General features: G+C 70.0%; 104 protein-coding genes, 2 tRNA genes and 1 pseudogene (1 of these 107 only partly in view). 57 read left to right on the top strand and 50 right to left on the bottom strand.

The annotated features are described in order from the left end of the window. A protein-coding gene (locus ACSQ18_RS10190; RefSeq protein ID WP_436037176.1) for a PIG-L family deacetylase crosses the window boundary here: on the top strand, positions 1–720 show its 3' portion. 639 nt of this gene lie to the left of the window's left edge; only the last 720 of its 1,359 coding nucleotides appear in the window; the start codon falls outside the window, past its left edge; the stop codon is at positions 718–720. Next, positions 717–1,451, top strand: coding sequence for a glycosyltransferase (locus ACSQ18_RS10185; protein WP_436037175.1), 735 nt, complete (start codon positions 717–719; stop codon positions 1,449–1,451). The genes ACSQ18_RS10190 and ACSQ18_RS10185 overlap by 4 nt, the downstream gene beginning before the upstream one ends. A 122-nt stretch (positions 1,452–1,573) precedes the next feature. Here ACSQ18_RS10185 and ACSQ18_RS10180 read toward each other — a convergent pair whose 3' ends face one another. Next, positions 1,574–2,728: an ROK family protein gene (locus ACSQ18_RS10180; protein ID WP_436037174.1), complete on the bottom strand. Its 1,155-nt coding sequence runs from the start codon at positions 2,726–2,728 to the stop codon at positions 1,574–1,576. Between the two features lie 161 nt (positions 2,729–2,889). Here ACSQ18_RS10180 and ACSQ18_RS10175 point away from each other — a divergent pair, with 161 nt between their 5' ends. The 4 genes from ACSQ18_RS10175 to ACSQ18_RS10160 are packed head-to-tail and all read left to right on the top strand — an operon-like array spanning position 2,890 to position 7,835. After that, positions 2,890–4,197, top strand: a complete 1,308-nt coding sequence (locus ACSQ18_RS10175; protein ID WP_436037173.1) for an ABC transporter substrate-binding protein — start codon at positions 2,890–2,892, stop codon at positions 4,195–4,197. Beyond that, positions 4,194–5,120, top strand: coding sequence for a carbohydrate ABC transporter permease (locus ACSQ18_RS10170; RefSeq protein WP_436037171.1), 927 nt, complete (start codon positions 4,194–4,196; stop codon positions 5,118–5,120). Before ACSQ18_RS10175 ends, ACSQ18_RS10170 begins: the two co-directional genes overlap by 4 nt. Beyond that, on the top strand, positions 5,117–6,028 hold the full coding sequence (locus ACSQ18_RS10165) for a carbohydrate ABC transporter permease (RefSeq protein ID WP_436037169.1): 912 nt from the start codon (positions 5,117–5,119) through the stop codon (positions 6,026–6,028). The genes ACSQ18_RS10170 and ACSQ18_RS10165 overlap by 4 nt, the downstream gene beginning before the upstream one ends. Before the next feature lie 52 nt (positions 6,029–6,080). Continuing rightward, complete coding sequence (locus ACSQ18_RS10160) at positions 6,081–7,835, top strand: glycoside hydrolase family 13 protein (RefSeq protein WP_436037168.1); 1,755 nt, start codon at positions 6,081–6,083, stop codon at positions 7,833–7,835. A 73-nt stretch (positions 7,836–7,908) separates the two neighbouring features. Here the strand turns inward: ACSQ18_RS10160 and ACSQ18_RS10155 are convergent, their stop codons facing one another. The 3 genes from ACSQ18_RS10155 to ACSQ18_RS10145 are packed head-to-tail and all read right to left on the bottom strand — an operon-like array spanning position 7,909 to position 10,585. Continuing rightward, on the bottom strand, positions 7,909–8,670 hold the full coding sequence (locus tag ACSQ18_RS10155) for a hypothetical protein (RefSeq protein WP_436037166.1): 762 nt from the start codon (positions 8,668–8,670) through the stop codon (positions 7,909–7,911). Positions 8,671–8,693: 23 nt separating this feature from the next. Continuing rightward, a complete protein-coding gene (locus ACSQ18_RS10150) occupies positions 8,694–9,857 on the bottom strand; it encodes a LuxR C-terminal-related transcriptional regulator (protein ID WP_436037164.1) in 1,164 nt (387 codons plus the stop codon). Continuing rightward, the gene (locus ACSQ18_RS10145) at positions 9,854–10,585 is read right to left on the bottom strand and encodes a sigma-70 family RNA polymerase sigma factor (protein WP_436037163.1); all 732 of its coding nucleotides are present in this window, start codon (positions 10,583–10,585) and stop codon (positions 9,854–9,856) included. Before ACSQ18_RS10145 ends, ACSQ18_RS10150 begins: the two co-directional genes overlap by 4 nt. A gap of 190 nt (positions 10,586–10,775) precedes the next feature. On the opposite strand from ACSQ18_RS10145, the gene ACSQ18_RS10140 reads away from it, so the two are divergent. Next, positions 10,776–11,741, top strand: coding sequence for a DMT family transporter (locus ACSQ18_RS10140; RefSeq protein WP_436037162.1), 966 nt, complete (start codon positions 10,776–10,778; stop codon positions 11,739–11,741). 248 nt (positions 11,742–11,989) lie between these two features. Here ACSQ18_RS10140 and ACSQ18_RS10135 read toward each other — a convergent pair. Both ACSQ18_RS10135 and msrB read right to left on the bottom strand, forming a co-directional pair. Beyond that, positions 11,990–12,532, bottom strand: a pseudogene (locus tag ACSQ18_RS10135) (nitroreductase family protein); the annotation flags it as partial. A gap of 10 nt (positions 12,533–12,542) precedes the next feature. Continuing rightward, positions 12,543–12,944, bottom strand: coding sequence for a peptide-methionine (R)-S-oxide reductase MsrB (gene msrB, locus ACSQ18_RS10130; protein WP_144808655.1), 402 nt, complete (start codon positions 12,942–12,944; stop codon positions 12,543–12,545). 112 nt (positions 12,945–13,056) lie between these two features. Between msrB and ACSQ18_RS10125 the strand changes: the two genes are divergently transcribed. From ACSQ18_RS10125 to groL, 5 genes are all read left to right on the top strand, one after another. Next, positions 13,057–13,320: a DUF3263 domain-containing protein gene (locus tag ACSQ18_RS10125; RefSeq protein ID WP_436037161.1), complete on the top strand. Its 264-nt coding sequence runs from the start codon at positions 13,057–13,059 to the stop codon at positions 13,318–13,320. 9 nt (positions 13,321–13,329) lie between these two features. Beyond that, positions 13,330–13,890 carry a LytR C-terminal domain-containing protein gene (locus tag ACSQ18_RS10120; protein WP_436037160.1) on the top strand — a complete coding sequence of 187 codons (561 nt, stop codon included), beginning with the start codon at positions 13,330–13,332 and terminating at the stop codon, positions 13,888–13,890. Between the two features lie 172 nt (positions 13,891–14,062). Then, the gene (locus tag ACSQ18_RS10115; protein ID WP_144808649.1) at positions 14,063–14,269 is read left to right on the top strand and encodes a cold-shock protein; all 207 of its coding nucleotides are present in this window, start codon (positions 14,063–14,065) and stop codon (positions 14,267–14,269) included. Between the two features lie 28 nt (positions 14,270–14,297). Then, positions 14,298–15,344 (top strand): DUF3048 domain-containing protein, encoded by a 1,047-nt coding sequence (locus ACSQ18_RS10110; RefSeq protein ID WP_436037159.1) that lies wholly within the window; start codon positions 14,298–14,300, stop codon positions 15,342–15,344. A 127-nt stretch (positions 15,345–15,471) separates the two neighbouring features. Continuing rightward, positions 15,472–17,091, top strand: coding sequence for a chaperonin GroEL (gene groL, locus ACSQ18_RS10105; RefSeq protein ID WP_144808645.1), 1,620 nt, complete (start codon positions 15,472–15,474; stop codon positions 17,089–17,091). 64 nt (positions 17,092–17,155) lie between these two features. Here the strand turns inward: groL and ACSQ18_RS10100 are convergent, their stop codons facing one another. From ACSQ18_RS10100 to ACSQ18_RS10090, 3 genes are all read right to left on the bottom strand, one after another. Beyond that, positions 17,156–17,443: a WXG100 family type VII secretion target gene (locus tag ACSQ18_RS10100; RefSeq protein ID WP_144808643.1), complete on the bottom strand. Its 288-nt coding sequence runs from the start codon at positions 17,441–17,443 to the stop codon at positions 17,156–17,158. A 153-nt stretch (positions 17,444–17,596) separates the two neighbouring features. Beyond that, complete coding sequence (locus ACSQ18_RS10095) at positions 17,597–19,210, bottom strand: sensor histidine kinase (protein WP_436038426.1); 1,614 nt, start codon at positions 19,208–19,210, stop codon at positions 17,597–17,599. Positions 19,211–19,364: 154 nt separating this feature from the next. Next, a complete protein-coding gene (locus ACSQ18_RS10090; RefSeq protein WP_144808639.1) occupies positions 19,365–20,057 on the bottom strand; it encodes a response regulator transcription factor in 693 nt (230 codons plus the stop codon). A 67-nt stretch (positions 20,058–20,124) separates the two neighbouring features. Here ACSQ18_RS10090 and ACSQ18_RS10085 point away from each other — a divergent pair, with 67 nt between their 5' ends. After that, positions 20,125–21,240 carry a CPBP family glutamic-type intramembrane protease gene (locus ACSQ18_RS10085; protein WP_436037158.1) on the top strand — a complete coding sequence of 372 codons (1,116 nt, stop codon included), beginning with the start codon at positions 20,125–20,127 and terminating at the stop codon, positions 21,238–21,240. Here the strand turns inward: ACSQ18_RS10085 and ACSQ18_RS10080 are convergent. From ACSQ18_RS10080 to ACSQ18_RS10070, 3 genes are read right to left on the bottom strand one after another with little or no spacing between them, the layout of a single operon-like run. Further along, a complete protein-coding gene (locus ACSQ18_RS10080) occupies positions 21,201–22,844 on the bottom strand; it encodes a DNA repair helicase XPB (RefSeq protein ID WP_436037157.1) in 1,644 nt (547 codons plus the stop codon). The two genes, ACSQ18_RS10085 and ACSQ18_RS10080, sit on opposite strands and share 40 nt — an antisense overlap. Positions 22,845–22,869: 25 nt before the next feature. Beyond that, positions 22,870–24,594, bottom strand: coding sequence for a helicase-associated domain-containing protein (locus ACSQ18_RS10075; RefSeq protein WP_436037156.1), 1,725 nt, complete (start codon positions 24,592–24,594; stop codon positions 22,870–22,872). Between the two features lies 1 nt (position 24,595). After that, positions 24,596–24,862 (bottom strand): multidrug ABC transporter ATPase, encoded by a 267-nt coding sequence (locus ACSQ18_RS10070; RefSeq protein ID WP_436037154.1) that lies wholly within the window; start codon positions 24,860–24,862, stop codon positions 24,596–24,598. 123 nt (positions 24,863–24,985) lie between these two features. On the opposite strand from ACSQ18_RS10070, the gene ACSQ18_RS10065 reads away from it, so the two are divergent. Together ACSQ18_RS10065 and ACSQ18_RS10060 are read left to right on the top strand one after the other, a co-directional pair. Continuing rightward, positions 24,986–25,369, top strand: a complete 384-nt coding sequence (locus ACSQ18_RS10065; protein WP_144808629.1) for a cold-shock protein — start codon at positions 24,986–24,988, stop codon at positions 25,367–25,369. Then, a complete protein-coding gene (locus tag ACSQ18_RS10060; RefSeq protein WP_436037153.1) occupies positions 25,353–25,922 on the top strand; it encodes a DUF3027 domain-containing protein in 570 nt (189 codons plus the stop codon). Before ACSQ18_RS10065 ends, ACSQ18_RS10060 begins: the two co-directional genes overlap by 17 nt. 133 nt (positions 25,923–26,055) lie before the next feature. On the opposite strand, the gene ACSQ18_RS10055 is transcribed toward ACSQ18_RS10060, so the two are convergent. From ACSQ18_RS10055 to ACSQ18_RS10030, 6 genes are all read right to left on the bottom strand, one after another. Then, positions 26,056–28,347, bottom strand: coding sequence for a glycoside hydrolase family 3 N-terminal domain-containing protein (locus ACSQ18_RS10055; protein WP_436037151.1), 2,292 nt, complete (start codon positions 28,345–28,347; stop codon positions 26,056–26,058). Continuing rightward, positions 28,344–29,276 (bottom strand): ABC transporter permease, encoded by a 933-nt coding sequence (locus tag ACSQ18_RS10050; RefSeq protein WP_436038425.1) that lies wholly within the window; start codon positions 29,274–29,276, stop codon positions 28,344–28,346. Before ACSQ18_RS10050 ends, ACSQ18_RS10055 begins: the two co-directional genes overlap by 4 nt. 98 nt (positions 29,277–29,374) lie before the next feature. Beyond that, positions 29,375–30,469, bottom strand: coding sequence for an ABC transporter permease (locus tag ACSQ18_RS10045; RefSeq protein WP_436037150.1), 1,095 nt, complete (start codon positions 30,467–30,469; stop codon positions 29,375–29,377). Next, the gene (locus ACSQ18_RS10040; RefSeq protein ID WP_436037148.1) at positions 30,466–31,284 is read right to left on the bottom strand and encodes an ABC transporter ATP-binding protein; all 819 of its coding nucleotides are present in this window, start codon (positions 31,282–31,284) and stop codon (positions 30,466–30,468) included. The genes ACSQ18_RS10045 and ACSQ18_RS10040 overlap by 4 nt, the downstream gene beginning before the upstream one ends. Then, complete coding sequence (locus tag ACSQ18_RS10035; protein ID WP_144808620.1) at positions 31,281–32,105, bottom strand: ABC transporter ATP-binding protein; 825 nt, start codon at positions 32,103–32,105, stop codon at positions 31,281–31,283. Before ACSQ18_RS10035 ends, ACSQ18_RS10040 begins: the two co-directional genes overlap by 4 nt. Positions 32,106–32,347: 242 nt before the next feature. Next, positions 32,348–34,006 carry an ABC transporter substrate-binding protein gene (locus ACSQ18_RS10030; protein WP_436037147.1) on the bottom strand — a complete coding sequence of 553 codons (1,659 nt, stop codon included), beginning with the start codon at positions 34,004–34,006 and terminating at the stop codon, positions 32,348–32,350. A gap of 206 nt (positions 34,007–34,212) precedes the next feature. Between ACSQ18_RS10030 and ACSQ18_RS10025 the strand changes: the two genes are divergently transcribed. Continuing rightward, entirely contained in the window at positions 34,213–34,848 is a 636-nt protein-coding gene (locus ACSQ18_RS10025) for a TetR/AcrR family transcriptional regulator (protein WP_436037146.1), read from the top strand. Positions 34,849–35,009: 161 nt separating this feature from the next. On the opposite strand, the gene ACSQ18_RS10020 is transcribed toward ACSQ18_RS10025, so the two are convergent. Together ACSQ18_RS10020 and serC are read right to left on the bottom strand one after the other, a co-directional pair. Beyond that, a complete protein-coding gene (locus ACSQ18_RS10020) occupies positions 35,010–36,359 on the bottom strand; it encodes a DUF222 domain-containing protein (protein WP_436037144.1) in 1,350 nt (449 codons plus the stop codon). A 673-nt stretch (positions 36,360–37,032) separates the two neighbouring features. Next, positions 37,033–38,151: a phosphoserine transaminase gene (gene serC / locus ACSQ18_RS10015; protein ID WP_436037142.1), complete on the bottom strand. Its 1,119-nt coding sequence runs from the start codon at positions 38,149–38,151 to the stop codon at positions 37,033–37,035. Between the two features lie 100 nt (positions 38,152–38,251). On the opposite strand from serC, the gene ACSQ18_RS10010 reads away from it, so the two are divergent. The 3 genes from ACSQ18_RS10010 (at position 38,252) to ACSQ18_RS10000 (ending at position 40,926) form a co-directional block, all read left to right on the top strand. Continuing rightward, positions 38,252–38,959, top strand: coding sequence for a metal-dependent transcriptional regulator (locus tag ACSQ18_RS10010; protein ID WP_436037141.1), 708 nt, complete (start codon positions 38,252–38,254; stop codon positions 38,957–38,959). Between the two features lie 235 nt (positions 38,960–39,194). Next, complete coding sequence (locus tag ACSQ18_RS10005; RefSeq protein WP_436037139.1) at positions 39,195–40,094, top strand: M23 family metallopeptidase; 900 nt, start codon at positions 39,195–39,197, stop codon at positions 40,092–40,094. Positions 40,095–40,428: 334 nt separating this feature from the next. Beyond that, positions 40,429–40,926: an HNH endonuclease gene (locus tag ACSQ18_RS10000; protein WP_144808607.1), complete on the top strand. Its 498-nt coding sequence runs from the start codon at positions 40,429–40,431 to the stop codon at positions 40,924–40,926. 4 nt (positions 40,927–40,930) lie between these two features. On the opposite strand, the gene ACSQ18_RS09995 is transcribed toward ACSQ18_RS10000, so the two are convergent. After that, a complete protein-coding gene (locus tag ACSQ18_RS09995) occupies positions 40,931–41,278 on the bottom strand; it encodes a hypothetical protein (protein WP_436037138.1) in 348 nt (115 codons plus the stop codon). A gap of 223 nt (positions 41,279–41,501) precedes the next feature. Between ACSQ18_RS09995 and ACSQ18_RS09990 the strand changes: the two genes are divergently transcribed. Genes ACSQ18_RS09990 through ACSQ18_RS09980 form a run of 3 tightly spaced genes read left to right on the top strand, consistent with a single transcriptional unit; the run spans position 41,502 to position 47,301 of the window. Continuing rightward, on the top strand, positions 41,502–42,209 hold the full coding sequence (locus ACSQ18_RS09990; RefSeq protein WP_332841780.1) for a hypothetical protein: 708 nt from the start codon (positions 41,502–41,504) through the stop codon (positions 42,207–42,209). Next, the gene (locus tag ACSQ18_RS09985) at positions 42,209–43,786 is read left to right on the top strand and encodes a DNA polymerase Y family protein (protein WP_436037137.1); all 1,578 of its coding nucleotides are present in this window, start codon (positions 42,209–42,211) and stop codon (positions 43,784–43,786) included. Before ACSQ18_RS09990 ends, ACSQ18_RS09985 begins: the two co-directional genes overlap by 1 nt. Continuing rightward, on the top strand, positions 43,786–47,301 hold the full coding sequence (locus ACSQ18_RS09980) for an error-prone DNA polymerase (RefSeq protein WP_436037136.1): 3,516 nt from the start codon (positions 43,786–43,788) through the stop codon (positions 47,299–47,301). Before ACSQ18_RS09985 ends, ACSQ18_RS09980 begins: the two co-directional genes overlap by 1 nt. A 138-nt stretch (positions 47,302–47,439) precedes the next feature. On the opposite strand, the gene ACSQ18_RS09975 is transcribed toward ACSQ18_RS09980, so the two are convergent. Continuing rightward, a complete protein-coding gene (locus ACSQ18_RS09975; protein WP_301040614.1) occupies positions 47,440–47,721 on the bottom strand; it encodes a HesB/IscA family protein in 282 nt (93 codons plus the stop codon). 291 nt (positions 47,722–48,012) lie between these two features. On the opposite strand from ACSQ18_RS09975, the gene ACSQ18_RS09970 reads away from it, so the two are divergent. Next, positions 48,013–48,570, top strand: a complete 558-nt coding sequence (locus tag ACSQ18_RS09970; protein ID WP_301040613.1) for a hypothetical protein — start codon at positions 48,013–48,015, stop codon at positions 48,568–48,570. 167 nt (positions 48,571–48,737) lie between these two features. Here ACSQ18_RS09970 and ACSQ18_RS09965 read toward each other — a convergent pair whose 3' ends face one another. Beyond that, positions 48,738–49,550 carry an endo alpha-1,4 polygalactosaminidase gene (locus ACSQ18_RS09965; protein WP_436038424.1) on the bottom strand — a complete coding sequence of 271 codons (813 nt, stop codon included), beginning with the start codon at positions 49,548–49,550 and terminating at the stop codon, positions 48,738–48,740. A gap of 255 nt (positions 49,551–49,805) precedes the next feature. Here ACSQ18_RS09965 and ACSQ18_RS09960 point away from each other — a divergent pair, with 255 nt between their 5' ends. From ACSQ18_RS09960 to ACSQ18_RS09950, 3 genes are all read left to right on the top strand, one after another. Beyond that, positions 49,806–51,134, top strand: coding sequence for an ABC transporter substrate-binding protein (locus tag ACSQ18_RS09960; protein WP_436037135.1), 1,329 nt, complete (start codon positions 49,806–49,808; stop codon positions 51,132–51,134). Between the two features lie 86 nt (positions 51,135–51,220). Beyond that, positions 51,221–52,135 carry a carbohydrate ABC transporter permease gene (locus ACSQ18_RS09955; RefSeq protein WP_436037134.1) on the top strand — a complete coding sequence of 305 codons (915 nt, stop codon included), beginning with the start codon at positions 51,221–51,223 and terminating at the stop codon, positions 52,133–52,135. Further along, positions 52,129–53,067 (top strand): carbohydrate ABC transporter permease, encoded by a 939-nt coding sequence (locus ACSQ18_RS09950; RefSeq protein WP_436037133.1) that lies wholly within the window; start codon positions 52,129–52,131, stop codon positions 53,065–53,067. The genes ACSQ18_RS09955 and ACSQ18_RS09950 overlap by 7 nt, the downstream gene beginning before the upstream one ends. 205 nt (positions 53,068–53,272) lie before the next feature. Here ACSQ18_RS09950 and ACSQ18_RS09945 read toward each other — a convergent pair whose 3' ends face one another. Continuing rightward, positions 53,273–54,169 (bottom strand): helix-turn-helix domain-containing protein, encoded by an 897-nt coding sequence (locus ACSQ18_RS09945; protein ID WP_436037132.1) that lies wholly within the window; start codon positions 54,167–54,169, stop codon positions 53,273–53,275. 109 nt (positions 54,170–54,278) lie between these two features. Here ACSQ18_RS09945 and ACSQ18_RS09940 point away from each other — a divergent pair, with 109 nt between their 5' ends. From ACSQ18_RS09940 to ACSQ18_RS09915, 6 genes are all read left to right on the top strand, one after another. After that, positions 54,279–57,572, top strand: a complete 3,294-nt coding sequence (locus tag ACSQ18_RS09940) for a DUF5107 domain-containing protein (RefSeq protein WP_436037131.1) — start codon at positions 54,279–54,281, stop codon at positions 57,570–57,572. Next, complete coding sequence (locus tag ACSQ18_RS09935; RefSeq protein ID WP_436037130.1) at positions 57,556–58,878, top strand: cellulase-like family protein; 1,323 nt, start codon at positions 57,556–57,558, stop codon at positions 58,876–58,878. Before ACSQ18_RS09940 ends, ACSQ18_RS09935 begins: the two co-directional genes overlap by 17 nt. Before the next feature lie 13 nt (positions 58,879–58,891). Continuing rightward, positions 58,892–58,963: transfer RNA gene (locus ACSQ18_RS09930), tRNA-Arg, on the top strand. Between the two features lie 54 nt (positions 58,964–59,017). Then, entirely contained in the window at positions 59,018–59,824 is an 807-nt protein-coding gene (locus ACSQ18_RS09925; RefSeq protein ID WP_436037129.1) for a nuclease-related domain-containing protein, read from the top strand. A gap of 42 nt (positions 59,825–59,866) precedes the next feature. Continuing rightward, entirely contained in the window at positions 59,867–60,298 is a 432-nt protein-coding gene (locus tag ACSQ18_RS09920; protein ID WP_436037128.1) for a DUF4279 domain-containing protein, read from the top strand. Positions 60,299–60,349: 51 nt separating this feature from the next. Next, the gene (locus ACSQ18_RS09915; protein WP_436037127.1) at positions 60,350–64,141 is read left to right on the top strand and encodes a tetratricopeptide repeat protein; all 3,792 of its coding nucleotides are present in this window, start codon (positions 60,350–60,352) and stop codon (positions 64,139–64,141) included. A 1-nt stretch (position 64,142) separates the two neighbouring features. Here ACSQ18_RS09915 and ACSQ18_RS09910 read toward each other — a convergent pair whose 3' ends face one another. Next, entirely contained in the window at positions 64,143–64,718 is a 576-nt protein-coding gene (locus tag ACSQ18_RS09910; RefSeq protein ID WP_436037126.1) for a TetR/AcrR family transcriptional regulator, read from the bottom strand. Positions 64,719–64,817: 99 nt separating this feature from the next. Here ACSQ18_RS09910 and ACSQ18_RS09905 point away from each other — a divergent pair, with 99 nt between their 5' ends. Beyond that, complete coding sequence (locus ACSQ18_RS09905; RefSeq protein ID WP_436037125.1) at positions 64,818–65,537, top strand: MBL fold metallo-hydrolase; 720 nt, start codon at positions 64,818–64,820, stop codon at positions 65,535–65,537. Positions 65,538–65,764: 227 nt separating this feature from the next. Here the strand turns inward: ACSQ18_RS09905 and ACSQ18_RS09900 are convergent, their stop codons facing one another. After that, on the bottom strand, positions 65,765–66,421 hold the full coding sequence (locus ACSQ18_RS09900; protein ID WP_436037124.1) for an FMN-dependent NADH-azoreductase: 657 nt from the start codon (positions 66,419–66,421) through the stop codon (positions 65,765–65,767). 78 nt (positions 66,422–66,499) lie between these two features. On the opposite strand from ACSQ18_RS09900, the gene ACSQ18_RS09895 reads away from it, so the two are divergent. Further along, complete coding sequence (locus tag ACSQ18_RS09895) at positions 66,500–66,853, top strand: winged helix-turn-helix transcriptional regulator (RefSeq protein WP_436037122.1); 354 nt, start codon at positions 66,500–66,502, stop codon at positions 66,851–66,853. 124 nt (positions 66,854–66,977) lie between these two features. Here ACSQ18_RS09895 and ACSQ18_RS09890 read toward each other — a convergent pair whose 3' ends face one another. Both ACSQ18_RS09890 and ACSQ18_RS09885 read right to left on the bottom strand, forming a co-directional pair. Then, positions 66,978–67,172 (bottom strand): hypothetical protein, encoded by a 195-nt coding sequence (locus tag ACSQ18_RS09890; RefSeq protein ID WP_436037121.1) that lies wholly within the window; start codon positions 67,170–67,172, stop codon positions 66,978–66,980. 55 nt (positions 67,173–67,227) lie between these two features. Then, positions 67,228–67,947, bottom strand: a complete 720-nt coding sequence (locus tag ACSQ18_RS09885) for a DUF1684 domain-containing protein (RefSeq protein WP_436037120.1) — start codon at positions 67,945–67,947, stop codon at positions 67,228–67,230. Positions 67,948–68,057: 110 nt separating this feature from the next. Here ACSQ18_RS09885 and ACSQ18_RS09880 point away from each other — a divergent pair, with 110 nt between their 5' ends. From ACSQ18_RS09880 to ACSQ18_RS09860, 5 genes are read left to right on the top strand one after another with little or no spacing between them, the layout of a single operon-like run. Continuing rightward, positions 68,058–70,829, top strand: coding sequence for an ABC transporter substrate-binding protein (locus tag ACSQ18_RS09880; protein ID WP_436037119.1), 2,772 nt, complete (start codon positions 68,058–68,060; stop codon positions 70,827–70,829). Then, positions 70,826–71,854, top strand: coding sequence for an ABC transporter permease (locus ACSQ18_RS09875; protein ID WP_436037118.1), 1,029 nt, complete (start codon positions 70,826–70,828; stop codon positions 71,852–71,854). The genes ACSQ18_RS09880 and ACSQ18_RS09875 overlap by 4 nt, the downstream gene beginning before the upstream one ends. Beyond that, on the top strand, positions 71,851–72,702 hold the full coding sequence (locus ACSQ18_RS09870; protein ID WP_436037117.1) for an ABC transporter permease: 852 nt from the start codon (positions 71,851–71,853) through the stop codon (positions 72,700–72,702). Before ACSQ18_RS09875 ends, ACSQ18_RS09870 begins: the two co-directional genes overlap by 4 nt. After that, on the top strand, positions 72,699–74,309 hold the full coding sequence (locus ACSQ18_RS09865) for an ATP-binding cassette domain-containing protein (RefSeq protein WP_436037116.1): 1,611 nt from the start codon (positions 72,699–72,701) through the stop codon (positions 74,307–74,309). Before ACSQ18_RS09870 ends, ACSQ18_RS09865 begins: the two co-directional genes overlap by 4 nt. Further along, entirely contained in the window at positions 74,306–75,397 is a 1,092-nt protein-coding gene (locus ACSQ18_RS09860; protein ID WP_436037115.1) for a peptidase C39 family protein, read from the top strand. Before ACSQ18_RS09865 ends, ACSQ18_RS09860 begins: the two co-directional genes overlap by 4 nt. A 31-nt stretch (positions 75,398–75,428) precedes the next feature. Here the strand turns inward: ACSQ18_RS09860 and ACSQ18_RS09855 are convergent, their stop codons facing one another. The 6 genes from ACSQ18_RS09855 to ACSQ18_RS09830 are packed head-to-tail and all read right to left on the bottom strand — an operon-like array spanning position 75,429 to position 79,464. Continuing rightward, complete coding sequence (locus ACSQ18_RS09855) at positions 75,429–75,899, bottom strand: hypothetical protein (protein ID WP_436037114.1); 471 nt, start codon at positions 75,897–75,899, stop codon at positions 75,429–75,431. Positions 75,900–75,933: 34 nt separating this feature from the next. Next, the gene (locus ACSQ18_RS09850; protein WP_436037113.1) at positions 75,934–76,404 is read right to left on the bottom strand and encodes a hypothetical protein; all 471 of its coding nucleotides are present in this window, start codon (positions 76,402–76,404) and stop codon (positions 75,934–75,936) included. Between the two features lie 34 nt (positions 76,405–76,438). Next, complete coding sequence (locus tag ACSQ18_RS09845; protein WP_436037112.1) at positions 76,439–76,915, bottom strand: hypothetical protein; 477 nt, start codon at positions 76,913–76,915, stop codon at positions 76,439–76,441. A gap of 40 nt (positions 76,916–76,955) precedes the next feature. Further along, a complete protein-coding gene (locus ACSQ18_RS09840) occupies positions 76,956–77,438 on the bottom strand; it encodes a hypothetical protein (RefSeq protein ID WP_436037111.1) in 483 nt (160 codons plus the stop codon). A 23-nt stretch (positions 77,439–77,461) separates the two neighbouring features. Beyond that, positions 77,462–79,195 carry a hypothetical protein gene (locus ACSQ18_RS09835; RefSeq protein WP_436037110.1) on the bottom strand — a complete coding sequence of 578 codons (1,734 nt, stop codon included), beginning with the start codon at positions 79,193–79,195 and terminating at the stop codon, positions 77,462–77,464. Next, positions 79,192–79,464 carry a hypothetical protein gene (locus ACSQ18_RS09830; protein ID WP_436037108.1) on the bottom strand — a complete coding sequence of 91 codons (273 nt, stop codon included), beginning with the start codon at positions 79,462–79,464 and terminating at the stop codon, positions 79,192–79,194. The genes ACSQ18_RS09835 and ACSQ18_RS09830 overlap by 4 nt, the downstream gene beginning before the upstream one ends. 171 nt (positions 79,465–79,635) lie before the next feature. Here ACSQ18_RS09830 and ACSQ18_RS09825 point away from each other — a divergent pair, with 171 nt between their 5' ends. Continuing rightward, on the top strand, positions 79,636–82,530 hold the full coding sequence (locus ACSQ18_RS09825; RefSeq protein WP_436037106.1) for an aminotransferase: 2,895 nt from the start codon (positions 79,636–79,638) through the stop codon (positions 82,528–82,530). Positions 82,531–82,539: 9 nt separating this feature from the next. Here the strand turns inward: ACSQ18_RS09825 and ACSQ18_RS09820 are convergent, their stop codons facing one another. Further along, positions 82,540–82,716 carry an LPXTG cell wall anchor domain-containing protein gene (locus ACSQ18_RS09820; protein ID WP_436037104.1) on the bottom strand — a complete coding sequence of 59 codons (177 nt, stop codon included), beginning with the start codon at positions 82,714–82,716 and terminating at the stop codon, positions 82,540–82,542. Between the two features lie 128 nt (positions 82,717–82,844). Between ACSQ18_RS09820 and ACSQ18_RS09815 the strand changes: the two genes are divergently transcribed. Continuing rightward, complete coding sequence (locus ACSQ18_RS09815; RefSeq protein WP_436037102.1) at positions 82,845–83,780, top strand: alpha/beta hydrolase; 936 nt, start codon at positions 82,845–82,847, stop codon at positions 83,778–83,780. Positions 83,781–83,790: 10 nt separating this feature from the next. Here the strand turns inward: ACSQ18_RS09815 and ACSQ18_RS09810 are convergent, their stop codons facing one another. From ACSQ18_RS09810 to ACSQ18_RS09800, 3 genes are read right to left on the bottom strand one after another with little or no spacing between them, the layout of a single operon-like run. Beyond that, positions 83,791–84,273 (bottom strand): GNAT family N-acetyltransferase, encoded by a 483-nt coding sequence (locus tag ACSQ18_RS09810; RefSeq protein WP_436037100.1) that lies wholly within the window; start codon positions 84,271–84,273, stop codon positions 83,791–83,793. Next, complete coding sequence (locus ACSQ18_RS09805) at positions 84,270–84,602, bottom strand: DUF7882 family protein (RefSeq protein WP_436037098.1); 333 nt, start codon at positions 84,600–84,602, stop codon at positions 84,270–84,272. The genes ACSQ18_RS09810 and ACSQ18_RS09805 overlap by 4 nt, the downstream gene beginning before the upstream one ends. 13 nt (positions 84,603–84,615) lie before the next feature. Beyond that, entirely contained in the window at positions 84,616–85,515 is a 900-nt protein-coding gene (locus tag ACSQ18_RS09800) for a helix-turn-helix transcriptional regulator (RefSeq protein WP_436037096.1), read from the bottom strand. Between the two features lie 303 nt (positions 85,516–85,818). Here ACSQ18_RS09800 and ACSQ18_RS09795 point away from each other — a divergent pair, with 303 nt between their 5' ends. Next, complete coding sequence (locus tag ACSQ18_RS09795) at positions 85,819–86,310, top strand: MarR family winged helix-turn-helix transcriptional regulator (RefSeq protein ID WP_436037094.1); 492 nt, start codon at positions 85,819–85,821, stop codon at positions 86,308–86,310. Positions 86,311–86,343: 33 nt separating this feature from the next. Here the strand turns inward: ACSQ18_RS09795 and ACSQ18_RS09790 are convergent, their stop codons facing one another. Beyond that, positions 86,344–86,823 (bottom strand): MarR family winged helix-turn-helix transcriptional regulator, encoded by a 480-nt coding sequence (locus tag ACSQ18_RS09790; RefSeq protein ID WP_436037092.1) that lies wholly within the window; start codon positions 86,821–86,823, stop codon positions 86,344–86,346. A gap of 129 nt (positions 86,824–86,952) precedes the next feature. Between ACSQ18_RS09790 and ACSQ18_RS09785 the strand changes: the two genes are divergently transcribed. Together ACSQ18_RS09785 and ACSQ18_RS09780 are read left to right on the top strand one after the other, a co-directional pair. Then, complete coding sequence (locus tag ACSQ18_RS09785; protein WP_436037090.1) at positions 86,953–87,306, top strand: DUF7882 family protein; 354 nt, start codon at positions 86,953–86,955, stop codon at positions 87,304–87,306. After that, complete coding sequence (locus ACSQ18_RS09780) at positions 87,303–87,638, top strand: peptide ABC transporter permease (RefSeq protein WP_436037088.1); 336 nt, start codon at positions 87,303–87,305, stop codon at positions 87,636–87,638. The genes ACSQ18_RS09785 and ACSQ18_RS09780 overlap by 4 nt, the downstream gene beginning before the upstream one ends. 9 nt (positions 87,639–87,647) lie before the next feature. Here ACSQ18_RS09780 and ACSQ18_RS09775 read toward each other — a convergent pair whose 3' ends face one another. Next, positions 87,648–88,007 carry a protein-L-isoaspartate carboxylmethyltransferase gene (locus ACSQ18_RS09775; protein ID WP_436037086.1) on the bottom strand — a complete coding sequence of 120 codons (360 nt, stop codon included), beginning with the start codon at positions 88,005–88,007 and terminating at the stop codon, positions 87,648–87,650. 148 nt (positions 88,008–88,155) lie between these two features. On the opposite strand from ACSQ18_RS09775, the gene ACSQ18_RS09770 reads away from it, so the two are divergent. Continuing rightward, on the top strand, positions 88,156–88,926 hold the full coding sequence (locus tag ACSQ18_RS09770) for a hypothetical protein (RefSeq protein WP_436037084.1): 771 nt from the start codon (positions 88,156–88,158) through the stop codon (positions 88,924–88,926). A gap of 33 nt (positions 88,927–88,959) precedes the next feature. On the opposite strand, the gene ACSQ18_RS09765 is transcribed toward ACSQ18_RS09770, so the two are convergent. Continuing rightward, positions 88,960–89,346, bottom strand: a complete 387-nt coding sequence (locus ACSQ18_RS09765; RefSeq protein ID WP_436037082.1) for a histone-like nucleoid-structuring protein Lsr2 — start codon at positions 89,344–89,346, stop codon at positions 88,960–88,962. Positions 89,347–89,398: 52 nt separating this feature from the next. Further along, positions 89,399–90,250, bottom strand: coding sequence for a LuxR C-terminal-related transcriptional regulator (locus ACSQ18_RS09760; RefSeq protein ID WP_436037080.1), 852 nt, complete (start codon positions 90,248–90,250; stop codon positions 89,399–89,401). 134 nt (positions 90,251–90,384) lie between these two features. On the opposite strand from ACSQ18_RS09760, the gene ACSQ18_RS09755 reads away from it, so the two are divergent. Continuing rightward, positions 90,385–90,729 carry a DUF485 domain-containing protein gene (locus ACSQ18_RS09755; protein ID WP_301040573.1) on the top strand — a complete coding sequence of 115 codons (345 nt, stop codon included), beginning with the start codon at positions 90,385–90,387 and terminating at the stop codon, positions 90,727–90,729. Beyond that, positions 90,726–92,342 carry a solute symporter family protein gene (locus ACSQ18_RS09750; protein ID WP_436037078.1) on the top strand — a complete coding sequence of 539 codons (1,617 nt, stop codon included), beginning with the start codon at positions 90,726–90,728 and terminating at the stop codon, positions 92,340–92,342. Before ACSQ18_RS09755 ends, ACSQ18_RS09750 begins: the two co-directional genes overlap by 4 nt. Before the next feature lie 92 nt (positions 92,343–92,434). On the opposite strand, the gene ACSQ18_RS09745 is transcribed toward ACSQ18_RS09750, so the two are convergent. Continuing rightward, complete coding sequence (locus ACSQ18_RS09745; RefSeq protein WP_436037076.1) at positions 92,435–92,974, bottom strand: methylated-DNA--[protein]-cysteine S-methyltransferase; 540 nt, start codon at positions 92,972–92,974, stop codon at positions 92,435–92,437. A 295-nt stretch (positions 92,975–93,269) separates the two neighbouring features. On the opposite strand from ACSQ18_RS09745, the gene ACSQ18_RS09740 reads away from it, so the two are divergent. Together ACSQ18_RS09740 and ACSQ18_RS09735 are read left to right on the top strand one after the other, a co-directional pair. Next, the gene (locus ACSQ18_RS09740; RefSeq protein WP_436038423.1) at positions 93,270–96,908 is read left to right on the top strand and encodes an AAA family ATPase; all 3,639 of its coding nucleotides are present in this window, start codon (positions 93,270–93,272) and stop codon (positions 96,906–96,908) included. Then, positions 96,895–97,083 (top strand): hypothetical protein, encoded by a 189-nt coding sequence (locus ACSQ18_RS09735; RefSeq protein ID WP_436037074.1) that lies wholly within the window; start codon positions 96,895–96,897, stop codon positions 97,081–97,083. The genes ACSQ18_RS09740 and ACSQ18_RS09735 overlap by 14 nt, the downstream gene beginning before the upstream one ends. Positions 97,084–97,124: 41 nt before the next feature. Here ACSQ18_RS09735 and mscL read toward each other — a convergent pair whose 3' ends face one another. From mscL to ACSQ18_RS09720, 3 genes are read right to left on the bottom strand one after another with little or no spacing between them, the layout of a single operon-like run. Continuing rightward, complete coding sequence (gene mscL, locus ACSQ18_RS09730; protein ID WP_436037072.1) at positions 97,125–97,556, bottom strand: large conductance mechanosensitive channel protein MscL; 432 nt, start codon at positions 97,554–97,556, stop codon at positions 97,125–97,127. A gap of 29 nt (positions 97,557–97,585) precedes the next feature. After that, positions 97,586–97,840: an FmdB family zinc ribbon protein gene (locus ACSQ18_RS09725; RefSeq protein WP_436037070.1), complete on the bottom strand. Its 255-nt coding sequence runs from the start codon at positions 97,838–97,840 to the stop codon at positions 97,586–97,588. 29 nt (positions 97,841–97,869) lie between these two features. Beyond that, positions 97,870–98,466: a 5-formyltetrahydrofolate cyclo-ligase gene (locus ACSQ18_RS09720; RefSeq protein WP_144808516.1), complete on the bottom strand. Its 597-nt coding sequence runs from the start codon at positions 98,464–98,466 to the stop codon at positions 97,870–97,872. Between the two features lie 38 nt (positions 98,467–98,504). Here ACSQ18_RS09720 and galU point away from each other — a divergent pair, with 38 nt between their 5' ends. The 3 genes from galU (at position 98,505) to ACSQ18_RS09705 (ending at position 101,068) form a co-directional block, all read left to right on the top strand. After that, the gene (gene galU / locus ACSQ18_RS09715) at positions 98,505–99,380 is read left to right on the top strand and encodes a UTP--glucose-1-phosphate uridylyltransferase GalU (protein WP_436037068.1); all 876 of its coding nucleotides are present in this window, start codon (positions 98,505–98,507) and stop codon (positions 99,378–99,380) included. A gap of 24 nt (positions 99,381–99,404) precedes the next feature. Next, positions 99,405–100,034, top strand: coding sequence for a GNAT family N-acetyltransferase (locus tag ACSQ18_RS09710; protein ID WP_436037066.1), 630 nt, complete (start codon positions 99,405–99,407; stop codon positions 100,032–100,034). A gap of 86 nt (positions 100,035–100,120) precedes the next feature. Continuing rightward, on the top strand, positions 100,121–101,068 hold the full coding sequence (locus ACSQ18_RS09705) for a large exoprotein (RefSeq protein ID WP_436037064.1): 948 nt from the start codon (positions 100,121–100,123) through the stop codon (positions 101,066–101,068). Positions 101,069–101,114: 46 nt separating this feature from the next. Here the strand turns inward: ACSQ18_RS09705 and ACSQ18_RS09700 are convergent, their stop codons facing one another. Next, on the bottom strand, positions 101,115–102,311 hold the full coding sequence (locus ACSQ18_RS09700; RefSeq protein ID WP_436037062.1) for an amidohydrolase family protein: 1,197 nt from the start codon (positions 102,309–102,311) through the stop codon (positions 101,115–101,117). 60 nt (positions 102,312–102,371) lie between these two features. Here ACSQ18_RS09700 and ACSQ18_RS09695 point away from each other — a divergent pair. The 4 genes from ACSQ18_RS09695 (at position 102,372) to ACSQ18_RS09680 (ending at position 107,434) form a co-directional block, all read left to right on the top strand. Then, a tRNA-Ala gene (locus ACSQ18_RS09695) sits at positions 102,372–102,444 on the top strand. 218 nt (positions 102,445–102,662) lie between these two features. Further along, positions 102,663–104,360 carry an MFS transporter gene (locus ACSQ18_RS09690; protein ID WP_436037060.1) on the top strand — a complete coding sequence of 566 codons (1,698 nt, stop codon included), beginning with the start codon at positions 102,663–102,665 and terminating at the stop codon, positions 104,358–104,360. After that, complete coding sequence (locus ACSQ18_RS09685; protein WP_436037058.1) at positions 104,357–105,865, top strand: leucyl aminopeptidase family protein; 1,509 nt, start codon at positions 104,357–104,359, stop codon at positions 105,863–105,865. The genes ACSQ18_RS09690 and ACSQ18_RS09685 overlap by 4 nt, the downstream gene beginning before the upstream one ends. Before the next feature lie 3 nt (positions 105,866–105,868). After that, on the top strand, positions 105,869–107,434 hold the full coding sequence (locus ACSQ18_RS09680) for an SLC13 family permease (protein WP_436037056.1): 1,566 nt from the start codon (positions 105,869–105,871) through the stop codon (positions 107,432–107,434). A gap of 15 nt (positions 107,435–107,449) precedes the next feature. Here the strand turns inward: ACSQ18_RS09680 and ACSQ18_RS09675 are convergent, their stop codons facing one another. Further along, positions 107,450–108,721, bottom strand: coding sequence for a hemolysin family protein (locus ACSQ18_RS09675; RefSeq protein ID WP_436037054.1), 1,272 nt, complete (start codon positions 108,719–108,721; stop codon positions 107,450–107,452). Then, entirely contained in the window at positions 108,721–109,737 is a 1,017-nt protein-coding gene (locus ACSQ18_RS09670) for a TerC family protein (protein WP_436037052.1), read from the bottom strand. The genes ACSQ18_RS09675 and ACSQ18_RS09670 overlap by 1 nt, the downstream gene beginning before the upstream one ends. 250 nt (positions 109,738–109,987) lie before the next feature. Here ACSQ18_RS09670 and ACSQ18_RS09665 point away from each other — a divergent pair, with 250 nt between their 5' ends. Continuing rightward, on the top strand, positions 109,988–111,172 hold the full coding sequence (locus ACSQ18_RS09665) for a hypothetical protein (RefSeq protein WP_436037050.1): 1,185 nt from the start codon (positions 109,988–109,990) through the stop codon (positions 111,170–111,172). Positions 111,173–111,185: 13 nt separating this feature from the next. On the opposite strand, the gene ACSQ18_RS09660 is transcribed toward ACSQ18_RS09665, so the two are convergent. Continuing rightward, the gene (locus ACSQ18_RS09660) at positions 111,186–112,250 is read right to left on the bottom strand and encodes a Glu/Leu/Phe/Val dehydrogenase dimerization domain-containing protein (protein WP_436037048.1); all 1,065 of its coding nucleotides are present in this window, start codon (positions 112,248–112,250) and stop codon (positions 111,186–111,188) included. Positions 112,251–112,752: the final 502 nt, after the last annotated feature.

Raw genomic sequence — 112,752 nt, 5'->3', positions numbered from 1 at the left:
CAGATCGCCGCGCTCTCACCAGCGCCGGGCGACGAGGTGATGCTCCATGACGGCATGCAGGCGCACTTCGATCGGGCGTTCGAGGTCTTCGTGCGCCCCGCCGAGGAACCCGAGAGTCTCGGGGAGGGGTTCTTCGAGGAGTTCTACGGGCGGAACGGAGACGACCCGTGGGGGTTCGAGTCGCGGTGGTACGAGCTGCGGAAGCGCGCCGTCACCATGGCGAGCCTGCCCCGCGCCCGGTACGCCTCCGCACTCGAGCTCGGTTGCTCCACCGGGGTGCTGACCGAGCTCCTGGCAGAACGATGCGATGCCGTCCACGCCGTCGATATCGCCACCGCGCCGCTCGCGATCGCGAAAGAGCGGATCGGCGAGAGGACGGGCGTCGGATTCGAGCGCCTCGCGCTGCCCGGCGAGTGGCCTTCCGGCACGTTCGACCTCGTCGTCCTCTCCGAGGTCGGCTACTACTGGAGCAGCGTCGACCTGACCGTCGCGGTCGAACGGATGCACCGTGCGCTCACGCCTGACGGGCATCTGATCGCGTGCCACTGGCGGCATCCGGTCGCCGAGTATCCGCAGACCGGGGACGACGTCCACGCGGTGTTCCGCTCCTCGAGCCGCCTCGTCCGAATCGTCGCGCACGAGGAAGAGGACTTCGTGCTCGAGGTCTACGGGCTCGACCACGCGCGATCGGTTGCGGCCGAGACGGGCCTGATCGCATGAGTGCCGTCTCCGGCGACGACATCGTTGCCGCCGCCGTCGTGATCCCCGTGCACAACGAGGCCGCGCTGCTGAACGATTGCCTCGCCGCACTGTGCGCCGCGCTCGAGCACACCGGGCGGACGCACCCGCACGTCCGCGTCTGCGCCGTCGTCGTCCTCGATGCGTGCACGGACGCGTCCGAAGGCATCGCGCGATCCTGGCCGCTGCGCACGCTCCGCATCGACGCCCGCAACGTGGGGACCGCCCGGCGTGTCGGTATGACCGCGGCGCTCACTGCGCTGGGGGAGGTGCCGTCGCGAGGGATCTGGGTCTGCACGACCGACGGGGACTCCACGGTCCCGCCCACCTGGCTCAGTCATCAGCTCGAGCTCCGAGCGGCGGGAGCGGACGTCGTGCTCGGCACGGTTCGTCCCGACTTCGCCGACCTCACCGCGGAGCATGCCGAGCACTGGCTGGCGACGCACCCTCGCGGGCGCCCGGTCGGTAACGTCCACGGCGCGAACCTCGGCCTCCGCGCCGACGTCTACACGAGGATCGGTGGGTTCGCGGATCTCGATCAACACGAGGACGTCGAGCTCGTTCGTGCCGCTCGCGCTCTGGGCGCGCGGGTGGTCGCGACCGACGAGAACGAGGTGGTCACGTCCGGTCGGTTCTGGGGCAGGACTCCGGGCGGGTATGCCGCATTCGTTCGCGCGACGCACGAGAGAATCGCCGGTTCGGCGCGATCGTAGACGCCTCATCCTGCTGCCTCGCCGCGTTCACCCGCGCCGCTTTGCGGATGCCAGGTCGCGCGACCCGCAAGCCGACGCGGGCGAACCACGCCCGACCGGCGGGCGACCCGCTGTGGACGCGACTACGCCTGGCGGGTGGCCCAGACGTCGAGGGCTGCCGTGCGCGCGGCATCGGCGGCCGCCGAGACGGCGCCGGTGACCACGACGTCGGCGCCGAGGGGCGAGATCACCAGCTCGGGCGCCGGAAGGTGCAGGTCGGTGGGAAGGGCGAGCCGGGCCGCGTCGACGACGTCGGCCACTCCGGCGGCGATCGCCCCCGACACCACGACGCGCCGCGGGTCGAACATGCTCCCGAGCACGCTCACGATGCGGGCGAGCACCGCGCCGACGCGCTCCGCGATCGCCTGCGCATCCGGGTCGCCCGCGGCGGCCGCTTCCAGCACCCGCCGCCCGTCGAGGTCGTCCGCGGCGAGCCCCGCCAGCGCCCCGCCCGGGGTGAGGCGCCCCTCGGCGACGGCGGCGCGCGCCCAGGTGGCCGCCATGGCGCCGAGCCCGTACGCGGAGCCGACGCCTTCGACGTGATCGAACGCGACCATCTCTCCCACCCCGCCGTGCGCGCCGCGCAGCAGGCGGCCGTCGACGACGACGCCGGCACCGAGCCGGTCGCCCGCGAGGAGGGTGACGTAGTCGGCGCATCCCGCCGCCGCCCCCACGGCGCCCTCCGCGACGGCCGCGAGCGACGCGTCGTTGTCGATGCGGACCAGCGGCGCCCACGCGAGCGCCTCCGCCAAGTCGGGGTTCATCCGCTCCCAGAACCCGTCCGGATGCCGGGGCGAGCGGCCTGTGGCATCCACGGGGGCGGGAACGCCGACCGCGATGGCCAGCACGTCGCCGCGTGATCTCCCCGCCCGCCGGAGGGCCTCGTCGACGGTTCCGAGCACCGCGCGGCGCCGGTCGTCGGGCCCCTCGGCATCGATCTGGTGGGTGGTCCGGTGGGAGGCGAGGGAGTGGGAGCGCAGGTCGGTGACCGTCGCGGTGATGTGCGTGTGTCCTGCGTCCACACCGAGGAGGACGGCGGCATCCGCGTGGAGAGCGAATCGGCGGGCCGGGCGTCCCTTGCGGTAGTCGCCGGCGAGGCGCGCGTTGGGCAGCTCTTCGAGCAGGCCCATCTCCGCCAGCGTATCCATCGCCTCGATCGCCGTGGAGCGGGTGAGTCCGGTGGCGGCCATGACGTCGGAGGCCGTGAACTCGCGCGCGCCCCAGGCGTGGTCGAGCACGGCGTCGAGGCTGGCGGGCCGGGCCGAAGTGGTTCCGAGGGCGATCGACAAGGGTATTGACCTTCGCTTTCGTTCCCTGCAATACTGCCGTGTACACATTGATTTGGCGAGTAAATCTAGTACTGATTCAAATATCCGCGACGGTGCGGTGAGAGACGAGGATGTCGATGTCACACCACAGAAGGACCCGCCTGCTGGCCACGGGGGCGCTGATCGTGCTGGCCGGAGGGATGCTGGCGGGCTGCTCGAACGACGGACGCGAGACCATCCGCTTCACCTTCAGCAAGCGGGAGGCGCTCGACTTCATGAACAAGACGGTCGCCGACTACAACGCCTCGCAGGACCAGGTGACCGTGGAGATGGACACCTCGGGCGTCGACGTCGTCTCCGCCAGCTTCGTGCGCGGCAACCCGCCCGACCTCATGCTCGCCAACTACAACTACGAGGTCGCCCGGTTCGTGCAGCGCTGTGCCCTCAGCGACCTGTCGAGCACGGATGCCGCCGCGAGCGTGCGCGACGACCTGCAGCCGTTGATGGACCAGTACGGCACGTGCGAGGGGACGGTCAGCGCCCTCCCGTACTCCGTGATGGCGTCGTCGGTGATCTACAACCCCCAGATCTTCGAGGAGCAGGGGGTGGAGGTCCCCACGACCTGGGACGAGCTGATCGAGGTCTGCACGACGCTGCAGGATGCCGGGATCACGCCGTTCTACGCGACCTTCAAGGACGACTGGACCGTCGGCCAGGGCTGGTACGACTACGCGGTCGGCGGGTCGGTGCCGGTCATCGACTTCTTCGACCGGTTGGCGGCCGAAGGTGCCGACGTCGGGCCCGACTCGGACGTCTCGTTCGAGAAGGACTTCTCCTCGCCCATCGATCGCATGCTCGAGCTCGCCACCGAGTACGTCAACGACGACGCTCCCAGCCGGGCGTACGGCGACGGCAACCTCGCCTTCGCCCGCGGCGAGGCCGCGATGTACCTCCAGGGGCCGTGGGCGTTCGCCGAGATCGCCAAGATCGATCCGGATCTCGAGCTCGGCACATTCCCGCTCCCGATGACGGAGGATGCCGGCGACCTCGCCGTCCGGGTGAACATGGACCTCGCGGCCATGATCCCCGAGGCATCGCGGCACAAGGACGCCGCCCGCGACTTCCTGGAGTACCTGTACCAGCCGGAGATCATCGACGCGTACAACGCCTTGCAGCTGGGCTTCTCGCCGCTGACCGACGCCGCTCCGCCCGACGACCCTCGCGTGGCGGGCATGCAGGAGTACTACGCCGACGGGAAGGTCTACCAGGGGCCGTCGGTGCTCGTTCCCAAGACGATCCCCGTCTTCAACTACGCACAGGCCATGGTGCTCGGAGCGGCGCCGTCGTCGATCCTTCGCACGATGGATCAGGACTGGTCGCGTCTCGCGTTCCGTCAGCCCGTGCCGTCTTCCGCAGAGTCGAAGGAGACCTCGAGATGACCGCCACCCGCACGATCGTCACGGAGGGAACGGGACGCGCGTCTCGTGACCTCGCCCACCGCAAGCGTCGGGTGGAACCGATCTACTACCTGTTCCTGCTGCCGAGCCTGGTGCTGTTCACACTCGCCATCACGGTGCCCGGGGTGATCGGGATCTTCTTCAGCTTCACCGACTCCATCGGCATCGGCGACTGGAACTTCATCGGCTTCACCAACTACATCGCCCTGTTCAGCGACCCCGCGATCCTGCAGAGCTACCTGTTCACGTTCGGCTTCGCGATCGCGACGGTGATCGTGGTGAACGTCATCGCCTTCCTCCTGGCGGTGGCGCTCACCGCCCGCATCCGCTTCAAGACCGGTCTGCGCACGGTGTTCGTGATCCCGATGGTGATCTCGGGCATCATCATCGCCTACGTCTTCAACTTCCTCTTCTCCAACTCGGTGCCGGCGTTCGGCTCCGCGGTGGGGGTGTCGTGGCTGGAGACGAGCCTGCTCGCCAACGCCGACCTCGCGTGGATCGCGATCGTCGTCGTCACGGCGTGGCAGGCCATCCCGGGGACGCTGCTCATCTACATCGCGGGTCTGCTCTCCGTCCCGGGCGACGTGTACGAGGCGGCCGACCTCGACGGTGCGAGCAAGAGCCAGCAGCTCGTGCGGATCACCCTCCCGCTCGTCGCCGGCTACGTCGTGATCAACGTCATCCTCGGCTTCAAGGGCTTCCTCAACGCCTACGACATCATCGTCGGTCTCACCAACGGCGGCCCCGGAACGGCCACCCGCAGCATCGCGATGACGATCATCGCGGGCTTCAACGGCGGCGACTACGCCTATCAGATGGCCAACGCGACGATCTTCTTCATCGTGGCCGTCGTCATCTCCGTGCTCCAACTCTCGCTCACGCGCGGAAGGAACCAGCTGTCATGACCACCTCCACGAGTCAGCCCGCTCTGGCGTTCGAACAGGCCGAGATCTCGGTGCCTTCCACGCGCTCCCGCGTCAGGAAGCCCCGCATGGAGCGGGTGAACTGGTCGGCGACGATCATCCTGATGCTGTGCGCGGTCACGGTGCTCCTGCCGCTGTACGTCACGATCTCGATGTCGCTCAAGACGAGCGCTCAAGCCGTCGACGGCAACGCGTTCTCCCTGCCGGCCCCGTTCAGCTTCGACGGTTTCGTGCAGGCATGGACGCTCACGAAGTTCCCCGTCGGCGCGGCGATCTCCCTGCTCGTGACCGCCGGCACCGTCGCCGCAACCATCGTGCTCGCCGCCTTCGCGTCGTACGCCATCGTGCGCAACTGGGAGCGGCGTCTCTTCCGCTACTCGTTCTTCTACCTGCTCGCGGCGATGTTCATCCCGTTCCCCGTGGTGGCGCTGCCGCAGATCCAGCTGACGGGTCGCGTCGGACTCGACAACCCCTTCGGCGTCATCATCCTCGCCACCATGTTCCAGCTGAGCTTCAGCGTGCTGCTGTTCACCGCATTCCTGCGCTCGATCCCGATCGAACTGGAGGAGAGCGCGCGCATCGACGGGGCGAGCACCTGGCAGACCTTCTGGCGGCTGATCTTCCCGCTGCTGGCTCCCATGAGCGCCACGGTCGGCATCTTCGCCTTCCTCTACGCGTGGAACGACTTCATGATGCCGTCGCTGATCATCTCCGACCCCACGCTGCAGACCTTGCCGGTTCGCCAGAACCTCTTCCAGACGCAGTTCAGCAACAACTACAACGTCTCGTTCGCCTCGTACCTCATGGCGATGGCGCCGGCCCTGATCGCATACCTCTTCACCCAGCGATGGGTGATGGAGGGCGTCACCCAGGGCGCCGTCAAGGGCTGACGGCATCCCGCGACCTCCCCGACCACCCGCACCGCAGAAAGGGCACCGCGCAGTGACCACGCCTCTCGACACCGACCTCGACACCGAGCTCCGTACCGACTTCGACACCGACCCGGCGGGAGCGACGCACGATACGACCCCGCCGTGGTGGCGGCAGGCGACCGTGTACCAGATCTATCCGCGCAGCTTCGCCGATGCGGATGCCGACGGCATCGGCGACCTGCCGGGTATCACGTCGCGCGTCGACTACCTCGCGAGCCTCGGGATCGACGCGGTGTGGCTGAGCCCGTTCTACCCGTCGGAACTCGCCGACGGCGGCTACGACGTCGCCGACTACCGCGACGTCGACCCGCGCCTGGGCACGCTCGACGACTTCGACCGGATGCTCGCCGCGTTGCACGAGCGGGGGATCAAGGTGGTCGTCGACATCGTCCCCAACCACACCTCGGATCAGCACGTCTGGTTCCAGCGTGCACTGGCGGCGGGACGGGGATCGACGGAACGCGAGCGGTACATCTTCCGCGAGGGCTCCGGGCCTGACGGCGCGCATCCGCCGACGGACTGGGTGTCGGCGTTCGGCGGGCCCGCATGGCAACGTGTGGACGACGGCCAGTGGTACCTGCACAACTTCGCGCGGGAGCAGCCCGACCTCAACTGGGATCACCCCGACGTGCGCGACGACTTCGTCACCACGCTGCGGTTCTGGGCCGATCGCGGCGTCGACGGCTTCCGCATCGACGTGGCGCACATGCTCTCCAAGGACCTCACCGAGCCGCTGCCGTCGCGCGCCGAGCTCGATCTGCTTCCCCGCGACGGCAATCACCCCCTTCTGGACCGGGACGATGTGCACGAGATCTACGCGCAGTGGCGAGAGGTGTTCGACTCCTACGACCCGCCCCGCACCGCGGTCGCCGAGGCGTGGGTCGACCCCTCGCGCATCCACCTGTACGCGCGCCAGGAGAGCCTCGGCCAAGCTTTCAACTTCGACCTGCTGGAGGCGGCGTTCCACGCGCCGGAGTTCCGCCGCATCGTCACCGAGAACCTGTCCCGCACCGAGGGGTCGTCCTCGTCGAGCACGTGGGTGCTGTCCAACCACGACGTCGTGCGCCACGCCACCCGGTACGGGCTCCCGGGGGCCGACGACCCGGCGGTCACGCCGACGAAGCGCGCCGCCCAGTGGCTGCTGCAGGGCGGGCGACGAGAAGGCGTCGACGCCGAACGCGGTCGTCGGCGCGCCGCCGCAGCGACCCTGTTCGTCCTGGGGCTCCCCGGGTCCGCGTATCTGTACCAGGGCGAAGAGCTCGGCCTCCCCGAGGTGTCCGAGATCACGCCGGCGCAGCGCCAAGACCCCACCTACTTCCGCACGCACGGAGCCGAGATCGGCCGCGACGGATGCCGTGTGCCTCTCCCGTGGCACGCCGAGGGACCTGCGTTCGGATTCGGTGACGACGGCGCGCACCTGCCGCAGCCCGCGTGGTTCGGAGGCTTCGCCGTGGAGCGGCAGGAGAGCGATCCGGCATCCACTCTCTCGCTCTACCGTCGGGCTCTACACCTGCGTCGGCGCCTGCAGGGGACCGAGCGGCTGGAATGGGTCGAAACGGGGCGTGACGACGTGCTCCACTTCGTCCGCCCCGGCGGCTGGCACGTCGTTACCAACTTCGGCGACGACGAGTACCGGCTTCCCGCGGAGCTCGTGACGCACACCAGCCGGATCGTGCTCTCCAGCGCGGATGCCACTACGGTCGCCGACGCCCGTGACACGGTGCCGGGCGAGACGACGGTGTGGATCGCGGCCATCGAGGAGTGAAGACCGCCGCCGGGGCGTCGTGCGGGCGGGGCCCCGCAGGCGCCCCGGCGGTGCTGCGCCTCTCGCCCTCGCGTCAGGGGCGGAGCGCGAAGACCGGCACCGTGGGCGTGCGCAGGCCGGCGTTGGCGGCCCGCCACCGCTCGGCCGCTTCGGAGCCGATCGTGCTCGCTAGGAGGAGCGCACCCAGCCGATCGATCACCTCGCCGCGATTGACGGCAACCGTCGAGCACGGCATGCAGTGCGCGACGTGCGCGTCGGCGCCGCGTCCGCCCGTGCGCCCCTGGAAGAGCGACGAGCGCACGTGAGCGCACTCGTCGGGCAGTCCACGACCGCGGGAGACGGCGATCCACCTCTCCACGAAGCGGTCCACCAGTCGCGGCGAGGTGGCTTCCACGAGGGATGCCGCGATCATCGGTGCGCAGTCGCTCCACGTCATCCGGTCGACCGCTCGGAACCACAGCAGTGCGCGGTCGTCGGCGGGGAGCAGCCGATAGGCCTCCACGAGCGACGTCCGCCCGGCGGGGTAGTCGTGGTCGCCGGCACCGTCGAGCTGAGGGAAGAGCTCCGCCGTGACGGCCACGACGGTCTCCCGCACCGGCATCCCCGCCCAGACGCGGGCCGGGGCCTCCTGACGGAAGAGGTCGCGCGCGGCGGCGACCGTCTCGTGCGACGCGGTCATCCCGGTGCACGCCCTGACCGTCTCGGCGGCGGCGCTCTCGTGGCGGGCCCACAGCAGGTCGGCCGCCTCGGGCCGCCCGACGAGACTCTCCGCGAGCAGCGCGCGGTCGGTCCAGCGACTCATCCCGCGGAACCCCTCGATCTCTGCAATGCGCATGGTTCCGGCATCCTTCCCTCGCCTCACGGCATCGACTCGATTCCGTCGAACAGTCCCAGTCGCTCTCCCGTCACGAGCGCCTCGGCACGCCGCGTGACGCCGAGCTTGCGGTACACCGACGTCAGGTGCGTCTTGACGGTGTTGCGGGAGACCCCGAGGAGGTGTGCGGCCGCGTCGAGCGTGACGGGGCCGCGGACGGCTGCCAGCACCCGACGCTCCGACCGCGTGAGCGGCGGGATCCGAGGCACCTCGGGAGCCGCGACGACACCGACGGCGGCTCGCGCGAAGGCGTCCCTCACGTCGGCGGGTACGGCAGCGGCGAGCTCCGCACGGGCGCTCGCGGGCAGCATCGCGAGCGAACGTCGCGCGCCGGTCGCGAGCATCCAGCGAGCGGCCGACGTCGCCAGCGCGGCGTCGACGCGTCCGGTTCGGAGGAACGTCGCCCAGGCGATCAGCAGCGATGCCTCCGCGCGTTGGCCCGGGGGTGTGCCGCGGGCCGTGAGGATCGCGCCGGCGAGGGTCGCGGCGCCGGCGGGTCGACCCTGGCGCAGCACGAGGCGAGCGCGCGCGAGCCGCGTGAGGTCTCCGCCGGCGGTGTCGATCCGTCCCGCCGCGCGAAGATCGCCCAGCAGCGCGAATGCGTCGATCCGGCTCGCGGCGGCGATGTCCGCCATGAGGGCGCCGCGCGCCGGGAGCTGGGGGAGGAGGAGGTCGAGGGTGTCGAGCGTCCGATGCGGCAGCCCTTCGGCCAGCGACAGGCGGGTGTCGGCGAGGAGGGCGAACGGCAGGAGCCCCGGCGTCCCCGCGTCGAGGCTCCGGACCGCGGCCGATGCTTCGGGCGTCAGGCGTTCCACGGCGAGAAGCGCACGCGCCGCGCGGGCCACGGCATCCGTCGGCTCTGCGCCGACCCCGGAGTAGGGGGCGGGATCGTCGTCATACGCGCGGGCCAGGATGCCGTCAGCCGCATCGAGCGATCCCCGCACGGCGTGCACGAGCGCTTCGTGGTGCGCGGCGAGGCGGATCTCGGCCGGAGTGCGCGCCGCCCGCGCGGCCGCTTCGAACTCGACGAGCGCCGTGACCGTGCGTCCGGCCAGGAGCGAGGCGCGACCGAGGACCACACGCGGGGGGAGCGGCGTCCCCTCACGCTCCGGCGTTCCTTCGCGATCCGGAGTTGCGGTCGCGCTCATGCGTCGTCGAAGCCGCGGGCGAGCTCGTCGAGTCGCGTCCACGCCGCACGGCAGCGTACGCAACGCGCGAGATGGGTGAACCGTGCGACCCCGACGACGTCGGCCAGCGCGAGCGGGAAGATGTCGGGGAGCGTGTTGGCGATGCGCACGCACGCGGCGGGCGGGTCGGCCCACACGAGCATCTCCCGCACGATCGCGCGCCGCAGGCCCGCCTTCGCGCGGTAGACGAGCGCGTGGATCGCCGGGGCGGGACGGTCGAGCTCGGCCGTCAACTCCCGCGCCCGCGCCCCCGCCACCGCCACGTGCACGAGCACGCGCTGCTGATCGGCGGGGAGCGTCCGCAGGGCGCGGCGCACCAGCGCGCGCTCGTGGAACACGTCGACCTCGCGGAACACGTCGGCATCCGTGCGGACCCCCTCGGCCTCCAGCGGCACGGTGCGGGAGCGCGCGGAGCGCAGTTCGTCCTTCATCCGATTGCGCATGGCCGCGAACAGGTACGCGCCGATGTTGGCGATGTCGCTCCCCGACGCCGCGCGACCGACGGCGGAGGCGAGGGCCTCCGCGAGCAGGTCGTGGGGGTCGAGGAGATCTCCGGCGAGTTTGCGGGCGAACCCTTGGAGAAGTCCTCGGTTGGCCGCGTAGAAGTCGCCGATGGCGGCCGTGGGGTCGGCGTCGGTGTGACTGTCGGTCTCTTCGCCGAGTCGTTCGGCCGTGATGGTGGTGCGCACGTGTGGTTCTCCCGCGATCTCCCGTGACGCCGCCGGTGCCGTGGTCGAGCCGCGGATGCCGGAGGCGTGAATGCACTGAAGAGATGCCCCCGCCCGGAGCCGATGACGGCGGAGTCGCGGAAACCACCCGTTTCCTCACCCGAATCCCTCACAACTGAGGGTCTGGAGCCGCGTCGCCTAGGCTCGTCGGGTGACGTCCGCCCCCTCACCCGCGCGACTGCCCGCGGCGATCGCCCTGTCGGGTGCGGTGCTGGTCGGCATCCTCACGGCGATACAGGCGCGGATCAACGGCGAACTGGGCCTGCGGTTGGGCGACGGACTCGTCGCGGCGGCCATCTCGTTCGGCTCCGGCCTCGCGCTCCTCGCCCTGTGCTCGCTCCTGCTGCCGTCGGGGCGACGCGGCTTCCGCGCGCTCACGACGGGGCTGCGCGAGCGCACGATCCCGTGGTGGATGCTGGCGGGCGGCGCCGCGGGCGCCCTCACGGTGGCGACCCAGGGCCTCGCCGTCGCCGTCATCGGCGTCTCGCTGTTCACCGTGGGCGTGGTCGCGGGTCAGACCGTCAACGGGCTCGTCCTCGACCGCGTCGGCTACGGCCCGGCGGGGGTCGTCGCCGTCACCGTCCCCCGGGTGCTGGGCGGGGTGCTCGCGCTCGCCGCGGTGGCCGTGTCGTTGCAGGGCGGGGTGCTCGATCGCATCCCGCTGTGGATGCTGGTCCTCCCGCTCGTGGCGGGCGTCGGGATCGCGTGGCAGCAGGCGACCAACGGACGTCTCCGTCAGCGCGTGGGAACCCCGCTCACCGCGACCCTCGTCAACTTCATCGGCGGCACGATTCTGCTCGTGGTGGCCGCGGTCGTGAGCGTCGCGGTTTCAGGCCCGCCCGACACGGTGCCGGGGGAGCCCTGGCTGTTCGTCGGCGGGGCGATCGGCGTCGTCTACATCTTCCTGTCGGCGGCGCTCGTGGTGCACACCGGCGTGCTCCTGCTCGGACTCGGCACCGTCGCCGGTCAGCTGCTCACGGCCTTCGCGATCGATGTCGCGTTCCCCGCGGCATCCGGACCCGGGTGGGCGATCGAACTCACGATGGTCGCGATCGCCCTCGTCTCGGTCGTCGTGGCGGCAGCGCCGTGGCGCGCTCGCCGTCGCCCTCAGGGCTGATCGCTCGCGTCCGCGGCGCTCTGGCGAGCGGCGATCTTCCGCGCCCTCTTCTCGGCCTTCGCCGCGCGCTCCCGCTCCTTCTTGCGTTCCTTCTTGCGGGCGCGCTTGGCCTTCTTCTTGGCCTTCTTCGCCGCGCGCTTCGCCTTCTTCCCGGTGCGCGAGGGCAGCGCCTCGCCGGTTGTCGCGACCGTGGTGGGCGGCTCCTCGCCGTCCGCCGCCCCTTCGAGCGTCGTCGACGACGGCATCCGCGCGGCCGAGGGCATGCGCGTCACCAGGGGTGCGGCATCCAGCGCCGCGCGGCGACCGGGACGACTGTGGGCGGGCTTTCCGCCGACGTACAGCCAGCCCAGCAGCTCCTCGTCGTCGCCGAGACCGTGAGCGCGCGCGACGGGAGTCGAGCGCGTCTCGCGCCCGGTGCGCCAGATGACCCCCCACCCGGCTTCGTCGAGGAGGAGGCTGAGCATGTGGGCGACTCCGGATGCCACGGCCTCCTGCTCCCAGCGGGGCACCTTCGTGCTCGGCCGGAAGCTCGCGACCACCGCGATCAGCAGGGGTGCCCGAAGCGGTTTCGTCGACGGCCGGTCGTCGCCTTGCGCGAGCGCGAGCGCCTCGCCGAGGCGATGGCGGTCGTCGCCACGCAGCTCGATCAGGCGCCACGGACGCAGCGACGAGTGGTCGGCGACGCGCCCGGCGGCCGAGACGAGCGTGAGCAGCTCCGCGCGGGTGGGAGCGGCATCCGTCACCTTCGACCACGACCGCCGGGCGCGAACGGCCTGCAGGGCCCCGTTCACCTCTCGGGCGTCACTTCTCGGGTGCGAACGAGAGTGACAGCGAGTTCATGCAGTAGCGGTCGCCCGTGGGCGTGCCGAAGCCGTCGGGGAACACGTGCCCGAGGTGCGAGCCGCACGTCGCGCACCGCACCTCCGTGCGCACCATCCCGTGGCTGCGGTCTTCGATGAGTTCGACCGCCTCCGGGCGCACCGACTCGTAGAAGCTCGGCCACCCGCAGTGGGAGTCGAACTTGGTGCCGCTCTGGAAGAGCTCCGCTCCACACGCGGCACACGTGTAGAGGCCGGCGCGGCTCTCGTCGAGCAGCTCGCCGGTCCAGGCGCGCTCCGTGCCGGCCTGTCGCAGCACCGCGTACTGCTCGGGGGTCAGCTCCTCGCGCCACTGCTCGTCGGTCTTGTTCACGCTGTACGTCATGGCAGCTCCTTAGGTCCACTCCATTCAACCCGACACTGCCCCTTCCTGTTCCTTCCGGCGTGCATCGAGTGGCGCTCCCGCGTCCTCGGCGGGAGGTGTCTAGCCTGGACACGTGCCCCTCTCCGACCGCGACCGCGTCCTCCTGGACTTCGAGGCGCGCTGGGGCCGCCACGGCGCCGCGAAGGAGGAGGCCGTGCGCGAAGAACTGGCGCTCACACCAGCGCGCTATTACCAACTGCTCGGTCGTCTCGTCGACGACGCGGATGCGCTCGCATACGCGCCCATGCTCGTGCACCGGCTGCGCCGCATGCGCGAGGCGCAGCAGTCGGTCGCTGTCACGGCCCCCGGCCCGGGCCTGCATCGCGCGGGCCGATAGAATCGCGGGATGCCGAACGAGCACCCGAGCGACCGCTTCGACACGCTGCCCGATCCCGCCGAGAGCGGTGCGCGTCGCGTCGGAGCGCACCGTGCCGAGCAGCCGCGCATGCGTCGCGGCCGCATCTTCCTGTGGGCGCTCGTCGCGACCGTCGTCCTCGTGGCCCTCGGCATCCTGGGCACGTTGTGGGTCACGGGACGCTTCGCCGCCGCACCGCCGGCGGCGGTCGTGCCGACGCAAGGCCCGACCGCCACGCCGGTGGTCGACCCGTCGTACACCGTGCTCGTCCTCAACGCCTCCACCGACGACACCCTCGGTGCCAGCGTCAGTGCCGATGTGGTCGCCGCAGGGTGGTCGGCCGACGACGTGACCGCCGGGGATGCCGGTTCCCACGACTTCCCGACCACGACCGTGTTCTATGCCGCCGAAGACGACGAGGGCGCCGCGCGCGGCCTCGCCCAGTCGATCGGGGGCGCGGAGGTCGAGTTCAGCGAGGCCTACCAGGACGGTGACGAGCTGAAGCAGCTGGTCATCGTCATCGGCATGGATCGCGTCGAGAACACCGACTGAGGTCGCCCTCGCGAATCCCACCCGATCCGCCGTGTTTCCTGCGTGTGAAGACTTCGGTGCAGGCGTGTCAACAGTTGCCGGAACGGCGGCTGCGCGTATCGGGGCGTCGTTAGCATTGCGACGTTCCACCGCTTTATGGCACCACTGAGATTCGCATGACGGGATAGAAAAGATGACGCAGGGCACCGTCAAATGGTTCAACGCCGAGAAGGGATTCGGCTTCATCACGGTCGTCGACGGCCAGGACGTCTTCGTCCACTACTCCAACATCGACATGTCGGGATTCCGCGTGCTCGAAGAGGGGCAGACGGTCGAGTTCACCGTGGGCACCGGGCAGAAGGGCCCCCAGGCCGAGTCCGTCCGCGTCGTGACCGCCTGACGTCACCGCGCTCGGCTATCCTGCCCGGGTGACCCTCCCTCTGCGCTCCGTCGCGGCCCTCGCGGCCCTGTCCGTCGCGGCGATGACTCTCCTCGGTTGTTCGCCCGAGACGGAGGCCGCTCCGTCACCGACGGTGACGGCCACCCCCACGCCGACGCCGACTCCCACGCCGACCCCGACGCCGACGCCCACGACGGGCGCTTCGCCGCTGCGGGGGACGGAGGTGCCGCTGGCCGACATCACGGGACCGGCGCTCGCCGCCAAGATCGACAATCACTGGGACGCACGGCCGCAGTGGGGGCTCGAGCGCACCGACATCGTCTACGAGGAGCTCGTCGAGGGCGGCATCACGCGCTACGTCGCGGTGTGGTTCTCCGACGTGCCGAAGGAGATCGGCCCGATCCGCAGCATCCGTCCCATGGACCCCGAGATCGTCGGTCCGCTGGGCGGCATCATCGCCTTCTCCGGCGGCAAGGCCCAGTTCGTGCAGATGATCCGGGACACCGATCTGCACACGTCGATCCACGGCGGCGCGGACGACCGGTTCATGTACCGCTCGACGGCCAAGCGTGCGCCGCACAACGTGGTCGTGCGGGCCCGCGAGCTGCGCGCCGAGTACAAGAAGATCGACCCGCCGAAGCAGCAGTTCGCCTATTCCGAGGATGCCGCGTCGTCCTCCGCGGGCACCGACGGCTCCAAGACCAAGGGGCTCGACATCGAGTTCTCGTACCAGTCTGACCGTGCCTGGCGATGGAATGCGGACGCCGGGAAGTACCTGCGCTGGCAGGACGGGAACAAGGACCGGGATGCCGGTGGCACGCAGCTGCGCGCGACCAACGTGGTCACGCTGACCGTCGAGGTGGAGTACGGCACCGTCCCGCGGACGCGCCTGGTCGGGAAGGGCAAGGGGACCGTATCGACCGACGGGCGCACGATCCGCGTGTCGTGGTCGAAGAAGAACCGCGATGCGCCCATCCGTCTTCGGGACTCCGACGGCGCCGAGGTCACGCTCGCCCCCGGCAACACGTGGGTCGAGCTCGTCCCCGAGCGCGGATCGGTCGATATCGTCCGCTAGCGGTCGCCGTGTGTCGGGCCGGGAGCCCGCGGCTTGCACTCCCCATGGTCGAGTGCCAGAATGATTTAGCACTCGATGTCATTGAGTGCTAAAGACATCGCCTACGTCCGGGAGGGACGACACACACATGGCAAAGATCATCGCTTTCGACGAGGAGGCCCGTCGCGGTCTCGAGCGCGGCCTCAACATCCTGGCCGACGCCGTCAAGGTGACGCTCGGCCCCCGCGGTCGCAACGTCGTGCTCGAGAAGAAGTGGGGCGCTCCCACCATCACGAACGACGGCGTCTCGATCGCCAAGGAGATCGAACTCGACGACCCGTACGAGAAGATCGGCGCGGAGCTCGTCAAGGAGGTCGCGAAGAAGACCGACGACGTCGCCGGTGACGGCACGACGACCGCCACGGTCCTGGCTCAGGCGCTCGTGCGCGAGGGCCTGCGCAACGTCGCGGCCGGCGCCGACCCGATCTCGCTCAAGAAGGGCATCGAGAAGGCCGTCAAGGCCCTCTCCGACGAGCTCCTCGCGTCGGCCAAGGAGGTCGAGACCAAGGAGGAGATCGCCGCCACGGCATCCATCTCCGCCGCCGACCCCGAGATCGGCGAGCTCATCGCCGAGGCCATCGACAAGGTGGGCAAGGAGGGCGTCGTCACCGTCGAGGAGTCGCAGACGTTCGGCACCGAGCTCGAGCTCACCGAGGGCATGCGCTTCGACAAGGGCTACATCAACCCCTACTTCGTGACCGACCCCGAGCGTCAGGAAGCGGTCTTCGAAGACCCCTACATCCTCATCGCGAACCAGAAGATCTCGAACATCAAGGACCTTCTGCCGATCGTCGACAAGGTCATCCAGGAGGGCAAGGAGCTCGTCATCATCGCCGAGGACGTCGAGGGCGAAGCCCTCGCGACCCTGGTGCTGAACAAGATCCGCGGCATCTTCAAGTCGGTCGCCGTCAAGGCTCCCGGCTTCGGCGACCGTCGCAAGGCCCAGCTTCAGGACATCGCCATCCTCACGGGCGGCCAGGTCGTCACCGAAGAGGTCGGCCTCAAGCTCGAGAACGCCACGACCGACCTGCTCGGCCGCGCTCGCAAGGTCATCGTCACGAAGGACGAGACCACGATCGTCGAGGGTGCCGGCGAGGCCGCTCAGATCGAGGGTCGCGTGACGCAGATCAAGCGCGAGATCGACAACACCGACAGCGACTACGACCGCGAGAAGCTCCAGGAGCGTCTCGCCAAGCTCGCCGGCGGCGTGGCCGTCATCAAGGCGGGTGCGGCGACCGAGGTCGAGCTCAAGGAGCGCAAGCACCGCATCGAAGACGCCGTCCGCAACGCGAAGGCGGCCGTCGAGGAGGGCATCGTCCCCGGTGGTGGCGTCGCGCTCATCCAGGCGGGCAAGAAGGCGTTCGACAAGCTCGAGCTCGTCGGCGACGAGGCGACCGGTGCGAACATCGTCAAGGTCGCCATCGAGGCTCCGCTCAAGCAGATCGCCCTCAACGCGGGTCTCGAGCCCGGCGTCGTGGCCAACAAGGTCTCCGAGCTCCCCGTGGGCCAGGGCCTGAACGCGGCGACCGGCGAGTACGTCGACATGTTCGCGGCCGGCATCATCGACCCCGCAAAGGTCACCCGCTCGGCGCTGCAGAACGCGGCATCCATCGCCGGCCTGTTCCTCACGACCGAGGTCGTCGTCGCGGACAAGCCCGAGAAGGTCGCGGCTCCGGCCGGCGACCCGACCGGTGGCATGGACTTCTGATCGAGAAGCACTGATCGAGAAGCACTGACGAGAAGGGCCCCTCCACGGAGGGGCCCTTCTTGCGTCACCGGAAGATGCCGGTGGCCGCAGACTCCGTGTCGGCGTACTGCCGCGCGACGTGCCCGAGGGCGCCGCTGATGTCGGCCAGCGCCGTCTCCACTTCGCGCTGTGCGGCCCTCCACCGCTCGATGACGGACTGGAAGGCCACGGCGGCCGACCCGGTCCACGAACCCTGCAGCTGGGTCAGCTGCGACATCATCGCCGCCGTGTCGGACTGCAGTCGATCGCCCGTCGCCCGTACGGCCGATGTGGCGGACATCACCGCGTCGGAGTCGACGCTGAATACGGCCATGTTCTGGCTCCTCTCCTGTCGGATGCCCCGAGGCTAGGCCGCATCGGGCGAGCGGATGCCGCGGCATCCGCGGTCCTGCGGAGGGCTACGACGGCGCGGTCCCTGGGGAGGAGGCGTCGGTGTCCGGGGAGGGGGCGCGGGTGCGGGACGGCGTCAGTTCTCGCGGAGGCGCGGGAGCGGCTGCGTCTCGATGAGGAGATGCTCCTCGACCGGGCGCGGGGTCGCCAGCGGGAACGAGACCCGGAAGGTGGCGCCGCCGCCCGCGGTCTCGGTGACCTCGATCGAGCCGTGGAGGGCTTCGACGATCGACGCCACGATCGACAGTCCCAGGCCCGACCCGCCGGTCTCGCGGGTGCGCGAGGTGTCGGCACGCCAGAATCGCTGGAAGATCTTGTCGCGGATCTGCTCGGGGATGCCGTCGCCGTGGTCGATCACTGCGATCCACCCCATGCCGGCGCGTTCGTCGACGCCGACGCCCACGTCGATCGGACTTCCGTCGGGGGTGTAGCGGCGGGCATTGGCGAGCAGGTTCGCCACCACCTGGCGTACGCGGTTCTCGTCGCCGAGGACGATCGGGTCGACGACGCGCCGCGCCGCAGACGCCGGGGCGGCGGGTGGGAGCACGGCATCCTCGTCCGCCTCGGAAGGCGCCGCCGAGCGCGAGCGGCGACGGAGGATCGACCGCGTCGCATCGGCGAGGCTCGCCCCCGAGCGGCGCCCGCGCAGGGCCGTGTCCTTGGCGTGCGGAGCGGTCTCCGTCGAGGGCGCTCCCGTCACGGTGGCCACCACGACGGTCTCGTCGATCATCGTGACCGTGCGGTCGGGAGAGGTGACGCGCGCGTCGAGCACGGCGTCGCGCGCGATCGGCCGGAGGTCGACGTCGAGGATGACGATGTCACGCCGCTCGTCGAGGCGGGCCAGGGCCAGCAGGTCTTCGACGAGTGCCCCCATGCGCACGGCTTCCTTCTCGATGCGCTCCATGGACTGCGCCGTCTGCTCGTCGCCCGAGATGGCGCCCATCCGGTACAGCTCGGCATACCCGCGCACGGTCACCAGCGGCGTGCGGAGCTCGTGGCTCGCGTCGCCGATGAAGCGTCGCATCTGCCGCACCGACGCGTCGCGCTGCCCGAGCGCGTGATCGATGCGGTCGAGCATGGCGTTGATCGCGGTCTTCAGACGTCCCACCTCGGTGCCGGGGGCGATGTCGGTCATGCGCTGCCGGAAGTCGCCCGCCGCGATCGACATGGCGGTCTCCTCGACCTGACCGAGCCCGCGGAACGCCAGGGTCACGGCACTGCGGGTGGCGAACGCCCCCGCCAGGATCGTGAGGATCGCGAGGATCGTGTAGATGCCGATGTAGTTCGCGACCGTCTGGTTGACGCTCGTCAGGGGAATTGCCACCATCTGCGAGTAGTTGTCGCGCACACCCTCCAGCGGCGGGAGGAAGTCGACGCTGGCGCGGAACTTCGCCGCGCCGTCGGTCGACTGCAGGTCGAACGGCTCGGTGCCCGTCGTGAGGGTCTCCTGCAGCGTGAACACCTCCGGGAAGGCGGGTGCGGGACCGTTGTCGCCCGCCGTCGCCTTCAGCGCCCCGTCGGGGCCGTAGACGGCGACGAAGTACTGCGTGCCCGCGGCATCCTTCTCGATGAACATGGGAACGCCGTCGTAGATCTCGATGTCGAACACGGTGCTCGCGACGTCCGTCGGCGCCAACTGCTTGAGGTAGGCGTCGAGGGAGGAGAGCTGGGAGTTGCGCAGGAACACCATCGTGCCGACACCGGCGGAGATCAGGCCGATCGCGAGCACGGCGACGGTGACGCCGGTCACCTTCGCGCGCAGGCTCGTGCCGCGCCACCAGGAGGTGAGGCGGTCGGTCGTGGTGTTGGTGCCGCTCAGGTCGAAGTCCCCTCGGACGTGCGGGTCAGACCGTCTTCCCGGTCTTGAGCATGTAGCCGAAGCCGCGCTTGGTCTGGATCAGCGGCTCGGAGGAGTGCGGATCGATCTTGCGCCGCAGGTAGGAGATGTAGCTCTCGACGATGCCGGCGTCGCCGTTGAAGTCGTACTCCCACACGTGATCGAGGATCTGCGCCTTGCTGAGCACGCGGTTGGGGTTGAGCATGAGGTAGCGCAGGAGCTTGAACTCGGTGGGAGACAGATCGATGGAGATGTCGCCCACGAGCACGTCGTGCGTGTCCTGGTCCATCGTGAGCTCGCCCGCCTTGATGGTCGACTCCTCGTCGGCCTGCATCGTACGGCGCAGGATCGCCTGGATGCGGGCGACGATCTCGTCGAGGCTGAACGGCTTGGTGACGTAGTCGTCGCCCCCCGCGTTGAGGCCCTCGATCTTGTCCTCGGTCTCGTCCTTCGCCGTGAGGAACAGGATCGGCGCCGTGTAGCCCGCGCCGCGGAGGCGCTTGGTCACGCTGAAGCCGTTCATGTCCGGGAGCATGACGTCGAGGATGATGAGGTCGGGTTCCTCCTCGAGCACGGCCGAGATGGTCTGGGCGCCGTTGGCGACGGCTCGGACCTGGAAGCCGGCGAACCTCAGGCTCGTGACGAGCAGGTCCCGGATGTTCGGTTCGTCGTCGACGACGAGAATGCGCGCAGCGTTCATAGGCCCATCTTGGCATCGGATTCCCTGCGGATGCTGGAAGCGCAGCGACGCCGGGCATGATGGAGGTATGACGCTGCCGCCCGAACCTCCCACGGTCCCCGCCGCACCCGCCCTCGTATCCGCGCCCGCGGTCGCCGCGCCCGCGGCGCCCAAGCCGCTCCCCGTCGACGCCATCGTCGGCGGCCTCGCGTTCCACCGGCTCGGCTTCGCGCGTCGCCGCCGCGCGTGGTGGACGCCGCTCGTGACCGGCCTCCTGGCCATCGCGTTCTACGCCGTGCTCACCGTGGTGCTGGGCGTCTTCATGGTCGTCGCCGCCCTCACCGACCCCGGCTTCGCCGATCGGATGCTGACGCTCACGACCGAGGTCTCCTTCGACCTCACCGAGCCGCTGCTCGTGGCGCTCCTGCTGCTGAGCATCGTCACCATGCTCCCGTCGTACGTGTTCGCCTCCCTCATCGTGCAGGGCGGCAAGCTCGGGTTCATCTCCTCGGCCGCGGGACGGCTGCGGTGGCGGTGGCTGCTGCTGACCACTGCGGCGGCCGCCGTCGTCGCCGTCGCGATGAGCGGACTCTCCCTCCTGCTCCCCGGAGGAGCCGAAGGCGTCACCGACGGTTCGGGCCTCGTCGCCCCCGACGACAACCCGGCCCTGTGGGCGACGCTCGTCGTGCTCCTCGTGCTCGTGCCGCTGCAGGCCACGGCGGAGGAGTACATCTTCCGCGGCTACCTCATGCAGGCCATCGGGCGGTGGCTGCGGCATCCCGCTTTCGCCATCCTGCTGCCGGTGCCGCTGTTCGTGCTGGGACACCTGTACGACCCCCTGGGGCAGCTGAGCGTCGGCGTGTTCGCCGTGGCCGCGGGCTGGCTCACGTGGCGCACCGGCGGGCTCGAGGCGGCCATCGCCCTGCACGTCGTCAACAACCTGCTGGCGTTCCTGCTGGGCCTCGCGGGCCTCTCCGACGTCAACGCGAGCTCCCCGGGCTGGGCGAGCTTCGTCTTCTCCACGCTGCTGGTGGGTGTCTACACCGCCGTCGTGGAGTGGCTGTTCCGCCGCTCGCGGCTCGGACGAACCGTCATCGTCACGCCGGCACCCACGCCGCCGTACGCGCTCGCGTCGGCTCCGACCGCACCGTCGCCCGGTGGCGGCTACGCCGCGGAGAGCCCGTCGGCATCCAGGATCGTGTAGCTGTACCCCTGCTCGGCGAGGAACCTCTGCCGGTTCTGCGCGAAGTCCTGATCGACCGTGTCGCGGGCGATGAGCGTGTAGAAGCTCGCGGTGTGTCCGCTCGTCTTCGGCCGCAGGAGGCGCCCCAGGCGCTGAGCCTCCTCCTGCCGTGATCCGAACGACCCGGAGACCTGGATCGCGACGGAGGCCTCGGGCAGGTCGATCGAGAAGTTCGCGACCTTCGAGACCACGAGCACGGGGATGCGTCCCTCGCGGAACCCGCCGTACAGCTCTTCGCGCTCGTCGACGGGAGTGGCTCCCGTGATCTGCGGTGCGCCGAGCGCGTCGGCGAGGACGTCGATCTGATCGAGGTACTGGCCGATCACGAGGATCTGCTCACCCTGATGCTTGGCCACGAGGTCGCGCACGACGCCGATCTTGGCGTGCGCCGTCGCCGCCAGGCGGTAGCGCTCGTCGTCGGCGGCCGCGGCGTATTCCAGACGATCGGATGCCGGAAGGTCGACGCGCACTTCGTAGCAGACGGCGGGGGAGATGAAACCCTGGGCCTCGATCTCCTTCCAGGGGGCGTCGAAGCGTTTGGGGCCGATGAGGCTGAAGACATCGCCCTCCCGGCCGTCTTCGCGCACGAGAGTCGCGGTGAGGCCCAGGCGACGGCGGGCCTGTAGGTCGGCCGTCAGCTTGAACACCGGTGCGGGGAGGAGGTGCACCTCGTCGTAGACGATGAGGCCCCAGTCGAGGGCGTCGAGCAGCGCGAGGTGCGCGTACTCGCCCTTCCGCTTCGCCGTCAGGATCTGATAGGTCGCGATCGTCACGGGCTTGACCTCTTTGGCCTGCCCCGAGTACTCGCCGATCTCCTCCGGCGTGAGGCTCGTGCGCTTGAGGAGCTCGTCGCGCCACTGCCGGGCACTGACCGTATTCGTCACCAGGATGAGAGTGGTCGTCTTCGTGTCGGCCATCGCTGCCGCGCCGACGAGGGTCTTGCCCGCCCCGCACGGAAGCACCACGACACCCGAACCGCCCTCGCTGAAGATGTCGACGGCCTTGCGCTGGTACGGGCGGAGCGTCCAGCCGTCCTCGGCGAGATCGATCTCGTGCGGGGTGCCGGGCGTGTATCCCGCGTGGTCCTCCGCGGGCCAGCCGATCTTGAGGAGCTCCTGCTTGATGTGTCCGCGCGCCCAGGCGTCGATGACGAACACGTGGGGAGCGGGGTGGGCGATCAGCAGGGGCTGGATGCGCTTGTTCTTCGACACCTCGGCCAGCACCGCGACGTCGGTGGAGCGCAGGAGGAGCTCTCCCTCGTCGCCACGTTCGATGACGAGCCGGCCGTAGCGGCCGACCGTCTCGCGGATGTCGATGGACACCGAGGCCGGCACCGGGAACCGCGACCAGCGGTCGAGGGTGGCGAGCATGTCCTCCGCGCCGTGACCGGCCGCGCGCGCGTTCCACAGTCCCAGCCGCGTGATGCGGTACGTGTGAATGTGCTCGGGTGCGCGCTCGAGCTCGGCGAAGATCGCGAGCTCGTGCCGCGCGTCCTCGGCCGCCGGGTGGGCGACTTCGAGCAGCACGGTGCGGTCGCTTTGCACGATGAGGGGGCCGTCAGCCATAACGTGCCAGTCTACCGGCCGCAGGTCACGCGGGACGCACGCTCGCGATGCTCGAGACGGGCAGCGTGCGCTCGACGTCGGCGACCCGATCACGGCCGCGCAGACGGCCGCCTCCGAGGCCGGTCGCCTCCATCGTGATCTCGCGCTCGCCGCCGTCGGGCAGGCGGACGACGATCGTCAGCACCGCTCGGGCGCGCACCGCCTGCTCCAGTTCGCGCCCGAGCCACGCCGTGTCGGCGTCGGCGGCGTGGGCGGCGCGCAGCCGCTCTCGCAGTGGTGCGTACGCATCGGGGGATGCCGTGGCATCCGGCGGGGTGGGAGCGAGGCGACGACGGTCGAGCGTGCGGACGGCGCCGTCGGCGTCGACGGCCACCACGGGGTAACGGGCGTCGGCCAGCAGCCAGAAGACGGTGTCAGGGCTGCTGCGGCTGAGGAGGACGTCGCCGTGGGGCGTGAGGCCGAGCGGTCGGAGCGCCTGATCCACGGCGAGCGCCGGGAGCGTCGTGGGATCGAGCGCGGTCACCTGCGTGCGACCCGACCAGTCGGGCCCGACGCGGATGCTCCCGTGCCGCCGCGCGCTGCGATCGATCTCGTACTCGAGGGGCTGGGGGACACCTGTGAGCGAGAGGTCGGCGAGGAATCGGCGCACCGACTCCGCCGTCTCACCGGTCGTGAGCGCGGCGCTCAGGGTGTCGGCCGTGAACCGGTAGGTGGATGCCTGGGCGCGCGTCTCCCGCAGCGCCATGGTCCGCAGGCGCCGGTCGAGCTGCGGCTCGAGAGGGCCGGGGGCGATGGCCGTCAGGTCGTTCTGCAGGAAGACGCGATCAACCTCGGCGGGCAGGAGCGCCTGCAGGGCGGACTCGTCGCCGCCCGCGCCGTCGCGGACGCCCTCCGCCCACGCCGCACTCCGGCCGTCGGGGCCGATCACGGCCCAGCGCTGCAGGAGGGCCCGCCAGCGGTCGGCGCGCGCCGGCCACGCGGGATCGAAGGGGTAGGCGCCGCGCCACTCGGATACCTCGATCCAGCCATCGGTGCCCAGAAGCGCGGCAGGCAGCGCCGCACGAAGGCGGAGCGCGACGTGGTGCCAGCGCGTGACCGTGCGCTCGCCGAGCCATCTGTCGCCGTCCGTGGTCACGATCCAGTGGTGGTCGACGTCGGCGAGGAGGCCGGCGGTCGCGGCGATCTCGACCAGGTCGTCGGCGGAATCGGGGCTGTCGACGGCGCCGTCTTCGATCAGGCGACGGCGCTCCGCGGCGCCCAGCGCGCCCGACCCGATACGAGAGAGGGGCGTCGCGAGTGCCGCCTGCAGGATGTCGGCCAGGGAGGTGGCCGCGGCGAAAGCACGTTCTGCGGCGTGGGCCTCGTCCTCACCCGCAGGTGTCACCGGGGGCGTGGTGTCGGCGGTCGGGACCGAGGCCCATCCGGCTACGACGGCTCCGTACGGCACGCCGTCGGGGGCGACCAGCGCGCGTCGGGTGAGAGCCTCACGCCGGGCCCCTGCGGGAACGGCGGCTTCGTGCCCGGCGTTCGATGCGTTCACCGCGTCGAGAAGCGCCGCCGCGTCCTGGCGGGGGAGCGCCGCCACACCGCGCGCGATGGAGACGGGATCGAGCAGTGCGTCCGCCGCGTCGAAGAAGTCGTCCCACGCGGCGGTGGCCGGGATGCGGCGGACGGTCAGCAGCTCCGTCAGTGCGGCATCGTCGAGCGAGGCGAGGTGGGTCGCCAGCGTCCGCGCGTCGGGAGCGGCCACGTCAGCGGCCCTTGCCGGCCCGTGCCCTCCGGACGAACGTCATGATGACCACGCTCAACAGCATCGCGAACGCGAGGATCGGAGCGATGTAGACGATCACGCCGATCGTCGGCCACAGGCCCTCATCGAACTTCGCTCCGGACGACGTCCCGATGATGATGGCGGCGAAGCACAGCAACGACAGCGCCAGCAACGACAGTGACATGGTCGCCAGAATGCGGTCGATGCGGCGGACGGGAAGTTCGTCGCGAGAGGGAGACGTGCTCATCGGACTCAGCCTAGCGGTTGAGCGCCGTGGCGTAGGCTGGGTACGGGGCCTCGTGGCCCCTCTTCCATCCTGCCCGGGCGCGCGCGTCGTGTTCCGGGCCCAGCAGTTCGCAGCGAGGTTGAGATGCCCACCGGCAAGGTCAGGTTCTACGACGAGGAGAAGGGGTTCGGCTTCATCGTCACCGATGACGGCCAGGACGTCTTCCTGCACGCGACGGCGCTTCCCGCCGGTACCGAGTCGCTCAAGGCCGGAACGCGCGTGGACTTCGGGGTCGCCGACGGGCGCAAGGGGCTTCAGGCCCTCGCCGTCCGCGTGCTCGACGCGCCCGTGAGCCTGTCCAAGCGGAACCGGATGAAGGCCGACGACATGGCCGTCGTGATCGAAGACCTCGTGAAGGTGCTCGACACCATCGGCGGCGACCTGCGCCACGGGCGCTACCCCAGCGGCTCCCACGGCAAGAAGGTCGCCGCGATCCTGCGCAAGGTCGCTGATGACCTCGACGCCTGATCCGGTCGACGAGCGGCTGCTGGCCGCCCACGATCTCGCGCGCGCCGCGCTCCTCGAGGTGACCCCCGAGGCATCCATCGGCGAGCCCGCCGGCTACACGCTCGAAGACGGCGGCGTCGTCTCGCTGCGGTTCGCCAACCGGCTCTCGGGGTACCCGAACTGGTTCTGGACGGTCAGCGTCGCCGTCGTCGACGATGCCGAGCCGACCGTGCTCGAGGTGGAGCTGATGCCCGGCGACGGTGCGCTGCTCGCCCCCGAGTGGGTGCCGTGGGCCGAACGGCTCGCCGAGTACCAGGCCGCGCAAGCAGCGCTGGCCGAGGCTGAGGGCGATGCTGCGGTCGACGGTGACGGCGAGGACGATCTCGACGACGACGTGGACCTCGACGACGAAGACGATCTCGACGACGACGACGACGAAGACGACCTCGACGCGGCGGACTTCGACTCCGACGGGTCGCCGATCCTCCACTCGGGCGACGTGGACGGCGTCGACATCGACGAACTCGATGAGTCCGCGGATGACGTCGATCTGGACGAGGACGACGAGGACTGACGTCGGCGTTTCGTCTCGCTGCGCTCGCTCAACGACCGGGGGTGCGCCGCTCAACGACCGGGGTGTGAGCGCCTCCGGTCGTTGAGCGAGGGAGCGGAGCGACCGAGACGAAACGTCTGGCCGGCTCGCGCCGTCAGCGGATCTCGAACCGCACCGGCTGGAGCGCCTCGTCGCGCGACGACGGCCCGATGAGGAGCTCGAAGGCGCCCGGCTCGACGATGCGGTGACCCGACGCGTCGACGATCGTGCAGTCCGCCGCGGAGACCTCCACCTCGACGACCGCCGTCTCACCCGGGGCGACGTCGACGTGTCGGTGCGCCTTGAGCTCCTTGTCCGCCCAGCTCACCGAGGTCACGCTGTCGCGCACGTACACCTGGACGACCTCGTGCGCGGGGCGACCTCCTGTGTTCCGCAGCGTCACGCGTGCGCGCACGGCCTCGTCCGCCGTGACGAACGGTGTCAGGATCTCCGCGTCGCCGTATTCGACGGTGGTGTACGACAGACCCTCGCCGAACGCGTGCGCAGGGCTCTGGGTGAGGTCGGCGTAGCGGTCGCCGTGCTGGCCGCGGATCTGGTTGTAGTAGGTCGGCTGCTGGCCGGCGTGGCGGGCGAACGAGATCGGCAGACGGCCCTGCGGCTCGATGCGGCCGAGCAGCAGCTCGGCGATCGCGCGACCCCCCTGCATCCCCGGATTCGCGACCCACACGAGCGACGCGTCGCGCACCGCGTCGGGCAGGATGAGAGGCTTGGATGCCAGCAGCACCACGACCAGGGGCTTCCCGGTGGCCGCGAGGGCCTCGAGGAGGGCGCGCTGGCCGCCGATGAGTTCGAGGGTCGCCGTCGAGCGTCCCTCGCCGACGAGCTCGATGCGGTCTCCGACGACGGCGACGACGACGTCGGATGCTTCGGCCAGCGCCACGGCTTCGGCGATCTCCGCGGCATCCGGCTCGCGGGGGACCACGATCGGCGGACGCGGCTGTCCGTCGGGGAACACTCCGGCCGGGTCGTCGGAGAGATCGAGGATGCCGGCTCCCGGCGTGTAGGCGACGCTCCACCCCGCGGGGACGAGGTCGAGCAGGCCGTCGAGCACGGTCGTGATCTGGTGGCGAGGGTGACCCTCGGGCATCCAGTCGACCTGTCCGGAAGAGCCCGCCCAGTCGCCCAACTGCGTCTGCGCGTCGTCGGCGAGCGGGCCGACCACCGCGATCCGCTTCGCGGCGACCGCGGCGACCGCGGCGTCGATCGGCGGCTGCTCGATCGGCGACTGCTCGATCGGCAGGGTGCCGTCGTTGCGGAGGAGCACGAGCGACCGCCGCGCGACCTCGAGGTTGAGGTCGGAGTGGGTCGAGGACGCGATCACGCTGCGGATGCGGTCGGGGTCGGGCAGGCGCGGGTTCTCGAAGAGGCCGAACCGGAACTTCAGGGTGAGGATGCGGGCGACGGCGCGGTCGATGTCGGCCTCGTCGAGCATGCCCGCGGCAACGGCGTCCAGAGCGCCCTCGAAGAACTTCGGCGTCGTCATGACCATGTCGTTGCCGGCCTTGACCGCTGCCGCCGCGGCGTGCGCGTAGTCGGGCTGTACCTTCTGCTCCCACACCATGCGGCCGATGTTGTCCCAGTCGGTGATGAGGGTGCCGGTGTAGCCCCACTCGCCGCGCAGCACGTCGCTCAGCAGCCAGTCGTTGATCGTGATCGGAACCCCGTCGGTCGTCTGGTAGCCGAGCATGAACGTGCGGCATCCTTCACGGGCCACACGCTCGAACGGCGGCAGGAACCACGACCGCAGCTTGCGGCGGGAGATGTCGGCCTCGCTCGCGTCGCGTCCACCCTGCGTCTCGGAGTAGCCGGCGAAGTGCTTGGCCGTGGCGAGGATGGCATCCGGGTCGTCCAGTCCGCCGCCCTGGTAGCCGCGCACCATCGCGGCGGCGAGCTCGCCGATGAGGTAGGGGTCCTCGCCGAACGTCTCGTCGACGCGCCCCCACCGCAGGTCGCGAGCGATGCACAGCACGGGCGAGAACGTCCAATGGATGCCGGTCGCGGCGACTTCGGCGGCGGTCGCGCGCGCGACCCGCGCCACGAGGTCGGAGTCCCACGTCGCGGCCATCCCCAGCTGGGTGGGGAAGATCGTCGCGCCCTCCCAGAACGAGTGCCCGTGGATGCAGTCCTCGGCGACGAGCAGCGGAATGCGCAGGCGCGTCTGCGCCGTCAGCTCTGCGGCCCGCAGCACCTTCTCGGGCGAGGTGTGCAGGATCGAGCCGGCGTGGCGGCCATGGACGATCTCGTCGAGGTCTTCGCGCGCGTCGAGCTGCATCATCTGCCCGACCTTCTCGGGGAGGGTCATGCGACTCAGGAGGTCGGCGACCCGCTCCTCGACGGGCAGGCGGGCGTCGAGGTACGCGGCGGTGGTCAGGTCGACGGTGGTCATGGGGTGTGATCCTTGGGGGTCGGGGAGAGGTGCGGCTCGGTGGTGCGCACGGCGGTCACGGCCTCGTTGACGTCGAGGCCCTTCTTCTTCATCGCCCGTGCGCGCTCGCCGGCCGATCGCAGTCGCGGGTTGACGTACTCGTCGATGCCGAAGTTGATCAGCGACAGGGCGACGCCGATCGCGGCGATGCACAGCCCGGGAGGCAGGTACCACCACCACTGGTTCTGACGGAACGCGCCCTGGGCGCTGGCCCAGTTGAGGATCGTGCCCCAGTTGTAGGTGTCGACGGGGATGACGCCGATGTAGGACAGCGTCGTGAGGCCGAGGATCGCCGCGGTCACGGTGCCGACGAAGCTCGCGGCGATGAGCGCCATGAGGTTCGGCAGCATCTCCACGGCGATGATCCGGCGAAGTGGTTCGCCGTTGGCGCGGGCCGCCTGGATGAAGTCGCGGTTGCGCAGCGACATCGTCTGCGCGCGCAGCACGCGGGCGCCCCACGCCCAGCCGACGAGGCCGAGCACTGCCGCGATGAGGATGAGCGGGGGGTCTTCGAAGGTGGAGGCGACGATGATGATGAGAGGGATGCCGGGGATCACCAGGAACACGTTGGTGAGCGCCGAGAGGCTCTCGCTGCGCCATCCGGTGAGGTAGCCGGAGATGACGCCCACGACGATCGCGATGACGGTGGCGATGATCGCCGCGAGGAAGCCGACGACGAGCACGCCGCGCGTGCCGTGGATGACCTGACTGAGCACGTCTTCGCCGATGTGGGTCGTACCGAGCCAGTGTGCGGCCGACGGCGGCTGGAACCTCGCCGTGTTGTCGACCTTCGTCGGCGAGTACGGCGCGAGGACATCGGCGAAGATCGCGATGAGCACGAAGAAGCCGAGGATGAGCAGCCCCGTGACCGACTTGCGGTTGCGGAACATCGCGAAGGCGCTGCCGAGCCGGCCGCGCCAGGTGACCTCGGTCGTGGCGGGGCCGCGGACGGTCGGGCTCGTCTCGGTGCGTGTCGTGGCGGTCATGATCAGGCCTCCGTCTGGCGGGTGCGCGGGTCGAGGAACGCGTAGGCGACGTCGGCGAGGATGTTCGCGACGAGCACCGAGAGCGTGATGACGAGGAAGACGCCCTGCATGAGCGCGTAGTCCTTCGCGTTGGTGGCGTCCAGGAGCAGTTTGCCGACCCCCGGGTAGCTGAAGACCATCTCCATGACGATCGTGCCGCCGACGATGAAGCCGATCGACAGCGCGAAGCTCTGGATCTGCGGGAGCACGGCGTTGCGGGCGGCGTAGCGCCACAGGACGCGACGGTTCGGCATCCCCTTGGCCTGCGCGACGGTGATGTAGTCCTCGTCGAGGACGGTCAGCATCATGTTGCGCATACCCAGCATCCAGCCGCCGAGCGAGGCGATGATGATGGTCAGCGCGGGCAGGGTGCCGTGGTGGATGACCTCGCCGATGAACTCTGGCGACCACTCAGGCACCACGCCGACGCCGTAGGCCTTGCCGATGGGGAACCACTTCAGGTTGACCGAGAACAGCGCGATCGCGAGAAGGCCCAGCCAGAAGTAGGGGATCGTGCTGAGGAATGTCGTCAGCGGGATGAGCCCGTCGAGGCGGCTGCCGCGGCGCCACCCGACGATCGCGCCGCCGACGGTGCCGATGAGGAACGACATGATCGTGGCGAAACCGACCAGCCCGATGGTCCACGGCAGCGCCCCGGCGATCACCTCGGTGACGGGCCGGAGACCGTGCAGCAGTGACACACCCAGGTCGCCGCGCAGGAGCAGCGCCCAGTAGTCGAGGTACTGCTGGAAGAGGCTCTTGTCCGTGTCGAGTCCGAGCAGCGCACGCAGGGCCTCGGCCGCTTCCGGGCTCACGTTGCGGTTGCGCGCGAGGTACTGGTCTACGGCGTCGCCCTTCATCAGCCGCGGCAGGAAGAAGTTGATCGTCATCGCCGCCCACAGCGTGAACAGGTAGAACGCCGCCCGTCCGCCGAGGAAACGCCACGGGATGCGCGACCGGCCCTTGACGGCCGTCGTCGCCGTCGTTCCCACCTCGAGCGGATCCGCGGTCGTCGCAGGGTCGTCGATCGGGGGCAGCTGCGGTTCGACGGCGGTCACAGGGTTCCTCCCAAGGTCTGGCCGCCGGTGGCGGATGCCGCGAAGTGCTTCTCGGGGTCGGGTGATGCGGCGCGGAGTTCGCGCGTGTACGGATCCTTCGGGCGGAGGATCACGTCGTCGGCCGGTCCCTGTTCGACGATGCGCCCCTGGTTCAGCACGATGATCTCGTCGCTGAAGTGGCGGGCGGTCGCCAGGTCGTGGGTGATGTAGAGCACCCCGAGGCCCTCTTCGCGCTGCAGATCGGCGAGCAGGTTCAGCACGCCGACACGAAGCGATACGTCGAGCATCGACACGGGCTCGTCGGCGACGAGCAGCTTCGGACGGGACGCGAGAGCGCGGGCGATGGCGACACGCTGGCGCTGACCGCCGGAGAGCTCGTGCGGACGGCGGTCGATGACGGCATCCGGGGTCAGCCGCACGCGTTCGAGGAGTCGCCGCACCTCCGCCTCGGTCTCGCCCGCGGGCACGACATCGTCCAGGCGCAGCGGTCGCGCGATGTGGTGGCGGATGGAATGGTACGGGTTGAGCGAGGCGAACGGGTCCTGGAAGACCATGCGCAGCTGCTGCCGGTAGCGCCGCAGCCCTTTGCCCCGACGCGCGATCGGGACGCCGTCGAGGCGGACCTCGCCCCGCGTGGGCACCTCCAGCTGGGTGAGGATCTTCGCGATCGTCGACTTTCCGCTGCCGGACTGGCCGACGAGGCCGATCGTCTGCCCCGACTGCAGGGTGAAGGTGACGTCGTCGAGCGCGGTCAGCTGGCCGGCTCCTCGCACGGAGTAGATCTTGGTCACGTGGTCGAACTCGAGGAGGGTCATCGGACCACCACTCCCTTCTCGCCGGTCAGACGCGGGAACGAGGCCAGCAGCGTCTTGGTGTAGTCGTCCTGGGGGTCGTTCCAGATGCGTTCCGCGGTCGCGAGCTCGACCACGCGACCCTCCCGCATGATCGCGATGCGGTCGCTGATCTCCAGCAGGAGTGGGAGGTCGTGCGTGATGAAGATGACGGAGAAGCCGAACTCGCGTCGCAGGTCGGAGATCTGGCGGAGGATCTCGCGCTGGACGAGCACGTCGAGAGCGGTCGTCGGCTCGTCCATGATCATCAGCTGGGGGCGCAGCGCGAGGGCCATGGCGATCATGACGCGCTGGCGCATGCCGCCGGAGAGTTCGTGGGGGTAGGAGCGGATGCGCTGCCCGCCGACCTTGACGATGTCGAGGAGGTCGACGACCGCGGCGCGGCGCTGGGCGCGGGTGAGCGAGGGGCGGTGCACCTCGAAGACGTCCTCGAGCTGTGAGCCGATCGTGGCGACGGGGTTGAGGGCGTTCATCGCGCCCTGGAAGACCATGGAGATCTTGTCCCACCGGAACGCCCGCATCCGCTCGGCGTCGAGGGCGCTGATGTCGACGTCCTCGCCGGATGCGTCGTGGAAGACGACCGACCCGCTCGTGATGACGGCGGGCGCCTTGAGGAGTCGTTGGATGCCGTAGGCCAGCGTGGTCTTCCCACAGCCGCTCTCGCCGGCGAGACCCAGGATCTCGCCGCGCTCGAGTTCGAGGGAGACGTTCGAGACGGCGGCGACGGGGGGATCGACGTCGTAGACGACGGAGAAGTCGCGAACAGACAGGAGGGGGTCGCTCATCGGGGCGTGCTCGCTTTCGTGAGGGCGCTGGGGGTGAGGGCGCTGGGGGTGAGGGCGCTGGGGGTGAGGGCGCTGGGGGTGAGGGCGCTGGGGGTGAGGGCGCTGGGGGTGAGGGCGCTGGGGTGACGGCGCGTGGGGTGATGGCGCGCGGTGTGGCGGCGCGTGGGGTCACGACGCGTGGGTCACGGCGCGCGGTCCGGTGGAGCGGACGCTGCGTGGCATCCGCTCCACCGGTGACGGGCTTACTCGGCCGGCGTCAGCTTCGTCAGGATCTGGACGATCGCGGGCTGGGTCGGGTCGGCCGAGGCGTACTGGTCGTCCTCGGACGGCCAGCCGACGTAGTTCCGCGTGTTGAACTCACCCAGGAGCGGGTGGGCGCCGAGCGGGATGGCCGGCACGTTCTCGACGAAGGCCGTCTGGATCACTTCGAGAGCGGCGGCGCGGTCGGCCTCGGATGCGGCGTTGGCGTAGGTGTTCAGCGCCTCCGTGACGGCGGGGTCGTCGAAGCGGCCGAAGTTGAACGCGGCCTTGCCGTCGACGATCCACTTCGGGTCCATCGTGGAGGTGTAGAGCCCGTACGCGTTGCCGGTGTCCTCGAGCCAGTGGATGATCGCCTGGAACGTGCCTTCCTGGCGGGCGGCGTCCCAGCCGCCCCAGTCGGGCTGGTCGACCTTGACGTCGATGCCGAGGCCTTCCTTCAGTTCTTCCGCGAGCAGCGCCTGCTCGGTGTTCCAGTCGCTCCAGCCCGCGGGAACCGAGATCGAGAACGACACGGCCTCACCGTCGGGGTCGATGAGCTTCTCGCCCTCCCACGTGTAGCCGGCTTCCGTGAGGACGCTCTTGGCCTTGTCGATGTCGACGGCGTAGTTCTGGCCGGCGTAGGCGGGGATGACCTCGTCCTCCAGCAGCGCGCCGAGGCCGGTCACGCTCCAGATCGCCTCGCTCGCGCCCTCGCGGGCGATGTCGACGTAGGCCTGGCGGTCGATCGTCCAGGCGAGCGCCTCACGCAGGGCCGGGTCGTTGAACGGCTTGGTCTGCAGGTTCATGAACAGCGTTCCGGCGCCCGCGGTGGGGGAGACGAGGAACTTGTTGTCGGGATCTGCGGAGAGGTAGCTGTCCTGGATCTGCGGGATGAAGGCCTGGGCCCAGTCGGCCTCGCCGGTGGCCAGCGCGGTCGTCAGGGCCGCGTTGTCGCCGTAGGAGACGTAGTGGAGCTCGGGCACGGCCAGCTCGCCGCCCCAGTAGTCGGGGTTGGCGGTGAGGGTGACCGACTCGGTGGTCCACGAGTCGAGCACGTACGGACCGGTGCCGACGACCTGACCCTCGCCCGTGAGCGGGTCGGTGTTGGGGTCGGCGATGTCGGCCCAGATGTGCTCGGGCACGATCTGGAAGTGAAGCACGCGCGCCTGCTGCGTGAACTTCGAGCTGTTGAAGTCGATCGTGACCGTGTCGCCGTCGACGGTGACGCTCTTGAGGTCGAGCGCGTTGGTGTCGTTGAGCTTGCCGTCGAGCACCTGGTTGAACGAGAAGGCGATGTCGTCGGCGGTGAAGTCTTCGCCGTCGCTCCACTTCACGCCGCTGCGGGCCTTGGCGACGAGCTGGGTGTAGTCCTCGTTCCAGGTGACTTCTTCGGCGAGCCACGGGGTCGTTCCGAGGTCGCCGGTCGGGTTGACGAGGGCGAGCGACTCGAACAGCACCTTGCCGTAGCCGTACTTCGAGGCCGACGAGTCGCCGAGGTACGGGTTGTTCGACTCGGTCGTGATCGCGCCGTCCGGCTTGGCGATCGTGAGGGCGGTGCCCGACCCGGTGGCATCCGGGGTCTCGCTCGTTCCGCCGGCGCATCCGGTCAGCACGAGCGCCGCGGCGAGGCCGACGGCGGCGAGGGAGGTCTTGAGCCTCATTGCTTCTCCTTCGTGAATGGTTCCCGGCGCCGGGGGATTCTCGAACGAGTGTCACTCGGCGCTGAGTGTGATTGCATGAGTTAACTTACAAGTAAGTAAGTAAAATGACAACTCCGCAACGTCGCATCTGCCGTACGTGCGCGACGGCGCACCCGCCGCACCTGCACCTGCGTAGAATCTGATCCGGCATCCGGGGAGGGGAACCCATGGTCGAGGCGAGACGCCAGCCGCGCTCGCGGCCCGAGACGCTCGTGCGACGCCGCGAGATCCTGGATGCCGCGGTCGACATCTTCGGCGCGAAGGGCTTCGCGGGCGGAACCCTGCAGGACATCGCCGACCAGGTGGGGATGACGCACGCCGGCATCCTTCACCACTTCGGTTCGAAGGATCAGTTGCTGTTGGAGGTGCTCGCGCACCGCGACGAGACGGACGTGGCCGAACTCGAGGGGCAGCACATCCCTGACGGTGAGCAGCTGTTCCGTCATCTCGTGCGCACGGCCTTCGTGAACGCGCGACGGGCGGGAATCGTTCAGGCGTACGCCGTGCTCTCCGCCGAGTCGGTGACCGATGACCACCCTGGACGGGAGTTCTTCCAGCGGCGCTACCGCACGCTGCGCTCCGAAGTGACGCACGCGTTCCAGGTCATGTGCGCCGAGCGCGGGGTCGCCGAGCCCGAGACCGTCGCAGATGCCGCTGCGGGAATCCTCGCCGTCATGGACGGCCTTCAGGTGCAGTGGCTCCTCGACCCTGCCGCCGTCGACCTCGGCCGCAGCTCTCAGTTCGCCATCGAGGCGATCGTCTCGGCTGTCATCGATCCCCGCCCTTCGCCCATCGGCGAGTAATTCGCCGGGGGTGTGCGTCCGCGCCGGGGTGCGACGCACGGGAGTGGGGCCTGGGCAGCGCGACGTGCGAAAGTGCGACGTGCGGAAGCGTGACGTGCGGGAGGAGCCGGACGGTCGGATCGGATTGCGAGCGTTCGGGTCGTCCGCTACACGTCTACCGATCAGAACGTCGGGGGATCGGCGCCGTCGCTACTCCCGACGTCTGGTGCGAGCCTCAGCGCGTCGGTTCGTTCCGTGGTGAACGTGAGGGTGCGTGCGGGGTGGTCGGGGTATTCGCGTCCGGTGGGGCTGGTCCAGTGGAGGATGCCGTCGGGTGTCTGCCGGACGCGCCACGCTGAGTGGTGTTTCAACGTGTGGTGGCGGCGGCAGAGGTGGGCGAGGTTGGTCAGCTCGGTGGGTCCGTCGTGTTCGCGGGCGGTGGTGTGGTCGATGTCGGACCGATAGGTGGGGATGCGGCAGCCGGGGAACCGGCAGTGCTCATCTCTCACCCGGAGGGTGCGTTTGAGGTGGTCGGACGGGCGGTACCGGTCGATCGCGAGGACGGTGCCGGTGACGGGGTGGGTGAGCACCCGGTCCCACCCTGTGGCGGTTCCGGCGAAGCGGAGGGCGGTGGCCGTGTCGATCGGTCCTTTGCCGATGAGTTCGGCGGGGGTGTCGTCGTGTCCGAGCGTCGTCAGCACCGGCACGGTGACCTGCACCCGCGCGATGATCGCTTCCCCGGCGGGAATCGCGTCGTTGGTGGTTTCGGGGGTGGCGTGTCCGGTGAGGAGGAGGTCGGCGAACACGTCGGCCCGCACCTCGCTGATGCGGCGCGCGTCGGTGGGGCGGGTGTCGACCGCGCTCGCTCCACCGCCCGTGAGCGCGCCTCGGGCGTCGATCACGCGCCTTGCGTATTGGTCGAGGCGGTCGCGGATGCCGTGGGCGATCGCCGCCGGGAGGATCGCGATGAGTTCCGCCATCCCGTCGTCGAGGTCACGCACCCACACCTCCCGCTTGGTCGCGGCAGCCGTGTGGCGTTCCTGCAGCGAAACCGGGTGCAACCGTGCGGCAAGGACCCGTGCGGCGGGCTTGAGCCGTCCCGGTGTCTCCCGCCGCGCGACCTCCAACGCCGCGTCTTCGAACACGGCCCGGGCGGCATCGTCGTCGATCGCGACCCCGGCATCGACCACCACGCGCACGTGCCCGCGGGATACGTCTCCGGCGGCCCACGCCGCGAACGTCGCGGGGAACTTCTCGACGAGCACGACGGCATCGGACATGTGCTTCTGCACCGTCCGGTCCGACACCCGCGCGGCGGCCCCGATCTGTGCGGCAAGCGACCGGATCGGGATGTCCGCCACGGACGTCGGGCCACCGGCATCCTGGGCCATCGCCTGGGCGATCTCGACTGCCTCGGCCAGCAGCGCGACCTCACGGGCTTGGGCTGCGGCGGCGTCGCGGCGGGCGTCGGCGAGGGCGTGGAGCAGCGTTTCGATGCGCTGTTGCCATGCGGTCGGCGTGGTTCCTGTCATGCTCCGATTCTTCTCGGGGGCACCGACATTCAGGTCGACAAAACCCAGATCAAGGGTGCTTCCTGTGGACAACTTCCGACACGCCGAGGCTGTGGAGGAGCCGGCGGCGTTTCGGCTCGCTGCGCTCGCTCAACGACCGGGGCTAACGCAGGGTTCAATCGTTGAGCGAGGAGCGCAGCGACGAGACGAAACGTCGATCCGGGCAGGTGCGGCGTTTCGTCTCGCTTCGCTCGCTCAACGACCGGGGGGTAACGCAGGGTTCGGTCGTTGAGCGAGGAGCGCAGCGACGAGACGAAACGTCGATCCGACCGGGCACCGGCGTCGCTCCGGCTCGCTGCGCTCGCTCAACGACCGGATGGGCACCGGCGGCGTTTCGTCTCGCTGTGCTCGCTCAACGACCGGGGGGTAACGCAGGGTTCGGTCGTTGAGCGAGGAGCGCAGCGACGAGACGAAAACTTCGACCGAGTGGGTGCGGCGTTTCGTCTCGCTGCGCTCGCTTAACGACCGGATGGGCGACGGCGGCGTTTCGGCTCGCTGTGCTCGCTCAACGACCGGGGGGTGACGGTGTGGTCCGGTCGTTGAGCGAGGAGCGCAGCGACGAGACGAAACGTCGATCCGGGCAGGTGCGGCGTTTCGTCTCGCTGCGCTCGCTCAACGACCGGGGGCCGCCTGCTCAGACCTTGAGGCCGTCGATCGTGTACTCGATGCACTTGACGAGCTGACGCACGTCGTCGGGCTCGATCGACACGAACGTCGCGATGCGCAGCTGGTTGCGGCCGAGCTTGCGGTACGGCTCGGTGTCGACGACGCCATTGCCGCGCAGGCTGGCGGCGACGGCCGCGGCATCCACGGTCTCGTCGAAGTCGATCGTCACGACCACCGGCGACCGGTCGGCGGGGTCTGCCACGAATGGCGTCGCGTACTCCGCCTGCTCGGCCCACGCGTACAGCACCCCCGACGACTCCGCCGTGCGGGCCGCCGCCCATCCGAGACCGCCGTTGCCGTTGATCCACTCGAGCTGCTTGTCGAGAAGGTGCAGCGTCGCGACGGCGGGGGTGTTCAGCGTCTGGTTCAGACGAGAGTTGTCGAGCGCATTCTTCAGGCTCAGGAACTCGGGGATGTACCGTCCGGATGCCGCGACCCGCTCGATGCGCTCGATCGCGGCAGGAGACACCGCGGCGAACCACAGGCCGCCGTCGGAGCCCAGGTTCTTCTGGGGGGCGAAGTAGTACACGTCGCTCTCGGAGACGGAGAAGTTGATGCCGCCGGCCGCGCTCGTCGCGTCGATCACCGTGAGCGCCCCCGGATCGCCGACGACCCGGGTGACCGGCGCCGCGACGCCCGTCGACGTCTCGTTGTGGGGCCAGGCGTAGACGTCGACGCCTTCGACCGGCTCCGCCGTGGCACGCGTTCCGGGCTCCGCCTTGCGGACGTCGGGAGCCTCGAGCCACGGTGCGCCCGCAGCACCGGCGAACTTGCCGCCGAACTCACCGAACACCAGGTTCTGGGCGCGCTTCTCGATGAGACCGAAGGACGCGGCATCCCAGAACGCCGTCGAGCCGCCGTTGCCGAGGATGATCTCGTAGCCGTCGGGAAGGCGCAGCAGGTCGGACAGGCCCATGCGCACCTGGCCGACGAGGCTCTTCACGGGGGACTGACGGTGCGACGTGCCCATGAGCACCGAACCCGGGCCGGCGAGCGACACGATCTGCTCGTGGCGGATCTTGGACGGACCGCAGCCGAAGCGTCCATCGGTGGGCAGGATCTCGCGCGGGAGCGTCACGTGGGCCATGGACCGATTCTACGGTCGCCCGACCCCCGCGCCCGGCCAGCGGCCGTCACAAACGGATAGGCTGAAAGGGCACCCCGAAACCCGCGCGACGAGGCCTTCCATGACCGATCTGATCGACACCACCGAGATGTACCTGCGCACCATCCTCGAACTCGAGGAAGAGGACATCACGCCCCTACGCGCGCGCATCTCGGAGCGACTCGGCCACTCGGGTCCGACCGTGTCGCAGACCGTCGGCCGCATGGAGCGCGACGGGCTCGTCGTCGTTTCCGAGGACCGCTCCCTCGAACTCACGGATGCCGGTCGGCAGAAGGCCGTCGACGTCATGCGCAAGCATCGCCTCGCCGAACGGCTCCTCAGCGACGTGATCGGACTCGACTGGGCCTACGTGCACGAAGAGGCGTGCCGCTGGGAGCACGTCATGAGCGAGCTCGTCGAGCGTCGACTCATCGAGCTGCTCGGCCACCCCACCGAGTCCCCCTACGGCAACCCCATCCCGGGTCTCGATCAGCTCGGTGACCTGCCCGCTCACACCTTCAACGACGGCGTCGTCGGTCTCGTGCGCGCCCTCAACGCGCAGGGCGGCCCCATCGCCGGAACCATCCGCCGACTCGCCGAACCCGTCCAGGTCGACCCCGAGCTGCTCGGTCAGCTGCGCGCCGCCGGCGTCGTGCCGGGAGGTGCGGGACAGTTCCAATTCAGCGAGGGATACGTGCTCGTCCAGATGGACGGACAGGACGAGGGGCTCGAACTTCCGGTGGAAGTGGCATCCCACATCTTCCTCGTCGAGGTGCGTCCGCAAGCCTGAGCATCACCGGGGAAGGCGCTGGCAGCAGCGCCTCCTACGTGACTTATTCGTTACCTTCCGGTAGCCTCAATCTGTCCGACGGCGAGAAGCCCGCCACAGGACCTCCGCACGGAAAGCCTCTACGGTCCGTCGTTCGTGTGGATGAAGCCCGTACATCTGTGCCCGACACAGTACGACGAACACTGCCGACGGACGCGTCTCACCCGACCGGGTAAGCGGAGGCCGGGAGGAAAGTTTGGCTGAACAGTTCGATTCGTCGAAGGAAGCACCCGACTCCGAGACGACCCTCGCCCGCACGGGCGCTGACCACAGCGCCGTCACCTCGAGCGAGTCTGCTCGTGGTGGCCGTCGCCGGCTGAAGACTCGCCGGACGAAGAGTGTCACGGCATCCAGCGTTCCCACGCGTCGCCCGCGGAGCTCGGTGCACCCCGTCCGCAGCTTCCTGACCGTGACCGCCGTCGCCGGCCTCGTCGCAACGGTCGCGATTCCGGCGTTCGCCGCCGCGCGCGGCAGCGATGACGCCGTCACCATCCAGCAGGTGGCCGCCGAGAACGCGCAGAACCTCGTCATCGCCTCCGAAGCGACGCCCGCGGCGCTCGAACGCGGTGACTATGCGGCTACCACGCCCGAGGAGATCGAGAAGAAGAAGCAGGAAGAGGCGGCCAAGGCTGCGCTCGCTGCTCGCGTCGCCTCGCAGTCCTCGTCGTCGTCGGTCAGTATGGCCGTTCCCGCGAAGATCGCCGCCGCCGGCGATGTCGTCCGGCCGCTCACGTCGTTCAACAACTTCGGCACGCCGTACGCGGGCCACAAGGGTACCGACTACATGGTCGGCCGCGGCACCCCGATCTACGCGATCGCCGACGGTGTCGTCGTCGCGTCGAGCGAGAGCGGTCCGGGCTGGGGTGTGTACGTCAAGATCGCCCACAACATCGGCGGCAAGAGCGTCACGTCGCTCTACGCGCACATGCTCTACGGCAGCCGCCGCGTCTCGGTCGGGCAGACCGTCTCGGCGGGCCAGCTCATCGGGCAGGTCAGCGACACGGGGCGTGCCTACGGCACCCACCTCCACCTGGAGATCCGACTCAACGGCGGGTATGTCAACGCCGAGTCGTGGCTGCAGGCCAACGCCAGCTGACCCCGCCCACGCGGCCGTCGACACGCGGCATCCGTTCTTCTCCTGTTGCGCCTCGGTCGTCTGGGGCTGTATTAGCCTGATCCCGACGCTCGCGTGAGCCCAGGGGGAGCAGATGGACGTAGTACCCCGCATTCGATCCGTGAATGCCCCAGACCGGCATGACGTCGGTCGCTATGTCCTTCGGCATCGTGTGCACGACTGCCGCGACCTCGGTCGTGGAAAAAAGGCGCTGTCTTTCGACAGCGCCTTTTTTCGTGCCCGCACCTCCTTCGCGAAGGCGACGTCGCAACCGAACAACCGCTGAAGCCGTCACGGCAGTTCGAGAGGACACCGAATGCGCACTCTGGTGCTGAACGCAGGATACGAACCGTTGGCCGTCGTCTCGTTCAAGCGAGCGCTCGTGCTCGTGATGAACGACAAGGCGGTCGTGGTCGAACACGTCGACGACGATCCGGTCTGGGGGACCCGAGCCGCCTACGACCGTCCCGCAGTCATCGTGCTGACTCGCTACGTGCGAGTGCCGGGTGCGCGCCGTGTGCCGGTGACGCGGCGCGGTGTGCTCCGCCGCGATGCGCACCGTTGCGCGTATTGCGGGAAGGGCGCATCGACGATCGACCACGTCCTGCCGCGTTCGCGCGGTGGCGCCGACTCGTGGGAAAACCTCGTCGCCTGCTGCCTGCGCTGCAACAACGTGAAGGGTGATCGCACTCCGCAGGAGATGGGGTGGGAGCTGCGGTGGGTGCCGCAGCCTCCCCGTGGTGCGCAGTGGACCGTCAGGGGCACTGAGCGCACCGACCCCGTCTGGGAGCCGTACCTCGCCCTCGCCGCCTGATTGGTCAGCTGTCGCGCCCTGAGCTTCCGTTCTCGCGGGTCGGGGCGGTGATCGTCCGCGTTCGACCGTGCGCTTCGCACAGGAGCGTCGCCATCAGGCTGAGGATGCCGACGCAGAGCAGAGCCAGTCCGATACCCGTGACATCGATCGGCGTCGCATCCCACATGTCGGCTTCGAACTGGCTTTCCTCCCACACGATCGTTGTTCGTGTCAGCATGAGCGAGATCCCCACGATGGTGACGGTGATGCTGACGAGCCACGGGGCGATTCGTATCGCTGTGTGTGCCGCTCGTTGGAGACGGTTGCCCGGGTTCATGTCGTCTCGTGCTTTCATGTCGTCTCGTGTTTTCATGTCGTCTCCTTGTCGAACGGCGGGGAGGCGAGAATGGGTGACGACCACGCCACGCTCACGAGTGTACTCATTTATGAGTTCTCTCGAAAACTAGAACATTCGCCCTGGTCTCGTCCGGAGTTGTCCACAGGGCCGGATGCAGTGTCGGTGGTCGTTCGTATCTTCGACTCGACGGATTGAAGGAATAGAACAGATGTTCTAACCTGTCGAAGTGAGGACGATCGTGCGGGATGCGGCTGCGGTGCAGGAGGTGCAGCGACTGCGCGCTCAGCTCGAGAGAGTGCAGGGACGGCGCCTCGACGCGCCGGTGCTGCCGGTCCATCCCGCCATCGGAGAACTGCTTCCGGGCCGCGGATTGCGTCCCGGATCGGCGTACTCCCTCGGGCGCTCGACGTCGCTGCTGTTCGCCCTGCTGGCGCAGCCGTCGCAAGCGGGGTCGTGGTGCGGCGTCATAGGGATGCCGGGGGTGGGGATCGAGGCGGCGGAGCACATCGGGGTCGACCTCTCGCGCCTCGTGCTGATCCCCGACCCCGGGCCGCGGTGGCTCGCGGTCACGGCGACGATCGCGGAGGTGCTGCCGATCGTGGCGGTGAGGCCGCCGGCGCGAGCGAAGGATGCCGATGTCGGGCGGTTGGCGGCGCGCATGCGGGAACGGGGGTCGGTGCTGCTCGTCCAGGGGCCGTGGCCGCAGACCGAGGCGATGATCGACGTCGACAGTCCGCAGTGGTCGGGGCTGGGTGAGGGGCACGGCATCCTCTCGGGGCGGGAACTCACCGTGACGGTGTCGAGCCGTCGGTTCCCCGTGCCGCGCCGGAACCGGATGATGCTGCCGGCATCCGACGGGACACTCTCCACGATCCCGTGGGGCGAGCGCGGCGGGGAGAACGAGCTCGAGGTCTCGGCGATGCCTCCGATGCGGGCGGTGAGCTGATGCGGCGGGAGAGGTCGGCCGCCGTGCAGGCGACCGTGGAGGCAGGGTGGGAGCCGGTACGCAGTCTCGTGGTGTGGGTGCCGGACTGGCCGATCATCGCCCTCACTCGCGATGGCATCGACCCTCCCGACCCGGGGTTGCCGATCGCCGTGTTCGAGAAGGGGATGGTGCTCGCGTGCTCCGCGGCCGCGCGGGCCGAAGGGGTGCGCAGAGGGCAGCGGCGTCGCGACGCGCAAGCGCGGTGCCCGCAGCTTCTCGTGGCCGACGCCGACCCGGTGCGCGACCAGCGGGTCTTCGCCCCGCTCATCGCCCAGCTGGAAGACGTGGCCCCGGGGGTGCAGCTGCTCCACCCCGGACTGTGCGCGTTGAAGGCGCGGGGGCCGGCGCGGTACTACGGGGGAGAGGCGGCGGCGGCGACGGTGCTCACCGGCATCCTGAGCGAAGCGGGGATCGCGGATGTGCGGGCGGGTGTCGCTGACGGGCCCTTCACGGCCGAGCAGGCCGCGCGGGTCGGCACCCGCCGCGATCGACCTCTCCGAGTGGTACCGGCGGGGGAGTCGGCCACCTTCCTGGCGCCACTACCGGTGACGGTGCTCGACCACGACGTCGTCGACCTGTTCGCGCGGCTCGGGGTGCAGACGCTCGGGCAGGTCGCCGCTCTTCCCGTCGACCGTCTCGTCGAGAGGTTCGGGGTGAGGGGTGCTCGACTGCATGCGCTGTCGGCCGGCGCCGACTCGCAGCCCGTGACGCCGCGCACGCCTCCGCCCGAACTGCATCGGGAGGTCGCGTTCGAGCCGCCGCTCGAGCTCGCCGAGCAGGTCGCCTTCGGTACGAGGGTGGCCGCCGAGGAGTTCATCACGGGTCTCGGGGCGGTCGATCTGGTGTGCACCGAGTTGCGCGTCGTCGTCACGGGCGAGCGGGGTGAGCGCAGCTCCCGCGTGTGGCTGCACCCGGGCGCGTTCGACGCCTCGGGGGTCGTCGACCGGGTGCGGTGGCAGCTGGCCGAGCAGACACTGCGCAGCGGGGTGGCTCAGGTGCGGCTCGAGCCCGAACGGGTGGATGCCGCCGCCCACCACGCGCGGGCGCTGTTCGGCGGCGGTCCCGACGAGAAGGTGCACCATGCCCTCTCGCGTGTGCAGGCCATGCTGGGGCATCGCGCCGTCGTCACCCCGGTCGTCGGGGGTGGTCGGTGGCTCCAGGAGCGGCAGGTGCTCGTGCCGTGGGGCGACCGGGTGGAGACCGCCGACCGTTCCCGGCCGTGGCCGGGCAGCATCCCGGATCCGCTGCCGTCGACGGTGTTCGCCGAACCTGTGCCGGTTGCGGTCGTCGACGACGACGGTGACATGGTGGCCGTCGACGCGCGAGGCGAGCCGACCGCAGCGCCATCGGCACTCGTCGCGGGCGGATCGACGCGTGCCGTGCAGTCGTGGGCGGGGCCGTGGCCGATCGTCGAGCGGACGTGGGATGCCGTGCGTGCGCGCCAGGCACACCGGTTCCAGGTAGTCGATGTGCACCAGACCGCGTGGCTGCTGGTGTGCGAGGCGGGGGTCTGGCACGTCGAGGGGAGGTACGACTGATGGGCTTCAACAATCCGTCGGTCACCTGGTCGGAGATGGAGCGGGTGCTCAGCGGTCGCCCCGAGCCGAACGGGGGCGACGGCCCCGCCTTCTCGCGAAAGCGCGGACCGTACGAACCGACTCCGATCGTCCGTCCCGACGACGCGGTGCCCTACGCCGAACTGCATGCGCATTCGTCCTTCTCGTTCCTCGACGGCGCCTCCTCGCCGGCCGAACTCGCGGAAGAGGCGGAGCGGCTGGGACTCCACGCTCTCGCGATCAGCGACCACGACGGCTTCTACGGCATCGTGCGGTTCGCCGAGGCCGCCGAGCACCTGCAGGTGAAGACGGTCTTCGGGGCGGAACTGTCGCTGGGCGATATCGCGCCGGCGAGCGGGCAGCACGACCTCCTCAGCCCGCCGGGCATCCCGCAGCCGACGACCCCCCGCGCCGGGCCGCCCGACCCGGAAGGCACGCACCTGCTGGTGCTGGCGCGCGGGGAGGAGGGCTACCACCGCCTCGCCGCGGCGATCACCCACGCCCAACTCGCCGGCGCAGAGAAGGGGCGCCCCCGCTACGACCTCGCCGAGCTCGCCGAACGCGGGCGCGGCCACTGGTCGATCCTCACCGGATGCCGCAAGGGTTCCGTCCGACGCGCCCTCGCGACGAGCGGACCGACCGCCGCCGGCGACGAACTCGACCGGCTCGTCACGCTGTTCGGCCCAGACGCGATCGAGGTCGAGCTCGTCGACCACGGAAACCCCGTCGACACCCGCGACAACGACGTGCTGGCATCCCTCGCCCGCGATCGAGGCCTCCCCGTCCTCGCGACCAACAACGTCCACTACGCGGTGCCCGAACGGATGCCGTTGGCCGCTGCCGTCGCCGCCGTCCGCGCCGGTCGAGGCCTCGACGAGCTCGACGGGTGGCTGCCGTCGCACGCGAGCGCCCATCTACGCTCGGGGGCGGAGATGCAACGGAGGTTCCGGCGGTATCCGGGCGCCGTCAGCCGCACGGTCGACCTCGCCGACGAGCTCGCCTTCCCCCTGCGCCGCGCGAAACCGGCCCTCCCGCAACTCCCCGTCCCCGACGGGCACACGCCCATGACCTGGCTGCGCCACCTCGTGTGGGAGGCGGTGCCCCGCTTCTACCCCGACCTCGACGACGACGGCCGGGCCCGCATCGAGAAGGAACTCGCCGTCATCGAGCAGAAGGACTTCCCCGGCTACTTCCTCATCGTCCACGGGATCGTCCAGGAGGCGCGACGCCGCGGCATCCTCTGCCAGGGAAGGGGCTCGGCCGCCAACAGCGCCGTCTGCTACCTGCTGGGGATCACGGCCATCGACTCGATCTACTACCGACTACCGTTCGAGCGGTTCCTATCCGCCCTGCGCGACGAGGAACCCGATATCGACGTCGACTTCGACTCCGACCGGAGAGAGGAGATCATCCAGTGGGTATACGCGACCTACGGACGCGACCGCGCCGCGCAGGTCGCCAACGTCATCCAGTACCGCCCGAAGAACGCCGTCCGCGATATGGCCCGCGCCCTCGGACACTCACCCGGACAGCAGGACGCCTGGTCGAAGCAGATCGAACGGTGGGACGGGCAGTTCGAGACCGCCGACCATGACATCCCCGACCGCGTGCTGGCCTACGCGGGAGAACTGCTCAAAGCCCCGCGCCACCTCGGCATCCACTCGGGAGGGATGGTGCTCACCGACCGTCCCGTCGGCGAAGTGGTGCCCATCGAGCACGCCCGCATGGAGAACCGCACCGTCATCCAATGGGACAAGGACGACGCCGCATGGATGGGGCTCGTCAAATTCGACCTCCTCGGGCTCGGGATGCTCGCCGCCATCCAGTACGCGTTCGACCTCATCGACGGTGCCACGGGGGAGCGGTGGGAACTCGCGACGATCCCCAAGGAAGAGGCCGCCGTCTACGACATGCTGTGCCGAGCGGACTCGATCGGCGTCTTCCAGGTCGAATCCCGCGCGCAGATGGGCCTCCTGCCCCGGCTGCAGCCCCGGCGGTTCTACGACCTCGTGATCGAGATCGCCCTCATCCGTCCCGGCCCCATCCAGGGCGGAGCGGTGCACCCGTACGTGCGGCGCAAACTCGGACACGAGAAGGTCACCTACGCGCACCCCAAGCTCGAGCCGGTGCTGGAGCGCACTCTCGGCATCCCGGTGTTCCAGGAGCAGCTCATGCAGATGGGCATGGCGGTCGGCGACCTGTCGGGAGAGGATGCCGATCTGCTCCGCCGAGCCATGGGCTCCAAGCGGGGCATCGAGCGGATCGAGTCGCTCAAGCGGAAACTGTACGAGGGCATGGCGCGGCACGGTCTCGTGGGGCAGGTCGCCGACGACCTGTACGCGAAGATCCAGGCGTTCGCGAACTTCGGATTCGCCGAAAGCCATTCGCTCTCGTTCGGGCTGCTCGTCTACGCCTCGTCCTGGCTGAAACTCCACTATCCCGGCGCATTCCTGGCCGCGCTGCTGCGAGCCCAGCCGATGGGGTTCTATTCACCCGCCTCGCTCACCGCCGATGCGCGACGGCACGGGGTGACCGTCCGCCGTCCCGACATCCACGCTTCCGCCGCCGAAGCCATCCTCGAGCCCCTCGAGGTCGACACCTCGCCCGGTGAGATCCCACCCGGGGAGGCCGCAACCGGGGCGACCCCGCCACCCGGGGAGACGACCCCACGCGGCTCGGCGCGGCGATCGGCGACCGGCCGGGACTCCTGCACCGATCGACACCAGCCGCCCGTACCCGATTTCGATCCCACCGCGCCCGTCGAAGACGCGGCGCATCGCCGCGACGGTGCGTTCGCGGTCCGGCTGGGACTCGCGGCGGTCACCGGCATCGGAACTCCGCTCGCCGAACGGATCGTCGCCGAGCGCGAACAGCACGGCCCCTACCGTGACCTGCGTGATCTCGTGCGGCGCACGGGAGCGACCGAGGCGCATCTCGAAGCGCTCGCGACGGCGGGTGCGTTCGGGAGCCTCGGCGTCAGCCGGCGCGAAGGCATCTGGCTCGCGGGCGATGCCGCACAGAACCGGCCGGAGTTCCTCGAGGGCACGCTCATCTCCGTGCAGCCGCCGCTGTTCCCCGACCAGACGAGCTACGACATCCTCGCCGCCGACCTGTGGGCGACGGGAATCTCCACCGACGACCACCCCCTCACCCACTACCGGGCGCAACTCGACGCGCGAGGGGTGCTCACCTCCCGCGAGCTGCGCGAGCACGAGACGGGACGGCGCATCGAGGTCGCGGGGCTCGTCACCCACCGACAGCGGCCGGCGACGGCATCCGGAATCACGTTCATCAACCTGGAAGACGAGCACGGCCTGGTGAACGTGATCTGCTCACTGGGAGTGTGGAACAGATACCGACGGGTGCTCCGCGACTCACCGGCACTCATCGCCCGCGGACTGTTGGAGCGCTCGCCGGAGGGAGTGACCAACCTCCTCGCCGACGGCTTCGAAGACCTCAAGGTGGGGGTGGAGCACCGCTCCCGCGACTTCCGGTGACGACGCGAGACAAAGAACACCCCGGACCAGGATCGACTCCAGGGAATCGTCCTGTTCCGGGGTGTTCTCCGGCTCAGCCAGCGACCGGCTGTGCGGCCGACAAGCGGCTCGCGGCCGGCAGGCGGCGGCCGGCGAAACTCAGCGCTGGTCGGCGAGGGCGAAGCCCACCGAGCCGTCGTCGGTGACACGGGCGTCGAGCACCCGGTTGTCGAGGGCAACGCTCGCGACGGGGTCGACGAACACGCGCGCGCCGTCGGCCTCTACGACGGTGTCGTCGGACTCGGGGGCGCTGGCCAGGTTGAGCGCGTACCCCTTCTCGGGGGCGACTGCTTCGCTGATGCGCAGACCACCCGTCGTGGTGGGGATCTGCTCCGTGAGCGACTTCACGGCGATCGTGGCGTTCTCGGTGAGTGTGAGCATGGTGCTCTCCTTCCGTGGATTGCTGCGGACCGGCCACGATGCCGAGAATCGGCGGCGGATGCAAACTCTGACACACCATCTGCGGCGACTCACACGGTTTACGGAGGTTCGCCACCTGATCGACGGGCGACCCCCGCGGCCTGTTTGTAGATGATCGACAGTGCAAAATACACTGTGGTCAGACCACATGGATGCCGCACACGGAGTTTTCCCAGGTTTCTCCCTGCCGGGCGGACACTGAAGTCATAGCCCCGGAGACACCGGAGCACAGATCACGAAAGGTCCCAGATCATGGCCGTCCCGACCGCCACCCCCGTCCCCCACGGCGGTGCCACCGCAACCCCGGTCGCCGAACAGCGCGCCCTCCCGATCGCCATCGCGGTCACGCGGATGCTGATGGGCTTCTACTTCCTCTGGGCCTTCCTCGACAAGGTGTTCGGCTTCGGCTTCGCCACCCCCGCCGAGCGGGCGTGGATCCACGGCGGCAGCCCCACCACCGGATTCCTCAGCAACGCGACCGCCGAGAGCCCGCTCGCCGGACTCTTCACCGCCCTGGCCGGCGTCCCGCTGGTCGACTGGTTGTTCATGCTCGGACTCCTCGGCGTCGGCGTCACCCTCCTCACCGGAATCGGTGTCCGCCTCGGCGCAATCGCCGGTGTCGCGATGCTGTTCCTCATGTACCTGGCCGAGTTCCCCCTCACCCTCACGGGTGCCACCAACCCCCTGATCGACAGTCACATCATCGACATGGGCGTCATGGCGATCGCGTTCTTCGCGGTTCCCACCCAGCGTCTGAGCCTTGCCCGCACCTGGCGTGCGATCGTCGGCGACAAGACCTGGCTCTGGTGAGTCACTGACCCACCCCGACCCCGGTTGCGGAACCCCCGGGCGTCCGAAGCCAACGCTCCCGCAACCCCCGACGCACCCCCGCGGCCCTGTGCCCGCGGGGGTGCGGTCATGTGCGGGCCGCGCCTGCCCGGTGCACCGTCATCGCACCCCCGCGTGCCCGGCCGTGCTCAGTCGCAGAGCTCGAACACGTAGGCCGGGTCACCGACGACCGTGAGGTCGCGATCGCGCAGAACGAGGGATGCCGGGCGGTCCTCGTGCTCACACACCTCCGCGAACGTCCGCGGAAGGTTGTCGGTGTACTCGATGCCGATGACCGCATCACCGTACACATCGGTGTAGGCGGCGCACTCGTCGTACGCGGCGCACTCCTCGGTGACTGCGAAGTCGAAACCCGCCTCGGTGCGGAGGAGCTCGGCATCCTCCGCCGCGTTCTTCTGACCGGCCGCGAGACCCACCCGGTGCGCCGCCTCGACCAGTAGGCCTGCGACCGCGACGTTGTCCGCGCGCGAGAGCGCCCCATCCGTGCGCGTGTAGGTGTCGAGGTTGTCGAACTCGACCGCGTCGAACCCGCCCGCCGCACACCCCTCGATCCAGGGGGTCACCCTCGCGGCGACGCCCGCGGCATCCCGCGTGTCCACGATGACCTCGTCGGGCCAGTCGGGATCGATGACGAGTTCGCCCGCGGCGTCGCGCAGGAGCAGCGCGCCCGGCCAGTCGTCCGCCTCGCCCGGCTGGGTCTGGAAGGCATTGACGTAGCAGATCGAGTACAGCGACGCGGCGGGCGGCGCGGTGCGGTCGCGCGCCACGATCGCCACCCCCGCGGGAGGATCGTAGGCGCCGCCGAGCTGGTAGTCGGGAGCGCCGCCCGCCGGGGGCAGTGCCACGGACGCGGCGGAGGGCGAAGGGGTCGCGGTGGCATCCGGCGTCTCGGCAGGCGGCGCCGTCCCCGCCGCGCATCCGCTCAGTACGAGCGAGGCCATGACGCCGACGAGCGTCAGGACGCCCGAGCTCGCGGCACGGTCGCGGACGTGTCGGCTCACCCTCGCGAGCCTAACCGCCGACGACTCCGGCGAGCGGTTCCGCGCCGCAACGCGTGAGCGCCGGGTCAATCGGGTGTCCGTAGAATCGTCCAGGTGATCCCGTTGTTCTCCTATGTTCCCGGGATGCCGCGCCGCATAGCGTCAGTACGCACCATCCAGCCGAGGCCCTGACGCCTGCATTGCAAGGGAGCATGTATGTCCATTTCCGCACGCCGTCGCACCCGAGTGGCGGCCCTCGCGATCGGCGCTGTCGCCGCGATCGCCCTCGCCGGCTGCAGCGCCGGCACCAGCACGGAACCGCCCGCCGACGGCGAGCCCGTCGAGATCACCTTCCAGTCGTGGGTGCCGAACATCGACCGCGCCGTGGATGCGTTCAACGAGGCGCACGACGACATCCACGTCACGCTCGAGACGATCACCGCGGGACCTGATGGCGGCTACGCCACGATGCTGTCGGCCGTGCAGGCGGGCAACCCCGCCGACGTCGTCCAGCTCGGCTACGACGCGATCCCCGACTTCCTCATCAACGACGCCCTCGAAGACATCACCCCATACGTCTCGGATGCCGAGAGCCTCTTCGTCCCGTGGCAGTGGCAGACCGGTGTCTTCGGGGACAAGGTGTACTCGATCCCGCAGGCCTCCGGTCCGCTCGGACAGTTCTACCGCGCCGACATCTTCGAGGAACTCGGCATCGAGTATCCCGAGACGTGGGACGAGTTCTACGAAGCGGCCAAGGTCGTCCGCGCGTCCGACCCCGACCGTTACATCACCGCGTTCGCCTTCAACCAGGCGCCGTGGATGATCGGTCTGGCCCAGCAGGGCGGCGCCAACTGGTTCGTCGCTGAGAACGACGCCTGGTCGGTGTCGATCGACGGCGCCGAGACGACGAAGGTCGCCGACTTCTGGCAGAAGATGATCGACGAGGACCTCGTCAAGATCGAGGCCGACTTCTCCAGCGAGTGGAACGCCGACCTGCAGAACGGCAACATCCTGTCGTGGATCTCCGGTTCGTGGGCGGATGCCATTCTCCGCGGCACGGCGCCCGACACCGCCGGCAGCTGGGCCGTCGGCGCGATGCCGCAGTGGAACGCCGGCGATAACGTCTCGGCCACGTGGGCGGGTGGTTCGGCCAACGCGGTGCTGAAGGGTTCGAAGAACCCCGAGGCGGCAGCGGAGTTCGCCGTGTGGCTCAACTCCAACACCGACAGCGTCAGCATCCTCACCGAGATCGGCGCCGGCTGGCCGTCGATCGTCGACACCGCGGCGATCGCGTCGCTCCAGGACGCCCCCGAGGTCTTCGACTTCTACGGCGGCCAGGACATCTGGGACGTCTTCGCCGAGTCGGACAAGGCCGTCGACACGTCGTGGTCGTGGCCCCCGCTGTCCTCGACGCTGTTCGCGAGCCTGACCGACAACGTCAAGGCCGCCGTCGACGCCGGCACACCGCTCGCCGACGCGTACGCCAAGACGCAGGCCGACATGGTCGCCGCTCTCACCGAGCGCGGCATCTCCGTCAGCGACTGAACCCGACGGGGTGGGCCAGCCGACAGGGCCGGTCCACCCCGTCCTCCGTCCCGCCGCTGCACCGGCGCCGACCAGGAAGAAGCCCCGTGACCTCCGTCGCCCTCCCGCGCTCCCGCCGCCGGCTCCCCGGCGCCGTCTGGGTGCTGATCCTGCCGTTCGCGGTCATGTTCGTGGCGTTCTTCGTGGCGCCGATCGTCTACGCGATCGTGCAGAGCATGTTCACGACGCGCAGTTCCGGGCTCGGGTACGGCGCCCCCGAAACGGCGTTCGTCTTCCTCGACAACTACGCCCGCGCGCTCGCCGACCCGTCGTTCGTCGAGAGTCTCGGCCGGCTCGTGACCTTCTCCGCCGTTCTCGTGCCGCTCATGGTGGTCACGGCCCTGGGGCTCGCGCTCCTCCTCGACTCCGGACGGGCCCTCGCCCCCCGCTTCTTCCGCGTCGTCTTCTTCTCGCCGTACGGCGTCCCCGGCGTCGTCGCCACGCTGCTGTGGGGATTCCTCTACGTCCCCGCGACGAGCCCGGTCCTCCAACTGCTGAGTTCGGCGGGCATCGCGTTCGACCCGCTCTCCAGCGGCAACGTGCTCTTCTCCATCGCCAACATCGCGCTGTGGGGGTTCGCCGGCTACAACATGGTCATCCTCATGGCCGCGCTCAACGCCATCCCCTCCGAACTGTACGAAGCGGCCCGCGTCGACGGGGCCTCCGCCTGGTCGACCATCTGGCACATCAAGCTCCCGCTCGTGCGACCCTCGATCATCCTCGTGACCGTCTTCACGATCATCGGCACCCTGCAGCTGTTCGTCGAACCGCTCGTGCTCCGTCCGCTGACCACCGCCATCAGCTCCACGTACACGCCCAACCTCGCCGCCTACAACCAGGCGTTCGCGCAGGGGAACCCGAACCTCGCCGCGGCGATGGCGGTGATCGTGGCCCTCCTCGGGTTCGCCTTCTCCTTCGGGTTCCTCCGCCTCGTCAACCGGAAGGGGAGCCGCGCATGGTGACCGTCGCATCCGCCACCGCATCCGCCACCGCCGCCGAGGCGACCGGCGCGATCACGCGTCCGGCATCCGCTCGTCGCCGCACGCCGCACACCTCGGGCACGGTCAGCACGGTCGCCGTGAACGTGGCGCTCGTCGTCGCGGCCGTCTACTTCCTGTTGCCGCTCGTGTGGGTGCTCATCGCCGCCACCAAGTCGCCCGCCGATCTCTTCGGCACCTTCGGCCTGTGGTTCTCCGACGCGCCGCAGGCGTGGGAGAACCTCGTCGCCCTCTTCACGCAGGACGGCGGCGCCTTCACCCGCTGGGTGCTCAACAGCATCCTGTACTCCGGCGTCGGAGCGTTCGTCGCCATGGTGATCTCGGCCGCGTGCGGCTACGCGATCGCGAAGTTCCCGTTCCGCGGGCGGGAGCTGCTGTTCTCCGTCATCCTCGGCGGGGTGCTCGTGCCGGCCACGGTCATCGCCCTCCCGCTCTACTTCCTCCTCAACACCTTCGGCCTCACCGGCACCTACTGGGCGGTGCTGCTTCCGAGCATGGTGAGCCCCTTCGGGGTGTACCTCGCCCGCATCCACGCGAACGCGAGCGTGCCCGACGAGGTGATCGAGGCGGCGCGGCTCGATGGCGCCGGCGACCTCCGCATCTTCGCCTCGATGGCCTCGCGCATGATGATGCCCGCGCTCGTCACGATCTTCCTGTTCCAGTTCGTCACCATCTGGAACAACTACCTGCTGCCGCTCGTCATGCTCAACGACACGTCCACCTTCCCGGTGACGCTGGGACTGACGCTGTGGAACGGGCAGACCCAGCGCGACCCCATGTTCTACGCGCTCGTCGTCACCGGTTCCGCCGTGTCGGCGCTGCTCCTCGTGGCGCTCATGACGGGGCTGCAGCGCTTCTGGCGCGCCGACCTCACCGCTGGCGCGACGAAGGGCTGACGCTTCGGGACGGAGAGTGTGTGTTCGCGTGTCTGTGTGACGCCGACAGGGCGAACAGGGTCGCGCGCGCGCCGAGAGCCCTCGCCGGGGCAGTTCGCCCTGTCGGCGTCACGCCCACGAGGCCAGACGCGCTCACGCCCCCAAGGCCGGACCCGGCCGGGCGCCCGGCGACCGCAGGGCTGGAGACCGCGGCGGGCGGCCGGAGTCAGCCCTTGCGCGTCTCGCGGTAGGCGCGGGGGCTCATTCCGTGGGTGCGACGGAACTGCCGGGAGAAGTAGAAGGGGTCGTCCAGTCCGATGCGGCGACCGACCTCCGCGACAGGCAGCGTCGTCGTGTCGAGGAGCTCGCGGGCTCGCGCCATCTTGAGCGCGTTGTGGTGCGCGAGCACTCCGCCGCCGGTGGCCTCGCGGAACAGTGCGGCCAGGTGCGAGGCGGAGACCCCCACCATCGCCGCGAGTTCGGGCACCTGCACGTGGCCGTCGATGCGGTCTTCGAGGTAGCGCATCGCGCGTTCCACGGGGGCACCCTCGCTGGGGATCACCCGGTCGACCGCCAGTTGCGTCAGCAGGCGCCACGCCATGCCGGACGTCGCGAGCAGGCGGCCCGGGGTCGTGTCGCGGGCGAGGGCGACGGAGATCTCGTCGAGGAGCGCCGTCACCCGCTCGACGGCCCGCAGCGACAGGGTGACGCGGCCGGGTCGGATGCCGGCGGCGCCCAGGAGCTCGGGTACGTCGGAGCCGCGGACGTGGCACCACCAGATCGTCCAGGGGTCGGTCGTGGAGGCCCCGTAGGAGTGGGGGGTGCCGCCGGGGATGACGATCGCGGTCGACGACCCGACGGCGGTGCGGATGCCGTCGGCCTCCACCCATCCGGCTCCGGCGACGCAGACGATGACGATCGTCTCCTCCGTGCCGTCGGGGCGGTGGCGGCCGTGGTGGTCGGCGTGCGGGAAGTAGCCGGCGTCGGTGACGAGGATGCGTCGGGTGACCGGGCGGGTGAGCGCCGCATCCACGATCGGCCGCGGCACGACGCTGAGCCGTTGCCGGTCGAAGCCGTCGGCGCGCTCGTGCGGGGACGTCGGTGGGATCTCCGTCGCATCCATGTGCGGCATTCTGTCACATGCCGCGCCTGCCACGGGGACCGTCGAATCATCCAGGTGCGCCGGGCGAATGGCCATTCCTTCCGGATGCCGGAGACCATAGTTTTGCCAGGTGATCCCCGACGACGTGACTCCGAGCCGCATCGAGCTGCCCGATGCCCCCGCCGATCAGGCCGCGATCCTCGCCGCCGGGGGAGTGGCGTGCTGGAGCGAGCCGCTGTGGATCGACACGTACGAGCCCGGTGAGCCCGACCCGTATCCGCTGTTCCTCGACCGGCGCGTGTATCAGGGGTCGAGCGGGCGGGTGTATCCGCTGCCGATGATCGACGCCGTGTCGCACGAGAAGGCACCGCGCCGCTGGGAGGCGATCCATCTCGAGAACGCGTACGTGCGGCTGGTGCTGCTGCCGGAGATCGGCGGGCGCATCCACATCGGCTACGACAAGGTCGCCGGGTACGACTTCTTCTACCGGAACAACGTGATCAAGCCGGCGCTCGTCGGGCTCGCGGGGCCGTGGATCTCGGGCGGGGTGGAGTTCAACTGGCCGCAGCATCACCGGCCGGCGACGTTCCTGCCGGTCGAGTCTCGCATCGAGCGCGAGGCCGACGGGGCCGCGATCGTGTGGCACAGCGACTTCGATCCGCTGCAGCGCATGCGCGGGGTGCACGGCATCCGACTGCGGCCGGGATCCTCGCTGATCGAGCTCGAGGCGACGCTCCACAACCGCACCGATGTGCCGCAGACGTTCCTGTGGTGGGCGAACGTGGCCGCGCGGGTGCACGAGCGGTATCAGTCGTTCTTCCCCGACGACGTCGCGTACGTGGCCGATCATGCCCGTCGGGCGATCACGGCGTTCCCTCGCGCGGATCGCCCCTACTACGGGGTCGACTATGCGGCGCTCGCCGCCGAGCGGCCCGACGCGGACCGCATCGACATCTACTCGAACATCCCGGTGCCGACGTCGTACATGATCACCGACACCGACGACGACTTCTTCGGCGGCTACGACCACGCCGCCGATGCGGGATTCGTCCACTGGGCCGATCGTGCCGTCTCGCCCGGCAAGAAGCAGTGGACGTGGGGTGACGGCGAGATCGGCCGCGCCTGGGACGACCAGCTCACCGACGGCGACGGTCCGTACGTGGAGCTCATGGCCGGGGTCTACACCGACAACCAGCCCGACTTCAGCTGGCTCCTGCCGGGCGAGACGAAGCGGTTCCGGCAGTTCTGGTACCCGATCCACGCGACCGGTCCGGCGCGGCAGGCGACGACGGAGGCGGCCGTCGGCGTGGAGTCCGTCGCGGGCGGAACCCGGGTGACGGCCCTGGCGACGCGGCGTCGCGACGGGGCGTCGGTGGTCGTCCGACGCGGCGGCGTGGAGCTGGCCCGCTTCGATGTAGAGCTGGGGCCGGACCGTCCGTTCGCCGCGGTCGTCGACGTCGACGCGGATGCCGCGGGCCTCGAGGTCGAGGTGACGGATGCCGGCGGCGTGCTCGTCGTGTGGCGCTCCCGCGCGGGGGAGCCCGCCGCGGCGGAGCCCTGGCTGGCGACGGCCCCGCCGCCGCCGGCGGACATCGCGTCGGGTGACGAGTTGTACAGCACCGCCGTGCATCTCCTGCAGTACCGGCATCCGTCGCGGTCGGCCGTGCCGTATCTGCGGGAGGCGCTGCGGCGCGACCCGGGTGACGTGCGCGCCTCGACGGCGCTCGGTGCCTGGCACCTGCACCGTGGGGAGTACGCGGAGGCGGCTGCGGCGCTCGATGCGGCGCTCGCACGGCAGACGCGCCGGAACCTGAATCCCCGCGACGGGGAGACCGTCTACCTGCGGGCGCTCGTCGCCGAGCGGCTGGGCGACGACGACGGCGCCGATCGGTGGTTCGCGAAGGCCGGCTGGAACCTCGCGTTCGCCGGAGCTGCGGCGCTCGGCCGGGCGCGGATCGCGCTGCGGGCGGGGCGCGCGGCGGCGGCGCTGCGGCTGGCGCGGGAGGCGGGGGAGATCCCCGAGGCGCGGCGGTGGGAGGTGCTCGCGCTCGCCCGGTGCGGTGAGGCGGGAGCGGTGGACGCGCTGGAGGCGCTCGCGGCATCCGACCCGCTCGACCCCGTGACGCGTGCGCTGCGCGGCGACGCGCTGTCGCTCGACGCGAAGATGCCGCTCGACGTGGGGGCGGAGCTCGCGCGCGGCGGGGCGTTCGACGAGGCGCTCGCCGCGACGGCGGTCGTGTCGGAGGCGACACCGGCCGCGGGTCGGGCCGGCCCCCTCCGGGGGTATCTGCGTGCGCTGTGGCTCGACCGCGCGGGTCGCCCCGCCGAGGCCGCGGCCGAGCGTGCCGCGGCGCGGCGGGAACCCACCGACCTTGCGTTCCCCGCGGGACTCGACCAGTACGACGCGTTGGTCGCGGCTGTCGAGGCCGACCGGACGGATGCCGTGGCCGCCGGGCTCCTCGGGATGTGGCTGCTCGACGCGGGACGCACGGCCGAGGCCCGCGTGCACCTGGGTGCGGCGGCGGATGCCGGGTCGACCGATCCCGTCGTGTGGCGCAACCTGGCGATCGCCCACGTCGTGGCGGACGGCGACGAGGAGGCCGCCGACGCGGCTCTCGCCCGCGCCCTCGACCTGCGCGCCGACGCCCGGCTCGTGTTCGAGCGCGACGTGCTCGCCATCCGTCGCCGCCTCGGGGTAGCCGAACGGCTCGCGCTGATGGAGCGGCACGAGGGCCTCCTGGGCCGTCGCGACGATCTCGCCGTGCGGCACGCGACGCTGCTGATGGATGCCGGTCGCCTCGATGAGGCCTGGCAACTGCTCACGACGCGTCGGTTCCGTCCCTTCGAGGGCGGGGAGGGGCAGGTGATCGCCGCGTTCGACCGGGCATCGTGCCGGCGTGCCGAGGCGCTGCTCGCCCAGGGCGCGCCGGAGGCGGCGGTCGAGCTGCTGGAGGGCGGCTTCGCGCCGCCCGCGTCGCTCGGGGAGGGGCGGCATCCGGCGGAGCGTCCCGTGGAGCGGTGGGTGCTGCTCGGTCGTGCGCGCCAGGCGGCCGGTGACCAGGCCGGTGCGGAGGAGGCGTGGCGGGCGGCTGTCGCGCCGACGCCGCTCGCGGTCGCGGAGCGTCCCGCCGACGCGTCGACCTTCTGGCGCGGCGTCGCCTTCCTTCACCTCGGCGACGTCGAGGCCGCCGAGGCGGATTGGCGCGCGCTCGATGCACGGGCGGCAGAGCTTCGCGCGTCGCCCGACGAGGTCGATTACTTCGCGACGTCCGTGCCCGAACTGACGCTCTTCGACGTGGGCACGGCCGACGTGCGGGCGGCAGCGGCCGACGAGTTGGCGCGGCTCGCGGCGGAGGGACGTGGGCAGCAGGCCGACGGCATCCGCTCTGTCGTCGCGGCCGGGCAGGATGGGAACCGTGGCTGAGCGATATCTGGGGAGCGGCACGATCGAGGTCGACGAGCGCTCCCTCACGGGGCCGGTGCCGGCGCACCTTCCGCCGCGGCTGACGGTCACGCTGTGGGACTTCAGCTGGTACACGCGCGCCGGTGCCGGCGAGCCGTACCAAGACATCGAAGCGGCCGTCGCCGATGCCGCGAGCCTCGGCTACAACGCGATCCGCATCTGCGCGGCACCGTTGCTGCTGTTCGGCGGACTGGGCCTCGACGACCTTGCCACCGAACTCGAGATCGAGGGTCTCGGAGCCGCGCCCGGTGGGGGGTTCTACGGGCAGCGCACACGCTGGTACGACACCCCCGGCGGGTACGCGATCGACGTGCGCGCGCGGCTGCGCGAACTGTTCGCCGCTGCCGAGGCGCACGGCATGGTGGTCATCCTCGCGAGCTGGGAGTACCAGCAGTCGCCCTCGTTCGCGCGTTTGCCGCGGTGGTTCGAGGCGATCGACGCCGTGCCGCTCGGCGACCGCTACCGCGTGCTGGCGGATGCCTGGGATCGCATGATCGAGTGGCTCACCGCCCTCGGGCACCGCGATCGCATCGCCCTCGTCGAGCTGCACAACGAGGTGGACTTCTCGATCCTGCCGGCCCTCGGCGACGGGGGAGCGGTGGAGGTCCGGCGGCTGCGGGAACGGCATCCCGACCTGCTCGTCACCGCGAGCTACGGCAAACCGCCCCACCTCGACATGCACAGCCTCCCCGACGGTCTCGGCGCCGCGCAGTTCCACGTGTACAGCTACGGGGTGCTCGACGCGCTGCAGCAGCAGGTCGACATCCGGTCGGAGGGGAGCGAAGGCTTCCCGAACGCGGCGCTGCGGGCGCTGCTGCGCGACGATGCGCCGTCGGTCGCCGACTACGGGCGTGCCGCCGACTGGAAGTACCGCGCCACCGTCATCACCGACCAGATGGTCTACGGGTACGACTGGGTTGACCCGCAGAAGTGGGATGCCTGGCTCACCGCGCACTACCCGCCGTACGAGCACGTGATGCACCGCGAGATCGCCTCGCGCACCATCGCGATCGCGCGCTGGGCGCGGTGGCAGCAGGTTCCCGCGATCGTCGGCGAAGGGTGGGTCGGCTACACGCCGCTCCACGGCCAGTTCGAAGAGGGCGACATCGGCCGCGCGCTCGCCGAACACGGAGTGCGCACCGCCCTCGACCACGGCGTGTGGGGAGTGGTGCTGTGCTCCAACGCCGCACCGCACCACCCCATGTGGCAGCTGCGGGAGTGGCAGGCGGCGCTCAACGCCGAGATCCTCGCCGCCGACGCCCGATAGACTCGGGATGCCAGCCTCTGTAGCTCAATGGAAGAGCAGTTCCGTCCTAAGGAAACGGTTGGGGGTTCGAGTCCCTCCAGGGGCACCGTTGATCTGTGGGCCAGCCGGTCGTTGAACGCCACCTGATACGTTCGGCGTCGTGACGGGCGAACTGGGGCCGGACGACAAGCGCATGGCGTTGAGGTATGCCGGCATCTGCCGGCTGTGCGGAGCTTCGCTGGCATCCGGTTCGGTCGCGGTGTACGAGCGGTCTCTGAAGACGGTCCGTTGTGTTGAGTGCACGAGCGAGCTGATTGCCCCCGATACTGACAGTGCGGGCGCGTCGGCGCGCAGGGAGTATGAGCGACGGAAGTCGAGCCGTGAGCAACGCATCCGCGACGCCCACCCGAAGCTCGGTGGGCTGATCCTCGCCCTGTCGGACGATCCTCAGAGCACGAAGGCGTGGGAGCGCGGTGCCGTGGGTGAGGAATTCATGGCGCGGCGGCTGGCCGACCTCCCCGACACATTCCGGGTTCTCCATGACCGGCGCATCCCCGGGACGCGGGCGAACATCGACCACATCGCCATTGGCCCGTACGGAGTCTGGGTGATCGACGCGAAGCGTCACAAGGGCAAGCGCCCCGCCCTGCAGGTGGACGGTGGCATCCTTCGCCCTCGTGTGGAGAGCCTCCGAGTCGGAGGGCGCGATGGGACGAAGCTGGTCGACGGCGTGCTTTCCCAGGTCGCGCGGGTCGGGGCGGCGCTCGATGACGACGCGATCTCCGTGCGCGGCGTGCTGTGCTTCCTCGAAGCGGACTGGCCGCTCCTGGGCGGCTCGTTCAGTGTGAACGGCATTCTCGTGACGTGGCCGAAGGCGCTCATCGCGACGATGGTGGGCAAGCCGAATGCCGATCTCGACGTCGACGCGATCCACGATCGGGTCGCGCGTGCCTTTCCTCGCGCGTAGGGGGCGGATCGTCTTCAGTCGCGCCGCCGTATGCTCACGCACATGATCCGATCTGGCCGAGCGTCGCTGGTCGTGCTGTCGACCGAGACGGACCCTTCGACTGTCTCGGAGGTTCTCGCGCTCACACCGACCACGGTCGAGCTCAAGGGCACGGTCCTGCGCTCGGGCAGGGTGCGCGAACACCACGTCTGGTCGCTCGACGTCGGGACGCTCGACAACGACGATGACCTCACCGGCACCCGTGCCCTGCGTGAGCTCCTGGTGCGCGCCCGTCCTGCCTTCGGGCGGGTCGGGGCCTTACCGACCGATTGCGACGTGCGGGTGTGGTGGTCTGCTGACTCCGACTCGACGCAGGGCGGGTTCGTGCTGCCCATCGACCTGGTCGGTCAGATCTCGGCGCTCGGTGCTGACGTCTACGCGACCGTCTACCTCGATGACGACGCCGCCGGCGACGGCGGCGACCCGCCCGCCTAGTTCACCGCGCCCGCTACTCTGATCCCACACGACACCGGGGTGGGGATGCCGATGAGTGACACGGGGGTGGAGCCGGCCTTCGTCGGCGCCGGGCGCCGAGCGATCGTCGATGGGCTGATCGCAGCGTTCGACCACGTGCGCACCACCGAGCGCCCGCTGTGGGTGTCGATCGAAGCCCCGTCCGGGTGGGGCAAGACCCGGATCGCCCGCGAGTTCTATGCCCGGCTGGCATCCGAGCGGCAGTCCGAACCGCCCTACTGGCCGGGGTCGATTCTGGACGGCGCTTCCGACGTGCAGTTTCGGCGGAAGCGGGTGCACCCCACCGTCACGCACGTCGCGGGGAGCCTTCCCGACTTCATGTGGTGGGGGATCTCCTGCTCCCTGCGCGACGGCGTCGCGTCGGCGGTGCTCACGGAGGACATGGGACAGTTCCGAGCCCACGCCGCCTACCTCGAAGATGCCTGGCGCACGCGCGCGCCGCGCAGCGCACGGATCGCCGGGGGACTGCGTGCATTCGGCGGCGCGGCCGTCGACGAGGCCGCGATGGAGGTTGCCGGCCAGGTGGTCGAGTCGGTCGTGGGGGCGGCGATACCGGGTCTCGGTCTGGTCCGCTGGCTGGGGGAGCGCAGCGTCGATGCCATCCGCGACACCGCCGCCCGGCGCGAGCGCCTGTCGTCCGAGGCCCCGGTGACTGCCGCGACGGACTTCGTCGACGAAGCGGTCGCACTCGTCTCGCGTCTCGCGATCCCCGAGCTTCCCGTCGTGGTCTTCGTCGAAGACCTCCACGACGCCGATCCGACCCTCGTGGAGATGCTCGTCGCTCTCGCGTCACGGCCCGGTGCGGTCCTCGTCGTCTCGAGCTCATGGCCGGGGAGCACCGAAGCGAACCGGCCCGTCGCGGCCGCCTTCACCCGGCTGGGGGAGAGCGTCATCCGCGTCTCGCATCGGTCGGGAGTGCTACCGATGCCGTTCCGACCCGAGGCGACGCTCGACGAACTGGATGCCGCGGCACTCGGTCAGATCGTGCGGTTCACCTATCCGGAGGTCGAGGTGGAGACGCTGCAGCGGATCGTCGAGCGCTACCCGAACCCGCTTGCCCTGGAGCTGTTCTGCGAGCTTCCGCGTATCCGACGCCGCAGTAGGGACGGCGCCCTCACCCTCTCCGCGGCCGCGGTCGCCGAGGCGCCGGGCGAGATCCGCGGGCTCTATCAGGAACTCTGGCGGGAGCTGCCGGAGCGGCTGCGTGAAGCCCTCACCCTCGCCGCGCTGGGCGCCCCCGCGAGGATCGGTGAGGTGGGCGTGTCGTCGCACTGGCATACGGCACTGCTTCTCCAAGCGCTCCATGAACTGGACTGGCCGAGCGTCGATGACATCGCCGCGGCGCTCGACTTCGACGCAGGTGCGTACGCCTGGGTGAGAGAGGTCAGCGGAATGCTCCGCGCATTCCACGAGCCGGATCAGATCATGATCGCCGCCGAAGACGATCGGTTCCTCTCCGCCGAGGACCGGACCGAGGTTCGGACCGCGCTCGCGCAGGCCGTGACGCGGCTCGCCGACGGAACCGCGCCCGCGGAGACGGTCGACGAGGCGCTCCACCTGGCCGATCTCGTCGGCGTGCTCTTCGCCGAGGGGTTCCTCACCGACTCCACCGCGCTGGCAGTGGCGACGCTGCCGGCGCTGCGCATCCTCGCCACGCAGCCGCGCGAACTTCGCCGCACGATCGACATGGCGACGCGAGTCATCGACGCCCTGGGTGGTCTGGAGAGCCTGGGTGGTCCGGAGAGCCTGGGTAAGACGGAGAACCTGAGAGGGGCTGACAACTCCGCCGCCCTCGAGGTGTTGGACATCCGGGGCGACGCTCAATATGACCTCGGTTTGGCCGCCGACGCCGAGCGGGACTATCGCGTCTTGGTCGACATCTTGACGGGCTTGCACGGCCCCGATCACCCTTCGGTGCTTCGGGCGAGGGAAGGTGTGGTCCGGGCCGTGGGTGCTGCAGGCCGGGTCGAGGAGGCATTGCGTGCAGCGCAGGCGCTCGTCGACGACCGAAGCCGCGTACTCGGCCGCGACCACAGCCACACCCTCCGATCGCGCGCCACTGCGGCGCACATGCTCGGGAAGAGCGGTCGTTACCAAGAGTCGCTCGATGCATTCGTGGAGATCCTGGCGGACTCGGAGCGAGTGGGCGTGGACGCCGAGGACCTCCTCGACATCCGGCATTACATCTCCGCGACCCTGGACCAACTGGGGCGACTCGACGAGGCGCTCGCCGAGCTCCAAGAGATCGTTCGCCTGCTCCGTCTGACGCGTGACGAAGACGACCCTCGACTGCTGCTCGCGCGCGGAAATCTCGCGGCGACCTACCTTTCGCTCGGGCGCTACGACACCGCATGCACCGAGCTCGTAGACGTTGCGACACGCCGAGCGCGGGTGCTCGGTGATACCCACCCGCACACGCTCGCGACCCGCAGCGCACTCGCCTACCTGCTCGTCGAGATGGGCAGCGTGGAGGACGGGCTCCGCCTCTACGTGGCGGTATTGACTGACCGGGTGCGGGTGCTCGGGCCCGATCACCCGGAGACCTTGGAGTCTCGCGCCGCCGTGGCGATGACGATGGCGGGGATCGACCCCCTCCGCGCCGTAGAGTCGCTGGAGTCGGTCGCGCAGGACCGGGCGCGCCTCCATGGTCCGGATAACCCGGAGACCTTGGTAGCACGCTCCTATTTCGCCCGCGCACTGCAGCTGGCCGGTCGCGGGGAGGAGGCCCTCGCGGCGCACCGCCGGCTGTGGCAGGACCGGGTCCGCGTCATGGGTGCGGACTCCGCAGACGCCCTCTCCAGTCGCCACGACATCGCCCTCGCGCTCGAAGCTATCGGCCGCCGCGAGGAGGCATCGGAGGAGTGGCGTGCACTCCTTGATGACCGCCGCCGCGTGCTCGGCTCAGAACATTTCGACACCCTCGCTACGCGCTACGGCCTTGCCAACGCGCTGCTCTGGGAAGACCGGTACGACGAGGCGCTCGCGGAGCATCTCTCGGTGCTCGCGCCGAGGGTTGCCACCCTCGGACCCGATCACCCAGACACCCTACTGAGTCGCTCCGCGATCGCGTGGCTCCTTTTCGAACTCGGTCGTGTGGACGAGGCAGCGGCGCACTACGACGTGCTCGTCGAGATGAGTCAGCGAACGTTTGGTCCCGACCACCCGCACACGCTGGCCGGCCGCTACAACCGTGCGTTCGCTCTCGAAATGGCCGGTCGCGTGAATGAGGCACTGGATGAGGCGCGGTCCGTGCTTGCCGATCGCCGTCGCGTGCTCGGAACAGACCACAACGAGACGGTTGAGTCGCTCCATGCGTTGGCGGCGATCGCCGCGCGGGCGGACCTGTCAGGGGAAGCCGCGCAGGTGTACCTCGAGCTGCTCGAGCTCCTCATCGACCGCCTCGGCGACGATCACTCCGAGGTGCTGGATGTCATGACCGCCGCCGGGCGCCTCCTCGTCGACTCCGGCGCGGCCGAGTATGCGGTGCCCCTACATGCGCACGTGCGGGACACGCGCTCCCGAGTGAAGGGCGACGCCGACCCGGAGACTCTGGATGCCGCCGACGATCTGGCGATCGCGCTGCGCAAGTCTGGGCGCCATGACGAGAGCTGCGCGGTTTACGAGTCGTTCCTGCCGACGATGGCCGAGGTGCTCGGCGACATGCATGACAGCTATCAGTACTCGCTGGCGGGGTATGCGAGCGCGCTGCGGCTCGCAGGCCGCGAGGTCAAGGCGGACGCCATCGACGCGCGGCGTGCCGCGCTCGACGCCGACGACGACGCCGGCGACGACGCGCCCGCCTAGCTCACGCCGCCCGCCCGCCCCCGAGGGCCGCGGCGATCCGCTCGATCCCGTACGCGAACGCGTCATCGACGTCGCCGCCGAGGCGGAACGCGCCCGCGAACTCCATGCTGATGAAGCCGGTTGCCCACGCGGTGACGGTGCGCGCAGCGGGGAGGGCTTCGTCCGCTCCCACGAGCTCGGCGGTCGTCTCCAGCAGGGTGCGCACGGCGACGGCGCGCGCATCGTCATCGAGCGCGACGGTCTCGGCCGGGGGAGCGAACACCAGCCGGTACCGCTCGGGTCGGGCGTGCGCGTAGGCACGCAACGCGTGGGCCAGCTGTACGAGACGCTCGGCGGGATCGTCGGATGCCGCGGCCGCCGCGGCGGTCAGGCGCTCGCCGAGGTCGCCGGCGGTGACGGCGGCGATCATGCCGAGGAGCTCGTCGCGGTCGCGCACCCGCTTGTACAGCGACGGCGGACGCACGCCGACGCGCGCGGCGACGGCCTGCATCGTGAGTCCCGTGAGCCCGGCATCGTCGAGGATGCGGGAGGCGGCGTCGACGATCTCCTCGACAGACGTACGTGCGGGTGTCGGCATCCGGGGGTCCCTTCGGTGTCCCATCCACTATAGCTATTGACAGTAGCGATGATGGCTATAGACTGTAGCTATCAACTCTAATCTCCCTCGGAGGGACCCATGCAGCTCGCGCCCGGACTCCACCGCATCGGCAACGACATCGTCGCCGCCTACGCCATCGTCACCGACGGCGGCGTCACGCTCGTCGACGCCGGACTCCCCGGCATGTGGGCCGACCTCCGCGCCGAACTGGCATCCCTCGGGCGATCTCTGAGCGACATCCGCGGCGTCATCCTCACTCACGGCGACAGCGATCACGTCGGCTTCGCGGAGCGGTTGCGTCGCGACCACGGCGTCGCCGTGTACGTCCACGAAGCCGACGCCGGCCGCGCCCGCGGCGAGAAGCCACCCGCAACGCCCTGGCCGAAGATGCGACTGTTCCCCACGCTCGGCTTCCTCGGCTACTCGCTCCGCAAGGGCGGCGCACGCACGCACCACCTCACCGAGGTCGTGGAGATCTCGGGTGAGACCGTCCTCGACCTTCCGGGCGCGCCCCGTGTCGTCCCGTTGCCGGGTCACTCGCCGGGCAGCATCGCCGTCCACGCCCCGACGGTCGGTGCCCTCTTCGTCGGCGACGCGCTCACCACGCGCCACGTCACGACCGGTCGCGTCGGCCCGCAGCCCGCCCCCTTCACCGACGACCCCGCCGGAGCACTCGACGCGCTCACGCGACTCGAGGGCGTGGATGCCGCGTGGGTGCTTCCCGGTCACGGCGCCCCCTGGTCGGGCGGTGTCGCCGACCTGGTGCGACGCGTGCGGGCTGACGCCGCGGCATCCTGACCCTTCGCGTCGGACGCGCGTGCGTCAGCCCATCGCCTCGCCGCGAGAATGTGGCGCAATCGGTGGCCACGCGGGCTGGGATGCCGCACCTCGCGCCACCTTCTCCACGCGGCTGCGCACGGATGTGGCGCAATCGGTGGCTACGCGGGGTGGGATGCCGCGTGTTGCGCCACTTTCAGGCCAGGGCCCCCGCCACCACAGCCCGCGCCGCCACCACAGCCCGCGCGTCAGGCGGCGGACTCGCCCTTCGTGGCGGCGAGCTCGCGGCCGTAGGCCACGGCCTCGACCTCGGCCTTCGCCTTGAGCGCGGCCGCGGCATCCGTGAAGGCGTCCAGCGCCGGGTTCACGCCGACGAGCGTGAACGGGCGTTCCACGACCCGCAGGTCGAGGCCCCAGACGTCCTCGAGCACGCGGCGGAGCCACCCGGTGGAGTGGTCCCAGCCCTCCTTGGGCGTGCCGGGTGCGTAGTTGCCGCCGAGCACCGTGACGAGGGTGGCGGGCTTGCCGCGGAGAGCGGTGCCCTGCGGGTCGATGCGCGGATCGGTGTACGCCACGTCGAACCAGGCCTTGAAGTGCTGCGAGACGCCGTAGTTGTACAGCGGTACCGCGAACAGCAGTGCGTCGGCACCGATGAGTTCGTCCGCGAACGTGGTGGCGAGGGCCTGCGCCTCGCGCTGACGTTCGGTGCGCTCGTCTTCGGCCACGAACTTCGCCGTCACGACGTCTGCCCAGGTGGTCGCCGGCACGGGGTCGGCCGCGAGGTCGCGTCGCGTGACCGTGGAATCGGGATGGGCGCCGAGCCACTCCTGTTCCACGAGGTCGGCGAGCGAACGGCTGGCGCTCGATGCGGGGAGGATGCTGGTATCCAGACGGAACAACGACATGGCACTCCAATCAAGAAATCGAAGTCGCTAAGAAAAACATAGCAACTAGCGAGACTCTAGCACGGGTACTCTGGGGTCGTGCCCGAACCGACGCCCGACGCTGAGCACACTGCGTGCGACGCCGCGGTCACGCTCGCCTTCTCGGTGCTCGGCAAGCGCTGGAACGGCATGATCCTGTCGTCGCTGGGCTCCGGCGCGACGACGTTCGTGCGGTTGAGGCGTGCCGTGTCGGGCATCAGCGACACGGTGCTGTCCGATCGGCTGGCCGAACTGGCATCCGCGGGCCTCGCCGCTCGCGCCGTCGACGCGGGCCCGCCGGTGTCGGTGTCGTACGAACTCACGGATGCCGGACGCCGCCTGCTCCCCGTGCTCGATCAGCTCGGCGCCTGGGCGCGAGAGAACCTCGCGCCCGCCGAGCCCTCGCCCTCCTGACATTCGCCGATTGCGCCACATTCTCCACGCGCCCCAGCGAAAAGGTGGCGCGATCGGTGCCTAAACGGGCGGGGATGCCGCGTAGTGCGCCACTTTCACGCCACAGGCCCCCGCACAAGCCTCCTCAGGCGGGCGGCGTCCGGGCGGGGAGCGCAGGCCAGACCACCAGCAGGAACACGGAGATCGGCCCGAGGAACGCCGTCAGCAGGAACCAGAACCACGGGGAGCGGTTGCGCGTGCGCGCGTAACCGCCGGCGAGAATCGCCACCGACAGCCACATGGCCGACACGAGCGAGGTGAGTGAGGTGACTTCCTGCATCCCTCGACCCTAGCGAGCGCTTGTCGTCGGGTGCGCTGACCCCGGCCGACGGCGGTCAGCGCACGAGCGCTTCGCCGGCCCGCACGGGAACGCCCAGCCGGTTGCTCGGCGCGGGAAGCACGCACACATAGTGGTCGGAGAACGCGCACGGCGGCAGCGTCGCGCGATTGAGGTCGACGACGACCGTGCCGTCGGCGTCGGGCGGGGCCGTGCGCAACTGCCGGAAGTAGTGACTCTCCGCGCCGCTCGTGGCATCCGCGAACACGGCGAACAGCGACCCGTCGTCCATCCGGTCGACGGCGAGGCTCACGAGGGCTCCCTCCCACTCGAAGGCCAGGATGCCGTCGCGCACCGCGGTCGACCGATGCCCGTCCACCGAGACGGTTCCCACGGCGTCGGCGGCTGTGGGCTGGTAGACCCCGCGGAGCACGGCGTCGGGATCGTAGGGGAATCGATCGATGGTGGAGATGCCGCGCTCCGCCGCGGCACGGGGATGGAGCACGCGCACGGCGATCATCCCGTCGCGCGCGAAACCGCGCAGGAGCAGGTCGCCGCGGCGCAGCTCCTCGCCCGGCGACAGTGCGACGGTGCCGTCCTCGAGGTCACCGATCGCTGCTGCGGCCGCCGCGTGCCACTGTCCGGGCAGTCCGTCGAAGGTGCGCGGCGTGCCGTCGAGCCAGTGCGTCGCGGCGAGAGAGGCAATGCCGTACGGGCCCCACACCGCGGCATCCCGGTTCTTGCGCCAGGCGCGGTCGTCGCCGTGCTGCTCGTCCATCGGGCCTCCCGTGTCTGCGTGGTCCCACTCTGCGACACGGTGTGTCGCCGTGCGTCAGATCGAGACATTCTGTTACACCATCGAAATCAAGACATGAATAGCATGCCCCTATGGAGCACGAGAACGCATCCGGAGGACCATCGGCCGACATCGACGTCGACGCCCTCACCCGCGCCCTCGACGTGCATTCGCTCCGCATCCTCGTCGCCATCGACCAGACCGGAACGATCAGCGCCGCCGCTCGGTCGCTCGGCTTCTCACAGCCGACGATCACGCAGCACGTGCAGCGCCTCGAGGCTCGTCTCGGCGCGAGTCTCGTCGCACGCACCGCGCGCGCCGCACGCCTCACCCCGGTAGGAAAGCTGCTCGCCGCGCATGCCCCCCGCATCGACGCGAGCCTCACCGCCGCGGCGACCGAGCTCGCCCGAGTGCTCGGTCGCCGCGCCGACACCGTGAGGTTCGCGGCTCCGGCCGACCTCATCGCACCGGCGCTCGCGCCCGCCCTGGGACGGCTCTCGGCCAGCCGCCCCGACGTCGCGACGACGATCATCGAGGCCGCCGATGCCGCCGAGGCCTTCGCGATGGTCCGCGACGGTCGCGCCGACATCGCGGTCACGAGCGAGGTCGCACCGCGCGACGACCGCCCCGCCGCCACCCGCCGGCGGGGCCTTCGATCGATCTTCCTCTTCGCCGAGGAGATCGTCGCGCTGACCACCGTCGACGTCGAATCCGTGACCGGCCGCGTCGATCCGCTTCTCCTGTCGACCGGCCCCTGGGTCACGGGCGCGGGCACCTGCACCGACCCGATCGCGCGCCTCATCGGCCGTTCGTCGAGAGAGGGCGACGTCGCCGTGTCGCTCCCCGCGGCGGCGGTCGCCCTGGCCGCCCACGGCGTCGGTACCGTCTTCCTCCCCGAGGGCGCTCTCGCGGGTGCCGGGATGCCGGCGAACGTGCGGATGCTCGGACTCGCTCCGGCCGTCACCCGCCGCACCGTGGCCACCACGCTCGTCGAGGCCGCCACGATCCCCGCCGTGGCCGAAGCGCTCCGGCTGCTCGCGACCCACCGCCCCTCCACCGCCGACATCGACGCCCTCGTCGACGCGCGTCGACGCAGCACGGGGCATCGGGCCCGCTTCGCCCCGCAGACTCTCTCCCCGCAGACCTTCTCTCCGCACCACCCGAGCACACCGCACCACTGGAACACCCCGCACCACCCGAGCAACCCGCAACCCACACCCGACTCGACCCTCACAGAGGAGACCGACGCCATGCTCTCGTCACCCACCACCCGCCTGGCCGCCGCCGGCGCCGCAGCCGCCGCGAGCGTGCTCCTGCTGTCGGCGTGCACCACACCCGCCGCGCCCACGCCCGAGAAGTCCGTCGGCGCCGACACCGGCGCGGAGATCGACAGCATCTCGGTCGCGCTCCCGGGGTCGCTGTCGAACCTCTACGTCGGCCAGGAAGCCGGCATCCTGAACTACTACATCGCCTCGATCGCGCAAGAGGGTCTCGTCTCGATCGACGCGCAGGGTCGCGTGCAGCCGGGCCTCGCCGAGTCGTGGGAGCAGACCGACGACGTGACCTACGTCTACGAGCTGCGCGACGACGCCCTCTTCCAGGACGGCACGCCGGTGACCGCCGACGACGTCGTCTTCAGCCTCGAGGAGGCCCGCGACGAGACCGCCTCGCCGGGTCTTGCGTACTACCTGAGCGGCGTCGACACGATCGAGAAGACCGGCGATTCCGAGGTGACGATCACCCTCAACGCGCCCGACCCCGCCTTCTCGGCGAACATGAGCAGCGGCGGCGCCGCGTTCATCACGTCGCAGAAGTTCTGGGAGGAGCACGACGGCAAGGTCGGAACCTCCGACGCGCTGCTGCTGGGCACCGGGCCCTACCAGGTGACCGAGTTCGTGCCCGACTCCCACGTGACGCTCGAGCGCGTCGACACGTGGTGGGGGGAGCTGCCGAAGGTCAAGGAGATCACGGTCTCCTTCATCCCCGACGAGTCGACCCGCCTGCTGGCCGCCCAGTCCGGCGACATCGACGTCGCGTTCAACGTGCCGCTGGCGCAGGCCGCGCAGTGGGAGAAGCTCGACACGATGCGGGTCGACTACATCAACGACCTCTCCTATGTCGGGCTCTACTTCAACACCAGCGTCGCCCCCTTCGACGACCCCAAGGTGCGGGAGGCCGTCGCACACGCGGTCGACCGCGACGCGTACGTTTCCTCGCTCCTGCGCGGCCACGGCGAAGCGGCGACCGCCATCATGACCCCCGAGTCGCTCGGCAAGGCGTACGACGCCGACGCCGCCCGCGAGAAGCTCGCGTCGATCCCGCAATGGGACTTCGACCTGGATGCCGCAGCCGCCGCGCTGGCCGAGTCCGGCTCCCCGGACGGGTTCGAAGCCGAGCTGCTCACGCCGAACACGGGACCGCAGCTGGGATCGGCCGCACAGGCCCTCGCTCAGAATCTCGCCGACATCGGCATCACCCTGAACGTGCGCGAGGTGCCGATCGAGGAGTGGCTCGCGAGCCTCGACGCCTCCAGCGACCACGGCATCAACCTCATGTGGTACTTCTCGACGCTCGGCGACCCCGCCGAAGTGCCGAGCTACCTCCTGGGCGCCGGCAACCCCGCCGCGTACGACAACCCCGCCGTCACCGACCTCCTCGCCCAGGCGGGTGCCACCGCCGACCCGGCGGCGCGCATCGACCTGCTCGTCGAGGCAGAGAGCTTGCAGGCGCAGGATGCCGTCAACGTCCCGCTCTGGTGGGGGCAGTCGGCCACGGCTTTCGCGAACGACCTGGGCATGAACGACTACAGCTCGTTCGCGTTCATCTCGTCGTGGCCGACGCAGCTGTTCCGGGCGGCGGAGTGACCTCCACCTCTGTGTTCCGAGCGCGCGCAGCGCGGGCCCGTCCCCTGGGGCGGCTCCTCGCGGTGCGCGTGCTCGGCACGCTCGGCGTGCTGCTGGCGCTGTCGATCGTGATCTTCTCGCTCATGTATCTCGCCCCCGGCGACCTCGTGAAGAATCTGCTCGGCAACCGGCCGGTCACTCCCGACGCCGTCGCGGCTGTGCGGGCGCAGTACCACCTCGATGATCCCGTCGTCGTGCAGTACCTGCGCTGGCTCGGTGGATTCGTCACCGGCGATCTCGGCACGTCGATCCGGCTGCAGATCCCGGTGGCCGACGCGATCGCGGCGCGCCTGGGCATCACCCTCGCGCTCTGCGGGTTCGCGTTCGCCCTCGCGATCGCCGTCGCCGTGCCGTTGGGGGTGCGCAGCGCCGTACGCCCCGGGGGACTGGTGGACCGCGTGGCGAACGTCTTCGCCATCGTGGGACTGAGCGCGCCGACCTTCGCGGTCGGGCTGCTCCTGCTGTACGGGCTCGCGTACTACGTGCCGGTGTTCCCCGTCTACGGGGCGGGCGACGGCGGGCTCGACACACTCCATCACCTGGTGCTCCCTGCCGTGACCCTCGCGCTCGGACTGGGGGCCATCGTCCTCAAGCTCACGCGCACCGCGATGCTGCGGGAACTGGCCACCGACTACGTCACTGCCGCGCGTGCGCGCGGTCTGGCCGACGCGACCGTTCATCGCATCGCGCTGCGCAACGCCGCCATCCCCATCGTCACGGGCGCAAGCCTCGTCCTCACCTTCCTCGTCGGGGGCACGGTGCTCGCCGAGACGACCTACGCCCTGCCGGGCCTCGGCACTCTGCTGCAGGATTCGGTGCTCTTCAAGGACATCGCGGTCGTCCAGTCGCTCACTCTCCTGGTGGCGATCGTGATCGCCGTCATCGCCCTGCTGGCAGACCTCGCCTACCTCGTGCTCGACCCTCGTGTGCGTGCCACGGGGGCCCGGCCCGCCGCTCCGACCGTCGCCGTGGAGAGTGCCGCATGACTGCCGCGATCGCCCTCATCTCCACCCCCACCCGCCGCCGTGCGCCCTGGGCGATGGTGATCGTCGGCGCGTTCCTCGTCGTGATCGCCGTCCTGGCGGCGACGGGTGGGCTGCTGTTCCCGGATGCCATGCGGCAGGACATCCTGGCGAGCCTTCTCCCGGCGGGGAGTGACGGGCATCCGCTCGGCACCGACGAGCTCGGACGCGACGTACTCGCCATGACGGTGGCCGGCACCGCCTCTTCGGTCGTCGGGCCCGTGCTCGTGGCCCTCGGCTCCATGCTCTGCGGAATCGTGCTCGGCACCCTCGCCGGTTACGAGCGGGGGTGGCTCGACTTCGCGATCGGTCGGTGGACCGACCTGCTCCTCGCCCTGCCGGTGCTCCTGGCGGCGATCGTCGTGTCGGGGGTGCTCGGCGGCGGCTACGCCGTGACCGTCATCCTCCTCATCGTGCTTTTCTCGCCCTCCGACATCCGGATCGTGCGCGCCGGCGTGCTGGAGCAGACCGCCCGCCCCTACATCGAGGCGGCGCAGATGCTGTCGCTGTCGCGCTGGCGGGTGATGTTCCGCCACATCCTGCCGAACGTGTCGACTCTCGTGATCACCAACGTCATGCTGAACACGGCCTTCGCGCTCGTGGCGTTCTCCTCGCTGTCGTTCCTCGGCGTCGGAGTATCGCCCGGCGTCGCCGACTGGGGACGGCAGCTCACCGACAACAGGGCCATCATGTTCGACAACCCCGCCGCCGTCATCGTCCCGGCGCTGCTCATCATCCTCGTCGCCTGCGCGGTCAACGTGCTGGGCGACTGGCTCGGGGAGCGCCTCTCGCGGACGGGGGCGGCCGCATGAACGGCGTCACGATCCGCGGCCTGGCCGTCACTGGGCCCGGCGGCGAGACCGTCGCGCCCTTCGACGCCGACGTCCCGGCCGGTGGCATGCTGGCCGTCATCGGCGAGTCGGGCTCGGGCAAGACCCTGTCGGCGAAGTCGCTCGTCGGGCTCCTGCCGCGCGGGTTCCGTGCGCGCGGGTCGCTGCGGGTGGGCGAGCGCGAGATCGACCTCGCAACGCCACCCGCTCGATGGTCCGGCATCCGGGGCCGCGTGGTCGCGCTGCTGCTCCAGGATCCGTTCACGAGCCTTTCGCCCGTGCATCGCTGCGGTGATCAGATCGCGTGGACCATCGAAGCCGCCCGCGGAGTGCGCCTGCGCGGACGTGAGCGCCAGGATGCCGTGGCGCGCCGTCTTGCGGAGGTGAAGCTCCCCGAGCGGGTCGCCCGCGCCTATCCGCACGAGCTGTCCGGGGGTATGCGTCAGCGCGTCGCGATCGCCGCCGCCGTCGCGAGCGACCCGCAGCTGCTGATCGCCGACGAACCGACCACCGCACTCGACGCCTCCAACCAAGGCGAGGTGCTCGACGCGCTCGGTGCTCTCCAGCGCACGCGTGGCCTCCCCGTCATCCTCATCTCCCACGACCTGGGCGTCGTGCGCGGGCGCGCCGACGAGGTGCTGGTGATGCGACACGGCGACATCGTGGAGCGCGGCCGCACCGCCGACGTGCTCACGCACCCGCAGCATCCGTACACCCGCGCGCTCGTCGCCGCCGACCCGGCGCTCACTCCGGTCGCCGCCGGCTTGGGGGTGCGCGCGGAGACGGCACGCCCCGACCCCCTCGTGCAGGTGCGCGGTCTCGGGAAGACCTTCGGCGAGCGGGCGGTGCTCCGCGGGGTCGACCTCGATGTCGCGGCGGGGGCGATCGCGGGCATCGTGGGGGAGTCCGGCTCGGGCAAGTCCACCCTCGCGCGCTGCATCGCCGGCCTCGAGCAGGAGGATGCCGGCACGATCGCGTTCGGTGGAGCCTCCCTCGCGTCGGGGCGGCGTTCCCGCACGCCCGACCAGATGCAGATCGTCTTCCAAGATCCGTACTCGTCGTTGAATCCGATGATGACGATCGGCGCCATCCTGCGGGAAGCGCTCGACGCCGCTCGCCGGACGCGCCGTTCGACGGATGCGGGCACCGACGTCGACACCGTCGCGAGCCTGCTCGAGACGGTCGGGCTCGACCCCGCCTTCGCCGCCCGCCGACCCTCGGACCTGTCCGGTGGACAGCGGCAGCGCGTGGCGATCGCACGCGCCCTCGCCCCTCGGCCGCGGCTGCTCATTTGCGACGAGTCCGTCTCTGCACTGGATGTCTCCGTGCAGGCGCAGATCCTCGCCCTCTTCCGACGGCTGCGTGAGGAACGCGGCATCACGATCCTGTTCATCTCCCACGACCTGGCGGTGGTGCGCACTCTCGCCGACACCGTGACGGTGATGTGGGACGGCGAGGTCGTCGAGCACGGCGACTGCGCCGATGTGCTCGGGAACCCTCGGCATCCGTTCACTCAGACCCTCGTGGCCGCCGCGGCCCGCGAGAGCACCACCGCGGCGCGGCCGCACCCCTCAGGAGAGCACGCATGACTGACCTCGCCGTCCCGGTGGACATCGTCGTCCACGAAGGCATGGATGCCGTCCAGGCCGCCCTCGACGGCGGCCTCGTCGGTGTCGTCGGTGCCGAACGTGCTGCAGGCTGGCTCGCTCCGCGGTCCGCCTACCGCCCGCAGCTGTGGATCCTCGTCGCCGGTGACGAACCGGTCGCCGCGGTTCTCACGACCGGGAGGCCCGCGACGGCGGCGACGACCCTCGTGGAGCCGTGGTGGACGTCGGATTCGGCCCTCGCGGCGATGCTCGACCGTGTCGTCGAGGCCGCGCGCGCACGGGGAGACGTGGCCGTGAAGTGGCGCACTGCGGGAGAGGTGCCCGGCGCGGCGATCAACGCCGGCTTCGCGCCGCTACGCCCACCGCACGGCGCCGTCGGCACCGAGGACACCCGCGGCGCCGTGCGCTGGCTCGTCGAGATGCCCCACGAGGAGCCCGGCTACTACGCGCAGACGACCCTGTTCACGTGCGGCGCCGTCGCCGCGCTCATGGCGGCGGGCCTCCGGGGAGCCGGCGGGTTCACGGGTGACGCGGACGACCGTGACCGGGAGCTGGAGTATTGGCGTCGCGCCAGCAACTTCCCCGCGTGCGAACCGGTGGGGCTCGCGGTGGCCACGGCCGAGCATCTCGGCCACGGCGGTGATCTGCGGCGCGTGGAGGTCGCGCTGGATGCCGACGGGCCCGTGCTCGTGGAGGACTATCGCGGGTTCGATCTGTCGTTCCGCACCGAGTTGCAGTCCGAGTCGCGTCGCCGCGCCGCAGACCTCGGCATCCCGATCTCGTCGGAGCGTGTCACGGTGGCGGAGATCGCCCGCCGCGTCGCCGGTGGAGAACTCGCCCTCCTCCTCATCGACGAAGAGCCGATGCACGGGGAGCACGGCCCCCACTGGGTGCTCGCGCACGCGTCGGACGGCGTGGATGTGGTCGTCATCGAAGATCCGTGGATCAACCGCGACACGGGTGAGACCTGGGTCGACACCCACGAGCTCCCGGTGCGGGCCGCCGATCTCGACCGTCTCGTCCGGTGGTCGGCGACCGGCTACCGCGGAGTGGTGTTCCTCGGCCGCTGAGATCCCTCACGCCGCGGGTGGGTGCGGTGGCTCAGTACGAACCATGAGGAGTCATGTCGTCGGGGAGGTGGAAGCAGGGGGAGAAGGAGTAGATCTCGATGGTCGATCGGTCTTCTTCTCCGCTGACGAGGTAGCCGCCGGTGGTGACTCGGTAGAGCGTGACGAGGGGAGCGCCGTCGGTCGCTGTCTCGCGTGTGACCTCCCATTCGGGCTGCTCCGAGTATGCGTGGGCTACGTCGTCGATGACGGCTTCGAGGTCGGTGTCGGGTGCGACGTGGACGGTGGTGCCGCCGGCCCACTGGTAGTTGCGTTCGCCGGTGCAGCTCAGGAGCGATCCGGTGGGGCGTTGGTCCACCGATCGCACGATGTGTTCCGGGATCGCCGCGATCACCTCGGTCTCACCCTCCTGCGCGATCGCTTTCGCCCCGTAGAGGGTGAGATCCGGGTCTTCCACGGTCACTCCTGTTCCGCACGCGGTGAGCGCGAGCGTGAGAGCGACCACCAGAACAAGTCGTGCGATGTCCGGGGTGGGGCGATTAGAAACCACCGCGAGAGCTCATTCCGTCGGGGAGGTGGAAGCAGGGGGAGAAGGAGTAGATCTCGATGGTCGATCGATCTTCTTCTCCGCTGACGAGGTAGCCGCCGGTGGTGACTCGGTAGAGCGTGACGAGGGGAGCGCCGTCGGTCGCTGCCTCGCGTGTGACCTCCCATTCGGGCTGCTCCGAGTATGCGTGGGCTACGTCGTCGATGACGGCTTCGAGGTCGGTGTCGGGTGCGACGTGGACGGTGGTGCCGCCGGCCCACTGGTAGTTGCGTTCGCCGGTGCAGCTCAGGAGTGATCCGGTGGGGCGTTGGTCCACCGATCGCACGATGTGTTCCGGGATCGCCGCGATCACCTCGGTCTCACCCTCCTGCGCGATCGCTTTCGCGCCGTAGAGGGTGAGATCCGGGTCTTCCACGGTCACTCCTGTTCCGCACGCGGTGAGCGCGAGTGTGAGAGCGACCACCAGAACAAGTCGTGCGATGTCCGGGGTGGGGCGACTAGAAACCACCGCGAGAGCTCATTCCGTCGGGGAGGTGGAAGCAGGGGGAGAAGGAGAAGATGTTCACTTGGTCTGGGTCTGTCCATGCGCTGATGACGTAGCTGGCCGCGTGGGGGTGGCTGATGAGGTACTTGGGGTACCCGGCCGACTCCGTGCGACGGGTGACCGTCCATGGCTCCTTGGCTTTGTACGCGTGCGCGATGTCGTTGACGATCGCGTCGAGATCGGTGTGTGGGATGACGGTGACGGTGGTGCCGCCGGCCCATTGGTAGTTGCGTTCGCCGGTGCAGCTTAGGAGCGATCCGGTGGGTCGTTGGTCGACGGAGACGATGAGGTCGTCGGGGATGAGGGCGGCGATGTCGCGTTCGCCTTCCTGCGCGATCGCTTTCGCCCCGTAGAGGGTGAGATCCGGGTCTTCCACGGTTACTCCTGTTCCGCACGCGGTGAGCGTGAGCGTGAGCGTGAGCGCGGGCATCGTGAAGCGCGCATGGTTCCGGCGTGGGGGCGGTGACACGTCAGTACGAACCATGAGGAGTCATGTCGTCGGGGAGGTGGAAGCAGGGGGAGAAGGAGAAGATGTTCACCTGGTCTGGGTCTGTCCATGCGCTCACTACGTAGCTGGCCGCGTGGGGATGGCTGATGAGGTACTTGGGGTACCCGGCCGACTCCGTGCGACGGGTGACCGTCCATGGCTCCTTGGCTTGGTACGCATGCGCGATGTCGTCGACGATCGCGTCGAGATCGGTGTGTGGGATGACGGTGACGGTGGTGCCGCCGGCCCATTGGTAGTTGCGTTCGCCGGTGCAGCTTAGGAGCGATCCGGTGGGTCGTTGGTCGACGGAGATGATGAGGTCGTCGGGGATGAGGGCGACGATGTCGCGTTCGCCTTCCTGCGCGATCGCTTTCGCCCCGTAGAGGGTGAGATCCGGGTCTTCCACGGTCACTCCTGTTCCGCACGCGGTGAGGGCGAGCGTCAGGACGAGGGCCAGACATGCCACCCACCGCAAGCTCTTGGGTCTGTTCACTTCAGTGCCTTGCTGATCAGCTCGAGCGCGTCTTGATTACGTGGGTCATTCGACGCGATCAGATTGTGAGTGTCGATTCCGGTCCAGTTGCCAGGTAAGAGGAAGGGCTCCGGCTGCTCGACCGAGTGCCCGAACCCGCTGCTCGGCGGATAAATGGGCAAGACCCAGTCGGCCGAGTCGGAGAAGAGGTGCGGGGTGAACGCGGCGTGGGTGCCGGGGTTCCGCCCCTCCCACACCACGCCCAAGGATTGGGCCGTGGTCAGGGCGTCCGTGTAGGAGAAGTGCTCGTAGGTCGTCGTCGGCGACGGCTCCCAATCCTTCGGCATGCCGGCGCCTGCCAGCGAGAAAACCCCGTCGTACCTCGCGCCAGCCACTTCGGAGGACGTGATCCCGGTGAGTCCCCATGAGAAACCGATGCCGTTGCGATCGGCGTCGACGTCGCCCACCGCCACATCCAGTTCCCGTTCGAAAGCGGCGATCTCCTGCCCCTTGTCGAGTGCGATGCCCTCATCGTTCGCTTCACCGATACGCGCGAACGACGCGATCCCCGTGTACTCGTTCTCGCCCGGAAAGCGTCCGACCTTCCACACGAAGGTGACAATCGATCCTCCGCTGCTCTCGTTGAGCCATCGACCGACCTGCTGCACTTCACCTCGGTAGACCGACAGCGCACTGGTGTAGGTGCCGGGAACGTACGTGTTGATCTCCGCTGTGGTCGGCCCCGGCTCTCCGATCATCTCGATGATGCTGTCGGTCGTGTGGTCGTAGAAGTACACCTGCACACGGCCCTCCACGACCTGGTCGAGGTAGTGAAGCTCTGCGCGGAGCTTGTCGAGTTCGTGGCCCGCTCGCGGGGAGAACGGATGCGGCTCGCTCGCGAGTATCCGTCGCACCTCGGCGGCGCGCGCCTTCGCGTTGAGTCGGTTCGCGGCGACACGCGCCCACGGCGGAAGGCCGGCGAGGCTCCCGAGCAGAGCCGGTCCCGTGGCGATCAGCTCACGCTGCTGCTCCTCGGACAGCGCATCCCACACGCGGCGAACGAGACCGGCATCCCCGATCGCAGCCAGGCCTTGCGGGGTGATGTCGGTCGTGTCGCCCGCCCACACGTCGGCGATCGCGTCGGCACCGCCTCCGCGCAGCCGCCACCGATCGGTGAGCTCGGCGAACAGCGGCACCGCCCGCAGGCGGTCACGCGTGCGGTGATCGAGCTCTGCCCGCTCCACCGCCAAACGGCGGTAGGCGGCACGCGCCTGCTCGAACTCCTCGATCGCTGCCTGCCACTGCTGCAACCGGGCCGGGTCGCCCGGATAGAGCCAGGCCGGCATCACCTCATCCCACGCGAACGGCCACCCCTGCAGGCTCTCCAGCCCGCCGTCGAGGGCGGCGGCGCGCCGGTCTCCCAGCGACGCCCACGCCCGTTCGACCTCCTCGCGCATGCTCTCGGCGCGCCGCCGGAGGTCGCTCATCGCGTCGGCATAGGACTCCAGGATGCCGGCGACGCGCGACGAGGCGTCGCCTTCGGCCGCGTACTTCGCGCGCAGGACGGCGATGTCCGATCGTGCCGCCTCCACGGCATCCGCGCCGGTGTTCGCCAGAGTGTCGACCGCCCGGGCGGCGCGGCGCGCGTTGCGCTCCGACGCGCCCGCGTAGGCCCGGAAGCTGCGGGCGATCTCACCGACGCCCTCGGCGCCGCCGGCAGCAGGATCGGCGCCGAGATCGGGCATCGTCACGGCGCGCCTGCCAGCGCCCCGTCGAGCGCATCGAACTCGACACCGATGCGACGCACGCGGTCGGCCAAAGATGCGGCCGTCTGTCGCAGCGATGCCCGCAGCGCCCACGACAGCTCATCGACGCGTTCCAGCGTCGCGATGACGACCTCCGATCCCGGTGCGGTGAGCGAGAGGCACCTCGACAGCTCGGCGCCTCGGGTGCCCTCCAGGGCCGTCGCCGCGTGCTCGACGGCGTGCCCGGTCAGCTCGATTCCGGCTCCCGCTCTCACAGCATCCCCTCTCGATCCACGCGACTCATGAATGAGCGCCCACCATCGGAGACGACTCGGCGCGGTGTTTCTCACGGGGGTGCCCGCTTGGGGTTACGCCGCACTGTGCACGGGGAGCGCGGGACGTGTCAGACTCGGCTCGGTGCTGGTGGACCCGGAGGACGAAACCCGATGACCGACGACTCGACCGCCTACGGAATGCGACGTCCTGACGTCTCGATAGCCGGCGTGCCCGCGTTCGCGCGCGAGCGGTTCGGCATCGACGCGTCGGCGACGGAACTCGGTAGCAATCAAGACCGGAACTTCCTGCTGACGGCGGCCGACGGCACCCGGCGGCTCCTGAAGATCGACAACCCGGTGTTCCTGCCGGAGGAGATCGACGCGCAGACGCGTGGCCTCCAGCACCTCGCTGCCGACGGCATCCGTGTGCCCGAGCCGGTGCCGGGCGCCGATGGCGCGCTGCTCCAGCCGCTGACCACCGGCACGGCCGTCTATCGCGCGCGGATGCTCTCCTTCGTCGAGGGTGCCCCCCTCGCCGACGCGGTACGGATCGGTCATCGCGACGCGGCGCGGCTCGGCGCGCTCGCCGCGCGGCTCACCGCGTCGCTCGCGACGTTCACGCATCCCGGCCTCGACCGCCACCTCCAGTGGGACATGCGCCGCAGCCGCGCCGTCATCGACCAGTTCCTCGGCGGCGTGGCCGACGACGCGCTGCGCACGCGACTGACGGATGCCGCCGCCGCGGCATGGGCGAGGGTCGAGGCGGTGGCCGCGGAGCTGCCGGTCGTGCCGGTGCACGGCGACCTCACCCCCGACAACGTCGTCCGCACGACGGGCGACGACCTCGCCGTCATCGACTTCGGCGACCTCGCGTGGGGCTGGCGCGTCGCGGAGATCGCGGTGAGCGCCGCCGGCATCCTCACCCGCGCCGACGGCGACGCGACCGTCGCGCTGTCCGCGATCGAGGCCTACGCCGCCGGTGTCGCCCTGTCGCGCGCCGAGGTGGCGGCGCTGTGGCCGCTGGTGGTGCTCCGTGGGTGCGTGCTGGTGGTCAGCGGCATCCATCAGGGGAGTCTCGACGCCGACAACGACTACGTGCAGGAGCGGCTCGCCGAAGAGCTGGCCGTGTTTGACACCGCCGCCGGCGTCGACCTCGACCTCGCCGCCGCGACGATCGCGGCGCAGGCGGGCCTCGCGTCGGGCGCGCAGCCGTCGGCGACCGGCGTCGTCCCGATGTTCGCCGAGCCTCCTGCCGCGATCGACCTCGCCCCGGCGAGTCCGCTCGTGGCGGACGGCGCGTGGCGGGCGGGCGCGGAGGCCAGAGCCGATCTGCTCCGCCGGCACGCGCCCGCCGGGCGAGCCGTCGCGATCCCGCACGGGCGCCCCGACCTCACGCGCACTCCCGCGTTGACGCCCACTCCTCCCGAGAACGTCCCCCTGGGAACGACGATCATGGGGGATGCCGGTGCGCTCATCAGGTCGCCGCACGATGCGACGGTCGAAGCCGTCACCGAGGAGTGCGTGGTGCTCGCCTTCGCCGGGACGCGGCTGACGGTGACCGGTATTCAGCCGTCCCTGTCGGCCGGTGCGGTCGGTGCGGTCGTGCGGGCGGGGGACGTGCTCGGCCTCTCCGACCGGGTCGTCCGTGTCGTCTGGAGACCCGCCGATGCGCCCGAGCCTCCCGAGTACGTCGCCGAACCGTGGGCGGCGGGGTGGCGCGCGCTCACGTTCGATCCGGCACCGCTCCTCGGGATCTCCGAGCTGCCCGGCCTGCCGACCGCCGCCGTCGAGGCACGTCGCAAGACGCGAGTGTTCGCTGCGGCCCAGGAGCACTACTTCGCCGAGCCGCCCCTCCTGGTGCGCGGCTGGCGCAGCCACCTCATCGACGCGACGGGGCGCGCGCACCTCGACATGGTCAACAACGTGTCATCGATCGGGCACGCCCATCCCCGCCTCACGGCTGCCGTCGCCACGCAACTGGCCACCCTGAACACGAACTCGCGGTTCCTCTACCCGCAGATCGCGCAGCTCAGCGAACGCCTGCTCGCGACAGTCCCGACGGGCCGATTCGACACGGTGCTGCTCGTCAACAGCGGCACGGAGGCTGTCGACCTGGCCCTGCGTCTGGCGACGATCGCCACGGCACGTCGCGACGTCGTGGCCCTCCGCGAGGGATATCACGGCTGGTCGTACGCGGCGGATGCCGTCTCCACGTCGGCGTTCGACAACCCGCACGCGCTCGACTCGCGCCCCGACTGGGTGCACCTCGCCGACGCCCCGAACCCGTACCGCGGCGTCCACCGCGGCGAAGGTTCCGCGGGGGCGTACCTGCGCGACCTCCGAGAGCGGTTCGAGGAGCTCACGGCATCCGGTCGCTCGCCCGCCGCGTTCATCGCCGAACCGATCCACGGCAACGGCGGCGGGGTGATCCCCCCGGCGGGTTACCTGGCCGGGGCGTTCGACGCGATCCGGGATGCCGGGGGCCTCGCCATCGCCGATGAGGTGCAGGTCGGACTCGGCCGCCTCGGCCGCGCGTTCTGGGGCTTCCTCGACCAGGATGCGACGCCCGACATCATCGTGACGGCGAAGGCGCTCGGCAACGCCTACCCGGTCGGAGCGGTGCTCACACGCCGCGAGATCGCCGACGCGCTCGGACGCGAGGGGCAGTTCTTCTCCTCCGCCGGCGGCGCGCCCGCCTCGTGCGCGGCCGCCCTCGCCGTGCTCGACGTCCTGACCGACGAGGGACTCGTCGAGAACGCGCGGATCGTGGGCGCTCAGCTGCAGCGAGACCTGACCGAGCTGGCCCACCGGCATCCGCTGATCGGCGCGTTGCACGGCACCGGGCTCTACCAGGGCGTCGAGCTCGTCACCGACCCTGTCGCCCTCACCCCCGCCGTGGTGGAGACGGCGCGGATCTGCGAGCGCATGCGGGAGCGGGGGATCATCGTCCAGCCGGCCTCCGAACGTCAGAACGTGCTCAAGATCAAACCCCCGCTGACCCTGACGAGCGAGGAGGCGGCGTACTTCGTGAGGATGCTCGACCTCACGCTGGAGGAGATCGCCTGACGCGCACGTTCAGCCGCGGCGGCGCTGGGCGATCGTCCACACGCCGCCCGAGATCATGAGCGCACCGCCGATCGCGCCGACCCAGCCGAGGAACGCGTCGGTGTCGATCGAGGTGATGCCGGCGACGACGAATCCCACTCCGATGACGCACAGGAGCACTTGCGTGCTGATGCTGTTCTCGTTCACATGGCCCCCTTGGCGCAGCGGCGTCTTCGGGGGGACAGAACGAGACGCTACTAGGGAGAGCGCCTTCGTCTCTACTGTTCGTTTCGGCGAGCCTGCGTGACCGGCGAACTCTGGGCCACACTGTCACCATGCCGCTGCATCCCGCTCTCCGGACCTATCTCGACGAGCTCGCTCCCCTCGTCGCGCAGGCCGAGCGTGATGGCGTGGCCCCCACCCCCGCTTCCGCTCGCGCCGCGCTGGCGGGCCTGCGCGCATACTCCGCACCGGATGCCTCGGTCGCCCTCGTCCGGGACGGATCGGCGGCGGGCGTTCCGGTGCGCGTTTACGCGCCCGCGCCGGGCGAGGAACGCGACGCCGTGCTGTTCGTGCACGGCGGGGGTCACGTTGCGGGCGACCTCGACGTCTACGACGGGTCGGCCCGCCGCACCGCCGCGGCGAGCGGAATGACCGTGGTCTCTGTGGACTACCGTCGCGCGCCGGAGTGGCCCTATCCCGCCGGCCTCGACGACACCGCCGCCGTGCTGAGCCGGCTGGATGAGGCGCTCGGCGGCATCCCATGGTCGGGTCGCGTGCACGCTGTCGCCGACTCCGGCGGGGCGGCGAAGGTCGCCTCGCTCGCAATGCGTGACGTCGCGGAGCAGCGCACCTCCGTGATCGCGCGGCAGGTGCTCGTCTACCCGAGCCTCGATTACACGATGAGCGGGGCGACGATGACCGAGTTCGGCGCCGGGTACTTCCTCTCTGCGCAGCGCGTCGCATGGTATTTCGACCAATACTTCCCCGCCGGCGTCGACCGCGGCGAGGCGTCGCCCGTGTCGGGTCCGTTCTCGGCCGACATGCCCGAGACGCTCGTGATCGCCGCCGAGTACGACCCGCTGCGCTCGGAAGCCGAGGAGTACGCCCGTCGTGCGCAGGATGCCGGGGCGCGCGTATCGATCATCGTCGCGACCGGCATGATCCACGCGTTCGCCTTCGTCGAGACGCTCGTGCCCCGTGACGTCGCGCGGCTGTACGAGGTGACCGCGGGGTTCCTCGCCGACGGCACCGTTCCGACGCGGTGGTGAGTGCCGGGCGTCAGCGCAGCGGCTTGCGCAGGAACACCTGGGCCGTGCCGTCGCCCTGATCGATGCGCTCGGTCTCCTCGTACCCGCAGCTGCGGTACAGGCGAAGGTTCGCCTCGCTGAGACTCCCTGTGAAGAGCTCGGCGACGCTCGCGGTGGCGTGCTCCTCCGCAGCCGCCAGCAGGCGCCTCCCGATGCCCTCGCCCTGCACGTCGGGAGCGATCGCGATGCGTCCGATCAGCAGCACCTCGTCGGCCTGGCGACATCGCAGTGCTCCCACGATCCTCGGGCCGCGGCGGGCGACCCAGCCGCCGCCGTCGGCGAGTTCGGCTTCGAGCTGCTCCAGGGTCTGCGTGAGGGGCGCGGAGTCCGCACCCCCGTAGATCTGCGCTTCGCTCACGAACGCGGCACGCTGAATCGTGAGCACTTCACCGGCATCCTCGACCCGGATGCGATCGATACGGATGCCGTCGTCGTCACCGGTGGAGTGGTTCATGAGGTCGATTCTGCAGTCTCTGCGTCGGATTCTGTCGTCGGTTCGGGCACCAGTTGCAGCCCGGCGGACGTGTTCGCAGCGTTCGCGAGCGCGACGAGCCACGCGCGGTTCAGGCGATGGCGCTCTCCGCGGTCGAATGTGAAGGACAGCGCCGCGCCGGGGTGCACCCAGATCGCGACGCGACCGCCGCCCTCGTCGAGACCGTTCGCCCACGACAGCGTGAACGCCTCGCGCCGCCGGAGCTTGTCGCCGATGACCACCTGCAGGTGTGTGAGGGTGCGGTCGTCCACCGAGAGGCGCACCAAACCGTCGTATACCAATCTGCCCATGTGTGCGGCCTTCTCAGCGGTTCGCCCGAAGCGTCTGACCGGGGTTCACTCCGTACGCTGCGCGATAGTGCGCGGCGAAGCGCGACGGATGCTCGAACCCCCACTGACGCGCGATCTCCGCCACCGCGCCCGCGCCCGGCTGGGACAGTGCGCGGTGAGCGCCGGCGAGTCGCGCCCGTCGCAGCCATTCCATCGGCGTCGTGTCCAGCGCGCGTCGGAATGCGTACTGGAGGCCGCGTGTCGAGATGCCGGCGGCCTCAGCCACATCATCGACGGTGATCGGCTCATGAGCGTGCTCGTCGATGTAGGCCATGGCGCGGCGCACGGTCGCCGGTGCGGCACGCCGTTGTGCCGACCGGGCCGTGCTGTCCAGGAACGCGGGGGAGAATGCGGCGAGCGTCGCGTGCACGGCGTGCCGACGCAGCTCTCTTTCGACGAGCTCGCCGGGACCGTCGTCGCACGCGAGGAGCGTCTCGGCGAGGTAGCGATACGTCCGTTGCCACTGCAGACCAGCGGCCTCCGTGACCGGACGCGAGTCCCAGGTTCCCAGGGTCAGGGTGTCGTCGCCGCTGATGCGTCGCGCCGCAAGGTCGATGAGTCGGCGTTGGAACACGAGGCCGTGCACCCGCGCGCGTCCGTCCCACCGTGCGTGCACGGCTCGATCCGCGCTCACCCAGGGCTGCTTCGCGCTGAGCGCACCTCGTTCGTCCCACGCGCCACCCTCCGAGGTGAGCACGCGGCACACGACGACCTGGTCGAGCGGGTCGACAGAGGATCGCACGGATGCCTCGAGGTCGTAGGCGACCGCGGTCATGCCGTCGATCGAGGCAGAGGTCCAGTCGAAGGAGACACGCGGATGGTCGGCGCGCCGCAGCCGCGCGGAGGGCACCACCGTACGCCAGGTGTCCTCCACGGCCTGTGCCCCTGCCGCTCGGATCCGTACACGTTCCGCCATCTAGCTCCACCTACGCATGAGGTCGCCATCCGGAGCGAGGGCAGCTGAAATGCACGCCCCGGGGGAGGCGTGCCCACAAGTATCCATTACAACGACCCTACGTTCCGAGAGAAATCTCGAAGTGGGGGTTGACTTCACCACGGTGATCTGGATCCGCACTTCTCGTTCCCCGCGCCGGGCCATTCTCCACGCCGCCGCGGCCGTGTCAATGGGAACCGGCGTTTGCGCGAGGTCTCGGCGACTCCGCCAGAATGGTTCACCGTGGCAGATTCCGAGAGTGGCGCGTCGTACTGGTACGCCGACGGCGATGACTCGCGCAGCATCGAGGTGCTGGAGGCGATGCGCGCCTACCGCGCGGCGGAAGTCGCGATGCGCCGCCGTACCCAGCAGTCGATGGACATGGGGGAGAACGAGCTCCTCGTCCTGCGTTACCTCGCCCGCGCTCGCGGCCGAGACGAGATCGTCACCCCGGTGCAGTTGAGCCGCTATCTCGGGATCACCTCCGCATCGACGACCGCGCTGCTCGACAGGCTCGCGAAGAGCGGCCACATCACGCGGCTCGCTCACCCGACCGATCGCCGCAGCGTGGTGATCGCGTCGAGCGAGATGGCGGAAGAGGAGATCCGGCACACGCTGTCGACGATGCACGCGCGCATGATGGGAGTCGTTCGCGGCCTCTCCGTCGATCAGCGTGCAACCGTGATCGAGTTCCTCGAGGCGATGAAGGATGCCGTCGACGACATCGACGCGTGACCTCCTCCGCGAGGGGCCGCCGCGGCGCGGATGTCAGCGCCGGCGATCGCTCTCGGTCGCGGTGGCGTCCGCGGCATCCGCAAGTGCCGTGAGGTAGCCGAGCACGTCGCGACGCTCTTGTTCTCCCAGGCTGGTGGTGAGCTCGATGAGCCGGCGTTGGAAGGCCTCGTGGGTGTCGGCGATCGCCTGCTCCGCCTTGTCGGTCGCGGCGACCAGGATGCTCCGACGGTCGGTCGGGTGGCTGACGCGCTCGACCATGCCCGACCTCTCGAGGCGGTCGATGAGGGCGGTGGTGGATGCCGAGCTGATCCCGAGGTGCCGAGAGATCTCGCTGGGCATGACGTCGTGGTCGGAGCCGCGTTCGCGCAGGAGGAAGCGGACGATGGCGAGCTCGTTGTCGCTCATCCCCGTCTCGGTGCGGATGCGCAGAAGCATGGCCGCGTCGGCGTCGCGGAAACGCTGATAGGCGTCGAGGACGGCGTCGACGGTGTGATCGGTATCGGTCTCGGTCATGGTCACCTCCGTGGCTCCGATAACTCTCAAAACTACACAATACAGCCCATGAAGTATCTCGCTTGACTAACTACTTTTTTTGTGAGTAACCTTTCGGGCAAGTAATTCTGTTCGAAAGGGAGTCACAGCATGGGGTACCTCTACTACGGCAACAGCACCGAGCCGATCGAGATGCCGGACCGGATTCTCGCGCATCTCAAGGTCGTGACGTCCACCAAGCTGCGCCGTTCCGAGAGTTTCACGCTGTCGTGGAGCAAGCCCGACGGCTCCGACGGCCGCTCCACCATCTGGCTGCAGGCGGCCATTCCGTTGCGCTTCGACGTCGATCACAACGTCGCCATCGACCGCGCCTACCTCGAAGAGATGGCGCAGGCGGCCAGCAGCGCCGCGGGCGTTTTCGTCGACCTTGCCGCCGAAGCTGCCGATGACACTGCGCCGGCGCACCCCGTGGCGGTTGCTGCCTCCCTGCGGAGGGCGGCATGACCAGTCCGCTTCTCGAACTCGTCTCTACGCGGCCGACCTGGGCGCGCGTCGAGTCCGGCTTCCATGTGGCTTCACGCGACGGTGAGTTCGTCGGCTACATCGACCAGTCCCGCGACGGGAGCTTTCTGGCCTTCGATGGGCGTTCGACCCCGGTCGGGCGATACGACACGCTGAAGGAAGCTCAGCGGGCGGTGCTGTCGGTGCCGACGACGCCCGTCCCCGACGAGCTCCAGCGCCGACGCCTCAGCGTCCTCCACCGCGTCGCCGTGGTGGCGGGCGTCGTCGCGGGTGGCGTGGCGCTCACGGCGGGAGCAGTCGTCCCCTACCTGTGAGCGCCGGCGTCACGAAAGTGACGACGACTCAGCCTTCTCCCGCAGCGCCTCATCGGTCTTGCGCTGAAGGAACTCGCACAGTCGGGCGAGGGTCGCAAGATCCTGGGACAGGGCCGCAACTCCTTCGGCATCCAGGTTGAAGCCCTCATGTCGCGGCTCGAACGTCACCACCCAGGTGGGGGTGCCGTCTTTGATGATCGGCTCGATGAACGTCACGGTCGATGCGGTGCGAAGGCCAACGACGACGATGCCGGATTCCGGCCCCGCCGTGAAGTCCTTCTCGAGCACAGAGACGGACGTCGCCAGCATCTCCTCGAGGCGGAACTGTTCCACCCAGGATTGCACCGTCGCCTGGTCGCGATACGGCATGTGACCTCACTCGTCTCGGGTGCCCGGGGGTGGCACCCCTTAATTATGCGCCCGCGAGCCCGTGCCCGAATCACTCGATCCGGAATGCGAATCGGCGACGGAGGAAGTTCCCCGCCGCGGCCCGGGCGGAGCATGGCAGAGTGGGCACATGGGGGACAGCTTCGACGACGAGCTCCACGCTCTGCGCTCCCGCGCCTACGGGCCGGATGCCGATATCAGCGGTGATCCCGTCGCCCTCGCCCGTCTCCACCACCTCGAGGCGCAGACGCGCACCGACGCCCTCATCGAGGTTCCGCCGCGCCCTCCCGCACCATCGCTGCCCGCCGCTCCTTCCGTCTCTTTCTCGGAGCCCTCGGACGTGCGCCCGGCGACGCCTGCCGCCGGGTCCGTCGCCCCAGTCGCCCCCGACGTGAGCTCGGCGCCGCCTGCGGCACCGGTGCCGGTCCGGCGGCGCAGGCTGCCCGTGATCGCGGCGGCTGCGATCGGCGCCGTCGTCGCCGCCGCCGTCACCGTGCCCGTCACCCTGTGGTCCGCGGCCCAGAGCGACCGTCCGGATGCCGTGCTGAAACCGCTCGACGCTCCCGTCGACGACGTCTTCTTCAGCCCGGAGTCCGAGGCCCAGCGCTTCGAGGACTTCTTCGGCATCCGCGTCACGACCGGGATCGGCGCCGAAGGTGTGAGCTGCCTGCTGGTGGAACTCGATCCCCAGGATGATCCCTCGTTCACGGGAGGGGCGACGCGCGGGGGGTGTTCCGCTCCCGGTTTCGAAGCCGTCGTGGACGTCGCCCTGACAGAGCAAGACGTTCCGGAGACGGTACGCGACGCGTTGGGCGAGGTCAGCGGCATCCGGTTCTCGGTCAAGGGCGACGAGGTGTTCGTCTACCTGTCGGAGGTTCCCGACCCCACCCGTCCGAGCTGACCCGCGGCCTGCGCGGAGCGCGGTCGGTCTTGGTCAGTTCGCCGCGTCGTACGCCTCCAGGACGGCGGCGGGCACCCGGCCCCGCTCGGACAGCGTGTAACCGTTCCGGGCGGCCCACTCGCGCACCGGCGCGTAGTCGCGCTGGCCCGCTCGCCGCTGGACGCGGGCCGTGTTGCCGGAGCCGCCTGTGCTGCGCCCGCCGGTGGAGCCACCTCGGGCAGAACCGGTCCGCGCCGACACCGATCGTGCGGCGGCGATATAGGGAGAGAGGGCATCGCGGAGGGCGGCGGCATTTTCATCGGTGAGGTCGATCTCGTAGGCGGTGCCGTCGAGGGAGAACAGCACCGTCTCCCCGTCGCCGACGTCCAGCACGGTCCCGTCGAGGTCGTCGACGAGTTGATGCACGATTCTGCGAGCCATGGACCGAGCCTAGTCAGCGGGCGGGGCCTGCGACAGCGTCCGCCAAGAACCGTCAGGGGAGGATGCCGGCGCGGCGCGCCTTGGCGACGGCGGCGTGACGCGTGGAGGCGTCGAGCTTCGACATCGCCGACTGCAGGTACGACTTCACGGTGCCTTCGCGGAGCTGGAGGGTCGCGGCGATCTCGCCGTTGGTGGCGCCGAGGGCGGCGCACGCGAGAACGTCCGTCTCCCGCGGCGACAGCCGGACGTCCAGGTGCTCGTGCGGCTCGCCGTCGTCGCGGGTGAGGGATGCGAGGCGCCGTTCCAGCGCCGACAGTCGCTCGCGGAGACCGTCGTCCGTCACCTCTGCGGCGATGGAGCGCAACTCGGCATACGTCGCGCGCAGGTGCTCGCGCGCCGCGGACGTGATCGGGGGAGCCGCCGGCTGCGGCAGCGGAGCGAGCCGGCGCGAGACCTCGTCGCGCACGCGCAACTCCGTGGCGAGGTCGTTGGCGACGGCGACCGCGTGGCGTGCGACGTTCTCGCCGAAGGGCAGCTGGTTCCAGGAACCGCAGTACAGGATGCCGCGCGTCGCGCCGGACACCAGGACGGGCACCGCGAAGAGGGTGGAGATGCCCTCGCCGAGGATCACCCGGTCGTAGTCGTGGGTGATGTGGCGTGAGGACTTGTAATCCAGGGCGAGGCGGGGACGCTTCTCCACCATCGCGCGCCCGCCGAGGCCGCGACTGGCGCGGACGACCAGACCGGCCAGGTGAGACGTGCGGTTGCCCACGACAGACGTGACCTCGACGGCATCCTCGCGCTCGTACCCGCCGAAAGCGACCGGCAATCCCGTGCGATGCGCCAGGTCGCCGATGGCGTGAGCCATGAGATCGGCATCGGAGGCGAGGCCGGAGAGTGCCATCGCGGTGTACCTACTTCCGGGGGTGACGGCTGCGTCATCCGTTTTCGTAGGGTCGACGATACCACCGCGGCGGTCATCGGAGACCGTCGCCGCAGCCGTCGATGAGGACGGCTCAGAAGGTTAGGAGACATCGCATGTCCGCTCCATCCGCCTCTCCCCCCGACGGGATCGACTATGTCGCCGTCGAGGACTCGCCGCCCTTCCGGGAACTCAAACGCCGCCATCGCAGCTTCGTCTGGCCGCTGACGGTCGCGTTCCTCGTCTGGTACTTCGCATACGTGCTGTTGTCGTCGTTCGCGACCGACTTCATGGCCACACGGCTCACGGGTGACATCACGGTGGGCCTTGTCATGGGCCTGGGTCAGTTCGTCACGACCTTCGCGATCACCATGTGGTACGTCTCCTACGCGAACCGCCGGCTCGATCCCGCGTCGGCGGAGATCCGGGCCGACCTCGAGGCGAAGGAGACGCGCGTATGAACGAGATCTGGGCCGCGATCGAGGCCGCCGGCGACACCGTCGACAACAACCCGATCCTCAACATCTCCATCTTCGGCGCGTTCGTCGCCGTGACGCTGTTCATCGTCATCCGCGCCAGCCGCAACAACAAGACGGCGGCCGACTACTACGCCGCAGGGCGCTCGTTCACCGGTCCGCAGAACGGCTTCGCGATCGCGGGCGACTATCTTTCCGCGGCGTCGTTCCTCGGAATCTGCGGCGCCATCGCGATCAACGGCTACGACGGCTTCCTGTACTCGATCGGCTTCCTGGTCGCGTGGCTCGTCGCACTCCTGCTGGTGGCCGAGCTCATGCGCAACACGGGCAAGTTCACGATGGCCGACGTGCTGTCGTTCCGGTTGAAGCAGGCTCCCGTCCGCATGGCCGCGGCGATCACGACGCTCGCGGTGTGCTTCTTCTACCTGCTGGCTCAGATGGCCGGTGCCGGCGGTCTCGTCTCCCTGCTCCTGGGCATCACCGAGCAGGTGGGGCAGTCGATCGTCGTCGCCGTCGTGGGTCTCCTCATGATCGTCTACGTGCTCGTGGGCGGCATGAAGGGCACCACGTGGGTGCAGATCGTGAAGGCGTTCCTCCTCATCGGCGGCGCGGTCGTCATGACCGTCTGGGTGCTCGCGATCAACGGGTTCAACCTGAACACGCTCCTGGAGGCCGCCGTCGCCGCGTCGCCGCAGGGCGATGCGATCCTCGCGCCGGGACTCCAGTACGGCAAGAATCCGTGGGACTTCATCTCGCTGGCCATCGCCCTCGTCCTGGGCACGGCGGGTCTGCCGCACGTGCTCATGCGCTTCTACACCGTGCCCACCGCCAAGGAGGCGCGTCGGTCGGTCGTGTGGGCGATCTGGCTCATCGGCCTCTTCTACCTGCTGACCCTCGTGCTCGGCTACGGCGCGGGCGCCCTGGTGGGTCCGGAACGGATCGCCGCAGCGCCGGGCGGCGTGAACTCGGCGGCGCCGCTGCTCGCGCTCGAGCTCGGCGGTCCGATCCTGCTCGGCTTCATCTCCGCTGTCGCCTTCGCGACGATCCTGGCGGTGGTGGCGGGCCTCACGATCACCGCGGCGGCCTCGTTCGCACACGACATCTACGCGAACGTCGTGAAGAAGGGCAATGTGCCGCCGGACGGCGAAGTGAAGGTCGCACGACGCACCGTCATCGTCATCGGTGTGCTCGCGATCGTCGGCGGCATCGGCGTGCAGGGGCAGAACGTGGCCTTCCTCGTCGCGCTCGCCTTCGCCGTGGCGGCCTCGGCGAACCTCCCCACGATCCTGTACTCGCTCTTCTGGCGCCGCTTCACCACGCGCGGCGCGGTGTGGAGCATGTACGGCGGCCTTGCGGCGGCGATCATCCTGATCGTGCTCTCGCCGGTGTTCTGGGGTACCGAGACCAGCGTCTTCAAGAACGTCGGCACGGCGATCTGGCCGCTCAACAACCCCGGCATCGTCTCGATCCCGCTCGGGTTCTTCCTCGGTTGGCTCGGCTCGGTGACCTCGCGTCGCGGTGAAGACCCCGTGAAGGCCGCGGAGATGGAGGTGCGCTCGCTCACCGGCCACGGCGCCGAGAAGGCGACGTCGCACTGACGTCGGTCTGAGAGGCCTCTCCCCGGTCGGCCGAACGGCCCCGGACACGCGATCGACGCGTCGTCCGGGGCCGTTCCTCTGCCGCCGACGGCCTACTCGTCGACGGCGTCCCCCTCGATCCGGGCCCGTGCCACCTGGTCTTCCAGGTCGAGGAGGAAGCGCTTGCGCTCGGGGTGCCCGCCGTACTCGCCGATCGATCCGTCGGCGCGCACGACGCGGTGCGCGGGGACGATGATCGACATCGGAGTGCGCGCGCAGGCCGACCCGACGGCGCGATGGGCCCCCGGAGAGCCCGCCGCGATCGCGATCTCCGCATACGACGCCGTCTCGCCGTACGGGATGTCGCAGACGGCCTGCAGCGCCGCCCGGACGAAGCCGTCGACGAGCCGCCAGTCCAACGGCACGTCGAAGCCGGTGCGGATGCCGGCGAAGTACTCGTCGAGCTGGTGGGCGACGAGCGCGGTGGCCGCGGCATCCTCTTCGGGAACCGCGTGCAGCGCGATGCTGACGGACGCGAGCGCGTCGTCGTGCGGGCCGTCGAGCACGTCGAGGCTCACGAGGCCCGTGTCGGAGACGACGATCAGGGCCTCGCCGATCGGCGTGGGATGGATGCGGAAAGCGGCGGTGGTCATGCGTCCATGATGGACGTCCGCCCGGCATCTTCGCCGTCCGACGATGGCGGTGGGGGATGGTGTGCCGATCGGGGCCGCTGGGGAGGAGGCGGCGGTCCGACGAAGCGACGGCGGGCCCGCCGCGGGGCCGGAAATGCGCGCCGATCGCGCGAAACTCGGCCCGGGATACCGACAACGTCGCAGCGGGGTACTTAGGGTGACTCGTGTGTGGCGAGCAAACGGTGGCGCCGTGCGAGGAGTCGAAGACACCGAGCACGAGGATACGGTGACCTCCGCGACCCCCGGGAGTCTGCAGATGGGTGAACCCGGCATCGAGGTCGCGCACGTCGCCGACCCTCAGCGCACCCGGCTGCGCGAGGAGGCGGCCCAGGTGGGAGGGCGATCGACCCTCCTCCACTACAGCGACGACGGCGATGCCGGCATCGACATAACCAAGGCGCACCCCGGCAGTCTCCCGCAGTTCATCACGGGCCGCTCGACGCTCCTCTCCAACCTCTTCCGCGACGAAGTCGCCCTTCGCACGGCTCGCCTGGCGGCCGAGCGCATCGCGGCCAAAGACCTCGAACTGCGCACGGCGCGAGGGCTGGATGCCGTGCACCTCGCCGTCGGACTGGCATCCTGGCGCATCGGCGGCGTCGTCTACACGGCGCCCGTGCTGCTCCGTCCGCTCGCCATCCGCCGGCACCACGCCGACTTCGACCTGAAGCTCCACGGCGCGTTCGCCATCAACCCCGAGCTCGTCGAGGCAGCACGCACCCACTTCGGGATCGTGCTCGACGGTCGTGCCCTCGCGGCGCTCGCTCACGACGGCGGGGTGTTCAAGCCCCAGCCGGTCATCGACCACCTCCGCGCGCTGACCGCGCACATCCCGACGTTCACCGTGCTGCCGCGGCTCGTCGTCTCGACGTTCGCCGACGTCGCCTCCGACCTCGAGCGCGACGCTGCCGTGCTCGACCACCCTGTGCTCAACGCGCTCGCCGGTCACGCCGCCGACCGCGAGGCGCTGTCGCTCGTGCGCGCGCTTCCCGCTCTCGTCGGCGCCGACGACCGGTCGCCCGCGTCCGACCGTCTGCTGCTGGACGCCGACGCCGAGCAGGAGGCGGTGCTCGCCCGCATCGTCGCAGGGCAGTCGCTCGCCGTCCACACGCTCCCCGGCACGGGCGGCACGCAGACCGTGATCAACGCGGTCGGCGAACTCGTGCGCGCCGGCAAGCGGGTGCTCGTCGTGAGCACGCGACGATCCACCCTCGACGGCGTCCGCCACCGGCTCGCAGGGATCGGTCTCCCCGGCCTCGCCGTCACACCGCGCCACCTCCACCGCGACCTCATCCGCGCGATCGCACGCAACGAGAAGGCGACGCCGCCGAAGGTGGCCGATGTCGACGACGCCCTCGTGCGCCTGCGCACCGTTCTCCGCGACTACCGCGGCGCGCTGACCGAACGCCACGCCCAGCTCGGGGTCTCTCCCCTGGAGGCCCTCCGCACCCTCGCGACGATCGCGGCACGATCGCCTCAGCCGTCCGCCGCCACGCGCTTCGACCTGGCGACGCTGCAGCGGTTGTCCACGCGGCGAGCCGAGGCGGCGGCGGCACTGAGAGACGCGGCACGCCTGGGCGAGTTCCGCTTCGGTCCCGACGACTCGCCCTGGTACGGCGTCTCGTTCCCGACCACGGAGGCCGCACGCACCGCGCACGCGCTCGCGGGGCGCCTGCATCGGGCCGAGGTGCCCGGCATCCTGGAGCGCGGCTACGAGCTCATCGCGCAGACCCGGATGCGTCCCTTCGGCACGATCACCGAGATGGGCGCCTACGTGCGGCTGCTGCAAGGCATCCGCGCGTCGCTCGACCGCTTCAGCGTGACCGTCTTCGAGCGCCCGTTGGGTGAACTCATCAACGCCCACGGGAACCGCCGCGACGCCCCGAACATGTCCGCCGCCAACCGCCGACGGCTACGACGGCTGTCGCGCGAGTACGTCCGCCCGGGCATGCACATCAGCGACATGCACGAGTCGCTCCTGCGTGTGCAGCAGCAGCGGACGCAGTGGCAGCGGCTGGTGGATGCCGGGGTGACACCGGAGATCCCGCTCGGACTCGACGACGTCGCCACCGCCTGGCAGCGCGTCAACGCCGACCTCGCCACGCTCGACGCCGCGCTCGGCCGTACCGAGCCACTGGCCTCCCTACCGATCGCGCAGCTGCTGCGCACGCTCTCGGGCCTCGCCGCCGAATCGGACGTCTTCGACAACCTCGTGGAGCGTGCGACGCTCCGGGATCAGCTGGCCGAACTCGGCTTGGAGGGCCTGCTGACCGAACTGTCGGTGCGTCACGTGCCCGAGGAGCAGGTCGCGGCCGAGTTCGAGTTCACCTGGTGGCAGTCGGCCCTGGAAGCGATGCTGCGGTCGGATCGTGCCCTGCTCGGAGCCAACACCTCGGTGGTCGACCGTCTCGAGCGCGACTTCCGGCTGGTCGACGAGGCGCACGCCTCCTTCGCCGGTCCGCTGCTCGCTGCCGAGCTCGCCACGCGCTGGAAGATCGCGATCGTCGACGAACCGCACGAGGCCACCGCACTGAAGGCGGCCCTGCGCACCGGCACCGCGAGCCCCGCCGAGCTCGTGGCCGCCGCGCCGACGCTCGTGCGCACCCTCGCCCCGGTGTGGATCTCGTCGCCGTACGACGTGCCCTCGATTCCCGAGCGTCCCGAGTTCGACGTCGTCATCGTCGCCGACGCGGCCGCCGTGTGCGTCGCCGAAGTCGCCCCGGCCCTGCGCCGAGCGCGTCAGGTCGTGCTCTTCGGCGACCCGGTCGTGCAGAAGCCGACGCCGTTCCAGGTCTCGTCCGGGCGGGTCGATCCGCTCGACGAGAGCGAGACGCCCTTCGACGACACGAGCGTGTTCGAGCGGCTGGCGGAGCTCGTCCCGGTCGAGACGCTCACCCGCAGCTACCGCGCCGGCGGCGAAGACCTCGCCGAGCTCGTCAACGACGCCTTCTACGGCGGGGAGATCGTGTCTCTCCCGTGGGCGGGGTCGTACCTCGGTCGCGGCAGCCTCAGCGTCGACTACGTCGAGGGCGGTACCGGCACGCCCGATCCGGAGACGGGCGCCGTCGAGAGCCCGGATGCCGAGGTCGCACGCGTCGTGACGCTCGTCGTGGAGCACGCCGTCAACCGTCCCACCGAGTCGCTCATGGTGGTCACGGCATCCGCGCGTCACGCCGAGCGTGTACGTGCCGCCGTCGCCACCGCGTTCGCGGGCCGCAGTGACGTCGCCGATTTCGTGGGGCGCGAGACCGCCGAACCGTTCGCCGTGCTCAGCCTCGATGAGTCGGTCGCAGAGAGCCGCGACCGCGTCGTCTTCTCCCTCGGCTTCGGTCTGACCAAGCACGGTCGGGTGCTGAGCGACTTCGGGGAGCTCTCCGGGCCCGACGGGGAGCGCCTGCTCACCGTCGGAATGACGCGAGCGCGCCGATCGATGGTCATCGTGTCATCGATCCGACCCTCCTCGTTCGACGAGGGGCGGCTGGAGTCCGGAGCGGCCTCGCTCATGGGCATCCTCAGCGGCATCGCCGCCCGTGCCCGCGAAGCGCGCCTGGAGGACCTCGCCGACCCGCTGACGCTCATCCTCGCGCAGCACCTGCGGCGACTGGGCATCGCCGTCGACGTCGACTATCGCGGACTCCTGCCCATCGTCGCCCAGCACAAGGGCAAGGCCGTCGTCGCTGTCAGCGATCCGGAGACGACGGGGGAATCGCTGCGCGAGTCGCTGCGCCTCGGCCCGCAGACCCTCCGGCGTCTGGGCTGGCACTACGTGCGGGTGCACGCCTTCGATCTGTACAGCGACCCCGCGGGCGTCGCCGGCCGCATCGCCGGCATCCTGGGCATCCAGCCCGAGACGCCCACCGCCGACACGGCGACCCAACCGCTCGATGTCGGAGAGTGAGCGTCAACGCGTCGTGCGCGTGCCGGGCTCGCGCCGGGCGCGACTGACGCCCGCTCCCGGGACCGACCCTGAACCGGAGTCGCCGGCCTCGCAGAGCGACGAGCAGGGCGCGGATGCCGCGGCATCCGGCCCCAACGACGAGCGCATGCGGCGCGACGTCCCGCCGCACTACTGATCGGGCGGGCGTCGCGTGGTCGTCCGGGCGATCGTCGCGCGTCAGCGCGCGGTCGGGGGAGTGGTGCTCTGCTTCTCGAGGAGGTCGCGGATCTGCACGAGGAGCTCCTGCTCGGTCGGCAGCTTCGCCTCCTCGTTCTCCACGACGCCGGCCTTCGCCGCGGCGCGCTCCTTGAAGCGGTTCATCGGGTAGACGAAGACGAGGTAGACGACGAGCGCCACCGCGAGGAAGGAGATGATCGCGGAGATGAGGCCGCCGATGGGGAACGTGACGGGGTCGCCGTGGATGCCGATGACCGTCGGCCCGACGGCACCGGTGTCTTCGTCGGCTTTCCAGACGAGTTCGATCATCGGTGTGATGATCGATGCGACGATCGCGTTGACGACAGCGGTGAACGCCGCGCCGATGACGACAGCGACCGCGAGGTCGATGACGTTGCCGCGCATGATGAAGTCTTTGAAGCCCTTGATCACGGGATGCTCCTCACTCCGGCGGGGGCCGGTCACGAACCCGCAGCGGCGGGCGAGGACTTCGCCTCGGACTTCGATGATGTCGGAGTGGCGGGGCTGCCGCCACCACCCGCGCGCGAGTCGGTGCGATAGAAGCCGGAGCCGTTGAAGGTCACGCCGACCGAGCCGTACTGCTTGCGGAGGGTTCCGCCGCACTCGGGGCACTCGGTGAGAGCGGAGTCGCTGAAGGACTGGACGGCGTCGAAGCGGTGACCGCACTGCGTGCAGGCGTAGGCGTAGGTGGGCATGGCGTCCTCGGGTGGAAGGGTGGGCGTGCTCAGCGCCGATGGGGCGCGAGCACGACGGTGTGCGTGGGGGTGACGACGCCCGTGACGCGCTGATCGTGCAGCTCGCTCGGGACCTCGTCGACGAGTTCGGAGTCGAAGATGACGGCGTAGACCGGGGGACAGTGCTCCATCGACCCGATGGTCTTGTCGAAGTAGCCGCGTCCCCAGCCCAGGCGCATGCCCGAGCGGTCGACCGCGGCGGCGGGGATCACGAGCAGGTCCACCTCATCGACGGCGGACGGGCTGAGCACCTCCCCGGTGGGCTCGGGGGTGCCGAAGAGGCCCTCGACGATGTCGCCGTGCTCGTCGGCGACCGCCCAGTCGAGGAGGCCGTCGGAGCGCGTGATCGGGAGGAGTACACGGATGCCGCGGCGTACGGCATCCACGATGAAGGGATGCGTCCCGGGCTCGGTGGGCGTCGACAGGAAGCACGAGATCGAGGACGCGCCGTGCGCCTCGACCAGGCGGTCGAGCTGCTCCTTCAGGGCCAGCGCATCCGCTTCGAGGCTCGCCTCCGAACGTTGCTGGCGACGCTCGCGCAACTCGGCGCGCAGTGCGCGCTTCGCGTGGTCGGTCGCCCCGGTCATGCTCCGATTGTAGGCGGCGCGGTCAGTAGGGTGGACGCATGACTTCGCGCATCAAGGCAGTGATCCCCGCGGCCGGACTCGGAACCCGATTCCTCCCGGCCACCAAGGCGATGCCGAAGGAGATGCTGCCGGTCGTCGACAAGCCGGCGATCCAGTACGTCGTGGAGGAGGCGGTGGATGCCGGTATCGAAGACATCCTCGTCATCCTCGGCCGTAACAAGAACAACATCTCCAACCACTTCGACGCGGTTCCCGAGCTCGAGACCAACCTCACCAACAAGGGCGACCTGCAGCGCCTGCTGCAGGTCAAGGAGTCCAGCGACCTCGCCGACATCCACTACGTCCGTCAGGGCGAGCCCAAGGGACTCGGTCATGCCGTGCTGCGCGCACGCGCCCACGTCGGCGACTCCACGTTCGCCGTCCTGCTCGGCGACGACCTCATTGACGAGCGCGACCCGCTGCTGACGACGATGATCGCCGCGAACGAGACCACGGGCCTCACCGTCATCGCCCTCATGGAGGTCGATCCCGACCACATCCACATGTACGGCGCGGCGGCGGTGGAGCCCACCGACGACCCCGACGTCGTGCGGGTGACCGGTCTCGTCGAGAAGCCGAAGAAGGAGGACGCCCCCTCCAACTACGCCGTCATCGGCCGCTACGTCCTCACCGCGGGCGTCTTCGACATCCTCGACCGCACGCAGCCGGGCAAGGGCGGGGAGATCCAGCTCACGGATGCGTTGCAGGAACTCGCCCTCACCGACGGTGTGCTCGGTGTCGTCTTCCGTGGTCGCCGCTACGACACCGGCGATAGGGTGGACTACATCAAGGCCATCGTGCAGCTGGCCGCGGACCGCGAGGACCTCGGACCCGAACTGCGCCCCTGGCTGAAGGACTTCGCGGCGAAGCTCTGACGCCGCCGGCGCGAGGGGGGTGCGATGGACCTGACGATTCCCCGTGGGCACGGGCCGATCTCGGTGCGCCTCGTGCGCCAGCGGGACGCACGCGTGCTGCAGGCGGAGCTGCTGAGCAATCGGGGGTGGCTGCGGCCGTGGGAGGCGACGAGCCCCGACGGGCCCGTCTCCTTCGACATGAAGCTCGGCGTCCGGCGCCTGTTGCAGCAGTATCGCGACGGTGTCGGGGTTCCCCTCGTCATGGAATACGACGGCGAGATCGCCGGCCAGCTCAACGTGTGGGGGATCTCGCGCGGCTCGCTTTCGTCGGCGACGATCGGCTACTGGGTGAGCGAGCGGTTCGCCGGTCGGGGCATCACGCCCACGAGCGTCGCGCTGGCCACCGACCTCTGCTTCCGTGAACTGCGCCTGCACCGCATGGAGATCTGCATCCGACCGGAGAATCACGCGAGCCTGCGCGTCGTAGAGAAGCTCGGGTTCCGCTACGAGGGTCTCCGTCGTCGCTACATCCACATCGACGGCGACTGGCGCGACCACTATTGCTTCGCCCTCGTGCGCGAAGAGGTGCCGGAGGGGGTGCTCACGCGCTGGCTCTCGGGTCGTGCGCCGGTAACGGCAGCCGAGATCCCGCCGACCGATCGCGTCAGCCGCTGACTGCCCAACCTTCGAGCTTAGGTCGAACCTGAGACACGCGGCGTCGTACCGGAGAAACGCGCGCTTCGGCACCTACCGTGGACCCCATGGATGGGCAGGTACTCGGCGGCGGTGTGATCGTGCTGGTCGCGGTCGTGCTGTGGCTCGTCTACCTCTTGCCGTCGTGGCATGGCCGGTATCAGTACAACGCCGCCGAGCGGAACGCGGTGCGTCTCAACCAGGCGCTGCGGGTGCTCGCGGAGACCGCGGAGACACCCGACGAGGTGCGCCTCGAGCTCAACGCCCGCACGGCGCTCGCGCAGCAGAAGCTCGCGCGCCGCGCCCAGGCCGAGCGCGAGCAGCTCGAGCGTGACACGGCGCGAGCCGAGCACGAGGCGGCGCAGGCTCGCGCCGCCGCGGAGGCGGCGCTCGCTCGCCAGCGCATGCTCGCCGAGCGCGAGCAGGCCCTCGCCCTCGCCGCAGCCGCAGCCCAGGACCCCGCCACTCGTCGAGCCCGCGCTCGCCGCAGGGCGCGTCTGCTCATCACCGTCGTCGCGGTGGCAGCACTCGCCCTCGCCGGTTGGGGGGTCTTCGAGATCACGCGCGCCGGATCACCGGCGGCGCTCGCCGCCGGTGCCGTCGTGGCCGCGGTGGCGGCGCTCATGCTCCAGCGCATGGCGGCCGTGCAGCGACGCGGCCTGCGCCGCGCCGCTGTCGTCGAGGTCGCGCGCCCCGTGGCATCCGTACAGGACGTCCCCCTCGCCACCGAGCGCGCCGCGTGGACGCCCCGCGAGCTGCCGCGTCCGCTCACCGCGTCGGCCGGTTCGCGGGCTTCCGCCCTGCTCGACGCCGCTGCGGCCCAGGAGGCGCTGCGCCACGCCGCCGTCGACGAAGCGATGCGGGAGCGCGCCGAGCGCGACGCGCCCCCGTCGATCGACACCGCCCGTCGCACCGTCGCGAGCACGCCCGACTTCGCGCGGATGGGCTACGTCGACGACGCCGCCATCGAGGAGCACGTGCGCTCCCTCCTGGCCCGGCGCGCCGTCGGCGCCTGACGCTCAGCCACGTTTCGCAGCACGCCGGTCACCCGGGGCTCCGGTATCAGGCCTCGTGCAGCACGATCCCGGCGCCGACCACGAGCTCGCGCCGCGGCGTGCGCACGAGCGCGTCCATGGGGTTCTCCGCGTCGATGAGCACGATGTCGGCGCGGTCGCCCACGCGCAGCGCGTTCGTCGGGAGCCCCGCGAACGCTGCGGAGGCGCCTCCCGCGATCTCCATCACCCGCCGCAGATCCTCGTCACGGACGATGCTCGACGAGCGCGCGAACTGCCACGCGATCCCCAGCAGGTCACCCGTTCCGTAGGGACTCCACAGGTCGCGGATGCCATCGGTGCCGAACCCGAAGCGCACGCCCGTGGCATCCATCTCCGCCAGCGGGAGCTGCGGGAGCCGGAGGGGTGCGACGGTCGTCATCGTCACGTCGAGTTCGGCCATCGCCTGCAGGAGGTCGTGCCGCTGTGCGGGGGAGACCTGAGCGAGGGCGAAGCCGTGCGCGACGTTCACGCGGCCCTGGAGTCCTCGCGACGCGGTCTTCGCGATGATCAGCTCCAGCTGGAAGGCACCCAGCTCCGCGGGGTCGTGCAGGTGGATGTCGATTCCCGTCCCGTGTTCGGCGGCGATGTCGAACAGCCCGTCGAGCTGGCCCACCGGGTCGCGGTCGATCGACGCCGGGTCGAGCCCGCCGATGTGCTCCACGCCGGCCCGCGCCGCCTCGGCGAGCAGGTCGAGCACGCCCGGGCGACGCAGCACCCCGTCCTGCGGGAACGCGACGATCTCGACGCGGACGGCATCCCCGTACGCCGCGGCAGCCTCGCGCACGGCGTCGATCCCTCGCAGCCCCAGGCCAAGGTCGACGTCGACGTGCGTGCGGATCGCCGTCGTGCCGTGTCGCACGAGTTCCGCGAGCACGCGGGAGGTGATCTCGACGCTCGGGATGCCGAGGGCGTCGCGCCGCGCGCGCTCGTGGCGGATGCGCCCCTCGGTGCCGCCCTCGCCTCCATACGACTCCCACGGCAGGCCCCACCACGACTTGTCGACGTGGGCGTGCGTGTTCACGAATCCGGGGAGGGCGAGCAGGCCGCGACCGTCGCGGACGCCCTCGCGGGCGGGACGTGCGGGGTCGTGCGCCATGACCGCCGCGATGCGTCCTTCGGCGAGATCGAGGTCGACGGGCCCCATCGTTCCGTTAGGCCCGAGACGGACGTTGCGGAGCGATCGGAGGGGGGAGAGGTGGAGCATTCCTCCATTGTCTCCGTGCGAAGGAGCCCGCGGGTCCGTGATAGGCTCGCTGAGGTTCACGGGCCTGTGGCGCAGTTGGTAGCGCGCTTCGTTCGCAATGAAGAGGTCAGGGGTTCGAATCCCCTCAGGTCCACCGAGAAGACGCCCGATACGACACGGAACTCGTGTTGCATCGGGCGTTCGTCGTCTCCCGCAGAGACCGCCGCTGCGCGGCATCCTGCCTCGGAAGTGGTCACTTGCGTGAGGATGAGCGGTACTCTCAGCGAAAGAGCCGACGGGACAGAGTCGGATGTGTGGTTACGCATGCCCCGTTCGAAGAGACTTCAGGTCACCCGTGGAAGGTTCCCCGACATGACAGCGAGCAATCCGGATGTCGCCGCGCCCGCCACCACCGCGGGATCGTGGTTGCCGTTGGTGGTCGTGGTCCTGACCCAGATCCAGGCATCCTTCGCGGTGAACGCGTTGACCGTCTCGATGGCCGGGATCACCACCGACCTCGACACGCCGGCCACCTCCGTCGGGACCGCCATCACCGCGGGAACGTTCGCCATGGCGGCCTTCGTCCTCCTCGGCGCGAAGATCGGCGCGCGGTTCGGCACACGCGGGGTCTTCCAGATCGCCGTCGCGATCCACGCCGCCGCGATGGCGGGAGTGGCGCTCAGCGTCAGCCCGGCCATGCTGTTCATCGCCCAGGCCTCATCCGGAGCCGTCATCGCGCTGATCGCCCCGGCGCTGACCGTGTTCATCGCCACGAACTATCACGGTGAGCGCCAGGGGAAGGCGATCGGCTTGCTCGCCGCCGCGATTCCGCTGGCGGGGGTGCTCGCGCTGCTGCTCGCCGGCTGGTTCGCCGAGACGATCGGGTGGCGCTGGTCTTTCGCCCTCATGGTCGCGCTCGGGGCCGTCAACCTGCTGCTCAGCTTCCGCGTGAAGAAGGTGCCCGCGCAGCCCGACCTGAAGATCGACTGGGCCGGTGCGTTCCTCGCGGCCACCGCCATCATCCTGCTGTCGTTCGGTTTCTCCGGTCTCAACTCGTGGGGCCTCTGGGAGTCGACCGCCGCCGCGCCGTTCGACGTCTTCGGCGTCTCGCCCGCTCCGCTGCTGATCATCCTCGGCCTCGTCGTCGGACAAATCTTCTTCGTGTGGGTATCGCGTCGTCAGCGCGAGAGGAAGTCCCGCATCTTCGATCTGCGCGTCCTCGCCACGAGCAGTGAACTGGCGATCACGGCGTGCATGGCGACGATGCTCTTCGTCGGGACCGCGGCGAACTTCCTCATCCCGCTCTACATGCAGGTCGTGCAGGGGCTCACGGGTGTGCAGACGTCGTTCTCGATCATTCCCTACACGATCTCGATCTTCCTCGCCTCCACCTTCATCGCGTATCTCTACACGAAGTTCTCGCCGCGCGTGCTCGCCTCGGCGGGGTTCGTCGTCGTGGCGACCGCGCTCACCCTCATCGCGTTCACCGTCCGCGGGGAATGGGGTCAGGCGTTCATCGTCATCGGCCTCATCCTGCTCGGAATCGGGCAGGGATCGATCGTCGCGCTCGTGTTCAACACGCTCCTGTCCTCCGCACCGAAAGAGCTCGCCGGTGATGTGGGAGCGTGGCGCGGGCTCGTGCACAACCTGTCCGGATCGGTCGGCATCGCCGTCGCCAGCGCGTTCGCCGTCGGCATCCTCGCGTCGACGTTGTCCGCCGCCGCCGCAGACCACCCCGACATCTCGGACCAGCTGATCAGTGAGGTGCGCATCAGCGAAGCCGACTTCCTCACCAACCCGCAGCTGGAGGCCGTGCTCGCGAACACCAGTGCGTCGCCGGCAGAGGTCGAAGCGGCCATCGCGATCAACGAGGATGCGCGCCTGCGTTCCCTCAAGGTGTCCCTCCTGGGACTGGCCTTGCTCGCCCTCCTCGCCATCGTTCCGGCGACGCGGATGCCGGGACGCATCCGCGGGGAGCTTCCGGAGAAGCTGGAACCCGACGACCCCGACGCCATCGACGAGAGCATTCCCCTGAACCCCGCAGCAACCACGAAAGAGACCTCCGCATGATCCGGCAGCCGAACACTCCGCTCCCGCACGACGTCGACTCCGTGCCGGGCCTCGCCGCCCTGAACGCGATCTCCTTCCGCGCGGGGGAGGCATCGGAGGACACCGGTGCGATCGGATTCACGGTCGCTGCGGCGGGCGACGTCGCGTCGGGACTGGGTCTGGATCGCGACGCGCTCACCCGTGCGGGCTTCGAACCGGCGGTGGGGAAGACGCTGCTGATCCCGACCGCGAGCGGCGCGGAACTGATCGCCGTCGGCGCAGGGGAGGAGGCGCTGACGGTTGCGGCCGCGCGTGACCTTGCGGCATCCTTCGTCCGAGCCGCCCACAAGGCGTCCGATCTCGCCTTGGTGCTGGGCGCCGTGTCCGACCCCGAACAGATTGCTGCAGCCGTCGCCGAAGGCGCCGCGCTCGCGCGATACGGCTACACCGCCCTCAAGTCCGCACCGAAGTCCGTCGCGCTGCGCTGGTTCGTGCTGTCGATCGAGGGCGCCGACGCGGCTGCCGTGGAGGCGGGGCTTGCCGCGGGAGCGCTCGCCGCGCGTGCATCCGTCGTCGCGCGCGACGTGACCAACACGCCTCCCGGCCACCTCACGGCGACAGACCTCGTCGCTGTCGCCGAGCAGCTCGGCGAGCGGTTCGGCTTCCACGTCGAGGTGTTCGACAAGGCCGCTCTGATCGAGCTCGGCTGCGGTGGCCTCCTCGGAGTCAACCGGGGGTCGGCGGAAGAGCCCCGGATGGTCAAGCTCACCTATGCGCCCTCCGGTGAGCCCGAAGGCCACCTGGGCCTGGTCGGCAAGGGGATCATGTACGACTCCGGCGGCATCAGCCTGAAGCCGAGCGACCCGATGCATCTCCTCATGAAGATGGACATGGGCGGTGCCGCAGCGGTGCTCGGCGCGTTCACCGTGTTGCGCGAGCTCGATGTGCGCTCTCAGGTCACCGGCTGGCTGATGTGCACCGACAACATGCCCTCGGGTACTTCCTACAAGCTCGGAGACGTTCTCGTGGCGCGAGACGGCACCACCGTCGAGGTGAAGAACACCGATGCGGAAGGCCGCCTCGTCATGATGGATGCCATCGCGCTCGCGAACGAGGACGGGGTGGATGCGATCATCGACATCGCCACGCTCACCGGCGCTGCGCTGATGGCGCTCGGTCAGGCGACCGCGCCCGTCTTCGCGAACGACGACACGATCGCCGAGCTGGTGACCTCCGCCGCGGCGGCCACCGATGAACCGGTGTGGCGACTGCCGCTGGAGAAGAAGTATCGTCCGCAGCTGGATTCCGATGTCGCCGACCTGTCCAACCTGGGCGGGAAGTACGCGGGGGCGACGACCGCGGCGCTGTTCCTCGAGCACTTCGTCGGAAAGACGCCGTGGGCGCACATCGACATCGCCGGCACCATGCAGACGGACAAGGACGACTCCTGGCGATCTGCGGGGGCGACCGGCTTCGGGGCACGGCTCCTCGCTCGCGTCGCCGTCGAGTTCTCTGCCACGAGGTAGCGGATGGACCCCGTCGTCGCGACGTTCGCGATCCTGATCGCGGCCGTCGTGGCGTTCGCGACGAACCGGATACCCCTCGGCATCGTCGCCATCGGCGTCGCGCTGTCCCTCTACTTCACCGGCGTGCTGACCCTCACGGAGGCTCTCGCGGGGTTCGGCGACCCGACGGTCCTCTTCATCGCTGCTCTGTTCATCGTCAGCGAGTCGCTCGATGCCACGGGGGTCACCGCCTGGGCGGGGCAGAAGGTCATCGGCGCGGCCGGAACCCGCCGCACGCCGCTGCTGGTCGTCGTGTGTCTTCTCGTGGCGGGTTTGACGGCCTTGATCAGCGTCAATGGCGCCGTCGCGGCTCTCCTCCCGCTGGTGGTCGTCGTCGCCAGCACCGCCGGGATCGCATCCTCCCAGTTGCTCCTGCCGCTCGCGTTCGCCGCTCACGCCGGATCGATGCTGCTCCTGACCGGGACGCCGGTGAACATCATCGTGTCCGACATCGCCGCCGAGAACGGGGGACGGTCCTTCGGCTTCTTCGAGTTCGCTCTCGTCGGGGTCCCGCTGCTCGTCGGCAGCATCCTCATCATCGTCCTCTTCGGACGCTTCCTCCTTCCCCTGCGGGCGGGGGCGGTCATGCCGACCGATCTCACCCGCCTCACCCGGCAGTTCAAGATCGACTACCGAGTGACCCTCGACACGAAGACCCTGATCGGGCCGGCGAACGGTGTCAGCGAAGTGGTCATCCCGCCCCGGTCCCCGCTCATCGGGCTGCGGATCTTCCCCGGGATGGCGACGCCCAGCGGCGACCTGGTGATCCTCGCTGCTCGCCGGGGAGCGGACGTTCTCAACGACCGCGACGTGGCTCTCAGGGCGGGCGACTCCCTCCTGCTGCAGGGGTCGTGGGACGACCTGGCCCGTCACATCGAGGATCGTCGAGAGGTGATGGCGGTCGACGCCCCGTCGACGATGCGCCGCGCTGTGCCGCTCGGCGTGGGCGCGAAGCGGGCCCTCGCGATCCTCACCGTCATGGTCGTCCTCCTCGCGACCGGTGTCATGCCTCCGGCTGCCGCCGCCATGCTCGCCGCAGCCGCTCTCGTCCTCACCCGGGTCGTCGGCGTCAACCAGGCCTACCGTTCGGTCTCGTGGACCACCGTCGTCCTCGTGGCCGGCATGATCCCGCTGTCGACGGCGTTCCTGACCACGGGCGCGGCGGACATCGTCGCCGGCTGGCTGATCGATCTCATCGGTGAGTCGGGTCCGCGCGTCGCCCTCCTCGGCATCGTCCTGCTCACGGTGATCCTCGGTCAGATCATCTCCAACACGGCGACGGTGCTCATCGTCGCGCCCATCGCCATCGCCGTCGCGAGCGGCATCGGGGCCTCCGTTCAGCCGTTCATGCTCGCACTCACCATCGCCGGAGCAGCCTCGTTCCTCACTCCGATCGCCACCCCCGCCAACCTGATGGTGATGAAGCCCGCCGGGTACCGGTTCGGCGACTATTGGCGTCTGGGCACGCCGCTCGCGATTCTGTTCGTCCTCGTCGCCACCCTGTACGTTCCCCTGATCTGGCCGTTCTGAGCCACCGTCGTGCGGCTACGCGTCTGCCGTTCGCGTGACGCGCAGCCCCGCGACGCGGCGGCGATCCAGCGCCGTGACCTGGATCGTGGCGCCGTCGACCTCGATCGCATCGCCCACGCGCGCCAGTCGGCCGAGCTGCTCCGTGACGAAGCCGGCGACCGTATCGGACGAGCCGCGGGGGAGGGAGAGCCCCGTGACCTCCTCGAAGTCCTGCAGGTTCAGGCGTCCGTCGACGATGTCGCTGTCCGCGGCCGGGTCGTCGGCGGTGTCGTACTCGTCGAAGATCTCGCCGACCACTTCCTCCACGAGGTCCTCCAGCGTGACGATCCCGTCCGTGCCGCCGTACTCGTCGACGACCACCGCGATCTGGTGGCCGTGGGCGCGCATCCGGGTGAGCGTCGGCAGCACGCGCGCCGACGAGGGCACGTAGTCGATCGGGCGGCTGAGCTCGGACAGCGGCCGACCGGCATCCTGTGCCGCGGCGTCGAAGAGGTCGCGCACGTGAACGAAGCCGACGATGTCGTCGATGGACGCGTCGGCCACCGGGTAGCGCGAGAACGGCTGATCGCGCACCTCGGCCACCGCCTCTGCGACCGTCGACGTGTCGGAGAGCGCGACCACCTCCGGACGCGGCCGCATCACCTCGCTCACCTGCCGGCCACGCAGCGACAGCACATCGTCGAGGATGCGCCGCTCGTCGTCGGGGAGCCCCTGATGGGTCGCCACGATGTCGCGGATCTCCTCGTCGCTGATCTCGTCGGCAGTCTTGTTCGGGTCGCCCCCGAGGAGGCGGACCAGGGCATTCGTCGACACCGACAGCAGCCAGATCACCGGCCGCATCACCGTCGCGAAGCCGTCGAGCACGGGCGCGACCGCATACGCGAACTGCGCGTTCCGCTGAATCGCGAGCCGCTTGGGCACCAGCTCGCCCAGCACGAGCGAGAGGTAGGCGATGACGAGGGTGAGCAGCACGGTAGCGACGGTGAGCGATGCGTGCTCCGGCATCCCGGCGCTCTGCAGGAGCGGCGCGACGGACGGGGCGATCGAGGTCGCGCCATACGCGGCGGACGCGAAACCCGCGACCGTCACGCCGATCTGCACCGCCGAGAGGAACGTGTTCGGGTTGCGGGCGAGTCCCGCCACCTTCTCGCCCCGACGGCCGCGAGCGGCGATCGCGTTGATCTGGCTCTCGCGGAGCGTCACGAGGGCCATCTCGGTCGCTGCGAAGACGCCGCCGATCAGGACGAAGGCGACGACGAGGGCGATGTTGACGCCGAGTTCGCCCATCAGCGGTCGAGCTCGCCCGACGAGGAGGCACTCTCGAGGGCCGAGTCGCTTCGGCGGTCACCGCGCGTCTTGTACAGGCTCGCGATCGTCGCGACGGCGATCGTGACCCCGATGAACAGCAGCGAGAACCAGATGGGGATCTCGGGCGCCCACAGCATCGGTTCGCCGCCGTTGATGAACGGCAGCTCATTGACGTGCATCGCGTGGAGCACGAGCTTCACGCCGATGAAGGCGAGGATGACGGCGAGACCCTGAGCGAGGTACACGAGTCGCTCCAGCAGGCCGCCGATGAGGAAGAACAGCTGGCGCAGTCCCATGAGCGCGAACGCGTTCGCCGTGAAGACGATGTAGGCCTGCTCGGTGAGCCCGTAGATGGCGGGGATCGAGTCGACCGCGAAGATGAGGTCGACGAAGCCGATCGCGATGATCACGAGGAGCATCGGCGTCACGAAGCGGCGGCCGTCGCGCTTCACCGTGAGTCGGTCGCCGTGGTACTCGTCGGTCACCGGCAGGTGACGACGCACGAAGCGCATGAAACGACCGTCGGCGGGATTCGACTCGCCGTGGGCGAAGGCCTGACGGTAGGCGAGGAACAGCAGCAGCGCGCCGAACAGGTAGAAGATCCACGAGAAGTTCGAGATGAGCGTCGCGCCGATGGCGATGAACACGCCGCGCAGGATGAGGGCGATGACGATACCGATCATCAGCACCTTCTGCTGGTAGATCTTCGGCACGGCGAAGCTCGTCATCACGATCAGGAAGACGAACAGGTTGTCGACCGAGAGCGCCTTCTCGGTGAGGTAGCCCGCGAAGTACTCGCCGCCATAGGTCCACCCGGACACGACGCCGATGCCGACGCCGAACAGCAGCGCCAAGCCGATGTAGAACGCCGACCAGCGCGCCGATTCGCCGATGGTCGGCTCGTGTGGCTTGCGGACATGCGCGAAGAACTCGTAGACGAAGAAGGCGATCGTGACGGCGATCGTGATGATCCACACGAGGGGGGTGACGTTCAAGGTCGGGCTCCAGGGCTCGGCGTGACAAGGTCGACGCCAAAGTCTCTTCCATCCTCTTCCGAGGACCGGTGACCCGGGATGCGAACGCATCCGAATTGACGAGCCGACCGTGCCGGAGTACTCCCCTTGGACTTCCGCGAGACTACCGGAGCGCGCACGCCCGTTCCTGAAAGATCGCTCGAAGCCCGTCACCGCGCGACCAGCGCCCGGGGGCGTTGACGGCCATCACCGGCAGCGGTAGCTTCCCCCCATGGCAGCGCCGCGGAAGCTGGACTCGGCCGACCTGCTCCGCCGGCTCCGCGCCAGACGGAGCGAACTCACCGCGCAGCCTGCACCCGCCGATCGCGCCGCCGAGGACGCCGCGGCATCCCTCGCTCCGGCCGGGCCGGGGATCGCCGCCGCTCCCGCCGATCTCACCGCACACGACGTCGCCACGATGTCGCTGCCGGACGTCGAGGCAACGGCGGAGGTCGTGTCGGGCCGCATCGAGGGCACCCTCATCGAGACGTACCGGCATCTGCGGCTGGTGATGGTCGCCGCCGCGCCCGCGATCCTGGTGGCCATCGCGACCGTCTGGAACGCCGGGTACGCCGGGCTCCCGTCGATCAGCCACTACTACTACACGCCCGCGCGGATCGTCTTCGTCGGGGCGCTCGTCACGGCCGCCGCCGCGCTCCTGGCCCTCTCCGGACGCGGCGCCCAGCGTGGCTGGCTCGACCTCGCCGCCCTCTTCGCGCCGCTCATCGCACTCGTGCCCACGCGCATCGCCAACGGGGAGGTGCCCGGGTGGGATGCCGTGTGCCCCTCCAGCGCGGACTGCATTCCCGCCGAGGCATACGCGTCGATCGCGACGGGCGTCGCCGTGTGGTTCGTCTTCGCCGCGCTCGTCATCAGCTACGGGGTGTTCGCCGCCCTTCTTCGGCGCAGCGGTCGAGACGCCGTCGCGGCGCAGGTGCCGCGCAGTGCACGCGCGACCTGGACGCCGCTGGTCGCGGGCGGCGTCATCGTCGTCGTCGCGGCCGTCGCCTGGATCTGGGCGCGCGAGACGTTCCTCGACCGCGCCCATCTCGTCTCCGCGAGTCTCTTCTTCGTCATCATCACGATCGTCGCGCTCGGTCAGGCGCGCCGCACGCACCTCGAGCCCGACCCGTCGCCGCCCGCCGGCTGGTGGCACCGATTCGTACGGCGGCTGCGTCGGGAGATCGACTGGCTGCCGCGCATCTTCACCACCTTTCCCGGCTGGATCGCGTTCCTCCTCGCCGCCGACATCGTGGCGGGGCTCCTCGTGCTGCTGCTCGACCTCACTGCCCCGATCGTCGTCGGTGGACGGGCGATCGGGACGGTGTTCCTCGTCGAAGCCGTCGCTCTCGTGCTGTTCACCGTGTTCTGGGGCTTCGAGACGGTCAGGAAATGGAACGAGGCCGACCCGGACTAGCGCGGGCGCTGAGTCAGACCCGGACCGGGTCGCCCGCCGACAGGCGTGCCGCCGCGAGCTTCTCGGCGGCCGCCAACGGGGTGATGCCGTGCGCCGCCGCCTCGTCGAACAGGCCCCGGAGCGTGTCGCCGATCGCCGCGACCCGCGTCATCGTCTCCTCGCGCGACGCCAACCGCTTCGCCTCGACATCGAGGTAGATGACGCCGCCGGCGTTCACGACGAAGTCGGGTGCGTACAGGATGCCGCGAGCGGCGAGCCGATCGGCCCCGGAATGGTCGGCGAGCGGGTTGTTGGCGGGTCCGCACACCGCTTCTGCCGCCAGTTCGTCGATGACGGCATCGGTGAGGAGGCCGCCGATACCCGCGGGCACGAAGACATCCGCCGGCACCCAGTGCTCCGTTCCCGGCTCCACCCAGTCGGCGCCCAGCTCGACGGCGAGGTGACGCTTCGCGGGATCGACGTCGGTGACGGTGAGCACCGCGCCCTCCGTCGACAAGCGCACGGCCAGACGGCTCCCCACCTGGCCCAAGCCCGAGATCGTGATGCGCCGACCCGCCACGTCGCGGCTGCCGGTCACGCGCTCCACCGTCGCGCGCAGGGCCTCGTACACACCGAGGCTCGTCGGACCGGCGGGCTCGCCCGAGCCGCCCACGGCATCCGGGAGCCCCACGACGTGTGCCGTGCGTTCGCTGACCACGAGCATGTCGTCGGTGGTCGAGCCGACGTCCTCCGCCGTGCGATACGCGCCGTCGAAGGACTCGACGGCGTCGCCGAGATCGAGGAAGGCGGCGCGACGCCGCTCCGCGTCGAGGACCGTTCCCGGCGGCAGGCACAGGACGGACTTGCCGCCACCGGCATCCAGCCCGGCCGTCGCGTTCTTCAGCGTCATCGCCGCCGAGAGCCGGAGGGCGTCGGCCACGGCATCCGACCAGTGCGGGTACGTCCAGAGCCGTGCGCCGCCGAGTGCGGAGCCGAGCACGGAGGAGTGCAGCGCGACGGTGATGACCAGCCCGCTGCGCCGACCGGTGATCACCTCCACGCGCTCGTGGGTGAAATCGGGCAAGGGGGTGTGCGTCATCGCGTCCTCTTTCGGCTGGCCTTGTGGGCTCTGCGCTGCAGCCACCGCGGCGTTGCGGCGTCCGCCGTCCATTCTGCCGCACGTTGCCCACCTCGGGTATGAGTCGATCCCGTGATGCGTACATGGCTTTTGGGCATGACGGCCCCCCGTGAGGACCTTGACGACCGCTTCGCCCTGTTCGCCGCGCGTCATCGCCTCCCCAGTCGACCCCGGCGGTCTTCCGTCCACAGGTTCGTCGCGGGCGCCCGCCCCAGGGGTGACGGCCGCGAGAGTGCACCGATGAGTCACTTCGATATCGGTACCGCACCGCGGTGCTTCCGTTCGTCAGCGCTGCGAGCAGAGGGGAGTTCGTGGCGTGAGATTGCCCGTGCGGTGGCGGGAGGTGGCCTGATGAAGTTGCGGCGGGGCGTTTACGCCGCCCCTGATGTCGATGTCCACTGCGCCACAGCGGGACGCCTCCACGGGCGTCTCGACTGCGTCTCCGAAATGCGCAGACGTGGGG

This window comes from Microbacterium sp. LjRoot45 (assembly GCF_964253325.1).
Lineage (GTDB): Bacteria > Actinomycetota > Actinomycetes > Actinomycetales > Microbacteriaceae > Microbacterium.
This window is presented reverse-complemented; position numbering and strand designations above follow the sequence as displayed.

Bases quoted from the DNA above. Each gene is read 5' to 3' on its own strand.
- ACSQ18_RS10185 (WP_436037175.1), top strand. From the start codon at position 717: ATGAGTGCCGTCTCCGGCGACGACATCGTTGCCGCCGCCGTCGTGATC.
- ACSQ18_RS10175 (WP_436037173.1), top strand. From the start codon at position 2,890: ATGTCGATGTCACACCACAGAAGGACCCGCCTGCTGGCCACGGGGGCG.
- ACSQ18_RS10170 (WP_436037171.1), top strand. From the start codon at position 4,194: ATGACCGCCACCCGCACGATCGTCACGGAGGGAACGGGACGCGCGTCT.
- ACSQ18_RS10165 (WP_436037169.1), top strand. From the start codon at position 5,117: ATGACCACCTCCACGAGTCAGCCCGCTCTGGCGTTCGAACAGGCCGAG.
- ACSQ18_RS10155 (WP_436037166.1), bottom strand. From the start codon at position 8,670: ATGCGCATTGCAGAGATCGAGGGGTTCCGCGGGATGAGTCGCTGGACC.
- ACSQ18_RS10150 (WP_436037164.1), bottom strand. From the start codon at position 9,857: ATGAGCGCGACCGCAACTCCGGATCGCGAAGGAACGCCGGAGCGTGAG.
- msrB (WP_144808655.1), bottom strand. From the start codon at position 12,944: ATGACGTACAGCGTGAACAAGACCGACGAGCAGTGGCGCGAGGAGCTG.
- ACSQ18_RS10120 (WP_436037160.1), top strand. From the start codon at position 13,330: ATGCCGAACGAGCACCCGAGCGACCGCTTCGACACGCTGCCCGATCCC.
- ACSQ18_RS10115 (WP_144808649.1), top strand. From the start codon at position 14,063: ATGACGCAGGGCACCGTCAAATGGTTCAACGCCGAGAAGGGATTCGGC.
- groL (WP_144808645.1), top strand. From the start codon at position 15,472: ATGGCAAAGATCATCGCTTTCGACGAGGAGGCCCGTCGCGGTCTCGAG.
- ACSQ18_RS10100 (WP_144808643.1), bottom strand. From the start codon at position 17,443: ATGGCCGTATTCAGCGTCGACTCCGACGCGGTGATGTCCGCCACATCG.
- ACSQ18_RS10095 (WP_436038426.1), bottom strand. From the start codon at position 19,210: ATGGTGTTCCTGCGCAACTCCCAGCTCTCCTCCCTCGACGCCTACCTC.
- ACSQ18_RS10090 (WP_144808639.1), bottom strand. From the start codon at position 20,057: ATGAACGCTGCGCGCATTCTCGTCGTCGACGACGAACCGAACATCCGG.
- ACSQ18_RS10085 (WP_436037158.1), top strand. From the start codon at position 20,125: ATGACGCTGCCGCCCGAACCTCCCACGGTCCCCGCCGCACCCGCCCTC.
- ACSQ18_RS10080 (WP_436037157.1), bottom strand. From the start codon at position 22,844: ATGGCTGACGGCCCCCTCATCGTGCAAAGCGACCGCACCGTGCTGCTC.
- ACSQ18_RS10070 (WP_436037154.1), bottom strand. From the start codon at position 24,862: ATGAGCACGTCTCCCTCTCGCGACGAACTTCCCGTCCGCCGCATCGAC.
- ACSQ18_RS10065 (WP_144808629.1), top strand. From the start codon at position 24,986: ATGCCCACCGGCAAGGTCAGGTTCTACGACGAGGAGAAGGGGTTCGGC.
- ACSQ18_RS10060 (WP_436037153.1), top strand. From the start codon at position 25,353: ATGACCTCGACGCCTGATCCGGTCGACGAGCGGCTGCTGGCCGCCCAC.
- ACSQ18_RS10055 (WP_436037151.1), bottom strand. From the start codon at position 28,347: ATGACCACCGTCGACCTGACCACCGCCGCGTACCTCGACGCCCGCCTG.
- ACSQ18_RS10050 (WP_436038425.1), bottom strand. From the start codon at position 29,276: ATGTTCCGCAACCGCAAGTCGGTCACGGGGCTGCTCATCCTCGGCTTC.
- ACSQ18_RS10040 (WP_436037148.1), bottom strand. From the start codon at position 31,284: ATGACCCTCCTCGAGTTCGACCACGTGACCAAGATCTACTCCGTGCGA.
- ACSQ18_RS10035 (WP_144808620.1), bottom strand. From the start codon at position 32,105: ATGAGCGACCCCCTCCTGTCTGTTCGCGACTTCTCCGTCGTCTACGAC.
- ACSQ18_RS10030 (WP_436037147.1), bottom strand. From the start codon at position 34,006: ATGAGGCTCAAGACCTCCCTCGCCGCCGTCGGCCTCGCCGCGGCGCTC.
- ACSQ18_RS10025 (WP_436037146.1), top strand. From the start codon at position 34,213: ATGGTCGAGGCGAGACGCCAGCCGCGCTCGCGGCCCGAGACGCTCGTG.
- ACSQ18_RS10020 (WP_436037144.1), bottom strand. From the start codon at position 36,359: ATGACAGGAACCACGCCGACCGCATGGCAACAGCGCATCGAAACGCTG.
- serC (WP_436037142.1), bottom strand. From the start codon at position 38,151: ATGGCCCACGTGACGCTCCCGCGCGAGATCCTGCCCACCGATGGACGC.
- ACSQ18_RS10010 (WP_436037141.1), top strand. From the start codon at position 38,252: ATGACCGATCTGATCGACACCACCGAGATGTACCTGCGCACCATCCTC.
- ACSQ18_RS10000 (WP_144808607.1), top strand. From the start codon at position 40,429: ATGCGCACTCTGGTGCTGAACGCAGGATACGAACCGTTGGCCGTCGTC.
- ACSQ18_RS09995 (WP_436037138.1), bottom strand. From the start codon at position 41,278: ATGAAAACACGAGACGACATGAAAGCACGAGACGACATGAACCCGGGC.
- ACSQ18_RS09985 (WP_436037137.1), top strand. From the start codon at position 42,209: ATGCGGCGGGAGAGGTCGGCCGCCGTGCAGGCGACCGTGGAGGCAGGG.
- ACSQ18_RS09980 (WP_436037136.1), top strand. From the start codon at position 43,786: ATGGGCTTCAACAATCCGTCGGTCACCTGGTCGGAGATGGAGCGGGTG.
- ACSQ18_RS09975 (WP_301040614.1), bottom strand. From the start codon at position 47,721: ATGCTCACACTCACCGAGAACGCCACGATCGCCGTGAAGTCGCTCACG.
- ACSQ18_RS09970 (WP_301040613.1), top strand. From the start codon at position 48,013: ATGGCCGTCCCGACCGCCACCCCCGTCCCCCACGGCGGTGCCACCGCA.
- ACSQ18_RS09965 (WP_436038424.1), bottom strand. From the start codon at position 49,550: ATGGCCTCGCTCGTACTGAGCGGATGCGCGGCGGGGACGGCGCCGCCT.
- ACSQ18_RS09960 (WP_436037135.1), top strand. From the start codon at position 49,806: ATGTCCATTTCCGCACGCCGTCGCACCCGAGTGGCGGCCCTCGCGATC.
- ACSQ18_RS09950 (WP_436037133.1), top strand. From the start codon at position 52,129: ATGGTGACCGTCGCATCCGCCACCGCATCCGCCACCGCCGCCGAGGCG.
- ACSQ18_RS09945 (WP_436037132.1), bottom strand. From the start codon at position 54,169: ATGGATGCGACGGAGATCCCACCGACGTCCCCGCACGAGCGCGCCGAC.
- ACSQ18_RS09935 (WP_436037130.1), top strand. From the start codon at position 57,556: ATGGGAACCGTGGCTGAGCGATATCTGGGGAGCGGCACGATCGAGGTC.
- ACSQ18_RS09920 (WP_436037128.1), top strand. From the start codon at position 59,867: ATGATCCGATCTGGCCGAGCGTCGCTGGTCGTGCTGTCGACCGAGACG.
- ACSQ18_RS09915 (WP_436037127.1), top strand. From the start codon at position 60,350: ATGAGTGACACGGGGGTGGAGCCGGCCTTCGTCGGCGCCGGGCGCCGA.
- ACSQ18_RS09910 (WP_436037126.1), bottom strand. From the start codon at position 64,718: ATGCCGACACCCGCACGTACGTCTGTCGAGGAGATCGTCGACGCCGCC.
- ACSQ18_RS09905 (WP_436037125.1), top strand. From the start codon at position 64,818: ATGCAGCTCGCGCCCGGACTCCACCGCATCGGCAACGACATCGTCGCC.
- ACSQ18_RS09900 (WP_436037124.1), bottom strand. From the start codon at position 66,421: ATGTCGTTGTTCCGTCTGGATACCAGCATCCTCCCCGCATCGAGCGCC.
- ACSQ18_RS09890 (WP_436037121.1), bottom strand. From the start codon at position 67,172: ATGCAGGAAGTCACCTCACTCACCTCGCTCGTGTCGGCCATGTGGCTG.
- ACSQ18_RS09885 (WP_436037120.1), bottom strand. From the start codon at position 67,947: ATGGACGAGCAGCACGGCGACGACCGCGCCTGGCGCAAGAACCGGGAT.
- ACSQ18_RS09880 (WP_436037119.1), top strand. From the start codon at position 68,058: ATGGAGCACGAGAACGCATCCGGAGGACCATCGGCCGACATCGACGTC.
- ACSQ18_RS09870 (WP_436037117.1), top strand. From the start codon at position 71,851: ATGACTGCCGCGATCGCCCTCATCTCCACCCCCACCCGCCGCCGTGCG.
- ACSQ18_RS09865 (WP_436037116.1), top strand. From the start codon at position 72,699: ATGAACGGCGTCACGATCCGCGGCCTGGCCGTCACTGGGCCCGGCGGC.
- ACSQ18_RS09860 (WP_436037115.1), top strand. From the start codon at position 74,306: ATGACTGACCTCGCCGTCCCGGTGGACATCGTCGTCCACGAAGGCATG.
- ACSQ18_RS09845 (WP_436037112.1), bottom strand. From the start codon at position 76,915: ATGCCCGCGCTCACGCTCACGCTCACGCTCACCGCGTGCGGAACAGGA.
- ACSQ18_RS09825 (WP_436037106.1), top strand. From the start codon at position 79,636: ATGACCGACGACTCGACCGCCTACGGAATGCGACGTCCTGACGTCTCG.
- ACSQ18_RS09815 (WP_436037102.1), top strand. From the start codon at position 82,845: ATGCCGCTGCATCCCGCTCTCCGGACCTATCTCGACGAGCTCGCTCCC.
- ACSQ18_RS09810 (WP_436037100.1), bottom strand. From the start codon at position 84,273: ATGAACCACTCCACCGGTGACGACGACGGCATCCGTATCGATCGCATC.
- ACSQ18_RS09805 (WP_436037098.1), bottom strand. From the start codon at position 84,602: ATGGGCAGATTGGTATACGACGGTTTGGTGCGCCTCTCGGTGGACGAC.
- ACSQ18_RS09790 (WP_436037092.1), bottom strand. From the start codon at position 86,823: ATGACCGAGACCGATACCGATCACACCGTCGACGCCGTCCTCGACGCC.
- ACSQ18_RS09785 (WP_436037090.1), top strand. From the start codon at position 86,953: ATGGGGTACCTCTACTACGGCAACAGCACCGAGCCGATCGAGATGCCG.
- ACSQ18_RS09780 (WP_436037088.1), top strand. From the start codon at position 87,303: ATGACCAGTCCGCTTCTCGAACTCGTCTCTACGCGGCCGACCTGGGCG.
- ACSQ18_RS09775 (WP_436037086.1), bottom strand. From the start codon at position 88,007: ATGCCGTATCGCGACCAGGCGACGGTGCAATCCTGGGTGGAACAGTTC.
- ACSQ18_RS09770 (WP_436037084.1), top strand. From the start codon at position 88,156: ATGGGGGACAGCTTCGACGACGAGCTCCACGCTCTGCGCTCCCGCGCC.
- ACSQ18_RS09765 (WP_436037082.1), bottom strand. From the start codon at position 89,346: ATGGCTCGCAGAATCGTGCATCAACTCGTCGACGACCTCGACGGGACC.
- ACSQ18_RS09760 (WP_436037080.1), bottom strand. From the start codon at position 90,250: ATGGCACTCTCCGGCCTCGCCTCCGATGCCGATCTCATGGCTCACGCC.
- ACSQ18_RS09755 (WP_301040573.1), top strand. From the start codon at position 90,385: ATGTCCGCTCCATCCGCCTCTCCCCCCGACGGGATCGACTATGTCGCC.
- ACSQ18_RS09750 (WP_436037078.1), top strand. From the start codon at position 90,726: ATGAACGAGATCTGGGCCGCGATCGAGGCCGCCGGCGACACCGTCGAC.
- ACSQ18_RS09745 (WP_436037076.1), bottom strand. From the start codon at position 92,974: ATGACCACCGCCGCTTTCCGCATCCATCCCACGCCGATCGGCGAGGCC.
- ACSQ18_RS09740 (WP_436038423.1), top strand. From the start codon at position 93,270: ATGGGTGAACCCGGCATCGAGGTCGCGCACGTCGCCGACCCTCAGCGC.
- ACSQ18_RS09735 (WP_436037074.1), top strand. From the start codon at position 96,895: ATGTCGGAGAGTGAGCGTCAACGCGTCGTGCGCGTGCCGGGCTCGCGC.
- ACSQ18_RS09725 (WP_436037070.1), bottom strand. From the start codon at position 97,840: ATGCCCACCTACGCCTACGCCTGCACGCAGTGCGGTCACCGCTTCGAC.
- ACSQ18_RS09720 (WP_144808516.1), bottom strand. From the start codon at position 98,466: ATGACCGGGGCGACCGACCACGCGAAGCGCGCACTGCGCGCCGAGTTG.
- galU (WP_436037068.1), top strand. From the start codon at position 98,505: ATGACTTCGCGCATCAAGGCAGTGATCCCCGCGGCCGGACTCGGAACC.
- ACSQ18_RS09710 (WP_436037066.1), top strand. From the start codon at position 99,405: ATGGACCTGACGATTCCCCGTGGGCACGGGCCGATCTCGGTGCGCCTC.
- ACSQ18_RS09705 (WP_436037064.1), top strand. From the start codon at position 100,121: ATGGATGGGCAGGTACTCGGCGGCGGTGTGATCGTGCTGGTCGCGGTC.
- ACSQ18_RS09700 (WP_436037062.1), bottom strand. From the start codon at position 102,311: ATGCTCCACCTCTCCCCCCTCCGATCGCTCCGCAACGTCCGTCTCGGG.
- ACSQ18_RS09690 (WP_436037060.1), top strand. From the start codon at position 102,663: ATGACAGCGAGCAATCCGGATGTCGCCGCGCCCGCCACCACCGCGGGA.
- ACSQ18_RS09685 (WP_436037058.1), top strand. From the start codon at position 104,357: ATGATCCGGCAGCCGAACACTCCGCTCCCGCACGACGTCGACTCCGTG.
- ACSQ18_RS09680 (WP_436037056.1), top strand. From the start codon at position 105,869: ATGGACCCCGTCGTCGCGACGTTCGCGATCCTGATCGCGGCCGTCGTG.
- ACSQ18_RS09675 (WP_436037054.1), bottom strand. From the start codon at position 108,721: ATGGGCGAACTCGGCGTCAACATCGCCCTCGTCGTCGCCTTCGTCCTG.
- ACSQ18_RS09665 (WP_436037050.1), top strand. From the start codon at position 109,988: ATGGCAGCGCCGCGGAAGCTGGACTCGGCCGACCTGCTCCGCCGGCTC.
- ACSQ18_RS09660 (WP_436037048.1), bottom strand. From the start codon at position 112,250: ATGACGCACACCCCCTTGCCCGATTTCACCCACGAGCGCGTGGAGGTG.